Consider the following 83,667-nt stretch of genomic DNA (forward strand, 5'->3'; position numbering starts at 1 on the left):
GGAGAGGACATATCCAAGAGCAGTAAAGAAAAGGCCCAGTCGCTATGCGACCAGGCCTTCTAGAAGGCGTAATTCAGCTTAATTCACATGCATTACGCACTGAGCGGGCTTTTTTGTGTCTGTTATCTCTGAGGCTGAAGCTCGTCTTCGATGATCGGTGTTGGTGGATGAATAAAACCTTGGTAAGCATGAATGAGCATAGGATCAAGCCGTTCCAGCAATGCTGTGTTTTTCACCCCCGTGGCAATCACCGTGATGTTGAGTGATTCAGCAATGTTTGCCAACGTGATGGTGAAAAGCTGGTTAGTGCTGCTTTGTGTTTGGGTAAATGCTTGATCGAGCTTAACGTAATGTGGCTTTATCGCGGCGAGGTATTCGACGCTCTCTAAGTATCGACCAAAGTGATCGATGCCGATTGACACCCCACAGGCTTTCATTTTCTTCGAAAACAATAAGCACGCATTGAGGTCTGCACGCGCACTTGCTTCACTGATTTCAAAGTGAAGATACTCTGAAGGCAATGTATTGCGAACAACGTTGCACAGCCAATCAATGAACGCACCATCACGAAGGCTTGTGGTTGATAGGTTGAGGGCAACTTTCCCTTGAATTGGACGCTGGTGATGCTGTTGTATCAGGGTTTCAATAATGGCGCGGTCGAGGTCTGCCCCTTTTGAGAAGAAATTGATATAAGGCATGATGCGCCCAGCAGAATGCCATGTGTGCTCAATCAAGGTCTGAGTAAACACTTCGCGATGGAAAATACTCGCGCTTTCTCCCAGCGTATAGACGGGTTGAGATTTTAGCCTGAGTAAACGTTTGTCGATGGCCTCAGACAACAGTTCTCGCCACGCTTCTCGCGCAATGACATGCTCATTGGTGCCTTGATGAAAAATAAAAACCTCATTTTTCTCAATGGCGTGCTGAAGTGCGTTGTCGGCAAATGACAGCATGTCCGAGCTAGATTTTCCGTGCGCATGCACAACCCCAATATGCACGTCCTTATTGGCGGAAAACCCTGCCATCACAGCTTCATTGTTCAGTGCACTGATAACAGCATGTAGCACTTTACGACTTTCCTCGTCGTTATATTCAGGCAGGAAAATGGCCAACTCTTTTTCACCAAAGCGGGCTAAGCACGCATTGCTGTCTTGAATCGCGACATCTTGCAATGAATGTGAAAGCAGTCTCCATGTCTCGTCTCTGACGGAGTACCCATATTGTCGGTATACATGCTCAAGCCAATCAACTTGGATGATAAACACCGCGCCTTGGGTATCTTCGCCTTCATCCATCCAACTGTTTAGTTGATGGATAAAATACTGCTTGTTATAAAGCCCTGACACGGCATCAAACATCATGCTCTTACGCAATCGCTTTAATTCACTGTTACTTGATTGCAGCAAGCGTTGGGCGTGTCGGCCAAAATACTCCATCGCATGATCAAGGGTTGCAATGCCTGAACGCTTTGAGGTTTTAAGAGGGAGGAAGCCATTGTCAGACATCGCGGTCAGTGTTTGTGCTACGTCGCGAATGGCGCGACGTTGTCGACCCATGAAAAAGGCGGCGATTGAGAAGGTAATAAACAAGTATACGGCGTGTATGCCCAGTGTTTTGATGGCATGGAGCCACGCGATTTGTGTTTCTTTATTGGGCGCCACAGTGATCGCTAATGAGGCAATAGGGATACCTTCATGCCGTAAATCAACCTGCCTTTCTATGGGCGAAATAGTCGCAAAAGAAAGCGACGATGTGGGTGTGTTGACTGTCTCCCCTGACCATGTCGCTTGTTCTGATGTTATTAAGTCAACCAAGGTGAGGGATTTTACGTGGGGGGTTAATGAGGCTTCAACGATACGGACAATCGCGTCCCTGTCATTGTGTGAGATAAACACGGGAAGTGTACTCGAAAGCTGAGAGGAGAGGTCGTCAGCGTACTGTACTAACTGATTTTGCTGCTGCTGTACATTCCAATGGAGCTGAAGAGAGAAAGAGAAGAGCAGTGCAAGGGTAGTCAGTGTGAATGCCAAAAAAAGAGAAAAGCGATTCGCAATCATAGTCGATATGGTTTCTGTCTAATGGACGAAAAAGACGCCAACCTCATCGGTTAATGAGATTGGCTTTGTATTTATTCTGACGTGAAAATGGTCCATCGCATGTCAGTGGTGCTGTAGCTTCCGCTTAGCGTTGCCATGACGCGACGGTTGGTTTCGTGTGCGAAATCAGAATTATCGTCAATCAATGGCTCCGTATCGCCATAGCCAACTGCTTCAACACGGGATGCTGAGATGCCAAAATCACTCACCAATGCTTGGGCAACGGCATCTGCGCGTTGCTGTGACAACACCAAATTATGAGCAGAGCTGCCCACTTTGCTCGCATGGCCTTCGATGGTGACAGTGGCCTCTTTTTGTTCTTCCATAAACGCCACCAATTGCTCCAATTTCGCATAATAGCGAGGAAGTAAATCTGCGGAGTTATTTGGGAATTTCACATCAAGTTTGAAGCTTTGTTTGACGCTTTTGTCTTTCGGGCAACCATCGTTATTTACCGCTGCGCCGATAAGGGTTTCAACACACTTTTCGCGTGCTTTGATAACACCATCAAAATCGAGATCACGCAGATCATTTTCTTGAGGTGACACATCTTGCATGGTGATGACGTCTTGTGGTGCACAGCCAGCCAGTAGAATAAAAGGAAGTAATGCAGCGTAGGTTTTCATTATTGAACGCCTCCTTGGTAGCGGTCTTCACCTAACCAAACGTCGGGGGTTGTAACGCGAAGGGATTGAAGCAGTTGTCCTGTGGCATTGAGCAGTCGGTACTGAGCAATGAGATCATCATATTCTGCAGTCAGGTATTCTCTTCGTGCTTGGAAAAGCTCATTCTCAGCATCCAATACATCGATCAAAGTACGCTGGCCAAGCTTGAATTGGTCCTCATAGGCATTGCGTGTTTCGATTGCTGATTCAACATGTTGGCGAAGATACGTCATTTGCTGAGCGAGAAAATCTCGTGCATTCCACGCTAACGTCGTACCTTCAACAATGTCACGATAGACCTCTTGCTGAATGGCTTTAGATTCGTGGATGTTGTAAGCCGCTTCACGTTCTCGTGCGCGATCGGCACCTCCAGAGAACAAGTTGTAGCTCACACGCACCATGGCAAGTACTTCATCGTTGTTGCCGCCTACATCCACGCCGCCAGTCGCGCTGGTTCCGTCCGTGCCATCTAGGTTGTCATCCCAACCGGCTGAGAGATCAAACGTCACTTGCGGGTAGTAATTGCCCTGAGCTGAATCCCGTTGTGCGGTTGCGGCGTTAATGTCGTTGCCTGCCACTTTCAGTGTTGGGTGATAGGCGGTAGAGGTATCGAGCGCCTGCTCAAGACTGTCAGGAAGTAATGCTTTGTCTGGGACAGGAATACGCGAATTCTGAGGCGCGACATTGACGAGCTTCTTATACGTGATGTGCGCATCGGAAAGGTTGTTCTTTGATGAAATTAGGTTTGAATGGGCACGGGCAAGGCGGCCCGTGACTTGAGAGAGATCGGCGGTTGAGCCGAGCCCAGAATCTGTCTTTTGCTTCACGGCATCATAAATAGCCTGGTGGCTATCAAGGTTACGTTGGGACAACACGACAATTTTATCGGCGCGCAAATACTCAAGATATGCGCGTGATACTTCTAAGGCGATGTCTTCAGCAGAGGCAAAAAGCGCCCATTGGTCCGCGCTTGCCTCGAACTCTGTTCGGTTGATTTCATTGGCCGTTTGAAAGCCATTAAAGATCACTTGGCGAAGTGAAAGGCCAATCTCACGACGTGTCAGTTCTTTGTCGTCTTCGATGTTTGCATTTAAACCATCACGGCGTGTTGATGGGCTGTCAGTCCATTCTCTGCCTAGCCCGGCATCAAAATCGATGCTTGGGTAGTAACCAGATTCTGCCTGATTCACTTGCTCTTCTGAGGCTTTGAATCGATGAAAGGCTTGTCGAATGGTAGGGTGTGTATCCAACGCCGTTGCAACAGCTTGTTCAAGTGATTGTGCAACGGATGTTGAAGGGAGCAATACAGCTGCCACTGCCAACGCAGCCACGCTCCTTTTTAATGACAGACTGACGCTGTTCTTCATGGGTCTCTCCTTGATTTTTATCATCAACGCTCTCTAAGCGCTGATTCTTTTGCTCTGAGTATCGGGTTAAGCAAGTACTCAAGTACGGTTCGCTTCCCTGTAATAATGTCGACGGAAGTCAGCATGCCTGGAATGATCGGGAGCTCGTCGCCATCATTTTTGGTGAGATTGGATTTTTCGGTGCGGATTCTGACGAGATAGAAGCTATTCCCTTCCTCGTCTTGCGTGGTGTCTGCACTGATGTGTTCAAGCTCGCCATTGAGACCGCCATAACGGGTAAAATCATAGGCGCTGACTTTGACCACCGAGGGCAACCCGGGATGGAGGAATGCGATGTCTTTCGGTGATATTTTGGCTTCAATCAACAATTGGTCTTCAGCAGGAACAATCTCGATCAAGTCGATGCCCGGCTGGACGACACCACCGAGTGTGTTGATGTGGATGGTTTTAATGGTGCCGGTAACTGGGGATGTAATGACTGCTTTATCCACTTTATCCTGCGAACCGACTTGTGCTTGTGTGAGTCGAGATAAGCGGGTTTCTAACTCACTCATTTTCTCGCGCGTGTCGTTACTAAATGCCAATACTGCTTCTCGGCGCTTCAGTATTGCTTCATCCACTATGGCTTTTAGCTTCGGTTGCATGAGTTTGAGTGAATCAAGCTCACCTTTTATGTCATTCACTTGTCGTTCGAGACGAAGTAGGTCGACTTCAGAGACGATGCCACGTTTTGCCAGCGGGATGGTGATCTTCAACTCGCGGCTTATCAATCCGTAACTGTTCGATAGGGTGCGGAGCTTTGATTCAATTTCTCGGCTTTCTTGCTGTTTTTGCAAAATTTGGCGCGCCAAGATCTCCAGCTTGTTTTTCACATCCAACAAGCGACCTTGGTATTCTAATTCCTGACGAGCAACCAGTTCTGGTTCAGCGGCAATGAGGGTGTCAGGGAAGACTAACGGCTGAATGTTGATTTGCACTTTATCGTGCCAATTCGGCGCGTCGGGCGATAACGTAATGCTCTGCAGCTCTTCTCGCATCCGGATGATGTTGGCGCGGAGGCTGGCATCTTCTTCCTCTTGTTGTGCAAGGTCAGAGCGAAAGCGGGTATCGTCGATACGGGCGAGCGGTTCACCTTGCTGAACAAGCTGACCTTCAGAAACGTACATGGCTTGAAGAATGCCGCCATCCAAACTTTGAATGAGCTGCACTTGCGAGGAGGGGATGACCTTTCCTTCACCGCGTGTCATGCGATCTAGTGAAGCAAAGTTCGACCAAACCAACATCACAGCAAAAAAGGCAAACACTCCCCAGATAACCATGCGATATCGAAGCGGTGCATCTGTCAGCATCGCGCCATACACATCGTCAGTCATTTCGAGGTCATCGCGTTTTAACGCATTAGTCATTTTTCTCTCCAGCGTTACTGCTATTTAAACGCGCGAGAACCTTGTCGCGTGGGCCATCCATCACGACGCGACCTTTATCCATGACAATGACGCGATCCACGAGTTGGAGCAGCGCCATCTTGTGCGTGATCATCACCAAAGTGCGCTCTTTTGCGGCGAACTTCATTGAATGAATAAATTGATTTTCCGCGTGAGCATCTAAACTTGCGGTGGGCTCATCCATGATCAAAAGGGGTGGGTCGTTCAGTAGTGCTCGTGCCAGTGCCACGGATTGTCGTTGTCCGCGAGATAAGGCCTCACCGCGCTCGCCAACTTGTTTGTCTAAGCCTTCACTGTCTTGTGACGTGAAAATGCCGACACCAGAGAGTTGGGTTGCTCGGATTAATTGGTGCTCTGTTACCTGACGCGTGCCAAACATAATATTTTCACGAATAGTACCGTGAAAAAGCGTGACATCTTGCGCCAGATAACCCACGTTGCGGCGCAGATCTGCTGGGTGTATTTGCTTTGCATCGACGCCATCAAAACGTAGGCTGCCTTGTGATGGTTGGTAGAGGCCTGCAAGCATTCGAATGAGCGTACTTTTACCTGTTCCGTTTTTGCCCAAGATGGCAACTTTTTCTCCGGCTTTTATGGTGAAGCTGGTGGCGTGAAGGGCATGTTTTTCAGTTTCTGGGTAAAGAAAGCTGACGTTGTCGGCATAAATGTCACCGTTTAATCGCTTACGACTAATCAAATGCCCTTTTTCCGCAAATTCGTCTTCTTGTTCCATCATGGCATTGAGTTGACGCATGCCTGATTGTGTCTGATTCCAGCGGCTCATTAACCCGGCCAGTTGTGCCATGGGTGACACGGCACGGCTTGAGAGCATCACCGCTGCGATGATTCCGCCCATGGTAATGGCTGCATCAGCAACACGATAAACACCAAACACGACGACGGCTACGGAGGTTACTTGCACGATAAACGCGGCAAAGTAGGACACCGAATTGGTGATTTTTTTTACCTTTAGGTTCCAGTTAGCGGTGTGTGCCGTCATCTGTTGCCAGCTTTTTTGAACGATACCTTCGGCCACGTTCGCTTTAATGCTTTCCATCGCCGAGAGGCTTTCGATCAAATGACCATGTTTTTGACTTGCGTACTTATTGGACTCTTCAATGGCCGCTTTAAGTCGAGGCTGGACGAGTAAGGCGTACCCGATAATGGCAATACCTGCGACGACAGGCACTATCGCAAGATCGCCTGCAACCAAGTAGATAATAAAAATGAAGAAAGCTGCAAAAGGCAGATCAACCAAGGTCGTGATAGTGGCAGATGTCAACATGTCACGAATACCATCGAACTCGCCAAGCTGCTTCGCCATGCCCCCGACGCTCTTGGCTCTTTTTTCTAGCGGTATACCCATTAAGCGTGCGAACAGTCTCGAGGACACAATGATGTCGACTTTTTTTCCCGCCACATCAATCAAGTAGGAGCGCATTTTCTTCATTAGAAAATCAAAGCTGAACGCGATAAGTGCGCCTGATGCAAGTACCCACAAGGATTCAAAAGCCAAGTTAGGCAGGACTTTGTCATAGACATTCATGACAAAAAGTGGAGAAACCAGGGCGAACAGATTGACCAATATCGACGCGATGATTGCATCACGGTAGATAGGAGAGGCATCTTTTACTGTCTGCCAAAACCAATGAATTTTGGTGTCATGAAGATGAAGGTCGACACTGTTATCGCCTCGGTATTGGCGCTTAACCAAAAACGCATAACCGACATACATGGCTTCGAGTTCAGCCAAGGATATCTCTTCTTCACCGCCGGTTTCAGACGTTTGGATCAGAGCGAGCCCTTTGTCTTCATCAAGGTGGCGAAGAATGCAGGATTTTTCGTTATTCAAAAGAAGTATGCAAGGCAGCAAAAGCTTTGGAATAGCATGTAACTGCCGACGAGATAGCTTTGCGGTCAATCCAGCGCGCGCTGCTGCTTGCGGAAATAAATCCGGTTTGAGCAACGCGTCAGTCATTGGTAAACCAGCCGTTAAGGCATCGCCAGAGCACGGTGAACCATAGTGTTCGGTGAGTAATACCAAACAATCTAACAACGGGTCGTCAACCGCCTGTGTAGCTGCACTAATGCGCCACTGCGACGGTTTGCGTTCGGCGATACTGACTTCGGTCACCTAGTTCTCTCTATAAATAATTAAAAACACACACGCATCAAAACGAAAAGGGCATGACCAAATGGCCAGTGCCCTAGACGTTATTCGTTTTCAAAATCAATAGTTACAGTTGGTGCATTGACCCCTGCATATCCATCGCTGTCTGTAATTGTGAGCTTAGCTTCTTCTCCATTAATGATGGTATTGACAACGATCCCCCCATCAACGGATGGGTCTAGCCCTTCATTGTCCACTTGTGATTGACTTTTTTTCTGTAGAACAATGTGTTGAGTGACATTGCCATCACTGTCATTTTCTACACCCGTGACGTTAATGGATAACTTAAGCTGGCCATGCTCGTCATAGCCTACTGATAAATTATCTAGGTCACCATTTGATACAGAAACGAGGTCTGATAAATCTAATTTATCTTCATTGACATTAAAATCACCAATGAAGTCAGTGATATGGTCGTATCCGTTGACAGTGCCGAGGTTGACTAAGTCTTCTTTCATCCAAAGGAATGTATCTGCCCCCGCACCGCCTTCAAGCGTGTCTCCTGATTCTCCATTTGCACTAAGGCCTGAACTACGGTGCCCGTTGGCGCCACCTCTAATGATGTCAGCGCCTGCGCCACCAATGATGTTGTCATTCCCTAAGTCACCAAACAGGTAGGCTCCTTCATTTGCGTCGTACGGGTTTTCGAGCTCGAGTTCAAAGCTGCCGTACTTACCAGAGTCATGGTTTAGCAGTCCTTCCTGATGGGCGGTGACTAAATAGCCGGCGTCTTCAAAAAGTTCTTTGGTATAAGGCTCATCATCCCGATTCAACCCGCCTGTTTTTAATATGGCATTGATGTTTGCGTTGATGGCGTCATCGCCACCAAATCCTGAAACGACCATTTTATCTTGAGGATTAGGATTAGGGGTTAGGGTTGCGTCCTTACCAACAATATCGATATGAACTGTCGCAGAGTCAGTGTCACCTTTTTCATCTTGGATGGTGTATTCGAAGTCAAAGTCTTGCTGCTCGCCAGCCTTGAGGTTGTCACCTTGATCAGCGGCTTCGAAAGTGAATCGGCCGTCTTTCCAAATGGTCAACGAGCCTTCGTTAAAGTCAACCGTCGCTTTGCCATCGTCAGTAAACGTCAATGCTTCGCCATTTACTTCGGTGATCGAGAAGGCATGGCCTTCAGGGTCCGAGTCATTGTCGAATAGTGAGCCGCTGATAGTATCGGCATCTGAATTATCGGGTGTTAAACCTTCTTCAACGATGAAGGCGTCGTTCAGAATGGTAATTTCAGTAATGACAAAATCAGACGCATCGCCACTGGTTTGTGATTCACCGTCTTTTGTTCGTGGAAGGGCTTCAAACACAACATAAGAAAACGGCGTGTTTGAGAAGATGGTAAATGTCCCTTTGTCACCTGAATCTAACGAGAATGATTGGGTCTTGATGAGATTGCCATCGGCATCGTAAAGCTTATATTGACCGACTTCAGTACCATTCTCTTCGGCAAACAACCGCGAAACACCAAACGCTAATGCCTTAATAGGATTGGTTAAATCAATGCGCAAAGCTTCGGACGAGTCTGTCTCATGGTCGTATTCCACTTGATAAGGAACATTTCCCGCGCCATCACCACGCGCATTGTCAGCCACACCCATACCGTATTTGTTGTCTAGGTGCTTGGAATTTTCGGTTACTGTATCCCCAGCCCCGCTTAGTGAGCCATCGGCATTAAAGGCTTCCCCTTTTTTGAATGCTTTGACGGTGAAAAAGCCATTGCCGTCCAGGTTTGCCCACCCATCCGTTTTGGATGTGGTGAACAACACGTCATCCCCATCGTCATTGGCATTCACTTCATTAACGTAGATATGAATATTTGCCGACTCGAGAGATTTATTTGTACCGTCGGTGGCGAAGTATTCAATCTGAACGGGGCCATTGTAGTCAGGGCTTGGTTGGAAAGTGATGCCGTTTTGCCCCAATGCTAAAGAGCCGGCATCGCTTGGCACTAATACAAAGCTGCTTAGATCATCTTTATTCCAAACACTGACTGTGTCCCCAGTATCTGGGTCGGTGTCGTTTTTGGTGATGTCAGTGAAAGCAATGAAAATACCATCAGCATCACTGTTGTTGACCCAATAGGGATGGGGGCCACCTACTTCAATGTTACCTTCGTCATAATCGTCTTTAGCGACAGGTGGGTTGTCCTTATCGATGACTGTTGAGGATACTGTTGCGCTTCCTTCAACGATCTTTCCTGATAGGTCTTCGATCCCCTGAGCGACACTTTCGAAGCTTTCACTGGTCACTTGGGTGATGTTACCAACGATGGTTTCCAATCCCTCAACGTGCGCGTCATTATTGACGGTCAACGAGATCGTTTGAAGCTCTGTTCCTGCTTCAAATACGTAGCTGTTATTGAGGTTGTTGGTTGAGGAGAAATCATCGAGCGATAGCTGCCCGTCGCGGCCTAAAGACCAATCAACGTTAACTGAAACAGTCTGTCCTGCTTCCAATTGTACTTTGTCACCGTTTTCATCAACCAGTGACAAGGTGAACTCGAGAGTGGGCTCTCCTTCTTCGTTTACTTGTGTTTGTGCTGCTGTAAAAGTAACGAAGAATGATTCTGTAGAACTTGAGGCATCTTCATCCTCGATGACATGCGTAACATCGCCAGAGGTAACGACATTTTCATAATTGTTGACGATCTTTCCTTGCACATCGCCCAGCGAAATGGAGACAGTTTCGCCACTGTCTTTGAAGTTGTCATCGGTCGCCGTTATGTCAAAAGGTTTGCCCAGAACAACGGAACCATTTTTGGCGATGCCAGACGTTTCGATATCGCTGTTGTTGCTGTGATTCAAATCAGCGCCTTCAGAGATGGTGACTATTACTTTTCCGCGATTCGCATCGGAGAGCGTTACGTTCCCGCTATCATCAATGTCTGCAAGGATTTCACCGCTAGGCGCAACAGGGAGCGCGATGTACTGAATGGTATCGCTTTCAGCTTCGGTCAGTATCTGGCTGCCATCAGCTTCGACAGGGGAACCGTTATCTAAAACAAGTTTGCCCGAACCATCTGCGACGAAGAGTTTTACGGAAACAGACTCACCCTCCAGTCCGACTTCATCTGAAATATTGGCTTTTGCTGTCGCCTGTGCTTTTTGAGGCTTGCCATTGCTACCCAGTTCACCTTCTCGAACGATTTCAAAGCTCGACTGGCTGATTTGCGTCACATGCGCTTTTAAGCTTTCAGACCCTTCTTTCAAAGAGTCATCTTTAACATGCACAGTCAAACCGTCTGATGTGCTACTTTCGCCGCCATTGATGGTGACTATGGTAGGAAGGCCGTCATGGTCAACAAAATCAGCACTGTTGCTCGATCCATTCCAACTGATTCGAACGTCGACAGATTCACCTGTCGGCACTTTGACGGGTTCTCCATTTGCGTCAACCAGAGAGACGGTGTAAGTGATCATTGCATCATCTGATTCCGTCACATCGCCAGAACTTTCGATAACGACATAAACGGTGTCATTTGTGTCTCTGTCACTGTGGTGTTCATCTCGGATGGTGGTCGTGACCTTGTCATCGCTACTGACGACTTTTTCATAGGTTTGTTCTAAAGAGGCGATTTGATCATCAGTGAGCTCAGCTTTAACGGTGAATTCTTCTTTTACTTCTCGGTAGAGATCATCGAGCGCCTTGGCTGAAAACGCGTCGTTTAACTTTACAGTGATGGTTTGACCATTGAGATCAAAATCCGCAGACCCGTTTTGATTCAGACCAAGATCCGAGAAGGAAACATTGATTTCAGATTGATTTCCTTCGTCGATGATATTGCCATTGCTGTCTACAAGAACCGCTTTGTAAACCGCCTCATTGGTGCCTTCTTCGACATTTTCATTGATGGTATTCGTGCTGACGAGCTTGCCATTAACCACAGCGAAAATTTTCACGGAGACGGTGTCTTCAGCGTCAGACGTTGATTCGTCTTCAATTTTTACGACAGCTTTGGCTTTTCCTTTTGATGGAATACCATTGTTACCTAACTTGCCTTCAACGACCTTTTCGAATGAATCTTGCTTGATGTTCTTAATGTGGGTGACGAGTTTCTCTGTGCCTTCATTGAGGTTGTCATCTTTGACCTCAATGTCGAATGAGGCGTGACTTTCACCGCCCTCAATGATTATCGATTTCGGGAGATCAGTGCCTTCGGCAAAGTCTTCCTTCTCGGTTGAGCCTTTCCATTTTAAGTTGATGGTAACGGATTCATTGTTTGGAACGCTGACTTCATTTCCGTTTTGGTCAACAAGTGTGACGGTGTAGGTAATTGTTTCACCGTCGGATTCTTCAACTTTCTTATCACCATTTATTTCGATGATGGCAAAAATGGTATCAATGTCATCTTCGACTAGTGTTGTCACCGTCGAATTATCTGTTGTGAGGTCTTCAAACTCAGTACCACCTGAAATGCCAGTAATTGATGCCTCGGCAGTATCCGACTCTATAAAGACATCGTCCCTATTCACAATGAATTCAACGTCTTTTGTGCTCTCACCTTCTTTGAACGTAACGTCTTTCGATGAGCCGTCTGGCAGCTGAATTGTTACGATGACATTGTCATCATTAGCCACTTCAACCGCATCGCCATCAGCATCTTGTAATTCGATGGTGTAGGTAATCTTGCCGCCATCTTCTGAGGCGGAACTTGAACCTGATAGCTTGGCTGTAATGACATCGCCATCATCAGTAATGTGGGTATTTACATCTTTTCCATCTTTTTGCAGGTCTTCCAGCGGGGCTTTATCACCGCTTTCTTGCACCGTGGCAATGCTGTTGGTGATGTTATCGGACGCATAGATGTCATTCTCGACTGTGACGTCTATTTCACCGGATGTTTCGTTAGCCTTGATGGTGATGGTTTCACCATTGGCCAATGTCACTGTGATGTCATTCTTGGCGACACCGCCTTCTAATGTGGCGGTGTAAGTGATCTTGCCACCTTCGTTGACCTCGTCAGACGCAGTGAGTTTGACGGTCACGGTATCATTGGTGTCCTCAACAGAGACGGTGACGCTGTCTGGTGAGGTGAGAGATTCAAAGTCACCGCCCGTGACGGTTACGTCATAGGTGGTATCAGACGCATCAACCACGACATCTTCACCGTTGTTGATATCGAATGGCGTGGAGGTCACCAAGGTGCCTGGCGTGTAGTCGGTGCCGAAGGTCAAGGTGGCACCGTTGCTTAGGGTTACCGTCACGTCAGTCTTTGGTGTGTGGTCGAGCGAGCCTGTGATGGTGGCTTTGTCGCTGCCTTCTTTTGCCGTGACATTGCTCAGCGTTAGGGTTGCCGCATCGCCGTTTTCGATGATATCAACCACAGTAGTGGTGACGGCTTTGCCATCTGATTGCAGGTCTTCCAGCTTAGCGTTATCACCGCTTTCTTGCACCGAGGCGATGCTGTTGGTGATGTTGTTGGAGGTGTAAATGTCGTTAGCAACGTCCGTGGTGACTGTGCCCGATGTTTGACCTGCGCTGATGGTGATGGTCTCGCCATTCGCCAGTTTGACGGTAATGTCATTTTGGGCTTCACCGCCCACGAGGGTTGCGGTATAGGTGATTTCGTCACCTTCGTTGACAGAGCCAGAAGCGGTCAGTTTCACCGTCACAGTGTCGCTATCATCTACCACTGTATTTTTCACCGAACCTTGCAGCCTTACATCTTCAAAGCTGTTACTTGATACGTTATCGATGTTTACGGTCAGTGCTTGGTCAACTTGCTGATAAAGGTCATCAGCACGGACATCAACAGTCACCGAGCCTTCACTTTCACCCGCTTTGATGGTGATGGTTTCCGCGTTGCTCAAGGTAACCGTGATGTCTTCATTGGTTGGGGCATTCAAGGTCACGGTGTATGTGATGGTGCCACCCTCTGTAATGTCTTGCCCGTTGGTGGCCGAGCTTAAGGTGGCGGTGGTGATGTCATTGTCATCCACCACTGTATTTTTCACCGAACCTTGCAGCCTTACATCTTCAAAGCTGTTACTGGATACGCTATCGATGATTACGTTAAGCGCTTGATCACCTTGCTGATAAAGGTCATCAGCACGGACATCAACAGTCACCGAGCCTTCACTTTCACCCGCTTTGATGGTGATGGTTTCCGCGTTGCTCAGGGTGACCGTGAGGTCTTCATTGGTTGTAGCATTCAAGGTCACGGTGTACGTGATGGTGCCGCCTTCTGTAATGTCTTGCCCGTTGGTGAGCGAGCTTAAAGTGAAGGTGGTGGTGTCAGAATCATCTATCACGGTATGCGTGACGTTCCCGACTAAAAGGGTGCTTTCAAAAGTGTTGTTTGAGACATTGTCTATTGTAACGTTTATCGTCTGGTCATCTTGGGTGTAGTGATCGTCATCGCGAACACTCGCATCGACGGAGCCGGATAGTTCACCCGCTTTAATAGTGATGGTCTGTTGGTTACTCAACGTTACGGTAATGTCTTCGTTTGCCTCGGCGCTCAAGGTCACTATGTAAGTAATCTTGCCACCTTCAATGACTGTGCCGTTTGCGGTGTTAGCGCTGAGTGTGATGGTCGTGACATCACTGTCATCAACAACCTGATTCGTCACCGTACCTTCAGGCGTAGAGCTATCAAAACTATTCTCAGAAATGTTGTCGATGGTGGCGGTCAGTGCTTTGTCGTCATCTCTGTAGAGGTCATCCTCTCGCGTGCTGACTGTGACTTGTCCAACGGTTTCACCCGCCAGCACCGTAATGTTTTCGCCATTGCTTAGGGTGATGGTGATATCTTCTTGTGCTTGTTCGTTAAGCGTGACGATGTAGGTGATTTCACCCCCTTCCACAATGTCTTTTCCATTCGTGTCAGATGAGAGCGTAAAGGTCGCATCGATGGTCGGCGTTGGCACTATAGGTGTGAGCGGTTCCGTTGGGACAGAGTCATCGCTGCCAGGGGCTAAGCGAGTGTCTGTGGTATCACCTCTTTCCACCCTGACAGTATTAAATTCACGACTAACCCCTTCGGTGTCGTATCCCGCTTTGGCTAATGTTTCGCTCGCGGCGCGGCTGATTGTGGTTGGGGTTTGAGAGCCTGTGTTGGAGGTTGACCCTCCTGCGGCGGTGGCTTCTAGCTCTTGCGTGGGGTCGAAGTTTTCATTGAGTAGAAGTGCTTGCAAGGCTGCAATTTCTGCATCTTGACTAAAGCTGTCGAGCGATAATTCATCTGTTTCGGTTACACCTATCGGCAGTACGCTCCCATCTTCTAATGCAAGGAGGGCGTCAGCACCTTCTGGAACAATGATTTCAGTACCTAACGTGATGTCTGTTAATTCAGAAAGATGAACGTCTTTTCCATTAACTTTGACATGAACGTTTCCGTTGACCGAAATGACTGTCGCGGGCTGCTTGGTAATGATCGAATCCATGAACGCTTTCCTGCAGATAGGTGAAACAAATGTGTATGCATCTATATAGACACATAAGTCTCATATATGTGACAACTTAAAACAATCAGAATTTTAGTGGTTGTTTAAGAAGATGTTTCAAAGGGTGATAAGTGCTGTAAAATTTCATTGATGGTTAATTGCTGATTTGTATGTGATATTTCAGGGGTTTCTCTGTATGTATTATTAAATAAATACACTTATAGGTAAGGCGTTAGCTCGCGAGGTTCTTTCACGTGAGTTTATGGTTTTGAGGGGCATTTCGCGTAACAACAACACTGGGCGATAATTATCTCAGCGTAATTTAGGCTTCAACGTTGAGTCTATGCGCCAGATCGTACAAAATACCCGCCGATCACATATGACGCGCAGAATTGCGGTACCTTCAGGTTCCTCCGCACTGCCTAAACCGGAAATTGTCTAAGCATGTCAAACTCTCCATTCCAACAAGAAGTCGACAAACGCCGTACGTTTGCGATTATTTCGCACCCGGATGCCGGTAAAACAACGATCACCGAAAAGGTTCTGTTGTTCGGAAACGCGCTCCAGAAAGCCGGTACTGTAAAAGGTCGAGGCTCTAACCAGCATGCGAAATCTGACTGGATGGAAATGGAAAAAGAACGTGGTATCTCGGTGACAACGTCCGTGATGCAGTTCCCTTACAACGATTGCTTGGTAAACCTTCTCGATACACCGGGACACGAAGACTTCTCTGAAGATACTTACCGTACATTGACGGCTGTTGACTCATGTTTGATGGTTATCGATGCCGCAAAAGGTGTTGAGGATCGCACACGTAAGTTGATGGAAGTGACGCGTCTGCGCGATACGCCGATCGTCACCTTCATGAACAAATTGGACCGTGATATTCGTGATCCAATGGAAGTGCTTGATGAAGTTGAAAATGAGCTGAAAATTGCTTGTGCACCGATTTCATGGCCAATTGGTTGTGGTAAAGAATTCAAAGGTGTTTACCACATCCACCGTGATGAATCGATTCTGTATCAAACAGGTCAAGGCCACACCATCCAAGAAAAACGCATCATTAAAGGGTTGAACAACCCAGACCTTGATACGGCGATTGGTGATGATCTTGCTGCGCAATTGCGTGAAGAGCTTGAACTGGTTATGGGCGCGTCGCATGAGTTCGATCAAGAGCTGTTTTCGAAAGGCGAACTAACACCAGTATTCTTCGGTACGGCATTGGGTAACTTTGGCGTTGACCATATGCTAGATGGCTTGACGGAGTGGGCACCTAAGCCGTTGTCTCGCCAAGCGCATGAGCGTGCGGTTGAATCAGGTGAAGAAAAATTCAGTGGTTTCGTGTTTAAGATCCAAGCAAACATGGATCCAAAACACCGCGACCGCATTGCATTCATGCGTATCGTGTCTGGCAAATACAGCCAAGGCATGAAAATGAAGCATGTACGCACCGGTAAAATGGTGTCTATCTCTGATGCTGTAACCTTCATGGCGGGTGACCGTTCACGTGCAGCTGAAGCCTATGCGGGCGACATCATTGGCTTACACAACCACGGCACGATTCAGATTGGTGACACCTTCACACAAAGTGAAGATTTGAAGTTCGCTGGTATTCCCAACTTCGCTCCAGAATTGTTCCGTCGCATTCGTTTGCGTGATCCACTGAAGCAAAAACAATTGCTAAAAGGCCTTGTTCAGTTGTCTGAAGAAGGTGCAGTGCAGGTGTTCCGTCCACTGATCTCAAACGATTTGATCGTGGGTGCGGTCGGTGTGCTTCAGTTTGACGTGGTTGTTGCGCGTTTGAAATCTGAGTACAACGTAGAAGCTATCTATGAACCAATAAACGTTGCGACAGCGCGTTGGGTTGAATGCACTGATGGTAAGAAGTTGGATGATTTCCAGCGTAAGAACCAATCTAACCTTGCGCTTGATGGTGGTGACAACTTAACGTACATCGCGCCAACCATGGTAAACCTCAATTTGACGCAAGAGCGTCATCCTGATGTCAGTTTCCGCGCCACTCGCGAGCATTGATTCAGCACTGTTGCGTTTGGCAACATGCCTGATCTAAACAAAAGCCGTCTTAATTGACGGCTTTTTTGTATGCTAAGGGAAAATGAAAAAGGAATTCAGATGATAGATACTCACTGCCACTTCGATTTCCCTCCTTTTAGTGATGATCCTGCTTATTGGGTCTCTCGCTCCGTGGATGCGGGGCTCACGTCGATCATCGTGCCTAGTGTGACGGCGGATCGATGGCCATCTGTGCAATCGCTCTCTACCTCTCATTCTCCGCTCTATTTTGCCGTGGGCTTGCACCCTGTGTGGTCATCTTCACACAAGGAGGGAGACATCGCCGCGTTGGAAGCGTTTTTAGCGACATCCCCTGAAAAGTGTGTTGCGGTAGGCGAGTGTGGGCTGGATTTTATGATCGATGATGCAAACCCTCAGGCACAAATTGACATATTGAAGCAGCAACTCACCCTTGCAGAAACATTCCAACTTCCCGTGATTCTCCACTGTCGAAAAGCACACAATGAACTGCTGCAGGTGCTCAATGGCTTTCCAAATGTAAAAGGTGTTTTGCACGCATTTAGTGGCAGCAAAGAGATGGGGCTGAACTATATTAAACGGGGTTTTTTGCTCGGTATCGGCGGAACTATCACCTACGAGCGTGCCAATAAGACGCGAAACGCAATTTTAGAGTTACCGCTTTCGGCGATGGTGTTGGAAACGGATGCACCGGACATGCCTGTCTCTGGCTATCAAGGTGAGCCCAATTTACCTGAGCGTTTATTGCTCATCGCTGAGGCCCTATCTGGTTTAAAAGGCAGCAATGTTGGTGAAGTTATTCAAGCCACATCCCAAAATGCACGTCGGCTATTTTCGTTGAACAGCGAGATTTCATCGTTTGCCTAAACGTTTGCGTAAGACATGCGTCACAAAACATGATCAACATCACCTTTATGAATGAATTGCGCCGTAATTTTCACTCTAAGTGTGACTAATGCATTCCTATGGGCGCGAACTCAAGCGTATAATCGCCGCCGGAAATACATTCCAATTTGTCGAGACGCCAAGATTTTTTTAGGAACCCCTTAATATGAGCCTGATTATGAGCCTTGTAGGGATGGTTGTACTGCTAGCTATCGCAGTGCTTCTATCTGATAACCGCAAAGCAATTAACATTCGTACCGTTGGTGGTGCGTTTGCTATCCAGTTTATCCTGGGTGGTTTTATCCTGTTCGTTCCGTGGGGCCAAACCCTGCTGAATGGTATGGCAAACGCAGTACAGAACGTGATTAACTACGGTAAAGATGGTATTGGCTTCCTGTTTGGTAGCCTGGTTAACTTCTCTGTAGATGGCATTGGTTTTATCTTTGCTTTCCAAGTGTTGCCAACCGTTGTTTTCTTCTCTGCGCTGATCAGCGTACTTTACTACCTAGGTATCATGCAGTTTGTTATCCGCATTCTGGGTGGCGCACTACGTAAAGTACTGGGTACTTCACATGCAGAATCTATGTCTGCAACTGCGAACATTTTCGTAGGTCAAACTGAAGCACCTTTGGTTGTTCGTCCTTACGTACCAAAAATGACCCAATCAGAGCTGTTCGCAGTAATGTGTGGTGGTATGGCATCTGTTGCAGGTGGTGTACTAGCAGGTTACGCAGCGATGGGTGTTCCTCTTTCTTACCTGATTGCCGCTTCATTCATGGCAGCACCGGGTGGTCTTCTGTTCGCGAAAATCATCAAGCCTGAAACTGATCAGCCTATTGATCAGTTCGGTAAAGATTCTGACGATGAAGAAGAAGACAAGCCTGCAAACCTTATCGATGCAGCTGCTGGCGGCGCATCTTCTGGTATGCAACTTGCGCTGAACATCGGTGCAATGCTGTTGGCATTCATCGGCCTTATCGCGCTGATCAACGGTATGTTGAGCGGCGTTGGTGGTTGGTTTGGTATCGAAGGTCTGACCCTTGAGTGGTTGCTCGGTAAGGTGTTCGCACCGCTTGCATTCCTTATCGGTGTGCCTTGGTCTGAAGCTGACCTAGCAGGTTCTTTCATCGGTCAGAAGATCGTTGTGAACGAATTCGTTGCTTACCTGAACTTCACGCCAATGATTGCAGAACTGTCAGACAAGACTGTTGCGATTATCTCGTTCGCACTGTGTGGTTTTGCTAACCTGTCTTCTGTTGCTATCCTTCTGGGTGGTCTAGGCAGCATCGCACCAACACGTCGCCACGACATCGCACGCTTTGGTATGAAAGCTGTTGCTGCAGGTACACTGTCTAACTTGATGAGTGCGACCATTGCAGGCTTCTTCCTGACGCTAGCTGCTCTGTAATTTAGCCGTAAAAAAGACGTTGAAAACCGCCTCCTCGTGAGGCGGTTTTTTTATGCCTGTTACGACAAAAGAAGCCGTGCTCAATACGGATTGAAGGAGTCGTAATTATTCCCCACGAATAAGACACAGACATGCCAGATCGCGGCGTATATTTTTAAGTGCTGTTGATAAGAGAAAACACAGTGTTGATGAGACGAATAATCAACACTGTGTTTTTCAACAGAAACAGGTAACACCTAGTGCTTGCTGAAGAACATTGGTAAAATTGGTGAGCGCTGTCAAAGATTCAGAGGTGGTATTTCACTAAATTTCATCTCAGTTTCACACAGTCAGCGGAGCAGTGAAACATAGACGCCTGAGTGAACCGGATCTGCATCGGTACTTGGGTAGACATCCCGGCAACGGGGTGCGCGGCAACAAGGATTGTTGGTTGGTTTGATGTTTATTTGAATATGCACAATAAGCACACCAAACTTCATGGAGCCAAGTCCGCTCATCAAATTGAACGTCATCTTTTGATGTTGAGTTTGTCACTTGGTTTTGAAAATTTAGACTGGAGAAAGTCATGAGCGAATTAAAAGCAGCAGCACTACGTGCCCTTAAACTGATGGATCTTACTACCCTGAACGATGACGACACTGACGCGAAAGTTATCGAACTGTGTAAGAGCGCGAAAAGCCCTGCTGGCAACACTGCTGCTATCTGCATCTACCCACGCTTCATCCCTGTTGCAAAAAAGCAGCTTCGTGAGCAAGGTACCCCTGAGATTAAAATCGCGACCGTGACTAACTTCCCGCACGGCAACGACGACATTGAGATCGCGGTTGCTGAAACCAAAGCGGCAGTGGCTTACGGCGCTGATGAAGTTGACGTTGTATTCCCATACCGCACGCTGATCGCTGGCGATGAAAACACAGGCTTCGAACTGGTTAAGCAGTGTAAAGCAGCGTGTGGCGATATTACGCTGAAAGTGATCATCGAAACGGGCGAACTGAAAGAAGCGGCGTTGATCAAACGTGCTTCTGAGATCGCTATCGAAGCGGGCGCTGATTTCATCAAAACCTCAACGGGTAAAGTGCCTGTTAACGCAACCCCTGAATCTGCTGAAATCATGCTGACCGTGATCAAAGACATGGGTGTTGCTGAGAAAGTCGGTTTCAAACCTGCTGGCGGCGTACGTACTGCGGAAGACGCAGCAGAATACCTTGCGATGGCAGATCGCATCCTTGGTGGTGAGTGGGCGGACAACGCACACTACCGTTTTGGAGCTTCAAGCCTACTTGCGAACCTGCTTCACACCTTGGGTGAAGGCGAGAAAGCGGCAGAAGGCGGCTACTGATCCTCTCGATTATGTAGCGATCGGGGAGTGCGATGCATTCCCCATCCAATAGACCTTCGTCTGTTCCTTGTTTGTGAGGTGTATTATGTACCTTCCCCAAGAAATCATCAGAAAGAAACGCGACAACATCGCGCTAACGTCTGACGAGATTAACTTTTTTATCAAAGGCGTGGCGAGCGACACTGTCTCTGAAGGACAAATAGCCGCGTTTGCAATGGCTGTGTATTTCAATGACATGACCATGGATGAGCGCGTCGCACTGACCTGTGCAATGCGTGATTCTGGCATGGTGATTGATTGGTCACACATGCATTTTGATGGCCCTATCGTCGATAAACACAGTACCGGCGGTGTGGGTGATGTCACCTCGTTAATGCTAGGCCCAATGGTGGCAGCATGTGGTGGCTTTGTACCGATGATTTCAGGCCGTGGCTTGGGTCATACTGGCGGTACGCTGGATAAATTAGAGTCTATTCCGGGCTACAACATTACGCCGACCAATGACGTATTTGGTCAGGTAACCCGTGAAGCGGGTGTCGCCATCATCGGCCAAACGGGCGATTTAGCCCCCGCTGATAAGCGTGTATACGCAACGCGTGATGTGACCGCAACTGTCGATAGTATTTCGCTTATTACGGCGTCGATTTTGTCGAAGAAGCTGGCTGCAGGTCTGGAATCACTCGTGATGGACGTGAAAGTAGGGTCAGGCGCCTTCATGCCGACGTACGGACAGTCCGAAGAATTAGCGAAATCGATTGTCGCTGTTGCTAACGGTGCGGGAACACGCACCAGTGCGCTGCTGACTGACATGAACCAAGTACTGGCGTCGAGTGCAGGTAATGCCCTCGAAGTGAAAGAAGCCGTACAGTTCCTCACTGGCGAATACCGTAACCCGCGTTTGTATGCGGTCACGATGGCGCTATGTGCAGAGATGTTGGTGATCAGTGGCTTGGCAGCTAACGACGCTGAAGCAAAACAAAAACTGCAAGCTGTGCTGGATAACGGCAAGGCGGCAGAATGTTTCGGTAAAATGGTGGCAGGCCTAGGCGGGCCGCTCGATTTCGTAGAAAATTACGGTAAGTACTTGGCGACCGCCAATGTCATCAAACCTGTCTTTGCACCCAACGCGGGGTTTGTCTCTGCAATGGATACACGTGCAATGGGGATGGCAGTGGTTGGGCTCGGCGGCGGACGCCGTGTTGCCAGTGACACCATTGACTACTCAGTGGGCTTTAGCGATGTGATCCGGTTAGGAACGCAGGCTGATAGCTCAACACCGCTGGCGGTTGTGCATGCGAAGGACGAAGCGCAATGGCAACAAGCTGCGGAACAACTTCAGGCCGCGATGGTTATCGCTGACAACGCACCTCAGGCAACGCCAGATGTGTATCGTCAAATTGGCCCACAAGACGTCTAACGGAGGCGACCATGAAACGCGCTATTATTTTGGTTCTTGATTCATTCGGGATCGGGGCATCTGAAGACGCCGTCAAATTTGGCGACGTAGGTGCAGATACGCTAGGTTCAATCGCGAAAGCGTGTGCAGCAGGCGAAGCAAATAATGAAGACCGCCAAGGTCCTCTTAACTTACCGAATCTGACACGTCTAGGTCTGGGTAAAGCTGGCGAAGAATCGTCAGGCGCTTTCCCGGCAGGTCTTGATCCTAACGCTGAGATTATCGGTGCTTATGGCCATGCGAAAGAATTGTCGTCAGGCAAAGATACGCCGTCTGGTCACTGGGAAATTGCAGGTGTGCCTGTGCTGTTTGATTGGGGATATTTCACCGACAAAGAAAACAGCTTCCCGAAAGAACTGACTGACCGTATTCTAGCGCGCGCTGGTCTTTCCGACTTTTTGGGTAACTGCCATGCATCAGGCACGGAAGTGCTGGATGCGCTGGGTGAAGAACACATGAAGACTGGTCTTCCTATCTTCTATACCTCTGCAGACTCGGTGTTCCAAATTGCATGTCACGAAGAAACCTTCGGTCTGGATCGCTTGCTTGAGCTTTGCCAGATTGCACGTGAAGAATTGGAAGACTACAACATTGGTCGCGTTATCGCGCGTCCGTTCATTGGTCCGGGTAAAGGTCAATTTGAACGTACCGGTAACCGTCGTGACTTGTCTGTAGAGCCGCCAGCAACAACCGTGCTTCAAAAGCTGGTTGAAGAAAAATCTGGTGAAGTTATCTCAATCGGTAAGATTGCAGATATCTATGCGCATGTTGGTATCACCCAAAAAGTGAAAGCAACGGGCTTAGAAGCTTTGTTTGATGCCACCAAAGACGCGATTAAAGTGGCCGGTGACAACAGCTTGGTCTTCACTAACTTCGTTGATTTTGATTCACACTACGGCCACCGCCGTAACGTTGCTGGCTATGCCGCTGCACTGGAGTATTTCGATAAACGTCTACCAGAAATTATCGAGATGCTTGATGAAAACGATCTTCTGATCCTGACCGCTGACCACGGTTGCGATCCAACCTGGCCGGGCTCTGATCACACGCGTGAACACATCCCTGTTTTGGTTTATGGCGAGAAAGTGCCAGCGGGCTCATTGGGCCGTCGCGAAACCTTTGCTGATATTGGCCAAACATTGGCTCAGTACTTTGGTACTTCAGATATGGAATACGGTAAATCATTCCTGTAATCCGACTTACTTTGATAAAAAGGAACTAACAAATGGCAACTCCACATATCAATGCCGAAATGGGTGATTTTGCAGACGTCGTTCTAATGCCAGGCGACCCGCTACGTGCTAAGTACATTGCTGAAACTTTCCTTGCTGACGTGAAGCAGGTTTGTGATGTTCGCAACATGTACGGTTACACCGGTACTTACAAAGGTCGTAAGATCTCTGTCATGGGTCATGGTATGGGTATCCCATCGTGCTCAATCTACGCGACTGAGCTGATCAAAGACTTCGGCGTGAAGAAAATCATCCGTGTGGGTAGCTGTGGCGCAGTACGTGAAGACGTAAAACTGCGTGATGTTGTTATCGGTGTTGGCGCATCTACCGATGCAAAAATTAACCGTACTCGTTTCAACGGTCATGACTTTGCAGCGATTGCAGATTTCGACATGACCCGCAACGCGGTTGATGCAGCGAAAGCAAAAGGCATCAACGTACGTGTTGGTAACATCTTCTCTGCAGACCTGTTCTACTCACCAGAGCCAGCATTTTTCGACACTATGGCGAAGTACGGCATCCTAGGTGTAGAAATGGAAGCGGCAGGTATCTACGGTGTTGCCGCTGAGTTCGGTGCGAAAGCACTGACCATCTGTACCGTATCTGACCACATCAAGACCGGCGAACAAACAACGTCTGAAGAGCGTCAAACTACGTTCAATGAAATGATTGAAATCGCACTTGAATCTGTACTGCTAGGCGACGCTGAAGAAGCGTAATCGACACAGTTCGGAAAGAAAAAAGGATGGCTTCGGCCATCCTTTTTTGTGTTCAAAATCTGTCAGTTTCGAGTTTCGAGTTTCGAGTTTCGAGAAGAGAGCAGATCACCTCGGTCAACGATAATCTCTAGTCTCTAGTCTCTAGTCTCTAGTCTCTAGTCTCTAGTCTCTAGTCTCTAGTCTAGGCACTCACATCTCGCTCTTTCAATCATTATTTTTCAGCAAAAACGTCGAGCGCCATAAATCCTTTCGACTTGCGAAAGTGAAAATCAGCAACGCGCCTGTCACGATGGCGACGAGGATCATGGCACGCACCAAGTTGATGCTCTGCTCTAAACGGTTTGATGCCGCTTTAATCACTTCTGCGTGTTCAAGCGTGATGCGCACAAAACCTGCCATATGGCCGTCATGTGAAATAGGTTCAACCAATTGCTGACGACCAATGCTCGCGACTGACAATGGGGTGTTGATGCCAGTCAGTTGCTCAAGGGGCATCGCGCCTACAGAGCTTGCAAGCAAATTACCGCGCTGGTCATAGACCGCCGCATCAAGGATCAGTTTCTCTTCTTGCAGGCGTGCAACCAACCCATCAAGGACGTCAATTTGATCGTTAGTCACAGCTGGGTATGCCGTGGCCGCCGCTTGACGCAGGATCACACGGGAAAGAGATTCTGTTTGCTCATATAACATTTTGTAGTTGCGATTGTTCAGTTGGTTGCTGTACATAAAGAGCATCATGATGGTCGAGAAACCCGCGACAACCACGAAAAATTGCCAAAGTCGGCGTAGTCGTTTTTTATTTATTTGTAGCATAAGCTGTCCAAAGCCAAGAGCGGGCAGAGGCTCCGCAAAAATTCAGCGCGACTTCAGTTTGCTGCCCAAGTTGAAAAAATGCAAGTCACCCCTTGGCTTAACACGTTGCTATGGCTAATGTGATCACTCGCACTCTTTGATATAGTAAAGCGAGTTTTCGATAAGGATATTATTTGCAATGGATGCAACGTCAGTTTTCGCAATTAAGAAGCACACTAAACTCTTAACACGCTTTCCCTCTATCCGCCATTTTCGTCCATCAGATTGCCGACAAGCAGGCTGGATGCTTTATGGTTTTCATATTAGCCCTTCCTACCTTGATGATTTTGCCTTTTTAACCGGCGAAGCTGTTAAACCGCTGGCAGGCTGGACGGTTGGCCCTTATGAAGTGCTATTAATGCGCGGTGAGTTGACCCCTGAAATGATGGCTCTCGCTGACGCACTCTCACTTGATTGTGCGTTACTCGACAATATTCCTAACTTGTTCGAACCTGGCCTTGCGCTGTTCGACATGGACTCCACTGCCATTCAAATTGAATGCATCGATGAAATCGCCAAGCTGGCGGGCGTGGGCGAGCAAGTTGCCGCGGTAACCGAACGTGCCATGCAAGGCGAGCTCGATTTTGAGCAAAGCCTCCGTGAGCGTGTAGGTACATTGAAGGGCACGGATGTGTCTGTGCTTGAGCAAGTGCGAGACAGCTTACCCTTGATGCCTGGCATGCGCCAATTAACGGCATCGCTGCAAGCGCGGGGCTGGAAAGTGGCGATCGCATCGGGCGGCTTTACGTGGTTTTCTGATTCACTGCGTGACCAGCTTTCTCTTGCTCACGCTGAGTCTAACCAACTTGTCATTGAAAACGGCAAGCTAACCGGCGAAGTGACAGGGCAGGTGGTCGATGCACAACGCAAGGCAGATATTCTCGATGATTTGACCTATCGCTATGAATTAACGCCGACCAATACGATTGCTGTCGGTGATGGCGCAAATGACCTGAAAATGATGTCAGCCGCGGGCTTGGGCATTGCGTACCACGCGAAGCCGAAAGTGCAGAAAGAAGCGCAAGTGGCGATCCGCCATGCCGATCTTGGTGGCGTCCTGTGCGTGTTGTCGGCATCGTTACTGCCACAACGTTTGAGCTGGAAAGGCTAACGCCCCTCAGCGTTATCTTGCTGTAACCTGAATCTAAAAATGTAACCCGAATATGAAAAAGGCCACGTGTTTCCATGTGGCCTTTTTAGTGTCTGAAATGTACGGGGTGATGGTTGTTATAACCTGAGTAGGACTTCATCGGTCACGTCAGTCATCTCTCCATAGACACACAGGTCAATGAACTCGCCTTCAAGCTGCCTGGCTTTCAGGGATGATTGCATCATGATTTCTTCAACCACCGCCGAGTTGAGATATTGACCGCCTTCATTAATGGGCTGCAGCCAGTTTCTCACCGCGAAGAATTTCCCTTTCTTACGGGCTTGCGACACGAAAAAGCGGCGCTCTTCCGGCGAAGCAAAGCTTTCTAGGATGCGGGCTTTGATGTCAATGACAGCATTGTTCTCGAACTGCACCGCCACATAGAACTCATGCTTGATTTGGGTGAGTCGATTGCGCTGACGAAGAATGCTCGCGCTCAGTTTGGCGATATGCTCCCCCAACACAGGCGATAGCGAAACGAGCCCTTGCTGAGAGGGGCTTTCTAACAAGCGACTTAGCTCGTTACCTGGGTAGTTAATGCCAACGGTTGCCAACTGTAAGTTATCCCCTTTTCGACAAAGAAAATACGGTGTGGCCGACAGGCGCGTAAGCAGCATTTGGTGCATGGCTTCAACCAAAGGCGGATCGGGCATTTTCTCGCTATCGAGCGTCAACCGGTGCTGATTGTGGTCAATCAGCCGTTGAAGGTATTCGCTACGGTGTCTGCTGTGTCTGTCTTGGATGAGTACCAAGGTGACATTGGTGCGGTCTTCGCTAATACGCACGACTTTATAGGGCACATTGCCAAGTGGGGCTTTGGGGTCGATGCGCCTAAAGTCATTGAAGGTGATCGCCACTTCTTGTGCTTTGGTACCACTGAATGGACGCGTGAGTTTTAAGTTCAATCCGCTCGATGAAAAGTCGACAGTTTGTGCTTGGATCTCACCACTGACATGATGGATCAACGTGGCGCCCGTTCTATGTTTGTAGCGCGGTTCTTTGCGTTGAGGAGCAAGAAGCGATGGCACCGCTTCAATGGCAGAAATGCCGGTACGCGGGTGCACATATTGATTCAAGCTCTTTGCTGGAATCTTGGGTTTTACTGGGTATCTGAAATCGGCGTTTGAATGCTCCAAGGTGAGATCTTGGATGGTGGCGATGTGCGTTAATTCGTCAATCTGGTGAATGTAAGCGGGCGAAACTTCTTGCAGACGGATAGCGTCTTCTTCGCTTATTTTTGTCATCGTCACGCGTAAAACGCGCCAAGACGGGCGGGCACTGCCAATGTGCCAAAACAAATGGCGAAGCTCAGTGCTCATCTCCGTCGGAAAGGCCGAGAAGAAATAGGTTTTATCGGTATGTTCGTGGCTGAAGCAATACACCAAGGTTTCGCTGCAGTTTAGCCCTTCCAGTGCCAGGTTTTGTAGCCGTTCAGGGGAGAATAATCTGTCGATGACAGGTTGATTTCTTTCATCATGCCAGTAATCCCAAAGTTCGCGATTTTGCTCGGTGAGCAGGCAATAGCGAAGCGCACTGCCACAGAAAAACAGGGGAAGTGATGGTGTTTTTTCTAGGTAGATCTTTTCGTAGCTGCGCGTGCGTGTCGAAATCAGCTTGTCTTTGTTTTCCGTGATGGTATTGATATCAACGGTTTTGGACTTCACATCAATGGCTTCTTTAATGGCCTCGGTGCTGGTGATCAAACGAAGACGCAATCGGCGGAAGTTATCTTTTACAAGGTTAATTTCAATGCCGACGAGACGGTAATCTAACCCTGTGAACAGTTCGGGGATTTGGCACTCATCACCAAGTTGCGGGAAGTAGACAGTAAGCACTGTGCCCACGTCGTATTGAAATGCCGCAGGCAGCTTTATGCGCATCCCTGAATTTGAAATGTCTAGCGTGGTGCCATTGACTTCCGTGCCATCGGGTAGAAAAACCTGCACCTGACTGTTAAGTTGAATACGGTGTTCGCTGCGCAAAAGGTAGTGACCAAAGCGAAGGGCGTCAGCGTCTAGTGAAACAAAATTTTCTTGCGGTGAGGCTTGCGCGTTTCCAGTGCGTTGGAGAACACGGTGGCTGTTTGGGGTGTTATGCAGCTCATCCCACAGGCCTTGCGTCAATTGACCTTGGTAGACATCGAGACGACGGTGGTAGAGATTAAGGGCGACATCATCCATCCAGTGTGTCAGTCCGGATAGGGTATAAGATCGACATTCTCCCTGCACTTTGCCGCGCAAATCGATGGGCCTAAGAAATGGGCTCATTAGGCGACGAATTTCCATCTTAATAAGCAAACGTTCCGAATTGGAAAGGTTGGGGGTAAGAAAGGTTAATTGCGTATCAAAGTCCGCTTTTTCATAAAGCGGAAGAAGCTGGTCGTATAGGGTCCTGTCTTGGTCCTGCATCATTCTAAATTCTGGTAGAATCCTGTATTCATAGCGGCCACATGACAGAAAAGTTTACCTTTTTTTCTTACGGAGCGTGGTAAGGAACGCAGAAGTTAGTCTTCCGTCGCACTTGTTTCTTGTGCTTGGCGGTTTTACATACATTGTGTGAATTGAATCCACTAACGCATTGATAAAAAATATCAATCGGGAGAAACCATGGCGAAAACAAAGCGAGCCTATGTCTGTAACGACTGCGGCGCAGATTATCCGCGTTGGCAAGGTCAATGCACCGCTTGTGGCGCGTGGAATACCATCACCGAGGTGAGGCTTGCTGCATCGCCGCAAGTTGCACGTACAGAGAAGTACGCAGGCTATGCAGGCGCGGCGGAAGCCAAAGTACAAACGCTAGAAAGCATTGATCTGCAAGAAGTGCCCCGTTTTTCCAGCGGCTTTAAAGAACTCGACCGCGTGTTAGGTGGCGGTATTGTGCCAGGCGCTGCTATTTTGATTGGTGGTAGCCCAGGTGCTGGTAAAAGTACCTTGTTGCTGCAAACCATGTGTCGATTAGCGAGCCAAATGCCGACGCTTTATGTCACGGGTGAAGAATCACTTCAACAAGTCGCGATGCGTGCAGAACGTTTAGGTTTGCCGAAAGATAACTTGAAAATGCTTTCGGAAACCAATGTCGAAAACATCTGTAATATTGCGCACCAAGAACGCCCGAAACTGATGGTGATTGACTCCATCCAGGTGATGCATTGCGCGGATATTGCGTCTGCGCCGGGCAGTGTGGCGCAAGTGCGTGAATCCGCCGCGGCGCTCACGCGTTATGCAAAGCAAAACAATGTCGCTATCTTCATGGTGGGCCATGTCACGAAAGACGGCACACTGGCGGGCCCTAAGGTGCTTGAGCACTGTATCGACTGTTCCGTGATGCTGGATGGTTCAAGTGATAGCCGTTTCCGCACATTGCGTAGCCATAAAAACCGCTTTGGTGCGGTCAACGAATTGGGCGTGTTCGCCATGACAGGGCAGGGGCTTCGCGAAGTCAGCAACCCTTCTGCGATTTTCTTGAGTCGTGGTGAAGATCCAACATCAGGCAGTTCCGTCATGGTGCTTTGGGAAGGCACGCGCCCATTGCTTGTCGAACTTCAAGCGCTGGTGGATTACAGCCAAATGGCTAACCCTCGTCGTGTGGCTGTTGGTCTGGAGCAAAACCGGGTCGCGCTCTTGTTGGCTGTGCTACACAAACATGGCGGCCTACAAATGTCTGACCAAGATGTGTTTGTGAACGTTGTGGGTGGCGTGAAAGTGACAGAAACCAGCGCGGATCTGGCCTTGCTGCTGGCGTTGATCTCTAGCTTTCGCGATCGTCCATTGCCAAAAGATTTGGTGGTGTTTGGCGAAGTGGGTTTGGCGGGCGAAATTCGCCCCGTACCGAGCGGACAAGAACGCCTGATGGAAGCAGCAAAACACGGATTTAAACGCGCGGTTGTCCCTGCCGCCAATGTACCGAAAAACGATATTCCGGGCATGAAAGTATATGGCGTGACCAAACTTTCCGATGCACTGTCAGTGCTGGAAGAGTTCGAGTAATGTCGCTTCGTTATCTGTTACCCGCTATCCGTTAACGTAAAAAGGCATCCCGTGGGATGCCTTTTCTGATCTTACCGCCGATAACCGCTATTTTGATGCCGTCACTATGCTTTCTTTCTCATCAAGTTGGTCTTTTTGCGGCTCGAATTGTGGTGACACCTCTGAGGCGAGTTGAACCTGTGTTGCCACCATGTTTTCCATGATCTTCACCAAGCTTGCCCAGTTCACCTTCTTCTCTTCTTCGAACAGCGATTCAAAGTTATCAGGTGTCCATGCAATAAAGCGCTTGGGGTTCAACGCGCGGCCAAGGAAGCGCACTTCATAGTGAAGGTGAGGGCCCGTTGATAAACCTGTGTTACCAGACCAACCAATCAAGTCGCCTTTTTTCACAAAATTCCCCGTGTTCACATTGAATTTATCAAGGTGAGCGTAAAGCGTCATAAAGCCAAAGGCATGGTCAATTTTCAGCATGTTACCGTACCCTTTCTTACGGCTTGGGCGTTTATATTCCACCACGCCGTCTGCGGGCGCATAAACCGGGGTGCCAATGTCCGCAGTGAGATCGAGCCCAAGGTGGAATTTCTTATTGCCCGTCACGGGGTGAGTACGAGAACCATAACCGGAAGAGCGACGATAACTTTCAATCGGCTGACCGCTTGGTATGAGCTGCAACATGGTGGAGCGAACCGCTGAGTTTATCGCTGCGACATCCAAACGCTGTGCCAGCGGTGCATCGTTGTCGGTTTCTTTTTCAAGGCCAAGCACTTCTTCAACCGTTGATACGCGCTTGGTCAGGTAATCCAGTTGGTTATCTTTGTCTTCGATGGTTTGCGCGTACTCTTCTTCTTTATTGCTGATCAACTGCTCAAGTTGTTGGCGCTTTTGTTTTAGCGTTTCAAGTTGGCCTACCAGTTCCGAGCTTTGTTCCGTCATGTTCTGAAGGGTCAGCTCGGCGGTTTCTGAACGATGGCTCAGGTAATAGATCGCCGCAATGCTGGCGGCAATGCCCGTCACCAGAATGACCAAAAAGATGAGAAGGGCTTTTTTAAGCCAAGGGGACATCACATAGTGACGCGACCCATTGGCATGAGAGACAGCAATTCGAATGTTGTGTGGCATGTGACTACTACTTTATGTACGTATGCGCAGCGAGCAAAAAAAGGATTATACGATATCTTTCATATCGGTGAGTTGTGCTAATTCTCGATGAAGCAAATCATCATTGCCAACGTTTAATTCAACGAGGCGTTTTAGGTGGCTGGCACTGTCGATATCGATGTGTACGATTTTACAGCAAAGCAGGCCATCGACCTCTTGAACCACGTCAACATCCATATCAATGCTGATCTCAGATTCATGAAGTTGGAAGTGAACATTGTATTCCTGTGCGCTTTCCATTTGCCAGTGTGTAGGAGCTTCTAGCAGTGCGCCTTTTAGTGATAAATCTAAAATCTTTGTGTCCCATGCACCATCGCCGTGTTTCATGGTGGCGGGCGCTCGGTATACAACGCGAGAAAATTGTCGACGTTCTGCCATAACTTATGTCCTCGGAGGCGTTGTCTTGCCTCAGATTTGTTACACCATACTATGAAACTCTTTACACCAGTGTAGGTGAGACGCACCTATAACTCTACTCTTGCTTGTCTCGAGCGTGATGCACGGCGCGTGTTAGTGATAATACGCTCAATGATATTGTGCAGATCTGTTATATCCGACTGTGAAACAAAAAGAAAAAGGGCCACCGAAGTGACCCTTTTACGTACATCATGCCCAATATTACTTGGTGACACGCTTGTACTTCATGCGGTGCGGTTGGGCTGCTTGTGCGCCCAACGTTTGCTTCAACCACTCGCTGTATTCGTTGTAGTTACCTTCGAAGAAGTTCACTTTACCTTCGTCGCGGTAATCAAGAATATGGGTAGCGATACGGTCAAGGAACCAACGGTCGTGCGAGATAACCATGGCACAGCCTGGGAATTCCAGCAGTGCTTCTTCTAATGCACGTAGGGTTTCTACGTCCAAGTCATTGGTTGGTTCATCCAGCAGCAATACGTTGCCACCTGATTTAAGCAGTTTCGCCAAGTGAACACGGTTACGCTCACCACCTGACAAATCACCGATGCGTTTTTGTTGATCGCTGCCTTTGAAGTTGAAGCGCGAGCAGTACGCACGTGCTGGAAGCTCAAAGTTGTGGATACGGATAATTTCCGCACCTTCAGAGATCTCTTGGTACACGGTGTTTGAATCCGTCATGCTGTCACGGAACTGTTCAACCGATGCCAGTTGCACGGTTTCACCCAGCTCGATGGTGCCGCTGTCGGGTTGCTCAGTGCCACTCAACATCTTGAACAGGGTTGATTTACCCGCACCGTTCGCACCGATGATGCCGACGATTGCACCTTTTGGCACGCTGAATGACAAGTCATCAATCAACACGCGATCACCAAATGATTTGGTCAGATTGTTGATTTCGATAACTTTATCACCAAGACGCAGACCCGGCGGAATGAACAGCTCATTGGTTTCGTTACGGCGTTGGTGTTCGCTGTTGTTCAGCTCTTCAAAGCGCGCCATACGTGCTTTAGACTTTGACTGACGGCCTTTAGGATTCTGACGAACCCACTCAAGTTCTTTCTCGATGGTCTTCTGGCGAGCACTTTCTTGCGACGATTCTTGTTGTAGACGCGCATCTTTTTGCTCAAGCCATGAGGTGTAGTTACCTTCCCATGGGATACCTTCACCACGGTCAAGCTCTAGGATCCAGCCAGCAGCGTTGTCCAAGAAGTAACGGTCGTGCGTGATAGCCACAACGGTACCGTTGTAATCCACCAAGAAACGCTCCAACCAACCCACAGATTCTGCATCCAAGTGGTTCGTTGGTTCGTCAAGAAGCAACATGTCAGGTTTTTCTAGCAGAAGACGACAGATAGCAACACGACGACGCTCACCACCAGACAGGTGCTTAATTTTCGCATCCCATTCTGGCAAACGCAGTGCGTCAGCAGCGCGCTCAAGGGCGTTATCAAGATTGTGGCCGTCTTTAGCTTGGATCAGCGCTTCCAGTTCGCCTTGCTCTTTTGCAAGGGCATCGAAGTCTGCATCAGGTTCTGCGTACGCCGCGTAAACTGCGTCTAGACGAGAAAGTGCACCCGCAACATCCGCCACCGCTTCTTCTACGGTTTCACGAACGGTTTTTTCTTCATCCAGTTTTGGTTCCTGAGGCAGGTAACCCACTTTGATGCCAGGTTGTGCACGTGCTTCACCTTCGATATCGGTATCGATACCCGCCATGATGCGAAGAAGGGTGGATTTACCTGCACCGTTTAGACCCAATACGCCGATTTTGGCGCCAGGGAAAAAGCACAGAGAGATGTCTTTCAGGATCTGACGCTTCGGTGGCACAATTTTGCCAACGCGCGACATGGTATAAACGTACTCAGCCATTTCTGCTCGCGTTCTCTTGTCACATAAAAGGCTTATTCTATCCCAATCCACCCCAAGTTGCAGGTATCAAAGACGTAAATAGAACTTGAAACCGCCTGAGGAATGTCGATGAAAAGGGAACCATTTTTGCATTGAGATTACCAATTAGCAGGATGCGGCAAAAAATGCGGGACATTTGAGGCTCTAAGCCTGCGCGCTTCTTTCTGTTAAACGCTTCACTTTGACGCATTCAGCAACAGTTAAATAGGGGCATTTGTGCCGACAGTTTGGTATATACCCAAGTTACCTGACATCAAGCATCTTTAGGATTCTTGGGTATATCCCCTTAAACGACCGTGGTATGAAGGTGTCTGACTTTGTGGCGTGACATTGCCAGAAAGGGCATGGGTCACAGATACAATTAAACTCAGTGAAATCTGAATCTTTGCGCGGTTTAGGTATAAGCTAAATGAACAGGTGCGCCTTGGAGAAGCATACGGAATGCTATCAACAAAAAAATCAATAATTACAAACGCCTATTATAAATCGCTTAGCGCGATGTCTCGTTCGATTTCAACCAAAATGCTGCCTGCCAGTTTGATGGCGTTGACGATGGTTTCGACGTCGTCTTATGCCTTAACGCTAGATGAAAAACGTGCGCGCTATGAGTCAGCGATATCTGCCATAGAAGGCAATAACCTGGCGGAGTTTACACGCCTCAAAAACAGTATTTCAGATTATCCGCTTTATCCGTATTTGGACTATCGCAGCTTTTCACGTTCGTTGAACTCGGCGTCGATGAATGACGTTCAGCAGTTTGAAAAAACCTATGCTGACTTGCCTTTTACGCGCTCCATTCGCGCGAGGTATTTGAGTACATTGGCGGCGAAAGGACAGTGGAAAACCTTGCTGACGTATCAAAAGACGTTGCCGCGTGGCGAGAGCTACCAATGCCAATATTATTTTGCCCATAGCCAAGCGGGTGATAAAGCCCTTGCGCTGTCTGGCGCTAAATCGCTTTACCTCTCAGGCTCGTCGGTTGATAACGCCTGTGACCCGCTATTTAGCTTCCTTGAAGACAATGGGAAATTGAACAACGACCTGATCTTAGAACGCATGTTGTTGGTGTTTGATAAGCGCAATGTTGCCTTAATGCGCTACCTCAATAAGCAATTGACTGGATCAGCAAAAGCACGCGGCGAACAAATTCAAGATTTGTACGATAAGCCTCAAAGCGTGTCAGATTTCTCGAAGAAAAACAAAGTAACACCGTTTAATCAGCGTCTTACGCGTTTAGCGTTTGAGCGCCTTGCTCGCATTGATTCCAAAGAAGCCGTCGCGCAGTTTACGCGCACCGTGGAAGGGCAACATTACACGCGCCATGTTCGCCAAGAAATGGCCGATTTTGTGGCAAGTCGCTTGATGAGTACCGATGACGAGACCTTGGCGACGTGGCGAGATAGCAAGCTCAAGACCACGCAAAATCCGTCGCTGCTCGATCGCCGTATTCGTGTGTCATTACTGAGCGCGGATTGGAAAGGCGTTAACCTTTGGTTAGGTAAGCTTTCAGCGGAAGAAGCGAAAAACCTCAAATGGCAATACTGGAAAGCCCGTGTTGCGTTAGAGCTTGGCAATAAAGCGGCGGCAGAAAAAGGGTTTGCTGCCATGCTGGGCGAGCGCAATTTCTACAGTGTGGCTGCCGCTTCACACCTGAATGCGGCAATCACTATTCCTCAGCAACACACACCGCTTGATAGCGCAAAAATTGTGCCGTTCCAATCAACATTGGATCGCGTTGATGAGCTTCTTGCGTTAGACAAGCTCACTGCGGCGCGTCGTGAATGGCGTCATCTGTTGAATGGCGCGACTCAAGAGCAAAAAGCCATGCTGGCAGCTTATGCGTCTCAGCATAAGTGGCATCATCTGTCTGTGCAGGCCACGATTGCTGGCAAGCTCTGGGGACATTTGGAATACCGTTTCCCATTGGCCCATCGTTGGTGGTTTGAATTTTTCAGCAAAGAGCGCCAAGTCCCCCTAACGACATTGCTGGCGTTATCTCGTCAGGAAAGTGCGTTTTACACCAATGCAGTATCACCCGTGGGGGCGCGTGGCTTGATGCAACTTATGCCTGCGACAGCGCGAGAAACCTCGAAGAAATTGGGTTTCAATTATCGCGGTACGAAAAGCTTGAGTGATCCGGGGGTGAACATTCGACTTGGCAGTGGTTATCTCAGCATGATGCTCGATCGCTTTGATGAAAACCGTATCTTGGCGTTTGCAGCTTACAACGCTGGCCCGCACCGCGTGACGCGTTGGTTGGAACGATCTGATGGCAACCTGGATGCCATTTCGTTTATTGAAGCGATTCCTTTCAGAGAAACACGTGGTTATGTTCAGAACGTGCTGATGTATGACATCTATTACAGCAAATTGCTTGGACAACCGATGCAATTTTTAACCACTGGTGAGCAAGGCTACCAATATTAACATTAATGCCCGCCCTCTGATTCGTGACCTGCTTAACCGATTAGTGGGTACTCAATGAGAGGGGCGGGCGTTTTCTTTTTATCGCTCAACACTGTTGTTAACCTTCTTATCCCCGTGTGTTTTCAAGGAAATATCATTCCTTAAACATTTAGGGTATGAATGCGTTTTAGCGATATTGAATGTTTGAGTGGCACACGCGCTGTGCGTACAATGTTTGTGTGAAAGCCATTATGCTCATGATTTGAGTATAAGTAACGGGCATCAATGCATGAGGTAGCAATGGAAAACACACCTGAGTATTCAGACTGGCAAGAAGTTCTCACTCTTATCCACCGTGCGATCGATGCGGGCCACGAAGAAAAACTGTTGAAAATGCTGCTTACCCAAGACGAGCGAGACACGCTTGTTACCCGCGTAAACATCGTTAATGAGTTATTGAAAGGCGAGATCAGCCAGCGTCAGCTTAGCCAAATGCTGGGTGTGGGCGTCGCAACCATCACTCGCGGATCGAACGAATTGAAGCAATTTGATGAGTCGGAAAAAGCGTGGCTGGTGGAGTTGTTGAAGAAATAGGGGGGAAGAAAGGTTCTAGGAAGAGCAGGTCCTCGATCCTAGGAAAAGCAAAAGCGAAAAGCTTGACGCCATTTCAGACCTTCAAAGAATCTTTGCAGGACCCAGGACCCAGGACCCAGGACCCAGGACCCAGGACCCAGGACCCAGGACCCAGGACCCAGGACCCAGGACCCAGGACCCAGGACACAGGACCCAGGACCCAGGACCCAGGACCGCATTTTTTTCCCTATCACTCCTCCGGAAACAACGCAGGATGGATAAACGGGATCAGCGCCAACACCAAGGCTTGATGGTAGACCGAGCTTCGAGTGAGTAAGTGTCCGGTAAGCATGCCAATAGCCCCGCCTTTTTGCTTCACGTTTTCTTCGTTAAACATTTCATCCATCACATCACCCAGTTCTTTGCCTGCTTCAATGCCTTTAATGGCGGCAGGTGGCAAGGGGAGAGAGGCTGAGCGGGCTTCGCCAGTTCGATGTTTTCCGTCGATGTTTGCGCTTTCAATCACCATCCATGCAAACGTGAAAGGGTTGTCTAGCCCGGCTTCCACACCCACATAAAAATCCCCTTCAACGATCGCTTTTGCGTTTCTTACTCGATTACGGGCGCCCGCCAAGGTTTCTTCGCTGGTCATGGGTTGATCGGGCACATCGCTGGACACGGATACACCTTGAAAGGTCATGTCTTGTTCTGGAAAAACGGCGCGAAACGCGGTGTCTACTGCTGCAATTTTGGCAGGGTTAAGCGAAGTAACAATAACGGTGGTCATGGGCGGTACTTTCCTAACGGTGGTGATGATGGCTAAAGTGTCGAGTTGTTTTGCTCGTTTGATGGCTCAGAAGATAATGTTTTATTGCGTGTAAAAGGCATGCGGAGTAGACCAAACAACCAGACCACATGTTTTTCTTCTCGCACGTAGGATAAGCCAATGGTCATGCCGTAGTGCCCCTCGTCAGGTTGAGCGCGATACGTGTTAAACAGACGATCCCAAATAGCCAGATTAAACCCAAAGTTTGAGTCCGACTCATGGCGATGAATGGAGTGATGAACGCGGTGCATGTCTGGCGTCACAACAAACCATCGCACCACCTTGTCGATTGAATGCGGCAAGGCAACGTTGCTGTGATTAAACAACGCCATACCGCTAAGAATGATTTCAAACAGGATCACGGCAACCACTGGCGCGCCGAGTAACGCAATAGCTGCCAACTTGATCAACATGGAAAGCAAAATTTCAAGGGTATGGAATCGTGCGCCAGAGGTGACGTCTAAATCTCGGTCAGCATGATGTACGGCATGCAGTCGCCATAAAAGAGGGACGGTGTGGAAAAGGCGGTGTTGGAACCAGATGATGCCATCTAACGCGACAATGCTAATTAGCACGGCAATGCCATGAGAGATCTCGAAAAAGTGAAATAAGCCGATGCCATTGGCTTGGCACCAAGCGGCAAAACCCGCCGCTGCAACGGGGAAGATGATGCGTAATGCGATCGTGTTAAATACCATCAACGAAATGTTGTTCAGCCAGCGTTTTGCTTTACTGACGGAAAGAAGACGCTTAGGAAAGAGCCACTCGAATGCCGCCATCATGATGAAGATGGAGAAAAAAGAAAACAAACGAAACACCGTTTCGTGAGATTCGATATAGCTCAGCACACTCTCTCCTTGATATAGCTTCGGGCAGCATTTGTGGCGATTTTCTTCTGTATTATCGGCTTCTGATTTAAGCGACGCCACTTCAGAGCCCTTGCCTTGAAAAAAGCCTCACAAACTGCTGTAAAAAATCATCATCAAAGGTCAGTAGACCCAATAGTCAGATTATCACATTTCAATGTGTAACATTACGGGATGGTTTCGCATGAGGTTTACTGGGTGCAGAGCAGCGATAACATCAGGATCAGAAAAAACGCTCTCATCCGGTCAAGGAGGAGAGCGTTTGGAACATCAAGTTCGGCTAGATGAAAACCTGATGTTACCGCTCAGACACGTCAATGGGAGGCTAGGACGTCTCTGGCGTTCACTGTTACTCGAACTACCACACTCGAGTAATCGTGACTTTCGCGCCCGGGTTGAGGAAGCGATGACGGTATGACAATGCTGAATCACTCAAACCATCATCCGCAGACAGCACGCCGGGATGAATGCGAATACGATCGACATCATCACGTTCCGCATTAAAGCCTTCTCCGCCGCCTGCTGGGCCGGGAATGGCAGATGCAGCTTCGTCATTGGCTTCTGTTCCTGCATCCCAAACAGGGATGTTGAATGACATGCTCTGGCCAGGTTTGATTTTCCTCAGGTTGATGCCTGTTTCAGCCACGATGGCGTCATTGGTGTTCACAAACATAGAAGCCACAGACAAGTATTGGGTGCTCTTACGCGAGACGTATACCGTGAACTCCTCTGATGCGCCCGGTGGCAATGCGCCTTCGCCAGAGAAGGTTTCTCCGACTTTTCGATTGTCTTCGTAAGCCAGTACACCACTGTTATCACCGCCTTCGGCCAATTTCTCCAACGCGACGGAAACAGGTTGGCCTGTTTCGAACAAGGTGAACTGCTTCTTGTGTGTAATCAGGGTAACGGGAGACATAGGCTGCGCGTCAGTGAGGTTTTCCACCGTCACTTTGTACTCTTTTTGCAGCGGACATCCCGCAAGGATCAGTGCCGTTAGGCCAACAAGGGATAAGCGAAACATAGTCAGCCCTCCCTTAATAAACAGTGACAGTGATCAGCGCGACAGGGTTTAACCAACGATGTGCTGTGCTGTCAAAGTCACTGATGCCACCTTGTGGATCGGTATCGCCAAGATTGCCAGGGTGGATGTGAACTTTGTCATTAGCAACGCCAGTGTCGACGCCCGTGCCGTTCGTACCGAAGGTGATAAACGGTGGGGTTGGTACGCTGCCAGCCAGCTCGTCATTGGCTTCTGTTCCTGCATCATAGCCGTTCGCTTTGATGACATAGGTACCTTTTTTCTTAGGAATCTTCCAGCTATCAACGCCGATAAATGCATCGTTAGAAGGAAGTAACATAGCAGTAATAGACAGCACATCGCCGTGCTCAGCATACAATGTGGTGCGCGTGGAATCCCCCGGATTCAAAATGCCTTCAGCAGGGTTTGCACTGATCGATGCCCCCGCATTGGCAGCAACGCTTTCAAGGCCTGAAATGTCACCACCTTCCGCCATGGCTTCAAGCTCTGACGATGCAGCTTCGCCTGAGCGGAACAGGTAAGCGTCTTTACTGTGCGTGGCGACAAGGAGAGGCGTGAAGTAGATGCCATCAGTGGCATTCGTGATACTGACTTCAATATTGGCGGCGTGGGCGGAGGCAGAAAGAGAAGCGCCAATCGCTAAGCCAAGGAGTAGTTTGTTCATGTTGAGCTCCATGCAGATGAGGTACACCCTCAGCATGGCGCGTAAAAATGGCGAGAGGGTTGCTAGATTCTTGCAAAACCCTCACAGTTTTCTCTTAGTGAACTCTCAAGCGTTTTTCTCGTCGTCCTTCCCAGTATCAAGCTCAACGTGGGTAACAACGCGATTTCGACCTTTTTCTTTCGCGAGATATAACGCGGAATCGGCCGCTTCAATGATGGTTTCAATTGATTGAAATTCGGGAAAGGTCGCGAGTCCCGCACTAAGGGTAGAGTAAAACGTTTCTGGGCCATTAGAGAACGGCGTTTTCGAAAACGTGAGTCGAAACTCATCTATCAATCGAAGCGCAATGTCAGCCGGGGTGTCGGGCAAGATGAGCGCAAACTCTTCGCCGCCATACCGAGCGCAGGTATCGGTTTTACGGAAACGGTAATTCAGTAGCCTCGCCACGCCTTTGATGACTTTGTCGCCTACAGGGTGGCCATATTTGTCATTCACCGACTTAAAGTGGTCAATATCAATCATGACAAAGCTGACTTGCGAATGATGACGTCGAGCGCGAGACAGCTCCCTGTCGAGAGCCACTTTTAGGTTGGAGTGATTGAGCAAGCCTGTCAGGCTGTCTCTGTCCATCAAGGCGCTGAGTTGACGGAAACGCTTAGCACGAATCGAGACGGCTTGAGTGAGGTGTAAATCATTAATCGGCTTTGTTAAGAAGTCATCCGCCCCGACTTGAAGTGCCTGCATCTGGGTTTTTAAATCCGTCTCACCGGAAAGGTACACGATAGGCAAATTGGTGTGAGACTTATGTTGGCGGATCACGCTGGCCGCTTCCACGCCCGAGCAGTTTGGCATGTACAAATCCATCAGTACCAAGTCAGGGCTGAACTCGCCAATTTCATCTAACAGGTGTTCAGTATCTTCTAAAATGAGCGTTTTCATGCCTGCGCCTTGCAGGATGATGGAGTAATGTTCGGCAAGCATGCGTTCATCATCCACGATCAACACGCGATATTGCGCGTTGCTGCTTTCCCAAAGGTTATCCAACACTTCGAGAATATCATCGTATTCAATGGGTTTCTGGAAGAAGGCAAATGCACCGGCTTGTGCGGCGTTCAAACGGCTGTCCCAACTTTCAGAGGAACTCAGAACCACCAAAGGGATCCCACTGGCTTTTCGCCACACATTGGTGACCTCATTAAGCAGGTCAAATTCACGCAAATCGACGATAAGGACCGAAGGGGCTTCTTTATCAAGGGCTAACTTCAGCGTGTCTGAAGAATCGAACGACACGACTTCATAATCAATAAATTGAAGCTGTTTTACCATGTCTTTGATGTCTTCAGCGTATTCTGCTACAACGTAAACCAATTGCTTGGTGCGTCCTTGCTCATGCAGCAGTGTCACTTCCCCGTAAGTCATGTCTTCAGGGCGTTTAGGTTCAATTGTACTCACATAACTCAGCGATTGAATGATGGATTCAAGATTCGCATCGCCTTTGGGGAGTGTTTGTTTTTCTAAAAACGGTCGCGTCAGGATCTCAATGTCTCGCCCTCGCTCCCCCAAATCGACGAAGCCTAACGTTGTCGCTGTTCCTGCGAGTTTATGCGCTTCTAAGATCAAGTCTTCCAGTTCTGTGAAATGGGTGTCGGCCGCTGATTGAATGGCAACCCAAAGCGCAGTGATCCTATCAATGCGCGTGGCGACACCTTTAGAGAACTTGTTTTGTTGTTCTTGGAATTTTTTTATTTGCGACGGCTTCATACATTACGCCTGTGTCATGAGTTGTTTGATTTCATCGGCAAGACCCATAGGATCAAAGGGCTTGCAGATGACGCCAATGGCACCATAACTGCGATACGCATTGATTTCCGCTGGCTGCACTTTTGCAGTCATAAAGATCACGGGCGTGGATGCAAGGTGAGGAAGTTTTCGCAAGTTCGCGAGGGTGGTTGGCCCATCCATGTCCGGCATCATCACATCAAGTAGCAAAAGATCGGGTTCTGACAGCGCGGCCTTTTCCAATGCATCGGCCCCTGACTCACAGGGTAAGATCGTAAAGCCATCGTCTTCGAGTGCCATCTCCGCAACATCTCGAATGTCCTCATCGTCTTCAACATAAAGCACGGTAACATTGTTATGCATTTAGTTGCCCTTCCTTGTGGCTTCTATTGAGTATAAGACGGACTTCATTTTTCAGCCTCTTGATACTTGATGGAGACTTATAAAATGTCGCTTTTACCTGATCAGGAAGTACTTTTTCAATATCCTCTTGCATGACAACGATGATCTCAGAGTCTTTTAATAATGGGGACTGGAGCAATTTTTCGCCGCTCCCGTCAGCGATATCGATGTTCAAGATGACAAGATCAAAAAATTGCTGATTGAGAGCGAGTTTGGCGCTGTCGAATGAAAATGCATGGGAAATATCAGCGTAAGTTGTGAGCATATCCCGCAGGGTTTCGATGCAGTGATCGTCGTCGTCGATACACAAAACCTGTTGGCGCATATCACTGATATCGAGTGCTGAGTGGCGAATCAAGCGCGTTTGGTCGCAAGGTTCTGCCGGTAAGGTGAAATAAAAGGTTGCACCTTCCCCAGGCACGGAATAGAAATTCAGTTTGCCGTGATGGCGTTCAACGATGGCCTGAGAAATACTCAAACCAAGCCCTGTTCCACCGACCCTTCGCGTGTCTGTGCTGTCTGCTTGTGAAAAGCGTTCAAAGATATGAGCATGAAATTCTGTGGGAATACCGGGGCCGTGATCCGTCACGTCGATGCGGTAATCATCTGAATGTTCATGCAGGCTTACAGACACGGTTCCTGCTGAGGGAGAGTATTTAATTGCGTTGGACAAGAGGTTTGCCATGACTTGTTGAAGTCGCATGGCGTCAGCATTGACGAAGGCATTGTCGCAATGAGATTCAAAATGCATATTCACCAGATGCTGTTTTGCAAAGCCTTCGTTGTCTTCAATGGCGCGACGTATTAAGGCATTCAGATTGATGCGGGAATAGTTGAATGTCATTTGCCCTGATTCGAATTTCTCGATGTCGAGGATATCGTTGATGAGCAAGGTGAGACGTTCGCAGTTTCTCAAGGCCATCGTCAGCATGCGATGGCTTTTTTCGGGAATTTGATCGGCAAATTTACCCAGCACCAAGCCAATCGCACCCCGAATAGATGTGAGAGGTGTACGCAATTCATGGCTAACGGTGGCGATAAATTCACTTTTTATTTGGTCGTGACGTTTGCGTTCTGTGATGTCACGAATTACCCCAGTAAATCGCTTCTCTCCTGATACAAACATTTCGCTAATTGAAAGGTCGGCGTTGAACTCAGAGCCATCTTTGCGCTTCGCGATGACTTCTCGCCCCATTCCTATGATTTTAGCGGGGCTTCCTTGAAGGTAGTTCTCGAGGTATTGGTCATGCTCTGATGCTTCTTTTTGTGGCATCAAAATATTCACGTTCTGGCCAATGACATCGCTGGCACGATAACCAAAGAGACTTTCTGCCGCAGGGTTAAAGCTGGCTATTTTTCCTTTAATGTCGATGGTGATGATGCAATCGACCACGGTATCGACAATCGCTAACAACTGGCTTTGTCCTGAGATGCGTTCCGCTTGAAGATCGAGCTTATTTGATGTGTCGAGTTTTTCCGTGGCATCGTTGAATGCGTCTGCCAGCATGGCGATTTCATCGCCTTCCTGTGAGACAGATATAGGGTATTTCCCTGATTTCACCTTTGTGGCGAGATGAGAAATGGGATCCGCCATTCGGCGTCCTAGGTTTCGCGCAATAACGATGGAAGGTACCAGTGCTAACAAACCTAAAAGACTCAGGCTGGTGAGCCAGGGTGTGATTTCATTGATTAGAAAGAGATAGGACTCTGAGTAAGTGAGCGATACGTTAAAGTCAGACAGAACTTGCTCTTTTTTGGCTTCTTTGGTGATGGTGAACTTAAAGCCTTGTCGTTCACTGTTGATGTATTTCCAGGTATCACCAATGTTGATGATAAAGGCATGTTGCGTATCTTGCAGCACACGCTGAATCAGAATGTTGGCAGGAATACGTGTGATGATTCCACCTTGAACCGTGTCGAAGTACACGATGGGTTCAACGATATAAAAAAAGCCATTACTGAACTTAATCACACCTTCTGCTGTGTTTAACGTGTCATTCACCAATGACGGTGTCAGCCAATCGGTATCATGATGGTGATGTCGAAAAAGTGTGTTCCCGGCATAATCAAACACAAGGGCATCTTCGACGGTGTTAAAGAGTGTGAGGTCATCAAGCGCATGGTGGAAGTAGGCTCTACCCCCATCAATGTCTATCAAGCTATTGATTGAGAGTTTACTGGATGCAGTCCGCGCAATGCCCCTTCGTTGAACGTTTAATTCTGCATTAAGGGCATTCAAGCCACTTTGAGCAAGATCGTCAAGGTGTGACTTGAATTGGCGTTCGATACGCATGACTTCGATAACAGTGGTTGCGCTTACGACGAAAACAAAAAACGCGACCAGCAGTTTTAAAATGGAGCGGGAAAAACGTTGTGCAATGCTGTTTTTCGTCAACATCAAGGCGCGTTCTCCATAGGTCGTGTTTTCTCATTGCTCGCTGTGTTTTTTGACGTGTTTTTACTGCCTACTGGATACAGAGCCCCGTTTTGATAGCGTGCAAATATGTAGTCAGATCGCTCTAGGGCATCCTGATTGCCGTTTGCAAACGGCTTGATATAGTTTTTCATTAGTCCGGAGTGTTTATCGATTTTTTGCATCTCGTTTCGAATGCGTGTCATGTCCACCTTGCCTGCGCGCGTTGTTGCTGTGGCAAGCATGTTCATGAGATCGTAAGCATGGGCAGTGCCGGATGGCGCGATGATTTCAGTAGGCTCTGAGGTGCTATAACGAAGGTGATAACGCTTGGCGAGGTTTGAAACGTCAGCGTCGTTGTTATCGATAAAGCTGAAGGTTTGAAGCACACGAAGATCAACGCGTTCTAACGCGACTGAGGCCTTCTGTGCAAAGTCTGATCCGGTAATCCCCCAGTGTGAAATGACGCTTGGCGGAGAGACACGTTGTGCCAGCTCAGACACAAATTTCTCGCCTTCTACAGGGTTCCCCACGTAGATCACAACGTCCGCTCCCTTCTTGGTGAGGCGGTCGACTTTCGAGGAGAAATCACGTTCACCCCAATTAAACCATTCAATATGAGAAGCCGATAAATTGCGCTTATCCAGCGCTTCGGTGAGCCCTTTATAGTTGCTGCGCCCCCACCCATTGTTGACCAACAACAAACCCACATTGTCTGAAATTTCTAATGCACCATTGAGCAAGAACTCGGCGGCATATTCATCGCGCACCGACACACGGAACACGTAGTTAGGTGATTTCGTGTTGTCGATGATTGGCGTCGCAGCAGCCCATGGGGCGAGCATCAACACTTTTTTGTGGTGAATGTAATCAAGCTGGGCGAGTACAACAGGGCTACTGATCCCACTGAATACGCCAATAAGGTTTGGCAATTCCGCAAAGGTCTCTAGGTTATCGAGACCACGAGAAGGGATCATGGAATTATCACGGGCCACCAGCGCCACTTCTTTTCCTAACAAGCCGCCTTGTGCGTTGATTTCATCAATGGCGAGCTCAATACCGCGACGAATGGAGAGGCCTGAATTGGCCGAGTTGCCGCTAAGATCTGCATCTAACGCGACCAAGATTTTTTCAGGATGTGGTTCAGCCCAGTTTTCGCGTGCTTGTAAGATCTGTTCAACCATCGCCGTACCGAGGCGTTGACGATAGCGCTCCAATAGGGGGGCGGATTCATCGTTAAGCCAGCGGGTGAGTGTTGGTGAAGCATTTGTCACCGTCGCTTTGCTTTTCAATGTTTCGAGGGCCTGTGCATTTTGCTGATTCGCCAGTTCGTATTGGTAGGTTGTTGCTTCTTTGGCGGCGGCCCTCACGGCTTTTCTGTTGGTCGGAGAAAGCGCGTTGTGTGATTTCAGGGACATCGCCACAACGAAAGACACATAGCCGTGATTCGTTATGAGCACGTTGACATTTTCGACGTTAATCCCCGCCATGTTTGCGATGGTGTCTTCTTGCCCATCAATGGCTTCTTTTTGGAACGCGTTCTCTGTGTGCCTTGCTGCGATGGGGACGGTTGCGCCACCCCAGAGTTTGAATTGTTCGCGAAGCAATGGGCTTTCCATGATTTTAAAGCGTCGTTGCTGGAAGTCTTCTGGGGCCTCGAGCGGTGATGTCGTCATGAGTTGTTTGAAGCCACCCCGCCACAATGAAAGGCCGACTAGCCCTTGAATATCCAATTTGGAGAGCAAAAGCTTTGCGGCGCTACTGTCAAAAACGCGGTCAACAGCCGCTTCATCTTCAAACAGGAAAGGCAAGTCGAACAGCTGCATGTCTGGCGCTATGTATGAAAGACGAGAGGTGGGTGTGATGGTGAAATCGAGTAACCCTTTCTGTACAGCGGCGACCATTTCTCTATCAGAAACCCGAGAACTAGATTCGACAAATCTAATTTTCACCTCGCCCTGCGTTTTTTCATCAACGAGCTCGACAAAACGTTTAGCTGCTAAATATTCTGCACTTTCTGGAGGGCTAGAAAGCGCGAGTGTCATCGCGTCATCTTCGGAGGTGTTATTTAAGATGGTCTTGGTTGAAGGGGTATTTGAGTCACAACCTAACAGACTCAAGAGTAATCCAATTGCCAAGAGATAACGCATCATACAGTTCCCCCAAAAGTGCGTTGCGGCTTCTCGTGAACGAACACGGTGAAGGCAAACGCTTTTTAATGATTTACATAGAGATTAGGAATGAGACATAAGATTCGCCAGTGAGAAAATGCATTAATGAGAGGGGTTAATAGAGCAATATTGACTATTCACATCAATCGTTGGGAAAAAACGGGTGAAGAGAAAACATCAATGTACGTCTTGATATGCCCAAGTTAAGCATCACCTTTTCATTTTCGAGCTAGGGGGCTGAGAACCCGTTTTGAGGATTATATGTGTGTATTTAGATCGCTACTGATAGTGCTGTTTCTGGTTTCTCAGATTGAAAAAGCCTTTGGGCTGCTGACCATCGTGTGGTTTTGGCCGATAAAGTAAACGTCGTCAAAGCGAACAATTTTTACATTCAAAACACCATCGATTTCCCCTTGTCACTCTGAAACACTGACTGACGAAAAATAGGCACCACTTAGCGCGGATGTAACGGGAAACGAGTGACTATCGGCGAGCGTTTGCACGATGAAAATGTATTGATGCGTTTTTTTATACGAACTGCACGGCATACCACGTTGAAAGCCGCCCGCCGAGGCGGCGTTATCATTGTTAGCCTGCCATTGTCCTTGCTATGAAAAAGACTTTTGCCAATTGAATGTTTCTGTTCACTTCAATCCCCCGATATAACAGAGTCATCGTGAATAAATGGGGAACGATTATGCTTCGACGATGCCTTCTTACTTTTGTTGTACTGCTTTGTACCATGAGCTTTTCTCTCGCGCATGCGCATGGCCCATCTCGCCTCAAAGTGAAAGAGTTCATTACGATTGACGCCCCTGCTGAAAAGGTATGGCAAACCGTTGGCGCGTTTAACTCTCTTTCATGGTTGCCACCAGTGACGAATGTGGTGATGGTAAAAGGAAAGCCCGATCAAAAAGGGGCTGTTCGCCAAGTGTTTGTGGGGGAGGCGTCCGTGATGGAGACGATAAAGGCGTTTGATAGCAGTAAAATGATGCTGAAATACAAAATCAGCAAAGACAACACTGCACTTCTCCCTGTCACCAATTATCAATCGACCATCACCGTCAAAGCGGATGGGGATAAAAGCATCGTGACATGGAAGGCCGGTTTTTACCGAGGCGACCCAAACAACAACCCGCCAGAGAACCTGAACGACGAAACAGCGATTGGTGCGATCGTTGGGTTATACAAAGCTGGCCTCGAGAATTTGAAGGTCATCATGGAGCAGTAATCACTGTCCAACCTAAACGCCAAAAGGGGCTGCTTGATTCAAGCTTGTGCCCCTTGTTATCTGCTTCAACGCACTCCGCTTGAAACAGGCATTAACTTAATTCCTGACTGCCACCACCGCTGACGGTGAGCACTTGTCCGCTCACCCAAACCGCCGCAGGCGAACACAAAAACAGCGCGGCAGACGCGATATCATCGGTTTTCCCTAATCGGCCGAGTGGCGTATGTTTGAGCATGGCTTTTTCAATGTCAGGCGTGAGCACTTTTTCGAGCGCTGCGGTGCGGATTGCCCCTGGTGCAATGGCGTTAACCCGAATGCCCATCGGCCCTAAATCAAAGGCGGTATTGCGCGTGAGGTGATTGATCGCGGCTTTGGATGACCCGTACGATGCCATGTGCGAATTTTTGTTTTCACCCGCCATAGAGCTGATGTTCAACATGGCGCCGCCGCCCGCTTTTTGCATGTCAGGCGCACATAATTGCATTAATCGAAACGGTGCAAATACGTTTAATTGATAGGCCCATTCGAAATCAGTCATCGACATATCAAATGCTTTTGGCCCACCGCCGCCTGCGTTATTGACCAGAATGGTCACTTTGCCAAAGGTTGTTATCGCACGCTCGATCAGCGCCGCACGATCAACCTCAAGGGTGACATTGCAACTGGCCGCGATAGCAAACCTGCCCGTGGCATTGATTGAGGAAGCGACTTCATTCGCCGCATCTATATTCAAATCGCTCACCACCACTGACGCGCCCGCTTCAGCGAACATTTCAGCAATACGCCGACCAATACCTGCTGCTGCGCCAGTGACAATAGCAACGTGCCCATCAAGGCTGAATTGTTGAATCGCAGACATAACAAACCCCTCTTCACAATGATGCAAAGAGGGTAGTTGTGGCAGAGCCAGCACAGCGGTTTATTGTTGATACAGTGAGGTGATCAGCGTGGGGCTTGAGGCTGGCATGACGAAGGCATAAAGAGAAGGCATACAGAAAAGGAGCAGAGCGAGCGAAAAAAAAGCCGAGCAATGAACTCGGCTTAGCATTTCATTGGGGTAGCAGTAGCAGTCAGCGATTAACGTTCTGAAACCGCTTTTACCAATGCGGCAATGCCGTCCCAGTCGCCTTTGTCCATCATGTCAGTCGGCACCATCCACGTCCCGCCACAAGCAACAACGCTTTTTAGCGCAAGATACTGATCAACGTTGGTAGGGCTCACGCCACCTGTTGGCATAAAGCTCACCGGGTAAACCGCGCTCAGTGCTTTCAGCATGTTCACGCCACCAGAAGGCTCAGCTGGGAAAAACTTCAATGTCTTCAGGCCCATTTCCATGGCTTGCTCAACCAAACTTGGGTTGTTCACACCCGGTACGATTGGCATGTTGCGCTGTTGGCAGTATTTCACGGTGGTTGGGTTGAAACCCGGGCTCACGATGAAATCCACGCCAGCATCGATCGCGATGTCGACCTGTTCCGTCGTCAGTACCGTGCCTGCACCAATCAATAGCTCAGGGTAGGCGTCACGCATAATACGAATGGATTCTGCAGCCGCTTCTGTGCGGAAAGTGACTTCAGCACACGGCAGGCCGTTTTCTACCAACACTTTTGCCAGAGGCAGAGCGTGAGCGACATCGTTAATCGCAATGACCGGTACGATTTGGATTTCTTTTAGTCGCTGTTCAATCGTTTTCATTGTTTACCTCTACAAAATGAAGCTAAGTGTTGCGACGATAATAAATGCGATAGTGACGAGTAATCTATCACGGCCCATGTTTTTAGTGTGGTTTTCTGATCAACATCGACTCGACGAGCAACCTGCAAAAAAGTGAACCGTTGAAGTGCGAAAGTGCCCCAGCAATGACGAGGCTGGTTTTGGGAAGTCAGCGAGAGGATTGGCGAGATAGACGCTTAAACAACGACGAAAAGAAAAACCGAGATAAAAACCAAAGCAGCGCAAAGCCCCACGCTTTTGATTCCAATAGACGTTCCACGAACAAGGATGCCAATAACAGGGCGAGGGTAACGAGAGAAAACCCAGCATAGTGCCATGGACTTTCATGCCGTAAGCCATTCACTTCGGAGCCGAAGTGGTAAGCGTCAGCGTTTAGTGTGAATTCAAGCAACGTAAGCAATTCAAGAGAGAGGGCAAACAATGTTATTGCTAACAGCATTGCCCTTGAAATGCGGCTTCTATGTGTATCAATGACTTCTTGATATTCCAAACTTAAAGTGATTTTATGAATAAAATCAGACACAACAGAAAGAAACTCCAGAAACCCAAAAAATTGCCCCACATAAAGAAACTCAGTTTTAATGAGTTCGATGTGGCTCTTTTTTTCAAAAATGGGTATTGAACGGAATAAAGAGTAAACCGTGCGATTATTTCATGCGGCAACATCCACGTTGAATTGGAATGAAGCTTCGCAACATTGCGAGAAAATTGTCGGTCAAGAAAGCCAATACGTTTTGAGTCTCCAAGTGAGAGCAAAACGATGATGATGATAGTTGGAATTGTCCAGATAATTAAATATCCGCCAAAGATTAACGTTAACATCATAACTGTAGGGTTAGCTGTTGGAACTACCATAAAACCTTCGAAATATCCTATCAAATAAATTAACTAGATATGACCCTGTCAACTAATCGAATTTTTATCAATTAAATTAAATTTTATAACAAGTAACATATTGAGATGCATTTATTACAGAGAGTGCCCAATAGAAAATTTTATTTGTATAATTTAACGGGGGCTGAGTTTTTATACTTTGTTGATTAACGTGATTGATATTGTGATAATTACACACCACCACCCAATGGAGGTAAACCACATAAGGGTTTTGAGTTTAAATGAAGATTTATCTGCTCTTTTAAAAATGAAGGGAAAGCTAATGCTGTATAAAAGAAAGCGATTCATTATTGTAGCGAACATTGTGTCCACCATGTTTCCTGAATTATCATAATGAACATCTAATGATTTGGATAACTTTTTGTCAATGTAGATAATGTACTTCAAGTTCCCAAATGAAACAAAAAAAACGAAAATTAAACATGGGATTGCCCATGTGTATATGTATATACATAGGAGTCCTATTATCGTGTTCATATGGCTCATTCTATCATTTTTATGGTTGGTGCATGGGTGATATTATATATATGGAAATTAGGGAAGACGTATTACATTTTCCGAAATTTTCTTTGATTTAGGCTTTTCCGATTAAAGAAAGCGTAAGTGCACCGATGCAGCTCCAAATGCCTAGAGTATTGAACCACATAAACAGCTTAAACTTCTTCGAGGATGTTTTTACTCTATGGCAAATTAAAGGATAGGCTAACCAATAGCCAAATAGTCGAGTGGCAATGTTAGAAAAAAGCATGCTTGACCAATTTTCCTGTAGCTTTTTATGATCCTTTGAAAGCCGTTCATCAATGAATGCAATACGTTTAGGGTCTCCCAATGAAACAATGGCACTCATTATTGTTCTAGGGGTGACCCAGAGGATGGCGTAAATAGAAAATACACCTGACACTACTACTTTAAGTTCTTCAATATGCATAAATGAAGTGTTCTACCCTCTAAACTATGGAATAACCCCTAATAATTTCGCTAAACCTACGAAGAGCACTGCACCCAAAAAGCTCCACATTCCTAAGCAGTTTACCCACATGAAAAATTGAAATTTTCTTGAAGGAGTTTTAGCTCTGTGCTTAATGAAAGGATAGGAAATCCAATAGCCAAACAATCTGGTGCCAATTGAGGAAGATATTTGATATTCCCACCTCAAATATCCTTTCTCGTCATAATACTTATCTAAATTTTTGGCTAGCTGTTTATCAATATAGATGATTCGCTCTATATTTCCGAGCGCAATCATCGCACTCATAATAGTTCCTGGAACAGCCCAGATAACCAAATAAACGCCGAATGCTATCCCAATAATTGTTATTGTTGCTTCGTACCATTCCATCAAAATGTCTCTACAACGTAGTCAGCTAATTCAAGGCTCTTTTCATACAAAAAGTAAATTCCATCGCCAAGAGCTTTTCCAGCAGTGGAACCAGCTATACCACCCAAGGACCCGCCGACAATAAATGCACCGACAGTGGCAACGGCAATTACAGGTGCTGACGTGATCCCAACAACGCCAATCGCCAACATTACGCTTGCAGCTGCAATATTTCCACCAACAATACCAGCGCCCCAGCCTCCTGCAAAACCAATAACTTCGCGTGTAGCTACTTTACCGCATTCTCCTGTTGCATCCACTGAGCATGCTTCATAAATGTTATTTGCTCCACTTGCAGCACTTAGAGTCAATCCCACATACCCAACGCCACGAGCCGCGGACATACCAACAGCGACATTTGCCATGCGCTTCCCGAGATTGGGAACAACTCCCTTAGAGGTGATTTCATTGGCATTATGAATGACGGATCTGGTTGATAATTTTAAGTTCTTCCTAACTTGAACATGGGTAGGTACTTTAACACTGCGTTTAGACAGTGCCGCGAAAGAACCATCCAGTTTCTTAAACAATACTGCACGTTCGGCAATAAAGGCACCATAATTTATACCGCCGACGCGGCTTGCCATTGCTACTTGAGTAACGTACACGTTATTTATTTCCGACAGAATAGAGTTAATGTTCTGTAGGTGTTTTCCAGCTCCAGAAGCCACTGCACCAACCCCCAATGAGGCATGTGCATATACATCTGATGGGAGTCCATCTTCTTTTACTGATTTCAAAGCCTCTGACGCATAGTAGTCCAAAAGCTCGAAGTGGCGGTTTACCGTTGCGAGAGCTTCATCGGAGAGTTTACCTAGCTCTATACTCGCCGCTTTGGCTTCGTCGATGAGTGCATCTAGCCGGCTCTTCTCTTCCTCGCTTTTGGGTTCAGAGGTAGGCACCACGACAATCTCGCCCTCACGAACAGGGTTGTTAAGGTGTTCGTTGTATTTCTTAATGAGTGACTGAATGTCGGCGGGGGTATCTTCAGAAAATAATGCGCGCCAGTAATCATCAAGCGGTTGGGTCTTGTCTACTTGGCAATATCCCAGATCAAACGCCAATTCTTCTGACGGTAACGTTTTCACCTTCACCACTGGCAACCCGCTTTCCACTAATCTCTCGTTGTTTATGGCTTTAAGCGAAGAACCCATGAGTAAGCGCTCTTTGTGGTCATAAACCACATTAGCAGGGGCATTGAAGGTTTGTGGCTTGTAAGGCTTTTCTGCGGCTTGTTGAGGCTGCATGGCGGCGAGCAGGGCTGGTATATCAATGGGGGCACCATGTTCAGCTAACCAATCATCATTCAGGTTATCTAACTGTTCTCGTGTGATCGCCTGATCGAGGTAGACGAGGTGCTGATCTTTAACGACTTTGCTGTCGATTTTCCAATAAAGAAGGATGGCCCCTTGGTACTTGTTCGTGCCTTGTTCGGTATTCAATTTTTCATGGGTTGAGCGAGTCGCGTAAAATGCCCAGCGATCCTCCCCCAAAATCTTGTATTCCTGAACCAGCTTGTTGTTATGGAAGTGGTAATAAAACCCTTCAGTCGGGAAGCCGAGACGTGAGCCAAGCTGAACAGTAGGAACGACAGGGATAAACGCCTCTCTGACCGCGCCTGTATCTTTCGGTTTCAGTTTGACGGGCTCTTTATTGCTGACGCCTTTCTCGGTGTTAGCCACTTTCGCAATCAGCTTTCTTGGTGCGCCGTCCGTCGCTTTTGCCGAGAAGACAGTGCCGTGTTCTGAAGGCTTGGTTTCCCAAGTGACAATGCTTGCCTCTTTCGGCGTTTTCCCCAGTGCAAATTGGCAGCCGACTTCGCTCGCCAATACTTCTTCAGAGCAAGCTACCTCAAACAAGTATTCGTAATTGACACCCGGCTTTTCGGGCCTGTCTTCAACGGGAGGCTGCGGTGTGTAAGCTGGTTCCGAGACCGCTTGAGTGTCAGAGCTGCCGCCGGAACGAGACGAAGAGCCTTTTGCCTTGGTGCGAGATACAAATGCGGTCTGTGCTTGCGGTGAAAAGCGGGACTGCGCTGCGGTATTAAACTGCCACGTTTTTTCGCCAGAGGGGGCGGAAGACAATGAGAGTGCCGGCGTGTTTGGTGCATCGCTCAGTAAGATCAACTGGCCTTCTTGAAGTTGAGCTTTAAACGTATTCAACGCCATACCTTGCGGTAATACACGTTCAAGTTCTCGCTCACCTAGCTCGGCAAATGTCCCTTCAATGTTCCCAAACTCATAGCTTGCGAGTTCAGACAGTTTTACAACACGGTACCCCACGCACTCATCCTTAAGTGTTTTCCTTTTGGGGTTAATTACCGAACAACCTCGGTTTGCACAAGTGCGCTAAATCAAAAGCAAAAGGTGGATCAGTCAGGGGCAATATCTTGCTCGAAAAGGGGAAGATGTTGTGTACATTTTGCGTCGCGTTTCTAGCTTTCAACTGCTGTAAAAACACACTTAAAACAACCCCATCACAGTGACAAACTCCGATTGTCGAGCGAGGGTTTTGGATTCCTTTGCCCAAGAAGGATTGGCATTTAACCAAGCAGACACCAAAGGCAAGGCCGTGTCGGCGGGCATGCCCGCACGGATTTTCGGGGAATACAGCAAGCGCAGCAAGGTAACGTCTAATGGCGTCAGCACACTGTTTTTAGTGTTGTCATTAAAGATGGACGGGAAGACCTCATTGGAATCATTCGGTAACCCCATGGCTTGGGTTAACTCTTCCACCACACACGCAAACAACTTTCCACGCTCGCGGGCCAAATCGACTGGAATAACAATCAGGCCGCGTCGAATTTCATTGGTGTTGCTGCTTGAAAAATGCGCCATGCAAATAGCGCCACGAAACGGGTAAGACTTATCCGCCCCCCAAAGCTCTCGGGTTTCATTCTGCCAACGGCTTTGGCGCGTAAACACCACGCGCAGGTTTGCTTGCTCAAGCGTATTCACTAACTGGACCTTATGGCCCGTTACTTTTGAAAGGTGCTCGAGGTGTACGCGCACTAAATTGGTATGAAGCTCTTTGTCGCCCACGCGATGGTCTATCCATACATTTACGGGCTGATGCCACTTGCGAACGGGGTGGTCTTTATCGTCATACTCGTTATTGAGGGCAATCAGCTCGAAGGCTTGTTCTACATAGGTATTGTTATCCCAAGCCGCCTGAGCTGGCATCACAAGCAAAGAAAAAAGCAGCCCAAAAACAAGATGTCGCATTACACACTCCGTTGTTCATTATCGCTCCAATCCTAAAGCGACTGTTGTTACAAGGTAGCGCAGATTGGAGCGGGAGGGGAAATGAGGATGCTTTGCGGAGCGTCAAACTTGCCGATGCAAATTCGGGCTAATTGTTATTTATCCCTTATCGGGGATAAAGGAGAATTTATCCCCGATAAGGGATAGCGCGTTGCTATCCCTTTAAAGCCGCTCCCCCCAACTTATTGATAAAAACCACTCAGACGAATAACGTCACGGAGATCGTTTTCTAGGTCGGCAGGGGTTTTATAGGGAAGCGTGGAAGGGCTCTGCTTGAGTAATTCAGATTCCCAGAAGATGTCGGGCAATACGCCCTCATTAATCCTTGAACCGTCTAATCGGCGAAACTCCTGTACGGGGTAACTCATATATCCAAGCTTTTCGTCATACAGGTCATAGATATGGTTGAGTGAGCGGAACTGCATCACCTGAGGTGTGCCCGACGTTTGTTTGCCTATCACTGCCGATTGAGGCGAACTTTGTATGGCTGCTGCCAACATTTCTCCGCCGGAACTTGTTTGTGCATCCGTCAGAACAATAATGTTCCCCTCGAGGACCTTGCTTGTCTCTGATGAAACCCGCTGAGTTCTGCCGAAAGCATCATAGAAACTACCGAAATCTTCATCTCCGAGAAACAGACCCGCCAAATCTGATAACTCCGACAGCGCGCCACCCGCGTTTGACCTGAGATCGAATACAACAAGCTCTGGGTGATTAGCATCTAAAAAATCGCTGGTAGCCTCCGCGATGCCATCTTGAAAATAAGCCATCCAGATATACGCGACCCGCTTTCCGTCCACGTTCAGCATGGAAAGGTCAAGGCCTTGCGTGTGGATGCCATCTTCACTGTCAGTCAAATCCACAGGCGCATCCAGTTGCAACGACACTGGAATATCATGAAAGGTAATGTTCCCACCGCGATTGCGAAGGGCATGGAGCGTGACTGTTTCGCCGCGCTTTCCTGTCAATAGACCCTGCACCTGGTTGATATGGCTGGTTCCCATTGCCGTAAACTTCCCGGCTTTCGTGACACCCACAATACAATCGAGAGGCATCAATCCCGTATCCAACGTGGATTTGGTAGTGATACTCGTGACGGAATAACACGCAGGCTGTTGTACCAAGGTTGCGCCAATATGCGGAGTGGGGGGAAGGGTCGTTTGTGCATACGCCTCCTCAGAAATATAGCGGACACCTGTGACTGACTGGGGAAGCAGGGCTTCAATAAATATCCCGATATTGGAAAAATCGACACGGTCAGACTGCGATTTGTGGTCGTCCAATTGTGCCTCGACAATGCGCAAGGTGTCTGACGGGCTGTCAGTGAACGCATTGATAGCGATGAGCTTATACGTCAGGTATGCAGCCCTTCTGTCATCTATCAAATCTCCATCGTCTACAGAGATCAGATTTAACGCATTTTTCGGTGCGTTTTTGAGGACATCAGGCCCTTTCTCCGCAAGCCAGATTTTCATCTCATCAATTGCGAGGTTTTCTTTCGCGCGGTACTCGGTATAAAAGTCTTGCGCCTCTTTGGGGGAAAGGTTTAAGGGATAAACGAACAGATCGCGATAGCGACTCTCGAACGCTTTTTTCTCCTCGTCGGTTAACACCAAACCGAGACGGTCCAGATTATAGAGAAGACGCGAAAAAGCCTGCTCAACACTTTCAGGGTTATTCACGAGGGGAGTGAGCGTATCGAGTGACGATTTGTAGTAGCGAAGAATCAGCCGTTTCACCATGGCATTCAGCGCAATGTTATTGCCCTTTTCTGCACTGGCAGGCCGCGAAGGAACATATGCTTTAGGCGCAGACTCTGTTTGAGTATTGGAACCCCCCGTTGACTGACAGCCAACAAGCAGCGAGGCGCAAATTACACCTACAACCCCAATCGGCTTAAGCACTGTTTTCCCCAGTAGCGTTTTCCCAAATAAGACCTTCATCGACACCTTCCCTGTCATCACTCGTTTGTGAACGTTAACTTATCTCGGTGCAAATTGCCGTGATCTGAATTTTTGAGCATGGCTTATTCGTTGGTTTGTATCAGGTTGGAGGCGTAGTGGTATTTATCAATGACTGGTGGAGAGTGATTAGGTGTTTTCTCCGATCCTCCGTAATGCTTGAACGCGCTCTTTAGCTTCTTGACGACCTTTTTGATTTCTATTCAAAGGAAGCGCTACTCACCTTGTTACCAATACCCTTTCCCCATTCTTTATGAGGAATCGGATAGTCCTTTTACATATTTTTTTATGGTTCGCATGTTCTGTTTGAGAGCTTGAGTTAGTTCTTTATCGGAAATTGAATCAGGTTAGCGAATAAATAGCTTTATTGTGTATATGTTAAGCAATACGGAAGAATGTAAACTTAGGCATCACTTTTGAGTGTTATATCACCAATTGCTTATTGATAAGAGGCATAAGTCTAAGTTTTCCGCTTCTAGTAAGGTAAAATCCCAGGATTAAATCGAAATATCGGGTATGGAATTTTGGACTTTAAACAGGCCCTCAGCATTCTCTCTAAGTCTTCTTCAAATCTACTAAATATTGAGAGAGAGGAGAAGCAAGAGGGCTTCTAGAGTTGGTAAGACCAAATCATGCCAGCATTTTTAGAAAAATAGGATGACTAATCCACTTCAGTGCGAGTTGTAAAACTGGGTTATTGGAAGATCAGTAACTGAGAAATGTTGCTGTAAGTGCCCACAAGGCTGCTGGGGATGGGAAGCAAGATTTTTAATTTAGGATCGAGGATTTATGCTACTGAAAGAAGCACTAAGTGTCATGTCGAAGTCTTCTCCTTACGCTGTAACGACAGAAAGAAGCGAACATGGTAAGAATGAACTTGATTTGATAAAAGAATACCTTTACATCCAAATGCCTATAGCCATGGATGTGGAAGGCAAAATCTCAAGTTTTTCAGCCAATAAACCTGAAGTGCTATTTCTTTGTGGTAGCAGTGGGGATGGAAAGTCTGAACTGTTAACGGCGTGCAAAAAGAAATTTGGTACACGCGCTGAATTTCATTTAGACGCAACGCACAGTTTTGATCCCCGTGAAAACGCGATTCAAACGTTAGATAAAGTTTTTGATGAGTACTTGTCTCAATCAAAACCTTTAGTAGTTGGTATAAATACTGGCATGCTGGGTAACTATGCAGAAGAGGGTAGCAATGAGTTTTTTAAATCTACGATAAAAAACTACTTAGAGACTGGTTCTGATAGAAATGGTATGTACTTTGTTGATTTTGAACGTTATCCAAAATTTGCTATTGATGAAGAAAGCTACACATCTGTCTTTGCAGAAAAGCTATTAAATAAGCTAACTGCTAAAGAGGACAACTTAATACGTCAGATTTTTGATAAAGATAAATTGGAATGCACCGATCCTGATTCCCGTAGATTGCAAGCAAACTATGAACTGTTAAGTTTGCCTGCGGTTCAGCGCACAGTTATAGACTTGTTGTTTAAAGCACGATTGATGAAGGATCAGTTTGTTACCGCGCGTTCTCTATTAGATTTCTTATTTATGTTGATTGCAGGGCCGGGCTATTTGTTCGATAACCTCTTTTCTGGAGGCGACAATGAGCTCGCTAACAAAATCGTTGAATTTGATCCTGCTCATCTAAGAACTAACAATATAGATCGGTTTATACTCGCAAATGATTTAGGTCTTCCAGATTCTGACTTTGAAGAATTCAAAACTCATCTGAGTGAGTTAGGGGTTGGGGGGCTAAAAAATAGTTACTCATATTTGAGACTGTTCTACATTTTAAGTGACGAAAATTTTGCCAATAATTTTCATAACAGATTCGCCCAGGATTATAGCCAGTCACTGATTGAAGAATATATAAGCATCTATAAAAATCATAGGGATTATGATAATAGCGATGAGTGTAGATCTGTAATTAGAGAGTTTTGTAATAATACTTTGCGGACGGCAATTAGAAAGTACAATAATCGTAATGCTCCGAACCTAAAAAATAATAATTATTTGATTTCGGAAAGAAATGGATATCAACTTGTTGCAAAGTTGGAGATAAAACCAGATCTGAAAAGTATAGCTAAACAGCCTCCTACTCAAGTGTCATATTTCACTGCCTGTATTACTGTTGGAGGAGATAGTCTAACCTTGCCAGTCAATATTAACCTCTTGCAACTAATGAAGAAAATAGTCGACGGATATCGACCAAATAAACATGACAAAAACACGGTGGTATTACTTGATGAACTTGTCGAAAAAATATCAAAAATAGCTAGTAAAGAAAATACGCTGCACATCATTAATGGAAGTCAGCATATTACTGTGACGGATGATGAAGACGATAAGTATGAAGTGAGTGGCCTAAATAATGATTAAAAAAAATCTTGCTCCCCCTAGCAATAATGCGTTCACATCGTTCTTACCATTAAGAACTAAAGATAAGCATTACAAATTCTGCTGGGATTCTGTATTGGGTTATTTAGTGCATATTTTATACAGTAAATCCCTTTTCACAAAAAATGTTTATGAATTTAAGGGCTTGTGTGAAAAAAATTTTTCTAAGAATTTGGAAAGTGATGATTCTGGTCTTTGGGATGTTATAGAAAAAATGTACTTCCAGAACGATGAATTATTTAAGATATCTCCGGAATTTCTCATTTTCAAAGCTGCTGGAAAAGAGATTGATGCTAATAGCAAAAAGCTTGGGGATATGTACGCGGGAGTATTGAATGGCTTCACCGTCGAGAGTTCGTCAGTAACTAATCTTAATTTCCTAGAGCGAGAGATTAAGTCTGAATTCGATAAGTTTCATGTGTCTGGTAAAAAAACCACTCCAAAAGAATTCCCGACCTATTTACCTTTTATTTCTGAATATTTTAAAAAAGACTTGCATTTTTTAAATAAAAAACCCCACTACCTAATCAGTAATTTTAATGCTGTTATTAGGTTGTATGGTTTTTTGTATATATCTCAGATGGCTCTAAGTATTAATAATTGGGCGTGTGGTGAGCCAAAAAGCGAGCCTTGTTTTTTTATTTTAGATAATGAAAAAGCGAGTGAGGAAAGGTCACAAGTTAAAAATTGTGGATACGATAAAATACGTGATCACTTAGAGTATTTGTACCCATATCTTTTCATGAATGAAGCGTTACAAGAGAAAAATAACGTTCAACCATTATGGAAGCTTTTTGATGAGATTAATGATAGCCATATTGATGGTTTGAATAATTTTGGCGAAGATTTTATCGCTGATCGTACAGAAAGAAAGTGGTATAACACAGAGTTAAATTGGCAACGTAGCGAAGACAAAAAAAACGTGTTAGCGCAACTACTCGAAGCTTCTCACTCACAGTTTCATAGAAGGAAAGGTCGTTTATCTACATATAGCAATACTGCTGTTAAAGGTACATTGCTGAATATCCTTGATCCCTTCATCCAAAATAGGAAACGGGGAGGGAACGTACTAGCTTTTAATCAAGACTATATTGTTCTGCTTACCAATTTAGTTATAGGTGAGAGAGAAAAACTACGCTTTCATGAGGTGATAAAAGAATTCGAAGCTAGAGGTGTATATTTCGATAAACAGAGTCAACAGAACTTGGTTGATTTCTATGAGCGTATGGGCAACGTAGTGAGAATGAGTGATAGTGGAGATGCAGTATATGTCAGACCAACAGTATAATAATTTTCTAGTCTCCCACTTTAGCCAATGGGCAATGGATAAATTAAAGGTTGGATTCCGTTATCAGTTCACTTGTCCTGACAACGAAAAAGGGCTGAGCCTATATCAGGCATTCTTGGACGTTTCCGATAGTAGTGTTGAAGTTAGAGGAATTAAACTCAATACCATCAGGTATGGTAATATCGAGCTTATTCCTGTTTGTGAAGGTGAAAACTTTACTGAGAACTATATCGCTCACTTACGTGATAAAGTATCTGCGATGGAAGGTTCCGCTAAAGGTACAGCATTACTTATTATCCATAACTCCATGTTAGATACTCTACGAAACTCTACAGAAGATGTTGCTCAGAGTGGCTTCGTATGGCACCCGGAAAATATTAGAGATTTATTACATAAAAAAATTGATAAAAATGATAAGAAAGCAAAAATTTCAGAGTGCTTACTTAACTATCAATTTGATGAAATCCAAGATGATAATGCAACGATGTTTGGTTTTGAAAAGCTCTACACTGCAATCGCCGGAGGCGATTTACAGTTTCAAAAACTCGGGCTGCTAAAAGATGATCTACTTTCTGAAGTGGACTGGGAAGGTGATCAAATTATGGATCGCCTTAAGGATAATAAAACGCTTAGTGCCAAATTAGATAATATCACTCAACATTCTTCTAATGAATTACAAGATAAACTTGCGTCATTGGATTTTAGTGAAAAGTTTATAAAAGAGCATTTCCCTGACGATAACATAGAGCTATATAAAGAAAATTTGGATTTGGGTGAATGCTTTGCTGAACAAGAAAAAAATAGAACAAATCTATTAGAGTTAGAAAGGGTTACAGCTCCCTATACGGAATTTCTGAGTAAATCTAAATCAGATAAAGGGGCTGGCGCCAGAGAAAAGCACATAGTTCTATTACTCGAATCAGAACAACATAAATTTGAGTTGGATTTATGTTTCCTAAATCAAAAATTAAAAGATAGCTTTTGTAAAATTCAACACAACCAAAAACAGCTGCCTGTAGATATAGAGATAAAGAATTTGGGCGGTGTTAGAAGCCGAGCTTTATTAACAGGTGCCTTTGATGGTCAACCACGGTACTTTACGTTTCAAGTCAAAACAGATAAGCCAAAAGAAACTCATAAATTTAGAGTCTTAGTCATCAGAAAAAGCGATTTTTACGTAGATGCGTTTAGGCATATATACCTCATTGATCCGTTGAACAAATGGGTAACACTTCAGACTGATGAGCAAAGCCTACAAGTAAGCGAGCTTTCAGAGCAAAGAGCTTTAGAAGTAAACGGTCAAGTATTTGATACAACGGCTACGGGGTTAGTAGATTTCAAAGCATTTTCTAGAGATTCTGATGACGTTAATTTTGTCGTAGTAACTGGAGATAGCCAGCTAAAGTTCAATGTTGAAGGTGAGGTTGCTACCGATTCATTGTCTCTACCACTAATGTTAGATCAGAGCCGTTTTAAAGATCTTTTTGATGACGGCTACTTTGGAAGGTACAACCGCACCAAAGAGAAGGTGCTCATTGATGAGAAAGAAGTCGCTCCAAAGGGAAAACGCCTCTCATTACTTCAGTTGGAAGCCAAGCTGCTTGATGGTAGGCTTGTGGCCACTAGTGGAACGCTAGGTGATATTCACTTATGTGATTTGAACGAAGACTTCCCAGTGCTTTCTAGTGCCTATAAAGGGCTGTTTGATGCATTGTCTCGAGATAAAACCTTACTTAGTCTTTCTGGCTGGGGATGTGAGCTTGTTGATCTAATTAGCCGAATTGTTACTGCTTATCAAATAGAAATAGACAAGATACCCTATCATTCTCCTCTAAATGAAAAACATAAACAGCTAATGAATATAGGATTTTCGGACTTTGATGGTGCTACTTTTATCACGCCTTATCATCCGCTTGTATTAGCATATAATGCGAACTTGGCGGGTGTTTTAAAAGAAGATAAGGATGGAGAAAGGAGTTTCGTTAAATTACCGCCAGTCACAATACAAAGGTTAACTGCGCAGGGCTTACTACCATTTGTTTATGACCCAATTAATGACTTCGCATACAACCATGCGATAAGTGAAAATGTATTTTGGTCAAAGTTGATTCCACAAAAAAACAGCAGTTATGATTATGTGCGTAGTTTAGTCAAAGATAAAGTGAGTAAGTTCTCGGTTGCCTTCAAGCATCTATTTGTTGCGGGCAGTAAAACTACATTGATTATTAACTCTGTAAATAACACTGAAAATAAGGAAGTTTTCCTCGGCTTGATAGACTTCATTAAGCTTAAAAAAGACAAAGTTACCAAAATTCACGTTAACTTATACGATAAGACAGAACGCGATAGTTGGTTTGACAAATTTGCTGATGCGGCAAGTTATGAAGAGTTAAAGGACTTATGTGAGTTAAATAAAGGATCAGATAAAGGGCAAGCAGATAGCATTATTGACCTTCTGAGAACGCGTTTAACTTATAGCAAGTATAAACATGAAGATGGCGAAAAAGAGCAAGCTTATGCTCACATGAGCTTTTTTAAAAACAACGAACGTGTTCAGGCAACAGATGTTGATGTTTTAAAGCAATCAACTGGAGTGGTTAGTAACGGACTTATGCCAGGAGAGGCTGCTACCAACAAAAACGGTAGTTACTATACGGCGTTTGGATTGAAGGATGTTGATCTAGAAAGCGCGCCTCAATTGAAGCTAGCAGCTAAGTATGGTGGGCTAGTGAAACCGGCTAAACGACAACATGAAGAGTACGGTGATGCAAAATCACAAGCACTAGTAGTAACTGAAAACTTTAAAGTTCTCCTATACCGTGCATATGAAAACTCTATTTGGACCACGATCATTGACCCAAAAGTTACGTTGGAGTTCTTTGAGAGCCAAAAGGACATGGTTCTCATCCATTACTCGGATAACTATACGAACTCTGTAAATTACGATGCGATAACCGTCACTAAGCAGACAGACCTCTATCATAAAGTACTTGAAAATGATGAAGGCGGAATCATTGAAGAGTTTAATGCATTTAATGGGGAGTGGTTACTCAATTTAGTTACCGCAAAAGATAATGAACGAAAAGAAAAACGTGGAATTATCTGTGCTTACAAATACATCAATTGCTTAGTTGCGAATTCAGACATTACTTGGGTTCCTCTTTCTATTGCAGAGATTGTTCGTGTTGCGGGAAATCTAGGGCTGAATATGGCAGATAGTGACTTGTCGCGTCATGCTCAAGGCTTTAAGAAAGGCGTTATTTCAGATGATATTCTATTTGTCGGCTTTAAAGACCAAAAAATGATTTTACTACCCGTTGAAGTAAAAACGGGTAAAAGGCAGACGCACAGTAAGGGTGTAGAACAGGCTCAGGAGTTGAAACGGTACTTCGGGTCGTTACTAGGACAACAGAATCTCGCAGGGAACCTGTACCGAGGTCTATTCATGCGTCAAGTACTGATGCAAATAGATAAGTACAAGTTATATAACGTTTACGACGCAGGCTATTTTAGTAGCATTGAAAATGATAGTGCCTTCTGGCTACAAGGAAATTATCAACTCTCTGAGCTGGTGGATTATCCAGCAGGCTTCTTGTTCGTAAACGTCGAAGATAGCAACTTCAGTAAAGCCTCGTTTATGAAGGTTCATGACGTACTAAAAATAGAGTTACCAGCGGGCAACCTTAGCCACTGGGTGCGAACGCCAATGCGAACTCTTTTCTCTGAACTAACACCTGCTAAGCTTCACCATATCGATAGTCGATATATCCTAGAAAAGGATTGTCCAATCCAGCCTTTAAGCACTTTAAACTTGCCTGAGAAACAAGCTGAAAGTCTTGAGGATGATGGTAAGAGTTCGACATCGACAAATGAACTAGAAACAGAAGATTTGGAGTCTATCGATAATCAGGTTCAGCCATTGATTGAACCTGTAAAGTCAGCCAGAAAAACAATGTCGACGGAAGAGTTAGAATCAATATACCAACAAATTATTGATTGTTTTTACAGCCATAAAATAACGCTAATGAAGCCAGATAACGTTGAACCTTTTATTGAAGGACCTGCATCAATTCTGTTCAGAGTTGGGTTGAACTTGGGTGATAAGCCAGAAAATGTTTTTGCCAAGTCCCAATCACTGAAGTTGGCATTGAAACTTGGGCAAGAGCAAGATATAGGCTTTGGAATCGATAGAGGCTGCATAACCATTGATGTTCCTAAGAGCCAAGAGCAACGCTACTTTGTTGACCAAAACGATATCTGGCCGAACTGGGAGCGACCAGATGGTTCTCTTGAGGTACCGCTGGGTGAAGATCGCTTTGGTGAAGTAATTAAACTCAATTTTTCATCCTCAAACTGCCCTCACTTATTGATTGGTGGGACTACGGGTAGTGGTAAATCGGAAGCTTTGAATACGATTTTGTACGGCATGGTAGAACATTACAGTCCTGATGAGCTTAAGTTAATGCTTATTGACCCTAAGGGTACTGAGCTTAATGATTTTGAGCGATACCCACATCTGATTGGCCGTATCGGTTTTGATGATGAAGATGCATTAGAACTGCTTACGCAAGCGGTCGAGGAGATGCAATCGAGATATAAGAAGTTCAAAGCTCAAAGTGTCCGTTCGTTACCAGATTACAATGCCAAGGTAAGCGAAGAAGAACGAATCCCTTGGTGGGTGCTTGTTCTTGATGAGTATGCAGACCTAACGTCTGATAAAGAGATGAAGAAAGATATCGAAGCTGAACTGAAACGTTTGGCGCAAAAAGCTCGTGCAGCAGGTATTCACTTAATCATTGCCACGCAAAAACCAAGTGCTGATGTGATCAGTACTAACTTACGTTCTAACCTTCCAGCTCAGCTAGCTCTACGCGTGAAAAATGGTACGGAAAGCCGTGTTATTTTGGATGAGCAAGGTGCTGAAGTGCTTAATGGCAAAGGAGATGCTTACCTTAAATCGGAAGGCAAGTTAGTTAGAATTCAGTGCGCAAGAGTAAGCTATTGAGCTTTTTTTATTGGGTCCTCAAAACCACCGCCTAGGGCGGTGGTTATTGTTCCTTGAAACTTAAGAAGTGTCGATGTTAGAAGTAGCTTCGTATTCATTACAAGTGATAGGGAAAAACCGTATAGGTGATAATTGAAGTGCATCACATGTCTGTTGTCGTCGTTAATACAATATATATTGGACGTCAAAGTAGAGATGAAATTTTAAAATATAAGACAAAATAATTAGGTTTATGATGAAAGAGTTTATATATGACGCTATTGCGTTTAAACAAACAGATGATAGTGATTGGAACATTTCCTTTAGTGCAAATGCCTTAGAGATATCCAATTGGGCTGGAATACCTCAGAAGAAAAATTTCGACTCAGTAGAGTCTTCTGGTTTTCAACGAACTATTAAGCTAGAAAGAATGAATAGTTTAATTAGTTTTTACTCTGAACAGAAAAATATAATACAAAACCCTCTTTTGTGTGCATCTCGTAATTCTTCAGACCAAAATAAACCTGGCGTATTTTTTACTGCTGACTCCAACCAGACCGGTGAATACTCTCGTAAAGGTAAAGTGAAAATTATGGTTGAAGATTACTCTTCAATGACTTTAAAAGAAACACTAGTGATGTTTAAAGAATCATTAGAGTTAAGAGTACCGGAGCTAGCAGAGTCAGAGCTTGATCAGTCCTTGCTCAATGAGATAAAAAAGACGTTTTTTGAAGACGATAGTTATGTAAAAAGTGATGACTTATCTAGTGAAGCTCTCGTTGAATTAGAATCCTCGCACATTGCTGATTTGTGGCAAGAAACACAATGCAGAATCGAAACGCTAAACGAAGCTGAGACAGAGCCTGATTCAATTCTAGGTTTTGATAAAGAGGCTTTGATTTCGTACCTTTTACCTGCAACGATGGTTGATGGGCAGCATAGATTAAAAGGAGCGATTGCTCAGTTTGAAACTATGAGAGATAAACCTGAGTTAATGGAAGAGGTAGAAAACTATATACTTAGTGGAAAAAGCCCTGTAGAAGCACAGGCTTTGATCGAGGATAAGTATATTAGAAAACTACCAGTGTCACTAATTCTTAGTGATGACCCTGCAGAGCACGTATTTCAATTTGTAGTGGTAAATCAAAAAGCAACTCCAATCAATACAGCTTTACTTGGAACTATAGTATCAACGACGTTGAGTAGTGATGAATTAGAGAGGGTTTCTCACCGATTAAAAAATGCCGATATACCACTAGAAGATTCTCAAGCTGTCTCATTTGCTACAAGAGATCGAAGAAGTCCTTTTTTTAATTTGGTTCAAACCGGAATTACTGGTGAAAACGGAGGTAAAATACCATGGACTGTAATGAAAACAATAGTCTCCATGTTTAAAGACCTAAAGGGAGCAAAATTCTATAGTGATACAGTAAAAACTGATTTCGCAGACTTATGGAAAAGACGCCTACTACTAAGTTCTAACATTGTCGAAGGCGATGATCTAGAAGAAAAAATGAAACACTGGTGCAGTGATGATGGTGCTTGGAAAGAAGTGTTTCTCGTCTTTTGGTGTAAAATTAGAGATGAATTTGGTTCTATTGATGATGATGGAAGACAAAATTATTGGGGGCATACCAATTCAAACTTATTCAATAAAATATCGCTCACTATTTTGGCAACTGATTATTTTAAATACTTATCTTCCGCACGAGTAAAGCTCAATTCGATTGATGATGTTGAAAGTAGTATTACTGAATGGTTAATTGATGTAGATCGTACTTATTTTGATCGGGATTGGGTGCTAAAAAATACTAAGAAAGATTCGCCTGGAATTAGAAAGCAATGGTCTTCTCTTTGGATGAATTACCGAGAAGATCCTAGAAAATTGCCGTCTGTAAGTCAGTATAGAATTAGTTTTGGAGGCTAATTATGGAACTGCTTTCAGCATATTTAAAGAAAGCCATACCAGGCGTTAATGATGCTTGGAATAAGGGTATGGTCGCTGACTTAGCATTGACCATAACACCTGAATTGATTTTTTTTGACAAGCAGAGCTTACTTAAAGGAGATATGACTTTCGTATGGTTATCATGGTTTATTGAATCAATATATGATTATAATCTTGCTCCTGATAATATTGTGTATGCTGATGTTTTTTCTTTGGTTCGAAGAGGGCTACTAAAATCAGGTTTATCGGAAGATTCAGAGCACTTTGTCGTGATTTGGAAGAATGTATCAAAAGTTATTTATACATTCATTTGTAGGATGCAAGGAAGAAAGAGGCAAAGTGTAACTAAGACATTAAAGGAAGATCTCGTTTCTTTAGCTCAAAATGATCTAAAATGTTGGATTTGTGGTTACAGATTTTCTCATGATTCAATACAACTATTTCTAAATCAACCTGGAAGTATTCAATTGCCGAGTTTAGTGGATTATTTATCGCCAAGAGGGCTGGTTGAACGTGACTTGAAAATTGAAGTAGAACATAAGCAACCATTTTCTAGTGGTGGTGGTGATTTGGATGACTTGGATAATATTGATTTAAGTTGCGGCTATTGTAATCGTCATAAATGGAAGTTTTTGTCAATATATGACGCAAACCGGAGTCTTAGGTCATTTTCACACTCGCGGTTAGGACTAGTAAGTGTTCCACAACCTTACTGGGTTATCCGTTTATTAGCTTTAGCGGATAGATGTACAGAAGCTGGTTGCACGGTCACAAAAAATAAACAGCAGCTATATGTGGATTTTATTAATGATATTGGCAGTGCTGCACCAACAAATCTAAAAGTCGTCTGTCGTAAGCATTTACGAAATAGTGGAGATAGATTTGTTAGTGCTGTTAATTTTAAAGACAGAACAAAAAAAGGACGCCGCTCCTTACTGTGATTGTCTGAAATTTTCAGTATAGTATGAAATGCCTCTATTCAAATGTAGCTTAAAAAAATCACCAAAGTGCACGCCTTCTAGGTGTGCACCTTTCTTTTGATAAGCTTCTCTCAATACTGCAAGGTATACATCGGCGTATTCACCTGCAAACACTTTCCATGTCATTTCGACATTACTATCTGCTGGTATTTCTTCAAAAGGTGGCACTGATTCTTCAGCTAAGGACAAGCACAAAGCCCAGCGGCAAAGAACGTTCCAGTTATCAATTCCAGTCTTCGACTTTAGGCGAACCAGCTGCTGCTTTTGCTTTTCAGAGAGTCTAATCGTATCAATGGTGTGTAACATTAAAAGTACCCTTCTGAAATGGTCGAGGTTGTTGCTTGCTCGTTGTAACTAATATGGTATTCACGATGTACAGACGGTTTTAACTTACTGTAGTAATCACCCGTAATTTCTTCATCTGTCGACAGAAGTAATACTTGGTTTGCTGCATAAGGGAAATAGCTTTCAATTAAGCGTGTACGATGCTGTCCATCTAATCGACCTAGAGGAGTATCGATAACGGTTGGAAGCTCTTTCCCCGATGCTTCCGATAGGCCCCACAAAATAGCGATGGCCAATAATTGTCTTTCACCAGCAGATAAGCGACTAGGTGATAGTGCATCATTACTTGCTGAAAGCAGAGTTAAAGAAAAGCTTTCTGGGCAAATGCGTATACTGCTGATTAACTGATCTTTGCGAGTCAAAGCGACAAACTTCTCGGTGATTTTTTCTTGAAGTAACTCTATGTTTTCTTTGACTAAGCTTTTTGCGAAACCCTGCATTGTATCTTTCAATTTACTTATATGTTCCACAACTTGGATAGAGCGTTTCTGTTCAAAGGTGTCTTTACTTTGCAATGTGAGCAGGTTGGTATAACGTTGACCCAATACTTTGCTTTTAGCCTGAGCTTGTTCCAGTTCACTAGATTTCACGCCAATCAGCGTTAGTGTATTTTTGTACTCTGTTTCATAGTAAGCAAGCTCGCTGAGAACGTGTTTTACCGTTTCATAGTCAGGGATCGATTCTTCTCTTTTCTCAAACAGTGCTTGCTTCTCAAGCAAGATCTCACGCTGTTTAACTAATGTTTCGCGCTCAGATTGGTCCTGAGAAACTTTTTCGCTTAGCCCATTAAAAATGTTGCTTGGTAAACCAACATAATGAGGGGTACTCGCTACTCCATTGCGTTCTTTCGCCATGCCAGCCATGGTTGACTCAAGGGTACTGAGGGCTTTTTTCGGTAGACCATGCGCATCTAACGCCGTCAATAGCGTCGTCTCATAGCTTTGAATCGCTTTGTTTAAGGCGTTTGCCTCAATTGCCTGTGCTTCTAAAGTCGCTTGTTTTTGTGTTCTTTCAAGTAGGGGTTGTATTAAACCGAGGGGACCGATGCCAGAGTCCAATTTAACTCGCTGCTGCTGGTTGTCTTTTAATTGTTGCTCAATAGCCCCTAGTTCAAAGCGAATATGATCACGTTCCTCAATGAGATGGGCGCCTGATTCACGTACCTTCTTTCTAGCTTTATTGATTTCAACATTCGCTTGGCCTTGTCTGCTTCTGAGTTTGGCTATTTCGACACTTAGTGCTTCGATAATCTCATTGTTACCTTCGATCTCAGTTTCACATGCTTCTACTTTTTGTATAACACCCGTATCTAGGTTATCTGACTTTCTCTTGCGCTCAATATTTGTTAAGTCGATGTGCAATTGACTAAGTAAATCCAGTCCAAGTAAGTTCTCAATCCCCGTTTTAATCAGCTCATTGCTTCGTTCAGGGTGAGCGAGGTTTTCAATCTTTTCACCATCAAAAAAGAACAAGTCTGAAAGTGACATTGGAATGAACTCATTTACAAATTCATCCCAGTAGTCACTGAGGTATAGATCAGGCTCTCCATTACATGAGACGCTGACTTTGTCTTTCGTGTTCTCTAGCTGCTTGGCAGTTTTCCATTCACGGCGAACCGTAAAAATTTGTTCTTGAGTATCAGTTGTATGAGAGAAGGTTAACTCCAACATTACGGAGTCGCCTCTATCGACATAACGATTCAATGTACTCGATAGATAAGTACCATAGGCGAGTGTGCCTCTATTCGAGCACTTAGCATGCTTACCATAAAGCACGAGCTGCAATGCATCTAAGAATGTCGTTTTTCCGCCGCCGTTTAAGCCACCGAACAAGATCACTGGTCGGTCTTTTGTGACTGTTAAATCAACAGTGTGCTGACCTTTGTAGATACCAAAGTTTTTTATAGTGAGCGATTTTAATAGCATTAGTCGATCTCCACTATTTCGGTTTCTAGTGGGAGTGAGCTATAGCCTTGTTCTTTAATACACTTGGTGATCATATGAATTTTATCTTTGATTTTATCTTGTTCTTCAGGTGCTAAGCTTTGGTCGTTAGTCAACTGAATATGCAGGCGATGCCTTTCTCGTTCGAGCGCAAACTCTTTTGCTTCAAACATACTATTGAATGCGCCCTTATCTAGTACTTCATTGAGCTCTTCACCCAATTTTGCACGGCGTAATTGGCTACGAAATTTGTTGGCGACACTCATCGTTGCACGAATTTGCTGATAAAGTAGGCCTTCCTTGTCACCGTGTTGCTCACAATATGTTTTTAGTTTGCTTAGTGAGTCACTATTCAAAATAGGATGATGCGCACGGCGTTTTCCTGCATATGGCTGTTTGATCACTTGCTCGTATATTTTTGGCAAATTGTCTTCAATTTCATGTTTCTCTTCGAGCCAGATTTTTCTTATCGCTTCAAGATCTTCCAGAGTTAAGAGCTCTAAGTCTTTTACTTCTGGCGGACCCATATGCTGAACCGCGATTTGCGCTTCAAGGACCTTTTTCAGCATGTGTTCTCTGAATTTTTGTATATATGGTCCATGTACTACGTCTGCACCATGTTTAGAAACATGAACAGTCAAGGTGCCGTTCATTCTGCGAAAATCTCGATTATTTCTATCTCGGCGGAGCTTCTCTAATTTCTTTTCACGTACTGAATCATTGATCTCAAGCTCATTACGAAGTGATACAAGTGGGTACATCCACTCCTTCTCTTCGTCGTTTGCGATCATGGCATTCATAGATTTGTCTTCAGTTACCATGGTGCACACATAGCAGCCGAATCGGCTGTCGCCGCAGCTTTGCGTCGATTTATCAACCACTAATGGACATTCTCCACCTTCAGTTGCTCCCTGGTACATACCCATTAAGTCATGATTTGGGAAGTTCCAAGGGTTCTTCACGCTATTTAGGTATACCCAAACGTCGTCATTGCTCCACTCTCCGATGGGGGTATATACCCACACACGGTCTAGTGAACCGTTCTCTGTTAGACCCAGTGCTTTTCGAGTGTTAGTTGTTGAACTCTCGTACTTTTCCATATTCGCGGCACGAGCCGTGCTTTCTGCTTTACGTGTACCAAGAACTAAAATGGCTTCACCATTGGTATTGGCTAAGTTTTGGATGAAGCTATTCGATGGTGAAATCTTTAGTCGGTCCGTACACCAGCGAAACTTCATTCGAGGGGCTGGGTATCCTTTACCTATTAGATTTACCCAGAAGCGGTCTTTAACTTCAGGGGTTAATCTATGTGGGATGATTGGTAAGTTCTGAGAGTCAGCGGCTTCAGTCATTTTTTCGAGAGACTTAGCGACCCACAAAGCAACGATTGGGTTTTCTACCAAGGTATCGGTGCTGATGACGTGAACGTTTTTATTTGCTCGACCTTCTTCTGCCAACTCTTTTAACGCGTACCAAACTAGCTGCAGGATGGCTGTGGAATCTTTCCCACCGCTATAACCTAACACCCATGGAATACTGTCACTGAGGTAGAGCTTTTTGATGTCTTCAATACTATGTGTGAGGCTATCCTTCAGACCGCCAGAAAAAGCAGAGCTTGTCTTTACTACACCTTCAGTCATTTCTTGCCTCTATGAATTTTGTTTCTTCAATTTGTTCTTTTGTTGAGAGTTTCAAATTAAGCTGCTTTTTGATGGTGACTATGGTCAAGAGTGCCGCGCTGTTATTGTGCATCATGCGACCCTGACTAATGCAACGACCTTCCCAATTGCTTTTGTTAGTTCGTCGCCAGTCTATTTGTTTTAGTTTTTTAAGTGTCTGTTTATAGCTTTTCTGGGCAAGAAGCTGATGACCTATAGTTCCCAAGCACTTAAGGACAATGGCTGAGAAGTTCACATATTCTTTTCTTTCATTTGGTGGCAAGTCATTGTTTTTTGCCAATTTCCATGTGTTTAGGTTTTCAGCAACACAGTTCCAATATTTAACGGCTTCCTCAATGGCATTATCTAGATTTGTTTCATTCACATGAGGGAATAGCTCTAAATTTGCAGCATGTAAGGAACTGTGTTTAAACAACTTCGAAGAGCGAGGGCCTAAGTTACCGTCTTCAAAACTAATGACGCCGTTAAAGAAATCACACTGTTTGGCTATCTGATTTGTTAGTTCTTCTTGTGGTGAGTTCCCAAACAATACGCCGTAAGACTTTCCGGTTTTTACTGGAAATAAATTCAAATCCCTGAATATCTTCTGTCGTTGCTGGAGTGTTTTACCTACATAAAAAACCACTGAGATATGCTCATCTTCCAAGGTGGGATCTCTTTCCAAGGCATCCTTGATAGCGGCAGTCCTGTGTTGGCCATCTGTTATGTAAAATTCGGCGTCTTCATCGACCAGAAGTGTACCTATATTTTTACCTGCACCTGTAGAGGTGGTAGGTAAAAAAGTACATTCACCGGATATGCATGCAGTTAAAGATGAAAATGTGTAATCAGTTCTATTTGATTGAATATAGTTACTGATCTGAGGTATCCGGTTTGGGTTCAGGCTTCGTTGGGCTCTATTCTCGGGCAGAAGGTTTGATTCATCAAAGGTAAAGATACGCTTTAGCCTCTTCAAAGGGCACATAACGGTATAGAATTCTTTCTCGGCTTGTATACCGCGTATTGCTGGAAATGATATGCCAGATATAATTTGATTCATGAGTCCGCTCAAATAGTTCGTACGCTTACGCCCTCTGTACGTACGTACACTGATGGTGTATTCTAATTTATCTTCGATTCAAAGTCCCGAATAAATTCCACTGAGATCCTGTATGTCTACATATCTTGATTTTAATGCAACAACCCCCGTTTTAAGTGAGGTCGCAGAGCTTGTATGCAAGCTGATGTTAGACGAGTATGGGAATGCTGGAAGTCGTACTCATGCATTCGGCGCAAACGCCAAAAAACGTGTTGATTTAGCTCGTGAGCAAGTAGCAAATGTAGTAGCTGCTGATAGATCAGAAATATTTTTTACCAGCGGGGCAACTGAAAGCAATAACATTGCTATTTTGGGATTAAAAGACTTTGGTAATCAGCATAATAAGAAGCACCTAATCACTACTCGGATAGAGCACAAAGCTGTATTGGAACCAATAGAGTATCTTGAAAAGTGTGGCTTTGAGGTTACCTATCTTGAAGTTAATGAAAGTGGCTGTGTGGATCCTGAGGAATTGAGGTGCGCTCTGCGAGAAGACACGTTAATGGTGTCTATCATGCACATCAATAATGAAACGGGCTGTATTCAGCCAATTCCATTGATTTGTAATATTCTTGATGGTCATGAAGCTTATCTGCATGTTGATGCAGCCCAAAGCTTTGGCAAATTGAGTAACGAATTAAGTAATAAACGAATAGATTTGATTAGCGCTAGTGGTCATAAATTATATGCCCCAAAGGGTGTTGGAGCGCTTGTGGCTCGTAAACGAGGCTTTATTAAACCTCCCCTTAAACCAATAATGTTTGGAGGTGGTCAGGAGAGAGGCTTGCGTCCAGGAACATTGGCCGTTCCACTAATAGCTGGTTTTGGTCTTGCATGCGAAATGGCTCAGAATAATCATGAGCAATGGTGTTCTCATGCAGCAACGCTAAAAGCGACACTGATTGATGAGCTGGATAAAGTTGGAGCAATGTACAATGGCTCAGATACATCTCCATTTGTTCTCAATTTTTCAGTTCCTGGCGTTAATTCTGAAGCATTAATGGTAAAGCTAAGAGACATAGCTGCTGTTTCCAACGGGTCTGCTTGTACTTCTTCAAGTTATGAGCCTTCACATGTTCTATTAGCGATGGGGTTCGAAGAAGACAGAATTGCTGGGGCGGTGAGAGTTTCATGGGGAGTAACAACTGAAAAATTGCCTGTAAGACAGATTCTAGAGCAAATCGTACTCTTGAAAATGTGAAATGCTATTTGAGTGGTTTTTTACTCGTTTTTAACCCTTTTTATCAATAGCTTATGTCCATTCACCACTTTCTCTTCCTCCCGCAACCTTCGCTCAAACATAGCTCTTCCCATCAGTACTTCTTGCAGGTGGGAAACGCCAAGCAGTTCTGCCAAGCGTTTATCAAAAGCACGTTGCTTGCTTTGCTGTTCAACGTCATCCCCCAGTAGCAACCCTTTGTTTAGGAGCGGCGGGCGCTTTTCTTCCGCTACATAATCAAAAAAGTCGATGTCTTGTTCCGCCATCTTTATCTTCACTCGCTCCACAAGGAACGGAACGGCGCTGTTGTCGAAGTTATCGTAGGTCGTGAGGGTAAGCTTTCCTGAGCGAATATGGATTTTAACCAAGTCGATGTTTTCTAAATCCCCGTACATGTGTAGCCCAGCCCCAACGTAAATCCGGAGAATTTGGGGTAAAAGCTCGGTGTATTGTTGGTGAAATATGAGTGAGTGATTATCGTTTAGAATACTAGCGGGAAGCATTGTGTGTGCATCAACACAGGCTTGGTTTATTTTTTCGGGATTGGCGATTTGATAGAGTGCGTCTTGTGCCAGCGTGAGGGCGCTTTTGTAGTCGTCAAAGAAGGCTTTGATGTCGCGTTTAAGTGCTTCGGGTTGTTGGGTGTAGGGTTTGCGCTTTTCAAACAATGTCATGGCGAAGTAGAGAAGTAAGTCTTCTCGCCTTGCCAGCTCTGCTGCTTCAAAGTCGGCTTCATCGTAGATCTCACAAAGTAGTTTGTGGGTCTTTTTATGCGAGCCAATCAGTTCTCGAACGGTTTCAGATTGCTCAAACTCATCGTTAGCAGGAATGCGGCCAAGCACTAAGCATGTCATCCAAAACGCTTCAAATAACTCTGCATGTTGGCTGATGGTCAGTTTGAGTTTTTCTTGCTGGGTAGGCGGCTTTGGGGCGGTTAATTGCTTCCACCCTTGGTGGCGGCGATAACGATTTTGCAGATGCGCTTGCTCTTCGAGCTTGTCTTTAAATATGTAGAAAATACCTGGCGCGATGGTGATGGCTTGTTCATCGAGGGTGCGTTCAACATAGGCTTTGATTTCACTTTGCTGATAGTACTTTTGAAAGGTATTACGCGAGGTGATCACGCCGTCTTTGTAGGGGGTAAATTGCGAGATAAACTGCTCGGTGCCTAGCATCACGCTTACCACCAGCAACTTATCGGCAAGCTCCCAAGCGCCAAGTAGTGCATCTAATCGCTCGTCGATATCTTCGATAACATTGAGAACAAAGCCAAGGTTAACGATATCTGAATGCGTTTTCTCACCATCAGGGTAATGCGTGGGGTCCCAACCCAACACATCGATGCAATGAGCAAGCAGCTCACGCATGTCGTCGCCCCGCCCGCAACCATAATCAAACACTGAGTAATCACCACTGAGATAACTGTTTTTGGCCAGTGCTTTCATGGGGGCGGAGAGGGAATGTCGGACGATTGCGGTTTTGTGTCTATCAATGGTGTGTACATCTGTATCTTCCACCATGGCCGATCGAAACAAACGGCCGTCAACCAAGGTGTAGCCATGTTGTTTAATCAGGTTGAGCCAAGATTGCTTGAAACCAATCAGCCTAGAGTTTTCATACAAGCCTGCGTTTTCACCTTCTTGGGTGATTTGTTCGAAGTCAGGGTAGGCGGGGTGGCTTGGTAATATCATCAACTCTTTACGGTGAAGAATGGGCGGATTCTCTGAGGCTTCATAATCCGTGACGCGATGCATCAGTTTGGTTAAATCGACAGTCACACTCTGTTTGAGGCTTGGATAGGCATCAGTGTAGAACGTGGGGTAGCTGAGCAGGGACAAACGAAAGTCGTTCTTACTGAGTTTAACGATATGCCAGTTGTCATCGTCTATTTTTAGGGCCTTGGCGACGTTATGAATAAATGCGGAGAGTGCGTTTGGTAATGCTTCAAAAGCATCTTTGTGAAGGTAGAGAGCGTCAGGCAGTTGCTTGCCTGCGGTGGCTTGTTCCACCATTGCTTGAAACTTTTCGCTATCCATCACACCTTCCTATGATTCAAACAAGTTAATGCTGCTTACTCCAACACCTCGACGTACCGGTACGGCATGCCCTTTTGCTGATGGCTTCATTATCTGAACATATTTGCTGTTTTCGGGGCCAATACTGACGTGGATCGGCCTGTTTTTTCCGTAGAAATAGAGCCTGTCAAAGGGTAGTTGGGTCACAACGAACTTGGCAATTTCATCCATGCGTTTATCAAACCCCTCTACCAATAAATCACACGCAGCACCTTGTCGCTTGCAGATAAGGTTTCCTTTTGCATTGCGCTCTGACGCCGCATGTTGGTCAAGTGAGGGTGCCATTTGGCCAGGGTGATGCTTTAACAGGTAGTTTTTGAGGATGTTGGAAGTAAAGCCGTAAGTAATCGTAATTGAGCCAAACTGATTTTCGAGAGGGGTTAGAATATCATCGCTGAGCGCGATAAGTGCCGATGTGCTCTCTTCTTGTAAAGGGCGATTGCTAATCTCAGAAGGTATAACTGGGTGCTGAGTTCGGTGCCAATCAATCAGTTCTTGCCGCATGACGAAATCCGCTCTGGATGAGTTTCTCTATAGTAAACAGGTCAATCGCTTATTAACAGGGAGTACGAACAAGGATGTTGTTAGCACTGGCGATAGCGTGCATTTTCTTCATTGGGTATCTTTCTCAAACCACTGGGCTTTGTATGGTGCGCGGGGTCAAGCAAGCGAAAGCGGGTAATCCTTTTTTCTTGCTGGCTATTATGACGAGTGGCACTTTCGCGTGGGTTCTCATCGTAAGTGGCCACTACTTCGCCGATATGGCGCCAAGGAGTGGTTTCTACGCAACGATTTATTCATTCGCAGGTGGATTGTTGTTTGGTCTTGGGGCTTCGGCAAACGGGGGATGTGGCGTCTCGACGGTAAGCCGTTTTGCGCGAGGCGAATTACCCATGTTTATGACTATTTTGGGATGGATAGTTGCTTGGTTAGCCCTTGAACCTTTAATTCCTCAAGCGACGGCTCCTGAGTCAATCCACTTAAGCGGGTCGATACGCTATGGTATTTTGACGGCATTATCTTTGGTGGTTCTGTGTTGTCTTTTCTTTGCAAAACCGGAGCGTCGCAAGCTGTGGTTTTCCCTTCTTGGAATAGGGCTGCTTGGTGGGTTGGTTTTTCTTTATGAACCTCATTGGACTCCTAGTGGCTTATTGCGCTCGATGAGCCTTTCTTTCTGGCATAGCGACAATGAAAAGTGGCCTGAAGCCACAAGATTTATGCTGGTTGCTGTTTTGATGTTGGGCATGTTTGTCGCCGCAAAGCTAACGGGGTCCTTTCTTTTACGCAGCATAGCATTGGGAAGTGCTGCGAAACACTTTGCTGCCGGCTGTTTAATGGGGGTCGGTGCTGTGATGGCGAAAGGCGGAAATGATACTCAGCTATTGGTAGCGATGCCTTCGTTATCTCTCAATGGCTTTGTTGCGGTGGCGAGTATGGTTTTAGGGATTTTTGTTGGGCTGAAAGTGCTCGAACGACGTTAGATGGTGTGTAACCCACTTATCCCTTGGAGAGGATATTTTGATGTTGCAGGTGGGGAGTGATTCAGCGTGGAGCGCACAACAAAAAAGGCCAACACTTTCAGGTTGGCCTTTTCCAATCGACTGTTGGGCTGGCGGAATCTGAATTGGTTTTTTATAGTCTATATAGTCAGTGGCTTAAGAGTGTTTTTCGGGTTTAATGTCACTACCAATGTTACTTGAAAATCCTACTCTGAAAGGAACTGAACTCGCGTCTTATTATTCCATTTATACGCCATAGACCAGGTGTTTTATAACAACTTGGTCTAAAGAAGACCCCTAAACCTACTTTAATCCGTTGCTCCATGACTCTGCAATAACGATCTCAAGGCATTGGTTGAGGATGGGAGCAAACCCACTTTTAAGCCAAAAGGCTTAAATGCTTTGTTCAATATGTCTGTTTTGTAACTGCCTCGATCATTCTCGATATCTGAAAGTGTTTTTCGAGAAATATCCACCAGTTTGGCGTACACATCCTGTTTCAGTCCAAGCACATTGATTCTAAGTGCTTTCAAGGCTTGTCCTTGCGTTAACTCGCCGAACAGCAATTGCTTGATGATCTGGTTGGCGACATTTTTGCGTTCAGCGGCATTTACAGATGTTTTGTTCTTTGAAACCCTTTGAACTGAACGAGCATTTGATGTGCCGTTTCCCGCTACTTCTTTATCATCTAGTTGTACTTGAGAAGGCTGTGTACGGTTAGATTTAAGGCGAGCGACGGTTGCTTTAGCTGACTCGTTAAGTGTCGAATTTTTTGTGCTCACAGAAGCCCCCACTTAGCCAGTTTGTCTGAGGTATGGTTGAACCCTATGCCAGGTAGTTCGAGAATATTTTCGGGTACGCCTTTTGCCGCTAGTCTTTCCTTGAGAGCAATACATTGGCTTGCTGTATCGCGTAGAGCTTCAAGTAACGCCTCGCTAGGCACGAGGTCTGACAAAGTGTTTGCTATTCCAACAAAATCATAGGTGCCGCCAACTTCCAAAGGTGCCTTCCATTTGGTCGTTCTTGGTATGCCTTCGGGGTCTGCTTTCATCGGCGCAAAATCGTAAATAGGCGCAAGTTTGATGTATCCCTCGCCTTTTAGAAACGATGTGTTACGCCCATGGTTATCGCTGTTTCCAAAGAGGATATTGATAAGGTCTCTTTTAACCCATTCTATAACGAAGGCTTGGATATCAAAGTGATAACCTTGTTGCATCACCATGTAACTCTGAGTGATCTTGTCGATGAGTGTTCTGACTGTTTCTTCATGATCGAGGGTAACGCCAGCACTTTTACCAAGGATGGAATATACCGATTCCATGCCATATCTTTCCACCTGCCCTTGAGTGTTATAGCTGACGTCAAAGCGTGGTAGCCACAATGAGGGGTAGTTTGGCCCTTCTTCCAAACGCATGTGTTCGATGGGGATGGTGTCAAACCCCATTTCTGTAAGTTCATGATAGTAAAGAAACTCTGCGCGAAGAATATCGCAATCTATGCCACTTTTTGAGCCTCTTGGGTATTTGACTAAATAGTGTAAATCTCGATTGTTGTTGTCGTCCTGGTAGGGATCTATCCAAATTTTACTGTCATTCGGATTATCTTCGATAGAAGCGCGAAGAAGGAGTTTGGGCGCTTCTCCACCTGCACCTGTGGCACCACCTGCAGCCGCACCTCTTTGCTGGGCATAGTCTAAGAAATCACTGGCGCGGCTTTTCACATCATCTACCGAGAAGAAGAGTTTATCAGCAAGCTCAAAACGCTCAGGGAGAGAGTCTTTGACTCTCAGGTTCCCAACAGGGGACATGGTGCCATACCTCAATAAGACGTAGTTTTGTTCGGCAGTGGGAAGGTCTTCAATGTCTAATTGTTTAACCCAGTATTTCCTGCTGGCACCACCGGGCATGATGTCGTCGAGAAACTTCAACCAACCTGGCTTTCCGTTGTCCTCAAAGAAAAAAGCGACAGGGTGGTTGATGGAGACCGCATGCAGGTCATCGCTTTCAAAATGATCGATGGCAAAGTCCTGCAGATAGTCAACAGCTGTAACTTTGTAGTTGTGTTGGTCACTTTCAGGGAATGAAATAACGGCGATATCGAGCCACTGCCCGTTGATAAATGCCTGAATGGTCAGTTGTTCCATCCTTATTCCTTAAAAGTCATTTAATGTGTATTAATTTACGCATAAATCGATTTAAATGCAATTAATGAGTAGTTTACTACCCAAAAAAGAGCGTGGATGTGTTAGAGCGTAGTAAGAAAGGATTATAAGAAGAAACGTTCGTTTAAAAATTACGAGTAGATATTTACTCGTAATCTGATTGAAATTCCACTAATGAGTGTAAATTTACTCATTTACTTGCCTGAGGATTCTTTTGTGTTCTTTGAAGGCCTTAGTTTAAGCACCTGAAACGCACAATAAAAGTAAACTCAGACATATCATGTACTCGAAGTATTAATCGGAACAGTTGCCTATTTTTATTTGGATTTTTTGAGGGCTTGCGACGGTGCGCAAGGTCGTTTGGATCTATCGGGTGATGTGTTTGGAATCGAAAGTAAATAACATTGAAAGTGCCATACCCAAAAGTAAAAAAAAGGCCAACCCTTTCAGGTTGGCCTTTTCCAATCGATTGGTGGAGCTGGCGGGAGTTGAACCCGCGTCCAAAATCAGTCTAACTTATGGCGCTACATGCTTAGTCTATCTTTATTCTCGTCAGTGTGCTGCGAATAGACACGCTACAAAAAGACATACCAGAATTCTATTTCGCGGTTCAGCTCTCTAGTCAAAGCATCCCTCGCTATCTCGTTTGGGTTTGAACTTCTATGATTCCCCGTCTTACAAGCGGAAGCTAGGGTAGAAGTGCGCTAGCAGGTTATTAAGCTGCTAGTGCGAAGTTTTCGTCGTTTGCGACTATTTTTTTGCGGCTTTTTACGAGGCAAACCGCCCCTCGGCATGCTCCACGAGCCTTCTTGATCCTGTCGAATCCTGAATCAGCCCCGGAATTATGTCGCAGATACTAGCATAAAGCTCTGCGGCGTCAATGATTATCTGGCTGAAGCCTTCATGATACGCGCTTTGTCGCGCTGCCAATCGCGATCTTTCGATGCATCGCGTTTGTCATGAAGCTTTTTACCTTTCGCCAGACCAATCTTAAGTTTAGCCCACGACTGTTTCCAGTACATAGACAGTGCGATAACGGTGTAACCTTCACGGTTCACTTTGCCGATCAAGGTGTCGAGTTCACGACGCTTAAGCAGCAGTTTTCGCACACGCGTTGGGTCAGCCACTACGTGAGTAGAAGCAACATTAAGTGGGGTAATGGTGGCACCGGACATGAAGGCTTCGCCATCACGGAAGAACACGTAGCTCTCTGTGATGTTGACCTTGCCTGCACGGAGGGCTTTCACTTCCCAGCCTTGTAGCTCAAGCCCGACTTCAACATCGTCTTCGATGAAGTATTCGTGGCGAGCTTGGCGGTTCTGCGCAATTGTATTGCTGCCCGCTTTATTCTTTGAATTTTTCTTTACCATAATGGCCGCATTATACGTAGTGGTAGGGAAGGGCGATATAGTTTTTGTAGGATTTTTAGAATCTCGCGCGTTGTGCTCACATTCCACGCCATTTATGGGCGTCTATTATGGGCGATTTCCTGCAATTTGAAGACGTTTGGGGAAAATTACGGTCCAATGTTATGATGCTGGTATTGAGCGATGAGGAGATCGTATGCCGCGAATTACACGTTCTGCACTTGTGCCGTTCAGTGCTGAACAAATGTTTAAGCTTGTGAATGATGTAGAAGCTTACCCGTCTTTTGTGCCGGGCTGCGCGGGGTCGCGTGTGCTTGAAGCCAGTCATGATGCCATGACGGCCTCGGTCGATGTCGCGAAAGCCGGTATTCGCAAAACCTTCACCACGCGTAATGAGTTGGTGATGGGCGAGGCGATCAAGATGGAGCTGGTCGATGGCCCGTTCCGTAAATTGGTTGGTGGCTGGAACTTCACGTCGTTAGATGCGGATGCTTGCAAGATCGAGTTGAACTTGGATTTTGAATTCACCAATGGTTTGGTGGAAATGGCGTTTGGTAAGGTCTTTAACGAGCTGGCAGTGAACATGGTGAAAGCCTTCACTGATCGCGCGAGAGTCGTTTATGAGTGAGAAGTTGCTTCATATTGAGGTGATGTATGCGCTGCCAAATGAGCAGCGTGTGTTTAAGGCGATTGTGACGCCGGATATGCATGTGGAAGACATTATTCGTCATTCTGGCATTTTGGATGCGTACCCTGAGATTGACCTGGCGAAGAACAAAGTGGGCGTGTTTAGCCGCTTGGTGAAGCTGGATGCGTTAGTGCACGATGGTGATCGCATTGAGATTTATCGCCCGCTGGTCGCTGATCCGAAAGAAATCCGTCGCCGCCGTGCTGAGCGCATGAAGGCAGATGGCACCTCTGATCCTGTCACGGGTGGCAAGGTAAACCCGCAGCGCAAAACAGATTAACGTCTGGCGCTGACTTGTTTGGTTTCCATTGGATCAGATGAGAACTAAACGGGTGACAGTCACAATGAAAAAAAGCGGTGAGAAATCACTAATGCCGATCAGTTAAGCAAAAAATGATCGGTTGAACGATCCTGAGAGGCTGGCAAAATCCGAGTGTATTTCTACACTCGGATTTTTTTATGTTCTTAAGACAAGCCCTCGACCGAATACACCAATTTTCTGCTGACCAACTTAATGGCCTATCAGATCTCCTGTGCCCCGCTCTCATTAATCAATGCCTTGAAGACACAGGCGTCACGACGATTCGAAAGCGTAGGCTCCCCATGGAACTGATGGTGTGGAGCGTCGTGGGAATGTCACTTTATCGGCACCTATCGATGAGTAAGGTGGTCTCTCAGCTCGATATATTACTTCCAGGTAAG

Annotated in this window: 58 protein-coding genes and 1 other RNA gene; 22 read left to right on the top strand and 37 right to left on the bottom strand. The window is 46.0% G+C overall.

What is annotated here, in order from left to right:
• Positions 1-122 precede the first annotated feature (122 nt).
• The 6 genes from BM082_RS15705 to BM082_RS15730 form a co-directional block, all read right to left on the bottom strand.
• Positions 123-2,057, bottom strand: coding sequence for an EAL domain-containing protein (locus BM082_RS15705; protein ID WP_074927659.1), 1,935 nt, complete (start codon positions 2,055-2,057; stop codon positions 123-125).
• Positions 2,058-2,128: 71 nt separating this feature from the next.
• Positions 2,129-2,722: an OmpA family protein gene (locus BM082_RS15710; protein WP_017008802.1), complete on the bottom strand. Its 594-nt coding sequence runs from the start codon at positions 2,720-2,722 to the stop codon at positions 2,129-2,131.
• Positions 2,722-4,128, bottom strand: a complete 1,407-nt coding sequence (locus BM082_RS15715) for a TolC family outer membrane protein (RefSeq protein ID WP_017017162.1) — start codon at positions 4,126-4,128, stop codon at positions 2,722-2,724. The genes BM082_RS15710 and BM082_RS15715 overlap by 1 nt, the downstream gene beginning before the upstream one ends.
• A 23-nt stretch (positions 4,129-4,151) precedes the next feature.
• Complete coding sequence (locus BM082_RS15720; protein WP_017017161.1) at positions 4,152-5,534, bottom strand: HlyD family type I secretion periplasmic adaptor subunit; 1,383 nt, start codon at positions 5,532-5,534, stop codon at positions 4,152-4,154.
• Positions 5,527-7,707 carry a type I secretion system permease/ATPase gene (locus BM082_RS15725; protein ID WP_017017160.1) on the bottom strand — a complete coding sequence of 727 codons (2,181 nt, stop codon included), beginning with the start codon at positions 7,705-7,707 and terminating at the stop codon, positions 5,527-5,529. The genes BM082_RS15720 and BM082_RS15725 overlap by 8 nt, the downstream gene beginning before the upstream one ends.
• Before the next feature lie 80 nt (positions 7,708-7,787).
• Entirely contained in the window at positions 7,788-15,140 is a 7,353-nt protein-coding gene (locus BM082_RS15730) for an immunoglobulin-like domain-containing protein (RefSeq protein ID WP_074927661.1), read from the bottom strand.
• A 444-nt stretch (positions 15,141-15,584) separates the two neighbouring features.
• Between BM082_RS15730 and prfC the strand changes: the two genes are divergently transcribed.
• The 7 genes from prfC (at position 15,585) to deoD (ending at position 24,231) form a co-directional block, all read left to right on the top strand.
• Positions 15,585-17,174: a peptide chain release factor 3 gene (gene prfC / locus BM082_RS15735; RefSeq protein WP_017012553.1), complete on the top strand. Its 1,590-nt coding sequence runs from the start codon at positions 15,585-15,587 to the stop codon at positions 17,172-17,174.
• A 99-nt stretch (positions 17,175-17,273) separates the two neighbouring features.
• Positions 17,274-18,059: a TatD family hydrolase gene (locus tag BM082_RS15740; protein WP_017012554.1), complete on the top strand. Its 786-nt coding sequence runs from the start codon at positions 17,274-17,276 to the stop codon at positions 18,057-18,059.
• A gap of 184 nt (positions 18,060-18,243) precedes the next feature.
• Positions 18,244-19,485 carry a NupC/NupG family nucleoside CNT transporter gene (locus BM082_RS15745; protein ID WP_017010247.1) on the top strand — a complete coding sequence of 414 codons (1,242 nt, stop codon included), beginning with the start codon at positions 18,244-18,246 and terminating at the stop codon, positions 19,483-19,485.
• A gap of 565 nt (positions 19,486-20,050) precedes the next feature.
• Entirely contained in the window at positions 20,051-20,824 is a 774-nt protein-coding gene (deoC, locus tag BM082_RS15750; protein WP_017010246.1) for a deoxyribose-phosphate aldolase, read from the top strand.
• A gap of 85 nt (positions 20,825-20,909) precedes the next feature.
• Positions 20,910-22,241 (top strand): thymidine phosphorylase, encoded by a 1,332-nt coding sequence (gene deoA / locus BM082_RS15755; RefSeq protein WP_017012555.1) that lies wholly within the window; start codon positions 20,910-20,912, stop codon positions 22,239-22,241.
• Between the two features lie 11 nt (positions 22,242-22,252).
• Complete coding sequence (locus tag BM082_RS15760; RefSeq protein ID WP_017012556.1) at positions 22,253-23,473, top strand: phosphopentomutase; 1,221 nt, start codon at positions 22,253-22,255, stop codon at positions 23,471-23,473.
• A 32-nt stretch (positions 23,474-23,505) separates the two neighbouring features.
• Entirely contained in the window at positions 23,506-24,231 is a 726-nt protein-coding gene (gene deoD / locus BM082_RS15765; protein ID WP_017012557.1) for a purine-nucleoside phosphorylase, read from the top strand.
• Positions 24,232-24,435: 204 nt separating this feature from the next.
• On the opposite strand, the gene BM082_RS15770 is transcribed toward deoD, so the two are convergent.
• Positions 24,436-25,044 (bottom strand): YtjB family periplasmic protein, encoded by a 609-nt coding sequence (locus BM082_RS15770; protein ID WP_017007837.1) that lies wholly within the window; start codon positions 25,042-25,044, stop codon positions 24,436-24,438.
• A gap of 178 nt (positions 25,045-25,222) precedes the next feature.
• Between BM082_RS15770 and serB the strand changes: the two genes are divergently transcribed.
• Positions 25,223-26,194: a phosphoserine phosphatase gene (gene serB, locus BM082_RS15775; protein WP_017007839.1), complete on the top strand. Its 972-nt coding sequence runs from the start codon at positions 25,223-25,225 to the stop codon at positions 26,192-26,194.
• A 116-nt stretch (positions 26,195-26,310) separates the two neighbouring features.
• Here serB and BM082_RS15780 read toward each other — a convergent pair whose 3' ends face one another.
• A complete protein-coding gene (locus BM082_RS15780; RefSeq protein ID WP_017007841.1) occupies positions 26,311-28,644 on the bottom strand; it encodes a PilZ domain-containing protein in 2,334 nt (777 codons plus the stop codon).
• A 195-nt stretch (positions 28,645-28,839) separates the two neighbouring features.
• Here BM082_RS15780 and radA point away from each other — a divergent pair, with 195 nt between their 5' ends.
• A complete protein-coding gene (gene radA / locus BM082_RS15785; protein ID WP_017007842.1) occupies positions 28,840-30,219 on the top strand; it encodes a DNA repair protein RadA in 1,380 nt (459 codons plus the stop codon).
• A gap of 87 nt (positions 30,220-30,306) precedes the next feature.
• Here the strand turns inward: radA and BM082_RS15790 are convergent, their stop codons facing one another.
• From BM082_RS15790 to ettA, 3 genes are all read right to left on the bottom strand, one after another.
• Complete coding sequence (locus tag BM082_RS15790; protein WP_017007844.1) at positions 30,307-31,338, bottom strand: M23 family metallopeptidase; 1,032 nt, start codon at positions 31,336-31,338, stop codon at positions 30,307-30,309.
• 45 nt (positions 31,339-31,383) lie between these two features.
• Positions 31,384-31,755 (bottom strand): PilZ domain-containing protein, encoded by a 372-nt coding sequence (locus tag BM082_RS15795; protein ID WP_017007846.1) that lies wholly within the window; start codon positions 31,753-31,755, stop codon positions 31,384-31,386.
• A 240-nt stretch (positions 31,756-31,995) separates the two neighbouring features.
• On the bottom strand, positions 31,996-33,663 hold the full coding sequence (gene ettA / locus BM082_RS15800) for an energy-dependent translational throttle protein EttA (RefSeq protein ID WP_017012559.1): 1,668 nt from the start codon (positions 33,661-33,663) through the stop codon (positions 31,996-31,998).
• 480 nt (positions 33,664-34,143) lie between these two features.
• Here ettA and sltY point away from each other — a divergent pair, with 480 nt between their 5' ends.
• Both sltY and trpR read left to right on the top strand, forming a co-directional pair.
• Positions 34,144-36,129: a murein transglycosylase gene (sltY, locus tag BM082_RS15805; protein ID WP_074927663.1), complete on the top strand. Its 1,986-nt coding sequence runs from the start codon at positions 34,144-34,146 to the stop codon at positions 36,127-36,129.
• Between the two features lie 279 nt (positions 36,130-36,408).
• Positions 36,409-36,702 carry a trp operon repressor gene (gene trpR / locus BM082_RS15810; protein ID WP_017007852.1) on the top strand — a complete coding sequence of 98 codons (294 nt, stop codon included), beginning with the start codon at positions 36,409-36,411 and terminating at the stop codon, positions 36,700-36,702.
• Positions 36,703-36,931: 229 nt separating this feature from the next.
• Here the strand turns inward: trpR and yjjX are convergent, their stop codons facing one another.
• From yjjX to BM082_RS15855, 8 genes are all read right to left on the bottom strand, one after another.
• Positions 36,932-37,468: an inosine/xanthosine triphosphatase gene (gene yjjX, locus BM082_RS15820; RefSeq protein WP_017012561.1), complete on the bottom strand. Its 537-nt coding sequence runs from the start codon at positions 37,466-37,468 to the stop codon at positions 36,932-36,934.
• Between the two features lie 32 nt (positions 37,469-37,500).
• On the bottom strand, positions 37,501-38,355 hold the full coding sequence (locus BM082_RS15825) for a sterol desaturase family protein (protein WP_017016439.1): 855 nt from the start codon (positions 38,353-38,355) through the stop codon (positions 37,501-37,503).
• Between the two features lie 376 nt (positions 38,356-38,731).
• Positions 38,732-39,394, bottom strand: coding sequence for a spondin domain-containing protein (locus BM082_RS15830; RefSeq protein ID WP_074927667.1), 663 nt, complete (start codon positions 39,392-39,394; stop codon positions 38,732-38,734).
• A 13-nt stretch (positions 39,395-39,407) separates the two neighbouring features.
• Positions 39,408-40,076 (bottom strand): spondin domain-containing protein, encoded by a 669-nt coding sequence (locus BM082_RS15835; RefSeq protein ID WP_017011499.1) that lies wholly within the window; start codon positions 40,074-40,076, stop codon positions 39,408-39,410.
• A 105-nt stretch (positions 40,077-40,181) separates the two neighbouring features.
• On the bottom strand, positions 40,182-41,837 hold the full coding sequence (locus tag BM082_RS15840) for a diguanylate cyclase (RefSeq protein WP_017011500.1): 1,656 nt from the start codon (positions 41,835-41,837) through the stop codon (positions 40,182-40,184).
• A 3-nt stretch (positions 41,838-41,840) separates the two neighbouring features.
• A complete protein-coding gene (locus BM082_RS15845; protein ID WP_017011501.1) occupies positions 41,841-42,218 on the bottom strand; it encodes a response regulator in 378 nt (125 codons plus the stop codon).
• Positions 42,211-44,655, bottom strand: a complete 2,445-nt coding sequence (locus tag BM082_RS15850; protein WP_017011502.1) for an ATP-binding protein — start codon at positions 44,653-44,655, stop codon at positions 42,211-42,213. Before BM082_RS15850 ends, BM082_RS15845 begins: the two co-directional genes overlap by 8 nt.
• Positions 44,655-46,823: a DctP family TRAP transporter solute-binding subunit gene (locus BM082_RS15855; RefSeq protein WP_244276031.1), complete on the bottom strand. Its 2,169-nt coding sequence runs from the start codon at positions 46,821-46,823 to the stop codon at positions 44,655-44,657. The genes BM082_RS15850 and BM082_RS15855 overlap by 1 nt, the downstream gene beginning before the upstream one ends.
• A gap of 715 nt (positions 46,824-47,538) precedes the next feature.
• On the opposite strand from BM082_RS15855, the gene BM082_RS15860 reads away from it, so the two are divergent.
• Positions 47,539-48,072: an SRPBCC family protein gene (locus BM082_RS15860; RefSeq protein WP_017011504.1), complete on the top strand. Its 534-nt coding sequence runs from the start codon at positions 47,539-47,541 to the stop codon at positions 48,070-48,072.
• 91 nt (positions 48,073-48,163) lie between these two features.
• On the opposite strand, the gene hdhA is transcribed toward BM082_RS15860, so the two are convergent.
• From hdhA to BM082_RS15910, 8 genes are all read right to left on the bottom strand, one after another.
• On the bottom strand, positions 48,164-48,931 hold the full coding sequence (gene hdhA / locus BM082_RS15865) for a 7-alpha-hydroxysteroid dehydrogenase (protein WP_074927671.1): 768 nt from the start codon (positions 48,929-48,931) through the stop codon (positions 48,164-48,166).
• 218 nt (positions 48,932-49,149) lie between these two features.
• On the bottom strand, positions 49,150-49,767 hold the full coding sequence (locus BM082_RS15870; protein ID WP_017012569.1) for a bifunctional 4-hydroxy-2-oxoglutarate aldolase/2-dehydro-3-deoxy-phosphogluconate aldolase: 618 nt from the start codon (positions 49,765-49,767) through the stop codon (positions 49,150-49,152).
• Between the two features lie 187 nt (positions 49,768-49,954).
• A complete protein-coding gene (locus tag BM082_RS15875) occupies positions 49,955-50,329 on the bottom strand; it encodes a hypothetical protein (protein WP_229491890.1) in 375 nt (124 codons plus the stop codon).
• A 945-nt stretch (positions 50,330-51,274) separates the two neighbouring features.
• Entirely contained in the window at positions 51,275-51,628 is a 354-nt protein-coding gene (locus tag BM082_RS15890; RefSeq protein ID WP_074927677.1) for a hypothetical protein, read from the bottom strand.
• A 24-nt stretch (positions 51,629-51,652) separates the two neighbouring features.
• A complete protein-coding gene (locus tag BM082_RS15895; protein ID WP_074927679.1) occupies positions 51,653-52,039 on the bottom strand; it encodes a hypothetical protein in 387 nt (128 codons plus the stop codon).
• Positions 52,039-54,360, bottom strand: coding sequence for a hypothetical protein (locus BM082_RS15900; RefSeq protein ID WP_074927681.1), 2,322 nt, complete (start codon positions 54,358-54,360; stop codon positions 52,039-52,041). Before BM082_RS15900 ends, BM082_RS15895 begins: the two co-directional genes overlap by 1 nt.
• A gap of 180 nt (positions 54,361-54,540) precedes the next feature.
• The gene (locus BM082_RS15905; protein WP_017012575.1) at positions 54,541-55,302 is read right to left on the bottom strand and encodes a DUF2927 domain-containing protein; all 762 of its coding nucleotides are present in this window, start codon (positions 55,300-55,302) and stop codon (positions 54,541-54,543) included.
• A gap of 221 nt (positions 55,303-55,523) precedes the next feature.
• Positions 55,524-57,284 carry a S41 family peptidase gene (locus BM082_RS15910; protein WP_074927683.1) on the bottom strand — a complete coding sequence of 587 codons (1,761 nt, stop codon included), beginning with the start codon at positions 57,282-57,284 and terminating at the stop codon, positions 55,524-55,526.
• An 807-nt stretch (positions 57,285-58,091) separates the two neighbouring features.
• Between BM082_RS15910 and dptF the strand changes: the two genes are divergently transcribed.
• The 5 genes from dptF (at position 58,092) to BM082_RS15935 (ending at position 68,872) form a co-directional block, all read left to right on the top strand.
• Complete coding sequence (gene dptF / locus BM082_RS15915) at positions 58,092-59,693, top strand: DNA phosphorothioation-dependent restriction protein DptF (protein ID WP_074927685.1); 1,602 nt, start codon at positions 58,092-58,094, stop codon at positions 59,691-59,693.
• Positions 59,686-60,999, top strand: a complete 1,314-nt coding sequence (dptG, locus tag BM082_RS15920) for a DNA phosphorothioation-dependent restriction protein DptG (RefSeq protein WP_074927687.1) — start codon at positions 59,686-59,688, stop codon at positions 60,997-60,999. The genes dptF and dptG overlap by 8 nt, the downstream gene beginning before the upstream one ends.
• Positions 60,980-66,004, top strand: a complete 5,025-nt coding sequence (dptH, locus tag BM082_RS15925) for a DNA phosphorothioation-dependent restriction protein DptH (protein ID WP_244276033.1) — start codon at positions 60,980-60,982, stop codon at positions 66,002-66,004. Before dptG ends, dptH begins: the two co-directional genes overlap by 20 nt.
• Positions 66,005-66,239: 235 nt before the next feature.
• Positions 66,240-67,910, top strand: coding sequence for a ParB N-terminal domain-containing protein (locus BM082_RS15930; RefSeq protein ID WP_083417934.1), 1,671 nt, complete (start codon positions 66,240-66,242; stop codon positions 67,908-67,910).
• A gap of 2 nt (positions 67,911-67,912) precedes the next feature.
• A complete protein-coding gene (locus BM082_RS15935) occupies positions 67,913-68,872 on the top strand; it encodes an HNH endonuclease (protein WP_074927693.1) in 960 nt (319 codons plus the stop codon).
• Here BM082_RS15935 and dndE read toward each other — a convergent pair.
• The 4 genes from dndE to dndB are packed head-to-tail and all read right to left on the bottom strand — an operon-like array spanning position 68,864 to position 73,917.
• Positions 68,864-69,217, bottom strand: coding sequence for a DNA sulfur modification protein DndE (gene dndE / locus BM082_RS15940; RefSeq protein WP_074927695.1), 354 nt, complete (start codon positions 69,215-69,217; stop codon positions 68,864-68,866). The two genes, BM082_RS15935 and dndE, sit on opposite strands and share 9 nt — an antisense overlap.
• Positions 69,217-71,181 carry a DNA sulfur modification protein DndD gene (gene dndD, locus BM082_RS15945; RefSeq protein WP_074927698.1) on the bottom strand — a complete coding sequence of 655 codons (1,965 nt, stop codon included), beginning with the start codon at positions 71,179-71,181 and terminating at the stop codon, positions 69,217-69,219. Before dndD ends, dndE begins: the two co-directional genes overlap by 1 nt.
• Positions 71,181-72,839 carry a DNA phosphorothioation system sulfurtransferase DndC gene (gene dndC / locus BM082_RS15950; protein WP_074927700.1) on the bottom strand — a complete coding sequence of 553 codons (1,659 nt, stop codon included), beginning with the start codon at positions 72,837-72,839 and terminating at the stop codon, positions 71,181-71,183. Before dndC ends, dndD begins: the two co-directional genes overlap by 1 nt.
• The gene (gene dndB / locus BM082_RS15955; protein WP_074927703.1) at positions 72,832-73,917 is read right to left on the bottom strand and encodes a DNA sulfur modification protein DndB; all 1,086 of its coding nucleotides are present in this window, start codon (positions 73,915-73,917) and stop codon (positions 72,832-72,834) included. The genes dndC and dndB overlap by 8 nt, the downstream gene beginning before the upstream one ends.
• Positions 73,918-74,029: 112 nt before the next feature.
• Between dndB and dndA the strand changes: the two genes are divergently transcribed.
• A complete protein-coding gene (gene dndA / locus BM082_RS15960; RefSeq protein WP_074927716.1) occupies positions 74,030-75,157 on the top strand; it encodes a cysteine desulfurase DndA in 1,128 nt (375 codons plus the stop codon).
• A 20-nt stretch (positions 75,158-75,177) separates the two neighbouring features.
• Here dndA and BM082_RS15965 read toward each other — a convergent pair whose 3' ends face one another.
• Together BM082_RS15965 and BM082_RS15970 are read right to left on the bottom strand one after the other, a co-directional pair.
• Positions 75,178-77,211 carry a DNA phosphorothioation-associated putative methyltransferase gene (locus BM082_RS15965; protein WP_074927718.1) on the bottom strand — a complete coding sequence of 678 codons (2,034 nt, stop codon included), beginning with the start codon at positions 77,209-77,211 and terminating at the stop codon, positions 75,178-75,180.
• Positions 77,212-77,220: 9 nt separating this feature from the next.
• A complete protein-coding gene (locus tag BM082_RS15970) occupies positions 77,221-77,754 on the bottom strand; it encodes a hypothetical protein (RefSeq protein WP_017017141.1) in 534 nt (177 codons plus the stop codon).
• Positions 77,755-77,828: 74 nt separating this feature from the next.
• Here BM082_RS15970 and BM082_RS15975 point away from each other — a divergent pair, with 74 nt between their 5' ends.
• Entirely contained in the window at positions 77,829-78,731 is a 903-nt protein-coding gene (locus BM082_RS15975) for a YeeE/YedE thiosulfate transporter family protein (RefSeq protein WP_017017140.1), read from the top strand.
• A gap of 326 nt (positions 78,732-79,057) precedes the next feature.
• Here BM082_RS15975 and BM082_RS15980 read toward each other — a convergent pair whose 3' ends face one another.
• The 4 genes from BM082_RS15980 to smpB form a co-directional block, all read right to left on the bottom strand.
• Positions 79,058-79,531, bottom strand: coding sequence for a helix-turn-helix transcriptional regulator (locus BM082_RS15980; RefSeq protein ID WP_017012580.1), 474 nt, complete (start codon positions 79,529-79,531; stop codon positions 79,058-79,060).
• Positions 79,528-80,892 carry a type II toxin-antitoxin system HipA family toxin gene (locus tag BM082_RS15985; RefSeq protein WP_074927721.1) on the bottom strand — a complete coding sequence of 455 codons (1,365 nt, stop codon included), beginning with the start codon at positions 80,890-80,892 and terminating at the stop codon, positions 79,528-79,530. The genes BM082_RS15980 and BM082_RS15985 overlap by 4 nt, the downstream gene beginning before the upstream one ends.
• Before the next feature lie 488 nt (positions 80,893-81,380).
• Positions 81,381-81,748, bottom strand: a transfer-messenger RNA (tmRNA) gene (ssrA, locus tag BM082_RS15990).
• Positions 81,749-81,794: 46 nt separating this feature from the next.
• Positions 81,795-82,280: an SsrA-binding protein SmpB gene (gene smpB, locus BM082_RS15995; protein ID WP_017007693.1), complete on the bottom strand. Its 486-nt coding sequence runs from the start codon at positions 82,278-82,280 to the stop codon at positions 81,795-81,797.
• A 193-nt stretch (positions 82,281-82,473) separates the two neighbouring features.
• On the opposite strand from smpB, the gene BM082_RS16000 reads away from it, so the two are divergent.
• The 3 genes from BM082_RS16000 to BM082_RS16010 all read left to right on the top strand — a co-directional run.
• The gene (locus tag BM082_RS16000) at positions 82,474-82,905 is read left to right on the top strand and encodes an SRPBCC family protein (RefSeq protein ID WP_017007694.1); all 432 of its coding nucleotides are present in this window, start codon (positions 82,474-82,476) and stop codon (positions 82,903-82,905) included.
• Positions 82,898-83,245, top strand: coding sequence for an RnfH family protein (locus BM082_RS16005; protein ID WP_017007695.1), 348 nt, complete (start codon positions 82,898-82,900; stop codon positions 83,243-83,245). Before BM082_RS16000 ends, BM082_RS16005 begins: the two co-directional genes overlap by 8 nt.
• Before the next feature lie 179 nt (positions 83,246-83,424).
• Positions 83,425-83,667, top strand: a 243-nt coding sequence (locus BM082_RS16010; protein ID WP_208862506.1) for a transposase domain-containing protein, incomplete at its 3' end; no start/stop codon positions are given.

This window comes from Enterovibrio norvegicus DSM 15893, assembly GCF_900115495.1.
GTDB classification, from domain to species: domain Bacteria; phylum Pseudomonadota; class Gammaproteobacteria; order Enterobacterales; family Vibrionaceae; genus Enterovibrio; species Enterovibrio norvegicus.

Coding starts and splice junctions, on each gene's coding strand:
- BM082_RS15890 (WP_074927677.1), bottom strand. CDS start 51,628: ATGCATATTGAAGAACTTAAAGTAGTAGTGTCAGGTGTATTTTCTATT.
- dndE (WP_074927695.1), bottom strand. CDS start 69,217: ATGTTACACACCATTGATACGATTAGACTCTCTGAAAAGCAAAAGCAG.
- BM082_RS15840 (WP_017011500.1), bottom strand. CDS start 41,837: ATGAAGCCGTCGCAAATAAAAAAATTCCAAGAACAACAAAACAAGTTC.
- BM082_RS15730 (WP_074927661.1), bottom strand. CDS start 15,140: ATGGATTCGATCATTACCAAGCAGCCCGCGACAGTCATTTCGGTCAAC.
- prfC (WP_017012553.1), top strand. CDS start 15,585: ATGTCAAACTCTCCATTCCAACAAGAAGTCGACAAACGCCGTACGTTT.
- BM082_RS15855 (WP_244276031.1), bottom strand. CDS start 46,823: ATGATGCGTTATCTCTTGGCAATTGGATTACTCTTGAGTCTGTTAGGT.
- BM082_RS15860 (WP_017011504.1), top strand. CDS start 47,539: ATGCTTCGACGATGCCTTCTTACTTTTGTTGTACTGCTTTGTACCATG.
- serB (WP_017007839.1), top strand. CDS start 25,223: ATGGATGCAACGTCAGTTTTCGCAATTAAGAAGCACACTAAACTCTTA.
- BM082_RS15830 (WP_074927667.1), bottom strand. CDS start 39,394: ATGTTTCGCTTATCCCTTGTTGGCCTAACGGCACTGATCCTTGCGGGA.
- ettA (WP_017012559.1), bottom strand. CDS start 33,663: ATGGCTGAGTACGTTTATACCATGTCGCGCGTTGGCAAAATTGTGCCA.
- dndA (WP_074927716.1), top strand. CDS start 74,030: ATGTCTACATATCTTGATTTTAATGCAACAACCCCCGTTTTAAGTGAG.
- deoC (WP_017010246.1), top strand. CDS start 20,051: ATGAGCGAATTAAAAGCAGCAGCACTACGTGCCCTTAAACTGATGGAT.
- BM082_RS15720 (WP_017017161.1), bottom strand. CDS start 5,534: ATGACTAATGCGTTAAAACGCGATGACCTCGAAATGACTGACGATGTG.
- trpR (WP_017007852.1), top strand. CDS start 36,409: ATGGAAAACACACCTGAGTATTCAGACTGGCAAGAAGTTCTCACTCTT.
- dptG (WP_074927687.1), top strand. CDS start 59,686: ATGATTAAAAAAAATCTTGCTCCCCCTAGCAATAATGCGTTCACATCG.
- BM082_RS15705 (WP_074927659.1), bottom strand. CDS start 2,057: ATGATTGCGAATCGCTTTTCTCTTTTTTTGGCATTCACACTGACTACC.
- BM082_RS15870 (WP_017012569.1), bottom strand. CDS start 49,767: ATGAAAACGATTGAACAGCGACTAAAAGAAATCCAAATCGTACCGGTC.
- BM082_RS15740 (WP_017012554.1), top strand. CDS start 17,274: ATGATAGATACTCACTGCCACTTCGATTTCCCTCCTTTTAGTGATGAT.
- dndB (WP_074927703.1), bottom strand. CDS start 73,917: ATGAATCAAATTATATCTGGCATATCATTTCCAGCAATACGCGGTATA.
- BM082_RS15835 (WP_017011499.1), bottom strand. CDS start 40,076: ATGAACAAACTACTCCTTGGCTTAGCGATTGGCGCTTCTCTTTCTGCC.
- yjjX (WP_017012561.1), bottom strand. CDS start 37,468: ATGACCACCGTTATTGTTACTTCGCTTAACCCTGCCAAAATTGCAGCA.
- BM082_RS15745 (WP_017010247.1), top strand. CDS start 18,244: ATGAGCCTGATTATGAGCCTTGTAGGGATGGTTGTACTGCTAGCTATC.
- BM082_RS15710 (WP_017008802.1), bottom strand. CDS start 2,722: ATGAAAACCTACGCTGCATTACTTCCTTTTATTCTACTGGCTGGCTGT.
- BM082_RS15965 (WP_074927718.1), bottom strand. CDS start 77,211: ATGGATAGCGAAAAGTTTCAAGCAATGGTGGAACAAGCCACCGCAGGC.
- BM082_RS15930 (WP_083417934.1), top strand. CDS start 66,240: ATGAAAGAGTTTATATATGACGCTATTGCGTTTAAACAAACAGATGAT.
- dndC (WP_074927700.1), bottom strand. CDS start 72,839: ATGACTGAAGGTGTAGTAAAGACAAGCTCTGCTTTTTCTGGCGGTCTG.
- BM082_RS15780 (WP_017007841.1), bottom strand. CDS start 28,644: ATGATGCAGGACCAAGACAGGACCCTATACGACCAGCTTCTTCCGCTT.
- BM082_RS15935 (WP_074927693.1), top strand. CDS start 67,913: ATGGAACTGCTTTCAGCATATTTAAAGAAAGCCATACCAGGCGTTAAT.
- BM082_RS15975 (WP_017017140.1), top strand. CDS start 77,829: ATGTTGTTAGCACTGGCGATAGCGTGCATTTTCTTCATTGGGTATCTT.
- BM082_RS15770 (WP_017007837.1), bottom strand. CDS start 25,044: ATGCTACAAATAAATAAAAAACGACTACGCCGACTTTGGCAATTTTTC.
- BM082_RS16000 (WP_017007694.1), top strand. CDS start 82,474: ATGCCGCGAATTACACGTTCTGCACTTGTGCCGTTCAGTGCTGAACAA.
- BM082_RS15985 (WP_074927721.1), bottom strand. CDS start 80,892: ATGGAACAACTGACCATTCAGGCATTTATCAACGGGCAGTGGCTCGAT.
- BM082_RS15895 (WP_074927679.1), bottom strand. CDS start 52,039: ATGGAATGGTACGAAGCAACAATAACAATTATTGGGATAGCATTCGGC.
- sltY (WP_074927663.1), top strand. CDS start 34,144: ATGCTATCAACAAAAAAATCAATAATTACAAACGCCTATTATAAATCG.
- BM082_RS16005 (WP_017007695.1), top strand. CDS start 82,898: ATGAGTGAGAAGTTGCTTCATATTGAGGTGATGTATGCGCTGCCAAAT.
- BM082_RS15970 (WP_017017141.1), bottom strand. CDS start 77,754: ATGCGGCAAGAACTGATTGATTGGCACCGAACTCAGCACCCAGTTATA.
- hdhA (WP_074927671.1), bottom strand. CDS start 48,931: ATGTCTGCGATTCAACAATTCAGCCTTGATGGGCACGTTGCTATTGTC.
- dndD (WP_074927698.1), bottom strand. CDS start 71,181: ATGCTATTAAAATCGCTCACTATAAAAAACTTTGGTATCTACAAAGGT.
- smpB (WP_017007693.1), bottom strand. CDS start 82,280: ATGGTAAAGAAAAATTCAAAGAATAAAGCGGGCAGCAATACAATTGCG.
- BM082_RS15845 (WP_017011501.1), bottom strand. CDS start 42,218: ATGCATAACAATGTTACCGTGCTTTATGTTGAAGACGATGAGGACATT.
- BM082_RS15850 (WP_017011502.1), bottom strand. CDS start 44,655: ATGTTGACGAAAAACAGCATTGCACAACGTTTTTCCCGCTCCATTTTA.
- BM082_RS15795 (WP_017007846.1), bottom strand. CDS start 31,755: ATGGCAGAACGTCGACAATTTTCTCGCGTTGTATACCGAGCGCCCGCC.
- dptH (WP_244276033.1), top strand. CDS start 60,980: ATGTCAGACCAACAGTATAATAATTTTCTAGTCTCCCACTTTAGCCAA.
- BM082_RS15790 (WP_017007844.1), bottom strand. CDS start 31,338: ATGCCACACAACATTCGAATTGCTGTCTCTCATGCCAATGGGTCGCGT.
- BM082_RS15715 (WP_017017162.1), bottom strand. CDS start 4,128: ATGAAGAACAGCGTCAGTCTGTCATTAAAAAGGAGCGTGGCTGCGTTG.
- radA (WP_017007842.1), top strand. CDS start 28,840: ATGGCGAAAACAAAGCGAGCCTATGTCTGTAACGACTGCGGCGCAGAT.
- BM082_RS15905 (WP_017012575.1), bottom strand. CDS start 55,302: ATGCGACATCTTGTTTTTGGGCTGCTTTTTTCTTTGCTTGTGATGCCA.
- BM082_RS15760 (WP_017012556.1), top strand. CDS start 22,253: ATGAAACGCGCTATTATTTTGGTTCTTGATTCATTCGGGATCGGGGCA.
- deoA (WP_017012555.1), top strand. CDS start 20,910: ATGTACCTTCCCCAAGAAATCATCAGAAAGAAACGCGACAACATCGCG.
- dptF (WP_074927685.1), top strand. CDS start 58,092: ATGCTACTGAAAGAAGCACTAAGTGTCATGTCGAAGTCTTCTCCTTAC.
- BM082_RS15910 (WP_074927683.1), bottom strand. CDS start 57,284: ATGAAGGTCTTATTTGGGAAAACGCTACTGGGGAAAACAGTGCTTAAG.
- deoD (WP_017012557.1), top strand. CDS start 23,506: ATGGCAACTCCACATATCAATGCCGAAATGGGTGATTTTGCAGACGTC.